At 72.2% G+C, this 111167-nt stretch carries 106 protein-coding genes, 1 tRNA gene and 4 pseudogenes (1 of these 111 running past the window's edge); 60 read left to right on the top strand and 51 right to left on the bottom strand.

The window, feature by feature from the left end:
• Both AB8A24_RS04295 and AB8A24_RS04290 read right to left on the bottom strand, forming a co-directional pair.
• Nucleotides 1–865, bottom strand: partial view of a glycosyltransferase gene (locus AB8A24_RS04295; protein ID WP_369474758.1) — the 5' portion only. Its footprint begins 332 nt before the window's first position; the window shows 865 of its 1197 coding nt (coding positions 1–865); the start codon lies at nucleotides 863–865; its stop codon lies beyond the left edge, outside the window.
• Nucleotides 866–884: 19 nt separating this feature from the next.
• Entirely contained in the window at nucleotides 885–1976 is a 1092-nt protein-coding gene (locus AB8A24_RS04290) for a DUF3344 domain-containing protein (RefSeq protein WP_328963015.1), read from the bottom strand.
• 174 nt (nucleotides 1977–2150) lie between these two features.
• Here AB8A24_RS04290 and AB8A24_RS04285 point away from each other — a divergent pair, with 174 nt between their 5' ends.
• The 5 genes from AB8A24_RS04285 to AB8A24_RS04265 all read left to right on the top strand — a co-directional run bounded on the left by AB8A24_RS04285 (nucleotide 2151) and on the right by AB8A24_RS04265 (nucleotide 5224).
• The gene (locus tag AB8A24_RS04285) at nucleotides 2151–2405 is read left to right on the top strand and encodes a chaplin (protein WP_328963014.1); all 255 of its coding nucleotides are present in this window, start codon (nucleotides 2151–2153) and stop codon (nucleotides 2403–2405) included.
• Nucleotides 2406–2523: 118 nt separating this feature from the next.
• Entirely contained in the window at nucleotides 2524–2934 is a 411-nt protein-coding gene (locus AB8A24_RS04280) for a rodlin (protein ID WP_030011310.1), read from the top strand.
• A 252-nt stretch (nucleotides 2935–3186) separates the two neighbouring features.
• On the top strand, nucleotides 3187–3420 hold the full coding sequence (locus tag AB8A24_RS04275) for a chaplin (protein WP_328963013.1): 234 nt from the start codon (nucleotides 3187–3189) through the stop codon (nucleotides 3418–3420).
• A 121-nt stretch (nucleotides 3421–3541) separates the two neighbouring features.
• Nucleotides 3542–4687 carry a chaplin gene (locus tag AB8A24_RS04270; RefSeq protein ID WP_369474754.1) on the top strand — a complete coding sequence of 382 codons (1146 nt, stop codon included), beginning with the start codon at nucleotides 3542–3544 and terminating at the stop codon, nucleotides 4685–4687.
• A 192-nt stretch (nucleotides 4688–4879) separates the two neighbouring features.
• Nucleotides 4880–5224 (top strand): hypothetical protein, encoded by a 345-nt coding sequence (locus AB8A24_RS04265; RefSeq protein ID WP_030717239.1) that lies wholly within the window; start codon nucleotides 4880–4882, stop codon nucleotides 5222–5224.
• A gap of 78 nt (nucleotides 5225–5302) precedes the next feature.
• Here AB8A24_RS04265 and AB8A24_RS04260 read toward each other — a convergent pair whose 3' ends face one another.
• Nucleotides 5303–5542: a chaplin gene (locus tag AB8A24_RS04260; protein ID WP_266384449.1), complete on the bottom strand. Its 240-nt coding sequence runs from the start codon at nucleotides 5540–5542 to the stop codon at nucleotides 5303–5305.
• A 154-nt stretch (nucleotides 5543–5696) separates the two neighbouring features.
• Nucleotides 5697–6164 carry a hypothetical protein gene (locus AB8A24_RS04255; RefSeq protein WP_369474752.1) on the bottom strand — a complete coding sequence of 156 codons (468 nt, stop codon included), beginning with the start codon at nucleotides 6162–6164 and terminating at the stop codon, nucleotides 5697–5699.
• 271 nt (nucleotides 6165–6435) lie between these two features.
• Here AB8A24_RS04255 and AB8A24_RS04250 point away from each other — a divergent pair, with 271 nt between their 5' ends.
• Nucleotides 6436–6846, top strand: coding sequence for a rodlin (locus tag AB8A24_RS04250; RefSeq protein ID WP_266384442.1), 411 nt, complete (start codon nucleotides 6436–6438; stop codon nucleotides 6844–6846).
• A 115-nt stretch (nucleotides 6847–6961) separates the two neighbouring features.
• On the opposite strand, the gene AB8A24_RS04245 is transcribed toward AB8A24_RS04250, so the two are convergent.
• Nucleotides 6962–7603: a vitamin K epoxide reductase family protein gene (locus tag AB8A24_RS04245; RefSeq protein ID WP_328963010.1), complete on the bottom strand. Its 642-nt coding sequence runs from the start codon at nucleotides 7601–7603 to the stop codon at nucleotides 6962–6964.
• Nucleotides 7604–7795: 192 nt separating this feature from the next.
• On the opposite strand from AB8A24_RS04245, the gene AB8A24_RS04240 reads away from it, so the two are divergent.
• The gene (locus tag AB8A24_RS04240) at nucleotides 7796–8566 is read left to right on the top strand and encodes a DUF6227 family protein (RefSeq protein ID WP_328963009.1); all 771 of its coding nucleotides are present in this window, start codon (nucleotides 7796–7798) and stop codon (nucleotides 8564–8566) included.
• A gap of 25 nt (nucleotides 8567–8591) precedes the next feature.
• On the opposite strand, the gene pfkB is transcribed toward AB8A24_RS04240, so the two are convergent.
• Both pfkB and AB8A24_RS04230 read right to left on the bottom strand, forming a co-directional pair.
• The gene (pfkB, locus tag AB8A24_RS04235; RefSeq protein ID WP_369474749.1) at nucleotides 8592–9542 is read right to left on the bottom strand and encodes a 1-phosphofructokinase; all 951 of its coding nucleotides are present in this window, start codon (nucleotides 9540–9542) and stop codon (nucleotides 8592–8594) included.
• Between the two features lie 228 nt (nucleotides 9543–9770).
• Nucleotides 9771–11333 (bottom strand): MFS transporter, encoded by a 1563-nt coding sequence (locus AB8A24_RS04230; RefSeq protein WP_328963007.1) that lies wholly within the window; start codon nucleotides 11331–11333, stop codon nucleotides 9771–9773.
• Nucleotides 11334–11395: 62 nt separating this feature from the next.
• Between AB8A24_RS04230 and AB8A24_RS04225 the strand changes: the two genes are divergently transcribed.
• Nucleotides 11396–12352 carry a YafY family protein gene (locus AB8A24_RS04225; protein ID WP_328963006.1) on the top strand — a complete coding sequence of 319 codons (957 nt, stop codon included), beginning with the start codon at nucleotides 11396–11398 and terminating at the stop codon, nucleotides 12350–12352.
• Between the two features lie 143 nt (nucleotides 12353–12495).
• On the opposite strand, the gene AB8A24_RS04220 is transcribed toward AB8A24_RS04225, so the two are convergent.
• Nucleotides 12496–13473: a sigma-70 family RNA polymerase sigma factor gene (locus AB8A24_RS04220; RefSeq protein WP_328963005.1), complete on the bottom strand. Its 978-nt coding sequence runs from the start codon at nucleotides 13471–13473 to the stop codon at nucleotides 12496–12498.
• Nucleotides 13474–13676: 203 nt separating this feature from the next.
• Here AB8A24_RS04220 and AB8A24_RS04215 point away from each other — a divergent pair, with 203 nt between their 5' ends.
• On the top strand, nucleotides 13677–14207 hold the full coding sequence (locus AB8A24_RS04215) for an N-acetyltransferase family protein (RefSeq protein WP_328963004.1): 531 nt from the start codon (nucleotides 13677–13679) through the stop codon (nucleotides 14205–14207).
• Nucleotides 14208–14307: 100 nt separating this feature from the next.
• Here the strand turns inward: AB8A24_RS04215 and AB8A24_RS04210 are convergent, their stop codons facing one another.
• From AB8A24_RS04210 to AB8A24_RS04200, 3 genes are all read right to left on the bottom strand, one after another.
• Nucleotides 14308–15078, bottom strand: coding sequence for a class III extradiol ring-cleavage dioxygenase (locus AB8A24_RS04210; RefSeq protein WP_328963003.1), 771 nt, complete (start codon nucleotides 15076–15078; stop codon nucleotides 14308–14310).
• A gap of 112 nt (nucleotides 15079–15190) precedes the next feature.
• Complete coding sequence (locus tag AB8A24_RS04205) at nucleotides 15191–16723, bottom strand: MFS transporter (RefSeq protein ID WP_328963002.1); 1533 nt, start codon at nucleotides 16721–16723, stop codon at nucleotides 15191–15193.
• A 62-nt stretch (nucleotides 16724–16785) separates the two neighbouring features.
• The gene (locus tag AB8A24_RS04200) at nucleotides 16786–17508 is read right to left on the bottom strand and encodes a TetR/AcrR family transcriptional regulator (protein ID WP_328963001.1); all 723 of its coding nucleotides are present in this window, start codon (nucleotides 17506–17508) and stop codon (nucleotides 16786–16788) included.
• Between the two features lie 269 nt (nucleotides 17509–17777).
• Between AB8A24_RS04200 and AB8A24_RS04195 the strand changes: the two genes are divergently transcribed.
• Nucleotides 17778–19055 carry a M6 family metalloprotease domain-containing protein gene (locus AB8A24_RS04195; RefSeq protein WP_328963000.1) on the top strand — a complete coding sequence of 426 codons (1278 nt, stop codon included), beginning with the start codon at nucleotides 17778–17780 and terminating at the stop codon, nucleotides 19053–19055.
• 91 nt (nucleotides 19056–19146) lie between these two features.
• On the opposite strand, the gene AB8A24_RS04190 is transcribed toward AB8A24_RS04195, so the two are convergent.
• Nucleotides 19147–19917, bottom strand: a complete 771-nt coding sequence (locus AB8A24_RS04190) for an alpha/beta fold hydrolase (RefSeq protein WP_328962999.1) — start codon at nucleotides 19915–19917, stop codon at nucleotides 19147–19149.
• Nucleotides 19914–20852, bottom strand: coding sequence for a beta-ketoacyl-ACP synthase III (locus AB8A24_RS04185; RefSeq protein ID WP_328962998.1), 939 nt, complete (start codon nucleotides 20850–20852; stop codon nucleotides 19914–19916). The genes AB8A24_RS04190 and AB8A24_RS04185 overlap by 4 nt, the downstream gene beginning before the upstream one ends.
• 360 nt (nucleotides 20853–21212) lie before the next feature.
• On the opposite strand from AB8A24_RS04185, the gene cseB reads away from it, so the two are divergent.
• The 4 genes from cseB (at nucleotide 21213) to AB8A24_RS04165 (ending at nucleotide 26877) form a co-directional block, all read left to right on the top strand.
• The gene (gene cseB / locus AB8A24_RS04180; protein ID WP_328962997.1) at nucleotides 21213–21941 is read left to right on the top strand and encodes a two-component system response regulator CseB; all 729 of its coding nucleotides are present in this window, start codon (nucleotides 21213–21215) and stop codon (nucleotides 21939–21941) included.
• A gap of 40 nt (nucleotides 21942–21981) precedes the next feature.
• Nucleotides 21982–23331 (top strand): sensor histidine kinase, encoded by a 1350-nt coding sequence (locus tag AB8A24_RS04175; RefSeq protein WP_369474743.1) that lies wholly within the window; start codon nucleotides 21982–21984, stop codon nucleotides 23329–23331.
• 62 nt (nucleotides 23332–23393) lie between these two features.
• Nucleotides 23394–24167: an ABC transporter ATP-binding protein gene (locus AB8A24_RS04170; protein WP_369474741.1), complete on the top strand. Its 774-nt coding sequence runs from the start codon at nucleotides 23394–23396 to the stop codon at nucleotides 24165–24167.
• Between the two features lie 88 nt (nucleotides 24168–24255).
• Nucleotides 24256–26877 (top strand): ABC transporter permease, encoded by a 2622-nt coding sequence (locus AB8A24_RS04165; RefSeq protein WP_369474739.1) that lies wholly within the window; start codon nucleotides 24256–24258, stop codon nucleotides 26875–26877.
• Between the two features lie 229 nt (nucleotides 26878–27106).
• Here the strand turns inward: AB8A24_RS04165 and AB8A24_RS04160 are convergent, their stop codons facing one another.
• Both AB8A24_RS04160 and AB8A24_RS04155 read right to left on the bottom strand, forming a co-directional pair.
• Complete coding sequence (locus AB8A24_RS04160) at nucleotides 27107–30565, bottom strand: ATP-binding domain-containing protein (RefSeq protein WP_369474737.1); 3459 nt, start codon at nucleotides 30563–30565, stop codon at nucleotides 27107–27109.
• A 124-nt stretch (nucleotides 30566–30689) separates the two neighbouring features.
• Nucleotides 30690–31418 carry a 4'-phosphopantetheinyl transferase superfamily protein gene (locus tag AB8A24_RS04155; RefSeq protein WP_369474736.1) on the bottom strand — a complete coding sequence of 243 codons (729 nt, stop codon included), beginning with the start codon at nucleotides 31416–31418 and terminating at the stop codon, nucleotides 30690–30692.
• A gap of 201 nt (nucleotides 31419–31619) precedes the next feature.
• Between AB8A24_RS04155 and AB8A24_RS04150 the strand changes: the two genes are divergently transcribed.
• Together AB8A24_RS04150 and AB8A24_RS04145 are read left to right on the top strand one after the other, a co-directional pair.
• Nucleotides 31620–31692 (top strand) — tRNA-Arg (locus AB8A24_RS04150).
• 229 nt (nucleotides 31693–31921) lie between these two features.
• Nucleotides 31922–32758: a nitroreductase/quinone reductase family protein gene (locus AB8A24_RS04145; RefSeq protein WP_369474734.1), complete on the top strand. Its 837-nt coding sequence runs from the start codon at nucleotides 31922–31924 to the stop codon at nucleotides 32756–32758.
• On the opposite strand, the gene AB8A24_RS04140 is transcribed toward AB8A24_RS04145, so the two are convergent.
• From AB8A24_RS04140 to AB8A24_RS04125, 4 genes are all read right to left on the bottom strand, one after another.
• Entirely contained in the window at nucleotides 32661–34007 is a 1347-nt protein-coding gene (locus AB8A24_RS04140) for an ATP-binding protein (RefSeq protein WP_328962917.1), read from the bottom strand. The two genes, AB8A24_RS04145 and AB8A24_RS04140, sit on opposite strands and share 98 nt — an antisense overlap.
• Nucleotides 34008–34141: 134 nt before the next feature.
• Complete coding sequence (locus AB8A24_RS04135; protein ID WP_202506911.1) at nucleotides 34142–34345, bottom strand: hypothetical protein; 204 nt, start codon at nucleotides 34343–34345, stop codon at nucleotides 34142–34144.
• 124 nt (nucleotides 34346–34469) lie between these two features.
• Nucleotides 34470–36236 carry an MFS transporter gene (locus AB8A24_RS04130; protein WP_328965941.1) on the bottom strand — a complete coding sequence of 589 codons (1767 nt, stop codon included), beginning with the start codon at nucleotides 36234–36236 and terminating at the stop codon, nucleotides 34470–34472.
• Between the two features lie 268 nt (nucleotides 36237–36504).
• Complete coding sequence (locus AB8A24_RS04125; protein WP_369474733.1) at nucleotides 36505–39297, bottom strand: hypothetical protein; 2793 nt, start codon at nucleotides 39295–39297, stop codon at nucleotides 36505–36507.
• Between the two features lie 186 nt (nucleotides 39298–39483).
• Here AB8A24_RS04125 and AB8A24_RS04120 point away from each other — a divergent pair, with 186 nt between their 5' ends.
• The 3 genes from AB8A24_RS04120 to AB8A24_RS04110 all read left to right on the top strand — a co-directional run bounded on the left by AB8A24_RS04120 (nucleotide 39484) and on the right by AB8A24_RS04110 (nucleotide 41794).
• Nucleotides 39484–40218: a GPP34 family phosphoprotein gene (locus tag AB8A24_RS04120; protein ID WP_030390041.1), complete on the top strand. Its 735-nt coding sequence runs from the start codon at nucleotides 39484–39486 to the stop codon at nucleotides 40216–40218.
• Nucleotides 40219–40480: 262 nt separating this feature from the next.
• The gene (locus AB8A24_RS04115) at nucleotides 40481–41365 is read left to right on the top strand and encodes a helix-turn-helix transcriptional regulator (protein WP_328962915.1); all 885 of its coding nucleotides are present in this window, start codon (nucleotides 40481–40483) and stop codon (nucleotides 41363–41365) included.
• A 219-nt stretch (nucleotides 41366–41584) separates the two neighbouring features.
• The gene (locus AB8A24_RS04110) at nucleotides 41585–41794 is read left to right on the top strand and encodes a DUF397 domain-containing protein (protein ID WP_033223778.1); all 210 of its coding nucleotides are present in this window, start codon (nucleotides 41585–41587) and stop codon (nucleotides 41792–41794) included.
• A 214-nt stretch (nucleotides 41795–42008) separates the two neighbouring features.
• On the opposite strand, the gene AB8A24_RS04105 is transcribed toward AB8A24_RS04110, so the two are convergent.
• Nucleotides 42009–42866: a hypothetical protein gene (locus AB8A24_RS04105; RefSeq protein WP_328962914.1), complete on the bottom strand. Its 858-nt coding sequence runs from the start codon at nucleotides 42864–42866 to the stop codon at nucleotides 42009–42011.
• 139 nt (nucleotides 42867–43005) lie between these two features.
• On the opposite strand from AB8A24_RS04105, the gene AB8A24_RS04100 reads away from it, so the two are divergent.
• A complete protein-coding gene (locus AB8A24_RS04100; RefSeq protein ID WP_369474730.1) occupies nucleotides 43006–44250 on the top strand; it encodes a PLP-dependent aminotransferase family protein in 1245 nt (414 codons plus the stop codon).
• Nucleotides 44251–44271: 21 nt separating this feature from the next.
• On the opposite strand, the gene AB8A24_RS04095 is transcribed toward AB8A24_RS04100, so the two are convergent.
• From AB8A24_RS04095 to AB8A24_RS04085, 3 genes are all read right to left on the bottom strand, one after another.
• Nucleotides 44272–44700, bottom strand: a complete 429-nt coding sequence (locus tag AB8A24_RS04095; protein WP_328965940.1) for a hypothetical protein — start codon at nucleotides 44698–44700, stop codon at nucleotides 44272–44274.
• 134 nt (nucleotides 44701–44834) lie between these two features.
• Nucleotides 44835–45077: an amphi-Trp domain-containing protein gene (locus AB8A24_RS04090; protein ID WP_030717329.1), complete on the bottom strand. Its 243-nt coding sequence runs from the start codon at nucleotides 45075–45077 to the stop codon at nucleotides 44835–44837.
• A gap of 104 nt (nucleotides 45078–45181) precedes the next feature.
• The gene (locus AB8A24_RS04085) at nucleotides 45182–46519 is read right to left on the bottom strand and encodes a diacylglycerol kinase family protein (protein ID WP_369474728.1); all 1338 of its coding nucleotides are present in this window, start codon (nucleotides 46517–46519) and stop codon (nucleotides 45182–45184) included.
• Between the two features lie 232 nt (nucleotides 46520–46751).
• On the opposite strand from AB8A24_RS04085, the gene AB8A24_RS04080 reads away from it, so the two are divergent.
• The 5 genes from AB8A24_RS04080 (at nucleotide 46752) to AB8A24_RS04060 (ending at nucleotide 52318) form a co-directional block, all read left to right on the top strand.
• Nucleotides 46752–47177 (top strand): hypothetical protein, encoded by a 426-nt coding sequence (locus AB8A24_RS04080; RefSeq protein ID WP_369474727.1) that lies wholly within the window; start codon nucleotides 46752–46754, stop codon nucleotides 47175–47177.
• 301 nt (nucleotides 47178–47478) lie between these two features.
• A complete protein-coding gene (locus AB8A24_RS04075) occupies nucleotides 47479–47925 on the top strand; it encodes a hypothetical protein (protein WP_369474725.1) in 447 nt (148 codons plus the stop codon).
• Nucleotides 47922–48686, top strand: coding sequence for a hypothetical protein (locus tag AB8A24_RS04070; protein ID WP_369474724.1), 765 nt, complete (start codon nucleotides 47922–47924; stop codon nucleotides 48684–48686). The genes AB8A24_RS04075 and AB8A24_RS04070 overlap by 4 nt, the downstream gene beginning before the upstream one ends.
• Nucleotides 48687–48918: 232 nt before the next feature.
• Entirely contained in the window at nucleotides 48919–49701 is a 783-nt protein-coding gene (locus AB8A24_RS04065; protein ID WP_369474722.1) for an SDR family oxidoreductase, read from the top strand.
• 40 nt (nucleotides 49702–49741) lie between these two features.
• The gene (locus tag AB8A24_RS04060) at nucleotides 49742–52318 is read left to right on the top strand and encodes a bifunctional FO biosynthesis protein CofGH (protein ID WP_369474720.1); all 2577 of its coding nucleotides are present in this window, start codon (nucleotides 49742–49744) and stop codon (nucleotides 52316–52318) included.
• A 58-nt stretch (nucleotides 52319–52376) separates the two neighbouring features.
• Here the strand turns inward: AB8A24_RS04060 and AB8A24_RS04055 are convergent, their stop codons facing one another.
• Nucleotides 52377–52634, bottom strand: coding sequence for a tyrosine-protein phosphatase (locus tag AB8A24_RS04055; protein ID WP_266384339.1), 258 nt, complete (start codon nucleotides 52632–52634; stop codon nucleotides 52377–52379).
• A gap of 642 nt (nucleotides 52635–53276) precedes the next feature.
• Between AB8A24_RS04055 and AB8A24_RS04050 the strand changes: the two genes are divergently transcribed.
• From AB8A24_RS04050 to AB8A24_RS04040, 3 genes are all read left to right on the top strand, one after another.
• On the top strand, nucleotides 53277–54398 hold the full coding sequence (locus AB8A24_RS04050; RefSeq protein ID WP_328965939.1) for an ADP-ribosylglycohydrolase family protein: 1122 nt from the start codon (nucleotides 53277–53279) through the stop codon (nucleotides 54396–54398).
• Nucleotides 54399–54487: 89 nt separating this feature from the next.
• Complete coding sequence (locus AB8A24_RS04045; RefSeq protein ID WP_328962901.1) at nucleotides 54488–55348, top strand: TIGR03619 family F420-dependent LLM class oxidoreductase; 861 nt, start codon at nucleotides 54488–54490, stop codon at nucleotides 55346–55348.
• Between the two features lie 62 nt (nucleotides 55349–55410).
• A complete protein-coding gene (locus AB8A24_RS04040; protein WP_328962900.1) occupies nucleotides 55411–55977 on the top strand; it encodes a hypothetical protein in 567 nt (188 codons plus the stop codon).
• A 16-nt stretch (nucleotides 55978–55993) separates the two neighbouring features.
• Here AB8A24_RS04040 and AB8A24_RS04035 read toward each other — a convergent pair whose 3' ends face one another.
• Together AB8A24_RS04035 and AB8A24_RS04030 are read right to left on the bottom strand one after the other, a co-directional pair.
• Entirely contained in the window at nucleotides 55994–57265 is a 1272-nt protein-coding gene (locus tag AB8A24_RS04035) for a DUF4241 domain-containing protein (protein ID WP_369474718.1), read from the bottom strand.
• Between the two features lie 81 nt (nucleotides 57266–57346).
• Nucleotides 57347–57748, bottom strand: coding sequence for an ATP-binding protein (locus AB8A24_RS04030; protein ID WP_328962898.1), 402 nt, complete (start codon nucleotides 57746–57748; stop codon nucleotides 57347–57349).
• Between the two features lie 138 nt (nucleotides 57749–57886).
• Between AB8A24_RS04030 and AB8A24_RS04025 the strand changes: the two genes are divergently transcribed.
• The 4 genes from AB8A24_RS04025 to AB8A24_RS04010 all read left to right on the top strand — a co-directional run bounded on the left by AB8A24_RS04025 (nucleotide 57887) and on the right by AB8A24_RS04010 (nucleotide 59830).
• Complete coding sequence (locus tag AB8A24_RS04025; protein WP_328962897.1) at nucleotides 57887–58753, top strand: helix-turn-helix transcriptional regulator; 867 nt, start codon at nucleotides 57887–57889, stop codon at nucleotides 58751–58753.
• Nucleotides 58744–58938 (top strand): DUF397 domain-containing protein, encoded by a 195-nt coding sequence (locus AB8A24_RS04020; protein ID WP_266385070.1) that lies wholly within the window; start codon nucleotides 58744–58746, stop codon nucleotides 58936–58938. Before AB8A24_RS04025 ends, AB8A24_RS04020 begins: the two co-directional genes overlap by 10 nt.
• A 118-nt stretch (nucleotides 58939–59056) precedes the next feature.
• Complete coding sequence (locus AB8A24_RS04015; protein ID WP_328962896.1) at nucleotides 59057–59299, top strand: hypothetical protein; 243 nt, start codon at nucleotides 59057–59059, stop codon at nucleotides 59297–59299.
• A 114-nt stretch (nucleotides 59300–59413) separates the two neighbouring features.
• Nucleotides 59414–59830: a VOC family protein gene (locus tag AB8A24_RS04010; protein ID WP_266484060.1), complete on the top strand. Its 417-nt coding sequence runs from the start codon at nucleotides 59414–59416 to the stop codon at nucleotides 59828–59830.
• 48 nt (nucleotides 59831–59878) lie between these two features.
• Here AB8A24_RS04010 and AB8A24_RS04005 read toward each other — a convergent pair whose 3' ends face one another.
• Nucleotides 59879–60988, bottom strand: a complete 1110-nt coding sequence (locus AB8A24_RS04005; protein ID WP_369474715.1) for an alkene reductase — start codon at nucleotides 60986–60988, stop codon at nucleotides 59879–59881.
• 53 nt (nucleotides 60989–61041) lie between these two features.
• Between AB8A24_RS04005 and AB8A24_RS04000 the strand changes: the two genes are divergently transcribed.
• On the top strand, nucleotides 61042–61413 hold the full coding sequence (locus AB8A24_RS04000) for a MerR family transcriptional regulator (protein WP_328962893.1): 372 nt from the start codon (nucleotides 61042–61044) through the stop codon (nucleotides 61411–61413).
• Here AB8A24_RS04000 and AB8A24_RS03995 read toward each other — a convergent pair.
• Both AB8A24_RS03995 and AB8A24_RS03990 read right to left on the bottom strand, forming a co-directional pair.
• Nucleotides 61410–61799 (bottom strand): annotated as a pseudogene (locus AB8A24_RS03995) (MarR family transcriptional regulator); the annotation flags it as partial. The gene AB8A24_RS04000 and the pseudogene AB8A24_RS03995 sit on opposite strands and share 4 nt — an antisense overlap.
• Nucleotides 61800–61946: 147 nt before the next feature.
• A pseudogene (locus AB8A24_RS03990) lies at nucleotides 61947–62144 on the bottom strand (helix-turn-helix domain-containing protein); the annotation flags it as partial.
• Between the two features lie 245 nt (nucleotides 62145–62389).
• On the opposite strand from AB8A24_RS03990, the gene AB8A24_RS03985 reads away from it, so the two are divergent.
• From AB8A24_RS03985 to AB8A24_RS03975, 3 genes are read left to right on the top strand one after another with little or no spacing between them, the layout of a single operon-like run.
• On the top strand, nucleotides 62390–63061 hold the full coding sequence (locus AB8A24_RS03985; protein WP_328962892.1) for a DUF4097 family beta strand repeat-containing protein: 672 nt from the start codon (nucleotides 62390–62392) through the stop codon (nucleotides 63059–63061).
• Nucleotides 63062–63094: 33 nt separating this feature from the next.
• Entirely contained in the window at nucleotides 63095–64060 is a 966-nt protein-coding gene (locus tag AB8A24_RS03980; protein WP_369474713.1) for an ATP-binding cassette domain-containing protein, read from the top strand.
• Nucleotides 64057–64848, top strand: coding sequence for an ABC transporter permease (locus tag AB8A24_RS03975; protein WP_328962890.1), 792 nt, complete (start codon nucleotides 64057–64059; stop codon nucleotides 64846–64848). Before AB8A24_RS03980 ends, AB8A24_RS03975 begins: the two co-directional genes overlap by 4 nt.
• Here AB8A24_RS03975 and AB8A24_RS03970 read toward each other — a convergent pair.
• The 4 genes from AB8A24_RS03970 to AB8A24_RS03955 all read right to left on the bottom strand — a co-directional run bounded on the left by AB8A24_RS03970 (nucleotide 64806) and on the right by AB8A24_RS03955 (nucleotide 68308).
• Entirely contained in the window at nucleotides 64806–65240 is a 435-nt protein-coding gene (locus tag AB8A24_RS03970) for a hypothetical protein (RefSeq protein ID WP_328962889.1), read from the bottom strand. The genes AB8A24_RS03975 and AB8A24_RS03970 overlap by 43 nt on opposite strands.
• Before the next feature lie 120 nt (nucleotides 65241–65360).
• The gene (locus AB8A24_RS03965; protein WP_328962888.1) at nucleotides 65361–66155 is read right to left on the bottom strand and encodes a DUF4239 domain-containing protein; all 795 of its coding nucleotides are present in this window, start codon (nucleotides 66153–66155) and stop codon (nucleotides 65361–65363) included.
• A 92-nt stretch (nucleotides 66156–66247) separates the two neighbouring features.
• Nucleotides 66248–66538 (bottom strand): hypothetical protein, encoded by a 291-nt coding sequence (locus tag AB8A24_RS03960; protein WP_328962887.1) that lies wholly within the window; start codon nucleotides 66536–66538, stop codon nucleotides 66248–66250.
• A 204-nt stretch (nucleotides 66539–66742) separates the two neighbouring features.
• A complete protein-coding gene (locus AB8A24_RS03955) occupies nucleotides 66743–68308 on the bottom strand; it encodes an APC family permease (protein ID WP_328962886.1) in 1566 nt (521 codons plus the stop codon).
• 336 nt (nucleotides 68309–68644) lie between these two features.
• On the opposite strand from AB8A24_RS03955, the gene AB8A24_RS03950 reads away from it, so the two are divergent.
• The 3 genes from AB8A24_RS03950 (at nucleotide 68645) to AB8A24_RS03940 (ending at nucleotide 72333) form a co-directional block, all read left to right on the top strand.
• On the top strand, nucleotides 68645–69331 hold the full coding sequence (locus AB8A24_RS03950; protein WP_266484056.1) for a hypothetical protein: 687 nt from the start codon (nucleotides 68645–68647) through the stop codon (nucleotides 69329–69331).
• A 65-nt stretch (nucleotides 69332–69396) separates the two neighbouring features.
• Nucleotides 69397–70485 carry a DNA alkylation repair protein gene (locus AB8A24_RS03945; protein ID WP_328962885.1) on the top strand — a complete coding sequence of 363 codons (1089 nt, stop codon included), beginning with the start codon at nucleotides 69397–69399 and terminating at the stop codon, nucleotides 70483–70485.
• A 54-nt stretch (nucleotides 70486–70539) separates the two neighbouring features.
• Nucleotides 70540–72333 (top strand): hypothetical protein, encoded by a 1794-nt coding sequence (locus AB8A24_RS03940; protein ID WP_369474708.1) that lies wholly within the window; start codon nucleotides 70540–70542, stop codon nucleotides 72331–72333.
• A 53-nt stretch (nucleotides 72334–72386) separates the two neighbouring features.
• On the opposite strand, the gene AB8A24_RS03935 is transcribed toward AB8A24_RS03940, so the two are convergent.
• The 5 genes from AB8A24_RS03935 to AB8A24_RS03915 all read right to left on the bottom strand — a co-directional run bounded on the left by AB8A24_RS03935 (nucleotide 72387) and on the right by AB8A24_RS03915 (nucleotide 78761).
• A complete protein-coding gene (locus tag AB8A24_RS03935; RefSeq protein ID WP_328962883.1) occupies nucleotides 72387–73856 on the bottom strand; it encodes an aldehyde dehydrogenase family protein in 1470 nt (489 codons plus the stop codon).
• A complete protein-coding gene (locus AB8A24_RS03930; protein WP_328962882.1) occupies nucleotides 73853–75592 on the bottom strand; it encodes a D-aminoacylase in 1740 nt (579 codons plus the stop codon). The genes AB8A24_RS03935 and AB8A24_RS03930 overlap by 4 nt, the downstream gene beginning before the upstream one ends.
• A gap of 205 nt (nucleotides 75593–75797) precedes the next feature.
• On the bottom strand, nucleotides 75798–76919 hold the full coding sequence (locus AB8A24_RS03925) for an LLM class flavin-dependent oxidoreductase (protein ID WP_266352184.1): 1122 nt from the start codon (nucleotides 76917–76919) through the stop codon (nucleotides 75798–75800).
• Nucleotides 76920–77014: 95 nt separating this feature from the next.
• Complete coding sequence (locus AB8A24_RS03920) at nucleotides 77015–77800, bottom strand: glucose 1-dehydrogenase (protein WP_328962881.1); 786 nt, start codon at nucleotides 77798–77800, stop codon at nucleotides 77015–77017.
• Nucleotides 77801–77813: 13 nt separating this feature from the next.
• Entirely contained in the window at nucleotides 77814–78761 is a 948-nt protein-coding gene (locus tag AB8A24_RS03915; RefSeq protein ID WP_328962880.1) for an LLM class F420-dependent oxidoreductase, read from the bottom strand.
• 159 nt (nucleotides 78762–78920) lie between these two features.
• On the opposite strand from AB8A24_RS03915, the gene AB8A24_RS03910 reads away from it, so the two are divergent.
• The gene (locus tag AB8A24_RS03910; RefSeq protein ID WP_328962879.1) at nucleotides 78921–79559 is read left to right on the top strand and encodes a hypothetical protein; all 639 of its coding nucleotides are present in this window, start codon (nucleotides 78921–78923) and stop codon (nucleotides 79557–79559) included.
• Here AB8A24_RS03910 and AB8A24_RS03905 read toward each other — a convergent pair.
• The 3 genes from AB8A24_RS03905 to AB8A24_RS03895 are packed head-to-tail and all read right to left on the bottom strand — an operon-like array spanning nucleotide 79531 to nucleotide 82345.
• Entirely contained in the window at nucleotides 79531–80400 is an 870-nt protein-coding gene (locus tag AB8A24_RS03905) for a L,D-transpeptidase family protein (RefSeq protein ID WP_328962878.1), read from the bottom strand. The genes AB8A24_RS03910 and AB8A24_RS03905 overlap by 29 nt on opposite strands.
• A 41-nt stretch (nucleotides 80401–80441) precedes the next feature.
• Nucleotides 80442–81686 carry an ATP-binding protein gene (locus tag AB8A24_RS03900; protein WP_328962877.1) on the bottom strand — a complete coding sequence of 415 codons (1245 nt, stop codon included), beginning with the start codon at nucleotides 81684–81686 and terminating at the stop codon, nucleotides 80442–80444.
• Nucleotides 81683–82345, bottom strand: coding sequence for a response regulator transcription factor (locus AB8A24_RS03895; RefSeq protein WP_030717426.1), 663 nt, complete (start codon nucleotides 82343–82345; stop codon nucleotides 81683–81685). Before AB8A24_RS03895 ends, AB8A24_RS03900 begins: the two co-directional genes overlap by 4 nt.
• Nucleotides 82346–82435: 90 nt before the next feature.
• On the opposite strand from AB8A24_RS03895, the gene AB8A24_RS03890 reads away from it, so the two are divergent.
• From AB8A24_RS03890 to AB8A24_RS03870, 5 genes are all read left to right on the top strand, one after another.
• Nucleotides 82436–82924: a hypothetical protein gene (locus tag AB8A24_RS03890; protein ID WP_266384254.1), complete on the top strand. Its 489-nt coding sequence runs from the start codon at nucleotides 82436–82438 to the stop codon at nucleotides 82922–82924.
• A complete protein-coding gene (locus AB8A24_RS03885) occupies nucleotides 82921–84030 on the top strand; it encodes a peptidoglycan-binding protein (RefSeq protein ID WP_328962876.1) in 1110 nt (369 codons plus the stop codon). Before AB8A24_RS03890 ends, AB8A24_RS03885 begins: the two co-directional genes overlap by 4 nt.
• An 80-nt stretch (nucleotides 84031–84110) precedes the next feature.
• On the top strand, nucleotides 84111–84791 hold the full coding sequence (locus tag AB8A24_RS03880; protein ID WP_266385064.1) for an ABC transporter ATP-binding protein: 681 nt from the start codon (nucleotides 84111–84113) through the stop codon (nucleotides 84789–84791).
• Nucleotides 84788–86053, top strand: coding sequence for an ABC transporter permease (locus tag AB8A24_RS03875; protein WP_369474699.1), 1266 nt, complete (start codon nucleotides 84788–84790; stop codon nucleotides 86051–86053). The genes AB8A24_RS03880 and AB8A24_RS03875 overlap by 4 nt, the downstream gene beginning before the upstream one ends.
• Nucleotides 86054–86170: 117 nt before the next feature.
• The gene (locus AB8A24_RS03870; protein WP_328962874.1) at nucleotides 86171–86614 is read left to right on the top strand and encodes an NUDIX domain-containing protein; all 444 of its coding nucleotides are present in this window, start codon (nucleotides 86171–86173) and stop codon (nucleotides 86612–86614) included.
• A gap of 13 nt (nucleotides 86615–86627) precedes the next feature.
• On the opposite strand, the gene AB8A24_RS03865 is transcribed toward AB8A24_RS03870, so the two are convergent.
• Together AB8A24_RS03865 and AB8A24_RS03860 are read right to left on the bottom strand one after the other, a co-directional pair.
• The gene (locus AB8A24_RS03865) at nucleotides 86628–87485 is read right to left on the bottom strand and encodes a serine protease (RefSeq protein ID WP_369474698.1); all 858 of its coding nucleotides are present in this window, start codon (nucleotides 87483–87485) and stop codon (nucleotides 86628–86630) included.
• A gap of 84 nt (nucleotides 87486–87569) precedes the next feature.
• Nucleotides 87570–88064 (bottom strand): GNAT family N-acetyltransferase, encoded by a 495-nt coding sequence (locus AB8A24_RS03860; RefSeq protein WP_328962872.1) that lies wholly within the window; start codon nucleotides 88062–88064, stop codon nucleotides 87570–87572.
• A 154-nt stretch (nucleotides 88065–88218) separates the two neighbouring features.
• Here AB8A24_RS03860 and AB8A24_RS03855 point away from each other — a divergent pair, with 154 nt between their 5' ends.
• Nucleotides 88219–89451: an MFS transporter gene (locus tag AB8A24_RS03855; protein ID WP_369474763.1), complete on the top strand. Its 1233-nt coding sequence runs from the start codon at nucleotides 88219–88221 to the stop codon at nucleotides 89449–89451.
• Nucleotides 89452–89595: 144 nt separating this feature from the next.
• On the opposite strand, the gene AB8A24_RS03850 is transcribed toward AB8A24_RS03855, so the two are convergent.
• The gene (locus AB8A24_RS03850; RefSeq protein ID WP_369474696.1) at nucleotides 89596–90822 is read right to left on the bottom strand and encodes an amidohydrolase family protein; all 1227 of its coding nucleotides are present in this window, start codon (nucleotides 90820–90822) and stop codon (nucleotides 89596–89598) included.
• Nucleotides 90823–90953: 131 nt separating this feature from the next.
• On the opposite strand from AB8A24_RS03850, the gene AB8A24_RS03845 reads away from it, so the two are divergent.
• The 4 genes from AB8A24_RS03845 (at nucleotide 90954) to AB8A24_RS03830 (ending at nucleotide 96253) form a co-directional block, all read left to right on the top strand.
• Nucleotides 90954–94100, top strand: coding sequence for a BTAD domain-containing putative transcriptional regulator (locus AB8A24_RS03845; RefSeq protein ID WP_369474695.1), 3147 nt, complete (start codon nucleotides 90954–90956; stop codon nucleotides 94098–94100).
• 178 nt (nucleotides 94101–94278) lie between these two features.
• Nucleotides 94279–94464 carry a hypothetical protein gene (locus tag AB8A24_RS03840; protein WP_328962869.1) on the top strand — a complete coding sequence of 62 codons (186 nt, stop codon included), beginning with the start codon at nucleotides 94279–94281 and terminating at the stop codon, nucleotides 94462–94464.
• A gap of 126 nt (nucleotides 94465–94590) precedes the next feature.
• On the top strand, nucleotides 94591–95322 hold the full coding sequence (locus tag AB8A24_RS03835) for a class I SAM-dependent methyltransferase (protein ID WP_369474693.1): 732 nt from the start codon (nucleotides 94591–94593) through the stop codon (nucleotides 95320–95322).
• 115 nt (nucleotides 95323–95437) lie between these two features.
• Nucleotides 95438–96253, top strand: a complete 816-nt coding sequence (locus tag AB8A24_RS03830; protein WP_369474691.1) for a hypothetical protein — start codon at nucleotides 95438–95440, stop codon at nucleotides 96251–96253.
• Between the two features lie 36 nt (nucleotides 96254–96289).
• Here the strand turns inward: AB8A24_RS03830 and AB8A24_RS03825 are convergent, their stop codons facing one another.
• A complete protein-coding gene (locus tag AB8A24_RS03825; protein WP_328962866.1) occupies nucleotides 96290–97936 on the bottom strand; it encodes a FadD3 family acyl-CoA ligase in 1647 nt (548 codons plus the stop codon).
• Between the two features lie 95 nt (nucleotides 97937–98031).
• Between AB8A24_RS03825 and AB8A24_RS03820 the strand changes: the two genes are divergently transcribed.
• The 8 genes and pseudogenes from AB8A24_RS03820 to AB8A24_RS03785 all read left to right on the top strand — a co-directional run bounded on the left by AB8A24_RS03820 (nucleotide 98032) and on the right by AB8A24_RS03785 (nucleotide 102309).
• Nucleotides 98032–99183, top strand: coding sequence for a lipid-transfer protein (locus AB8A24_RS03820; RefSeq protein ID WP_328962865.1), 1152 nt, complete (start codon nucleotides 98032–98034; stop codon nucleotides 99181–99183).
• A 73-nt stretch (nucleotides 99184–99256) separates the two neighbouring features.
• Nucleotides 99257–99682 (top strand): Zn-ribbon domain-containing OB-fold protein, encoded by a 426-nt coding sequence (locus tag AB8A24_RS03815; protein ID WP_030717463.1) that lies wholly within the window; start codon nucleotides 99257–99259, stop codon nucleotides 99680–99682.
• Entirely contained in the window at nucleotides 99679–100455 is a 777-nt protein-coding gene (locus AB8A24_RS03810; protein WP_328962864.1) for an enoyl-CoA hydratase/isomerase family protein, read from the top strand. Before AB8A24_RS03815 ends, AB8A24_RS03810 begins: the two co-directional genes overlap by 4 nt.
• A 36-nt stretch (nucleotides 100456–100491) precedes the next feature.
• Nucleotides 100492–101133: a hypothetical protein gene (locus tag AB8A24_RS03805; protein WP_369474688.1), complete on the top strand. Its 642-nt coding sequence runs from the start codon at nucleotides 100492–100494 to the stop codon at nucleotides 101131–101133.
• Between the two features lie 130 nt (nucleotides 101134–101263).
• Nucleotides 101264–101374, top strand: a pseudogene (locus AB8A24_RS03800) (hypothetical protein); the annotation flags it as partial.
• A gap of 12 nt (nucleotides 101375–101386) precedes the next feature.
• Nucleotides 101387–101557: pseudogene (locus AB8A24_RS03795) on the top strand (RHS repeat-associated core domain-containing protein); the annotation flags it as partial.
• A 214-nt stretch (nucleotides 101558–101771) separates the two neighbouring features.
• Nucleotides 101772–101951: a hypothetical protein gene (locus tag AB8A24_RS03790; protein ID WP_369474686.1), complete on the top strand. Its 180-nt coding sequence runs from the start codon at nucleotides 101772–101774 to the stop codon at nucleotides 101949–101951.
• Complete coding sequence (locus AB8A24_RS03785; RefSeq protein ID WP_369474684.1) at nucleotides 101938–102309, top strand: DUF6193 family natural product biosynthesis protein; 372 nt, start codon at nucleotides 101938–101940, stop codon at nucleotides 102307–102309. The genes AB8A24_RS03790 and AB8A24_RS03785 overlap by 14 nt, the downstream gene beginning before the upstream one ends.
• 107 nt (nucleotides 102310–102416) lie before the next feature.
• On the opposite strand, the gene AB8A24_RS03780 is transcribed toward AB8A24_RS03785, so the two are convergent.
• From AB8A24_RS03780 to AB8A24_RS03770, 3 genes are all read right to left on the bottom strand, one after another.
• A complete protein-coding gene (locus AB8A24_RS03780) occupies nucleotides 102417–102914 on the bottom strand; it encodes a peptidylprolyl isomerase (protein ID WP_328962861.1) in 498 nt (165 codons plus the stop codon).
• A gap of 68 nt (nucleotides 102915–102982) precedes the next feature.
• Nucleotides 102983–105388 (bottom strand): serine/threonine-protein kinase, encoded by a 2406-nt coding sequence (locus AB8A24_RS03775; protein WP_328962860.1) that lies wholly within the window; start codon nucleotides 105386–105388, stop codon nucleotides 102983–102985.
• Nucleotides 105389–105668: 280 nt separating this feature from the next.
• Nucleotides 105669–106463, bottom strand: coding sequence for a VOC family protein (locus AB8A24_RS03770; protein WP_328962859.1), 795 nt, complete (start codon nucleotides 106461–106463; stop codon nucleotides 105669–105671).
• Between the two features lie 296 nt (nucleotides 106464–106759).
• On the opposite strand from AB8A24_RS03770, the gene AB8A24_RS03765 reads away from it, so the two are divergent.
• Nucleotides 106760–107407 (top strand): TetR family transcriptional regulator, encoded by a 648-nt coding sequence (locus tag AB8A24_RS03765; protein ID WP_030013555.1) that lies wholly within the window; start codon nucleotides 106760–106762, stop codon nucleotides 107405–107407.
• Between the two features lie 145 nt (nucleotides 107408–107552).
• Here AB8A24_RS03765 and AB8A24_RS03760 read toward each other — a convergent pair whose 3' ends face one another.
• Both AB8A24_RS03760 and AB8A24_RS03755 read right to left on the bottom strand, forming a co-directional pair.
• The gene (locus AB8A24_RS03760) at nucleotides 107553–108026 is read right to left on the bottom strand and encodes a nitroreductase family deazaflavin-dependent oxidoreductase (protein ID WP_328962858.1); all 474 of its coding nucleotides are present in this window, start codon (nucleotides 108024–108026) and stop codon (nucleotides 107553–107555) included.
• Nucleotides 108026–109324 carry an acyl-CoA dehydrogenase family protein gene (locus tag AB8A24_RS03755; protein ID WP_328962857.1) on the bottom strand — a complete coding sequence of 433 codons (1299 nt, stop codon included), beginning with the start codon at nucleotides 109322–109324 and terminating at the stop codon, nucleotides 108026–108028. The genes AB8A24_RS03760 and AB8A24_RS03755 overlap by 1 nt, the downstream gene beginning before the upstream one ends.
• A 158-nt stretch (nucleotides 109325–109482) precedes the next feature.
• On the opposite strand from AB8A24_RS03755, the gene AB8A24_RS03750 reads away from it, so the two are divergent.
• Nucleotides 109483–110736 carry an acetyl-CoA acetyltransferase gene (locus tag AB8A24_RS03750; protein WP_369474680.1) on the top strand — a complete coding sequence of 418 codons (1254 nt, stop codon included), beginning with the start codon at nucleotides 109483–109485 and terminating at the stop codon, nucleotides 110734–110736.
• Between the two features lie 30 nt (nucleotides 110737–110766).
• Here the strand turns inward: AB8A24_RS03750 and AB8A24_RS03745 are convergent, their stop codons facing one another.
• A complete protein-coding gene (locus tag AB8A24_RS03745; RefSeq protein WP_030388288.1) occupies nucleotides 110767–110973 on the bottom strand; it encodes a DUF4287 domain-containing protein in 207 nt (68 codons plus the stop codon).
• Nucleotides 110974–111167: the final 194 nt, after the last annotated feature.

The raw sequence follows: 111167 nt of genomic DNA, 5'->3' as shown, positions 1-111167 counted from the left end.
GCAGTACAACGAGATCGGCGGCCCGAAGCCACGGTCGGATGTCGGCGGCGGCGCCCGCGAAGTGCACGCCGGCGCCGGACTGCGCGGCGATGCGGCGCAGCCGTTCGGTGTCGGGGCCGTCCCCGACGAGGGCGAGGCGGGCTCCGGGGACGGTGGCGAGCAGTTCGGGCCAGGCCTTCAGCAGGATGTCCTGCCCCTTCTGGTGGCAGATCCGGCCGACGCAGACGGCGAGCGGCCCGTCGGCCGGGAAGTCCGCGGGCAGGGGCAGTTCGGCGCGGGCCAGGGCCCGGTCCCGGTCGGGGTCCGGTCCGCCGGGGCGGAAGTGGTCCAGGTCCACGCCGTTGCGGATCACCGACCAACGGGCGGTGATCCCCTCTGTCTCGCCCGCGCGGCGTTCGGCGTCGCTGACGCAGAGCACCCGATCGGCCCAGCGGGCCCCGTACCGCTCCCAGCGCAGCGCGAGCGCGCCGGTGGCGCCGCCGACCGCGTCGAAGGACCAGGCGTGGGGCTGGTAGACGGTGGGCAGGCTCCCGCGTGCGGCGAGCCGGCCGGCGAGGCCGGCCTTGGCGCTGTGGGCGTGCAGGAGGTCGGGGCGTACCCGGTGGAGCACCTGCCGGGCGCCGATGATCTCGGCGGGCAGCCCGGGCCCGGGGGCCCGCCCGGCGCGCCAGGTGAGCACTTCGGCCCCGGCGGCACGGGCGGTGTGGCCGAGGGTGCCGCCGGGCGGACACCCGACGACGGTGCGCAGCCCTTCGGCGGTCTGCGCGCGGACGAGGTCGGTGACGACCCTGGCCACACCGCCGTCGACGGGTTGTACGAGATGGAGGACGGTCGTGGGCTGTGCCGACCGAGGTTGACTGGGCACGTGGAGTGGTCTCCTACGTTCAGCGGCGCGCGTCTGTCTGAACGAAGAGCACACCGAGGAAATGACCCTGACTTTCACCCGTGAACCTGAAGTTCAGACTGCGGGCACCATCGGACAGCGCGGGGCTCAGGTCGAACACGTCCGCGTCATATCCGAGATTATTCACATGTTCGGGCTGTCGCACGAACGACTGATCGCCGAATTCCGTGATCGTGGAATTCATAACATCATTAAAAGGATTTTCTCCATCGCTGAGACTCACCCGGCGGCCACTGTCGGCCGTCACGGTGAGTGAATCCCCGAGGGTGCCGCGGTCCCCGTCGTACCCGACCACGCCGATCCGGCCCGCGGAGCCGGCCGGTGCGTCCAGTCCCTCGATCTCGACGGTTCCGTCCCCCGCCCGGGCGGCGAGCGACTCGAAGCCGTCCCACAGCGAGATCCGGCGTACCGGCTCCTGCGGGTGCTCGTAGGCGACGACCAGCGTCCAGCCGCCCCAGGCCCCCACCTCGGAGTGGCCCATCGCGATGTTGAGCTGGGCCACCGTCCACATGCCGGCGCCACCCTTGCGGACCAGTGGGGTCACGTCGGCGGAAGCCTGGTAGGCGTCGCTGCCCGCGTCCGTGCGGTGGCCCATCACCGTGTCGGCGAGGACCTCCTTGTACGCGCCGCCGGGTTCGGCGACCAGCACCCGGCCGTCGTCCTCCGGCGGCTTCTGCTCACCCACCCGGAGGTTCCCGCCCCAGTAGAGCCGGGCGTACGAGACCTTCGCGCCCTGCGGGACCTTGAGCTCGGCCCGGGTGGAGTTGTAGGTGTCCGGGTCCTTGTCGACCTCGCTGTAGAACATCTCGAAGTCGCTGTTGACCCCCGCCGCACCCTTCTTGACCTCGGCGCACGGCTCGGCCTGCGGGGCCTGCTCCTTGCGGCAGCTGATTCCGGAGTTGGAGGCGCGCACCAGCCCGCCGTGCTGCACGGACTGGTAACGCTGGGTGAAGGGGATCCGGGGCAGCTCCTTGGGAGCGGGAGCCGCCGCCCCCGCCGTCTGGGGGTTCACGGAAAGGGTGAGGCAGGACAGCAGACCGAGCGTGCCGAGGATTCTGCGGGAGGAACCCATGACCCTGTCTCCATTTTCGATCAAGGGGACAAAACAGGAGTGAACTTTGTCAGAACTCGGGCCGGAAATCACGTCGGACTCGCTCGTACGGCCTTTTGGGCGATAGCACGCACCCTCGCAACGGGCGGGTCGTTATGGGTTGCACCATTGTTCGAACCGAAAGGAAATACGGAGATGAAGAAGAGGCTGGTGCGCGGCACCACCATCGCCGTCGCGGGCGCCGCCGCGTTGATCGGCGGCGCGGGCCTCGCCTCCGCGCACGGCGGGGACGGCGCGACGGCTCACGGCGTCACGGCGGGGTCCCCCGGCGTCCTGAGCGGCAACCTGCTCCAGGTGCCCGTCGACGTCCCGGTCAACGCCTGCGGCCTCACGGTGAACGTGATCGCCCTGCTGAACCCGTCGTTCGGCAACACCTGCATCAGCGCCTGACCGTCAACCGTGCCGCCCGAAACGCCCGCATCCGGGTGAAGCCACGCAACCCGAACCGGGGTGGCGGCGTTGATCCGGGTGCTCCGCTACCGGGCAATCCTGCAAAAAAGGGACGACAATGATCAAGAAGATGATGGCCTCGGCCGCGGTTGCCGCCTCGGTCGTGGGCATCGGCGCCGCCATGGCTCCGCAGGCGATGGCGATCGGCAACGACAACGGCGTCAACACCGTCCAGGGCAACGGCGCCGCGCAGATCTACGGCAACCAGGCCACCTACGGCAACATGAGCCCGCAGATGGCGCTGATCCAGGGCTCCTTCAACAAGCCCTGCATCGCCCTCCCCGCGAAGGCCAACGTGCAGTCCGTGCTGGCCCTGATCAACGTCGGCGTCCAGGACATCCCGGTCCTGTCCAGCCCGCAGAACCAGCAGTGCACCGAGAACTCCACCCAGGCCAAGGGCGACGAGGCCCTCTCGCACATCCTGGACAACATCCCGGTCCTCTCCGGCAACGTCTCGAACGGCAGCTGACCGAGGCCCCGCCCGCGAGGCCGTCGCACCCACCGGGTCGCGGCGGCCTCGCCGCATGCAGGGCCGGAAAACTTCCCGGCCCCCTGAATTGTCGATACACATCCGTCGGCCCCCGGAATTCGATCCGAACAGCGGACCGGGCATCGGGGTGAATTACCGACAGGCCACCGAGAATGTGCGGTTTCTTTTTCCCGAACCGCTCGTTGTTAATTCTGCAGTGGACACGCCTCTGCGGGAAGGAAAGAAATTAAAATGACGTACAAGAAGGCAGTGGTGCTGGCCGCCGGCGCTCTCATGCTCGCCGGTGCCGCCTCCCCCGCCATGGCCGACTCGGCCGCCGACGGCAAGGCCGTGGGTTCTCCCGGCGTCCTGTCCGGCAACCTGGCCCAGGTGCCGGTCCACGTCCCGGTCAACGTCTGCGGCAACACCGTGAACATCATCGCGCTGCTCAACCCGGCGTTCGGCAACACCTGCGTCAACGCCTGACGAAGCGCTTCTGCCCGCGAGGGCAAGCCTCCTCGGGGTGGCCTCGGAGTGCACGGCGGTGCACTCCGAGGCCACCTCCGATTCCACACCGGCCATGGCGCCGGTAGACAGGGAAGGACCCATGCGACAGGTACTGAGCCGACAGGTACTGGGCAAGGGGATGCTCACGGCGGCAGCCGCGTCGAGTCTGCTGTCGATCGCGACCGGCGCGGCCTACGCGCACCCCGGAGCGAGCGCCGAGGCCTCGCATTCACCGGGCGTGCTGGCCGGCAACAGCGTCTCGGTACCGATCACCTTCGCACCGAACGTGTGCGGCAACAGCGTGGACGGCGGTGCGGCGCTCAACCCTGCGATGGGGAACACGTGCGTCACCGACACCGGTTCGCACACGGACGACGGCTACGACTACGGGCGCTACCTCAGCCCCGAGAACGCCCGGGCCCTCGAGCGCCACCTCGACGAGCGCGAGGGCCGGCACGCGGTGCCGGAGCAGCGCCACGGATCGCCGCGTCACGCGGGCGGGTACGAGCAGCCCCGGCACGAGCAGGCCCGCCACGAGCAGCCCCGACAGGACGGACCGCGGCACGCGAAGCCGCGCCAGGAGGAGCCGCGCCACGAAGGTGGCTACGGCGGCCCCGGTGAGCAGCGGGGCAAGGAGGAGTGCGACGACCACCCCGAGTCGTCACCGCCGCCCCCGCCGGCGCACCACGCTCCCCCCGCGCCCGAGCGGCCGCACCCCATGCCGGAACCGGTGGAGGAGCACCCGGCCCCGCTGCCCACGCCGGAACCGGTCCCGGAGGCCCCGGCGCCCCCGGTCGAGGAGCCGCCGCACACGCTGCCCGCCCCGGAGCCCGCCCCGGCCCCGGTCGAGGAGGCTCCGCACCCCCTGCCGGCCCCCGCGCCCGGCCCGGCTCCCGTGGTGGAGGAGGGGCCCGCCCCCGGACCGCCGCACGGCAGCCTGCCCGTGGAGCACCCGGCTCCGGCTCCGCTGCCCGCGCCCGAGGTCGTACCTCCCGCGGACCAGCCGCCGGCCGCCCCGGGCGGTGACACCCCGGTCACCCTCCCCCCGGTGCCGGCCCCCGCCCCGGCGCCGGCGCCCGTCCCCGCGCCCGCTCCCGTACCACAGCCGTCGGCCCCCGCTCCGGCGCACGTGACCGGGCCCATGCTGGCCGAGACCGGCGCGGGGCAGCCCGCGGCCGCGGCGGCCCTCGCCACCGCCCTGATCCTGGGCGGCGCCATTCTGTACCGGCGGTCGCGCGTCTCCTGACCGGCAATACCGGTAATCGGAATAAATATCGGCCGGAGAATCCCTCGTCAGATTCTCCGGCCACTGTCATGCCCGCACCACATAAGCGCGCGCGTTCGCGTTTCCGTAGCGACGGGTAATCGTTACCCAGGGTGAAAGTGGCGCGACGGTCGCCACTGACGCCTCTGTCCACGAAAGAAGAGGATTTCGATAATGAAGCTCACGAAGGTCGCCGCTGTCGTCGTCGGCTCCGTCGCCGCCCTCGGCGCCTCCGCCACCGCCTTCGCCGCCGAGCCCGCGGCCGCGATGCCCCCGATGAGCCTGACCGGCGGGGTGACCGAGACGCTGAACGCCGTCGGGCCCGTCTCCGAATCCCTTCCGCAGACGGTCGGCAACGGGCTGGCCGAGCAGGGCGACACCGTCAACAAGGTCGTGGGGACCGCCCAGAGGGTCAACAAGGTCCGCAACGACGTACCCGGCACCGTGCTCGGCCTCGCGAACGGCGCCACCCAGGCGTCCCCGATGCTCGGTGGCGTGAAGCTCAACGGCGGTCAGTGAACCGTCCCGGCCGGCCACCCGCCGACACGACTGTGGGCGCCACCGGCAAGGCCGGGGCGCCCACAGTCGGTGCAGACGTCAGTGGTTGATGCAGACGTTGCCGAACGCGGGGTTCAGCAGGCCGACGACGTTCACGGTGTTGCCGCAGACGTTGACCGGGACGTGCACCGGCACCTGGAGCAGGTTGCCGGACAGGACGCCGGGGGAACCCACGGCCGCGCCCTCGGCCGACGAGTCGGCGGCGGCGGAGCCGGCGGCACCGGCCGCGGCGAGACCAGCGGTGGCCAGGACCAGGGCGGCCTTCTTGGCAGAGTTCATGGGAAGTGCACCTTCTGTTCGACGTTCTGCCCCGATCCGGGGCTCACATCGAGCGAAACGGTCCAGCTTCCCAGACGACACGGCCACGCGCACGATGAGACCTGTTCGGCTCAATTGTCGTAACCATCCGACGGGTTACCGGCCTGTACCGGCCCTACGGGAGGGCCGGAATGTCCGGAAGCTCGGGAATCACGGGGGTGTCCGGGATCGCCGGGGTGTTCGGGATCGCCGGGGCGTTCGGGACCTCGGGCAGGGCGTCCACCGGCGGGAGCTGGGGGATGAGGCCGGACAGGTCGGGAAGCTCGGGGAGCTTGATGTCCGGCAGCTTCGGCAGCTCGATCGGCGGCAGCGTCACCCCGGCGGGCAGCAGACCCCCGACCGTCGCGAGAAGACCTTCGAGGGTCTTGGTGAGGCCCGCCAGGAGGTCGTCGATGGGACCGGCGGCCGCCGCGCGCCGCTCGATCTTCCCGACCTGCTTCTTGACGGAGGCCACTCGATCGGTGAGGGCCGCGGAGCCGTCACCCTCCACGGCGCCCGCGGGGGCAGCCGCGCCGGACAGTATGACGACGGCGAGGGCCGCCGGGACGAGGAGGCGGGCGCGGGACGGCTTCGTGCGGTGCATGGATGTTCCTTCGTGGTGGGGACACGGGAGCGGACCCAATCGTTCCGCTTCCTCACCCACCGTGCGAAGACCTCGCACGGTGCGCAACCGGAACCCCGATCGGTGCCGGCCGCGTACGGGCTTCGCGCAGGCGTCCGGAGCCCACTCACCCGGGGTGGGGAAAACCTCGACACTCGCAGGCCGTTTGAGTGAAGCAGCGGAACCAACCCCCAGGTCGGGCAGTTGACCAGGGCGCTCCATCAGCGGGCACTCGTGCGACAGAAGGATCAAGATGTTCAAGAAGTTCATGACCGCCGCCGCGGTCTCCGCCGTTGCGATCGGCGCGGGCGCTGCCGCCGCGGCCCCGGCCATGGCCATCGGCAACGACAACGGGGTCAACACCGTCAACGGCAACGGTGCCCAGCAGATCTACGGCAACCAGAAGACCCACGGCGACATGAGCCCGCAGCTCAGCCTGGTCCAGGGCACCCTCAACAAGCCCTGCATCGGCCTGCCGGCGAAGGTCAACGCCCAGTCGATCCTCGCCGCGCTCAACATCGGCGTCCAGGACATCAACGTCCTGTCCAACCCGCAGAACCAGCAGTGCACCGAGAACTCGACCCAGGCCAAGGGCGACGAGCCGCTCTCGCACATCCTGGACAACATCCCGGTCCTCTCCGGCAACCTCTCGGCCGGCAGCTGATCTCCGGTTCCTCCGCCCTTCGGGTGATCGCGGGCCGCTGAGCCTGTGGAGTGAATGAAGAGGGCCCCGGCGGCGTCCAGCCGCCGGGGCCCTCTTCATGTTCCGCCCCCGGCGGTCAGCCGGTCCAGAAGTCCCACCAGCGGGTGAGGATCAGCATGCCGATCACTCCGATGTGCAGGGCGGGCGGGGCCCAGCCGAATTCGGTGAAGAAGCCCCGCAGCGGGCCGGGGGCGGGCAGGACGCGCGTACGGACGTTGTGCGCGGTGACCGCCCAGAACATCAGCAGGGTCGCGACCCAGGCCAGACAGCACCACAGGCAGAGCGCGTTGATCTCGTAGAGCGACTGGACCATCAGCCAACTGCAGAAGCCGACGCCGAAGAGCGTGCCGGCGTTCAGTCCGAGCCAGAACCAGCCGCGGTGGCGGGCGCCCGCCAGCAGGCTCACGCCGACGCAGACCACGACGGCGTACGCGACGAGCCCCAGCATCGGATTGGGGAAGCCGAAGGCCGCCGCCTGCTCGCTCGTCATCACGCTGCCGCAGGAGACGACCGGGTTGAGACTGCACGCGGGCTTGAAGTCCGGGTCCTCCAGCAGGAGGAACTTGTCGAGGGTGATCACCCACGAGGCCAGCAGCCCGGCCGCCCCGGTGACGGCCAGCAGCCAGGCCAACCCCGACGGAGCGGGACCCTGTTCGCCCTCGTGTCCACTACGGGGCCGTACCTGCTGGCGCGGGAGGCCCACTGTATTCGTTGCCATGTGGCCCATACTCCCGCGCTCCCCCTCAGATCGGGCCCAACCGTGCTCATCCGTACGCAAGTTGACCTGAAGGTGTGGCGGGAACCTCCGATGCTTCCCGGACGTTTTACCGAACCCCGGACGTGATGTCAGAACCAGGGGTTACGTTGAGCTTCCGCGAAGTGACAAGCTGCGACGGCCTGGAGACCCACCTTGAGCGATCCGTACGAGACAACCGAGGCGCACCTCGAACGACTCCTCGGCCGCGCCCTCAACTCCTTCGACCTGCCGGACAGGCTGGTCGAGCGCCTCGGCACGGCGCTCGCCCACAGCTCTTCGCTCTACACCACCCACCACAGCCCGGAGGCGGGCATCTGGCGGGAGACCCACCGGCACACCTATCTGCTGACCGACGGCGGTTCGGTCTCGCTGTGGGAGCTGACCTACCGACTGGAGGGCGACCGGTCCGTCCGGCACGAGGTCTTCGCGAGCAAGGCGGAGACCTGCCTGGCCGTGACCCGGCTGTTCGGTGAGGCCTCGGCCGGGGCGTCCCCGGACCCGGTGCTGGTGCCGGGCGAGGACGAGCCGGAGGGCGACGTGGCGCTGCTGAGCGCGCTGTACGCGGCCCAGGCCCCGATGCGCCGGCACCGGGAGTACGCGGTGGAGGACTCCGCCGACCACGCCCGGCGGGTGCTGCGCCGCGCGGAGAACGCCGACCGGCCGGGTGAGCCGGTGACGACGCTGCTGCGGTCGGCGTACGCGCACCAGATCACGCAGGCGTTCGGCGCGCGGCACTGCCTCGCGGACGGGCGGGGCGCGGGTTTCAGCCTGTACGAGCACGCCTTCGTGCTGCTGGACGGGACCGAGGTCAGCCTGTGGGAGGTCGAGCACACGGCGACGCCCGACGGGCGGCACATGTGCGAGGTGTACGAGAGCGAGGCGGCCGCCCGCGGAGCGATGGAACTGCGCGCCCGCGTACGGTGATCCGCCCTGACCGGCGAGACACCCCCTAGGGGGTACCGGGGTCGGTGAGCTGGAGGTCCAGGGGTGGGTCCTCGGTGACGCGGACCCGGTCGGGGCGCAGGTCCGCCGGGGTCGGCATGGCGCTGCCCGGCAGTTGGACGGCGGCCGCGCCGTGGGCCAGGGCCGAGGCGAGGGCGCCCGGGCCGGTGCCGCCCGCGATCAGGAAGCCGGCCAGCGAGGCGTCGCCCGCCCCTACGGTGCTGCGCACCACCGGGGCCGGGGCGGTGCCGTAGTAGGTGCCCTCCGCCGAGACCAGGAGTTGGCCGTCCCCGCCGAGGGAGGCCAGTACGGCCCCCGCGCCCCGATCGCGGAGCTCCTCGGCGGCCTTGACCACGTCCCCCAGGGTGGGCAGCGGGCGTCCCACCGCGGTCGCCAGCTCGGACGCGTCAGGCTTGATCACTTCCGGCCGGGCCGCCGCCACCTCCGGCAACGCGGGGCCCGAAGGGTCCAGGGCGATACGGGCGCCCGCCGCGTGCGCCCGGGCGACCAGGTCGGCGTACCAGTCGGGTCCGACGCCGCGCGGGAGGCTGCCGCAGCAGGCGACCCAGGTGGCTTCGGTGGCGGCGGAGCGGACGGTGTCCAGGAGGAGGGCGGATTCCTGCGGGGAGAGCGCCGGGCCGGGTGAGTTGATCTTGGTGAGGGTGCCGTCGGGTTCGGTGAGCGCGATGTTCGAGCGGGTCTGACCGGTGATCGAGACGGCCGTGACGTCCACGCCCTGAGCGCCGAGGAGTTCGGCGAGAAGGATGCCGGGGGCGCCGCCGAGCGGGAGGACCGCCGTCGTACGGACACCCGCGGCGGCCACGGCGCGGGAGACGTTGACGCCCTTGCCCCCGGGGTCGACCCGTTCACCGCCGGCGCGCAGCACTCGGCCGCGGTCCAGCGGGGGGACCTCGTAGGCCCGGTCGAGGGAGGGGTTGGGGGTGACGGTGAGGATCATGCGAGCACGACTTCCGTACCGGCGGCCTCGATCAAGGCCTTGTCGTCGGGGGCGAGGTGCGGGATCTCGGGACGTCGCTCCGGTGCGCACATCTGGATACATGTCCGTTTCATTCACTAATTGGCGGATTCGCACCACTGTACGCAAGGGTGTGGACGGAAACAAAAAAGAACGGACATGCCGCCCCGGAGGGCGGACATGTCCGTTCGATGGTGCGTGGGGGCCGGCTCAGGCGACCGGGACCTTCTCGGGGGTGCGGCCGGCGTGCTCGGCGGCGCCCTCGCGCTCCTCCATCGGCAGCGCCCTGCGCGGCAGTACGAACATCACCGCGAAGATCACGACCAGTACGGCCACGACCCACCACAGCGCGCCGCGGAAGGCCTCCACGTACGGCGGGCCGAAGACCATGTCGTCGTCGATCAGACCGAAGAAGACGACGGAGGTCAGCGCGAGACCCAGCGCGTTGCCCATCTGGCCGGTGGTGTTGATCAGACCCGAGGCGGATCCGGCGTGCTCGCGCGGCACCTGGGAGAGCACGGTGTCGTTCAGCGGAGCCACGATCAGGCCCATGCCGACGCCCATCACGATCAGCGGGGCGGCCATCTGCCAGGAGGCGATCTCCATCCCGTAGTGCTGCGACTCCCAGATGTAGAGGAGCAGACCGGCGGCCATGACCAGCGCGCCGGCCTGGAGCACCTTGCGGCCGAAGCGGGGGACGAGCTTCTCGACCGAGAGGCCGGCGGCGACCGAGACCGCGATGGAGAACGGGATGCCGGTCAGGCCCGCGCGCAGCACGCTCCAGCCGAGGCCCATCTGCATGTACATCGTCCAGACCAGGAAGAAGATGCCGGTCGCGATGCCGAAGGTCAGCTGGACGGCGATACCGCCGGCGAAGCTCTTGACCTTGAAGAGGGAGAGCTCGACGAGCGGAGAACCATCCTTCTTGATCTTGTACTTCTCGTACGCGATGAAGGCGGCGAAGACGAACGGCGCCGCGCCCATGCAGACGAAGCCCCACAGCGGCCAGTCGTTCTCGTGGCCGTGGGTCAGCGGGAAGATCAGCAGGACCAGGGCGAGGGTGGCGAGGACGACGCCGACCAGGTCCAGCCGCAGCGCCTTGGGGGCCTTGGACTCGGCGATGAACTTGCGGCCCAGGATCACGCCCATGATGCCGACGGGCAGGTTGATCAGGAAGATCGGGCGCCAGCCGAGACCGAAGAGGTCCCACTCGATGAGCAGCGCGCCGAGCAGCGGACCCGAGACGGCGGCGAGGCCCACGATCGCGCCGAACATGCCGAAGACCTTGCCGCGCTCCTGGGGCGGGAAGGTGACGTGGATGATCGCCAGGACCTGCGGCACCATCAGAGCGGCCATACCGCCCTGGAGGAGTCGGGCCACGACGAGGATGTCCGGGTTCGCGGCGATGCCGCAGAGCAGCGAGGCCGCGGTGAACCCGGCGATGCCGATGAGGAAGACGCGCTTGCGGCCGTAGATGTCACCGAGACGGCCGCCGGTGATCAGGCCTGCGGCGAAGGCGAGGGCATAGCCCGCGGTGATCCACTGGATCGCGCTGGTGGAGGCTCCGAAGTCCTCACGCATGGTGCGGATGGCTATGTTGACGATCGTGACGTCGACCAGGTCCATGAAGGCCGCGGTCATCACGATGGCGAGCGCCAGCCAGCGGCGGCGGTCGGCGGACGAGCTGGGTGCGTCGTGGGCTACGTCGTTCCGCTCTTCTTGTACGGGCCCGTTCTCTCTTTCGGGCGATGTCTTGGACGTCTCGGTGCTCATGAGGAGAAACTTAGACGGCGTCTAGGTCAGTCCGTGTCCTATTTCGCCGGCAGCCTGGATCCATGACCGACACACCCGGACGACTGCTGTCCCTGCTGTCCCTCCTGCAGACCCCGCGGGAATGGCCAGGGAGCGAGCTGGCACAGCGGCTGCACGTGAGCGCGCGAACCATCCGGCGCGACATCGAGCGGCTGCGGGACCTCGGCTACCCGGTGGAGGCCACCTTGGGCGCCGAGGGCGGATACCGGCTGGTGGCGGGGGCGGCGATGCCCCCGCTGCTGCTGGACGACGAGGAGGCGGTGGCGATCGCGGTGGGGCTGCGGGCGGGGGCCGGCCATGCGATCGAGGGGGTCGAGGAGGCCTCCGTACGGGCCCTGGCGAAGCTGGAGCAGGTCCTGCCCTCACGACTGCGGCACCGGGTGAGCGCGCTCCAATCGGCCACGATCGCGCTGTCCCGCGGCGACGGGGCGAGCGTCGACCCGCGGACGCTGACCACGATGGCGGCGGCGGTGGCGGGGCCGGAGCGGCTGCGGTTCGCGTACCGGGCGGGGAACGGGGCCGAGTCGCGGCGGCTGGTGGAGCCGTACCGGCTGGTGAGCACCGGGAGCCGGTGGTACCTGGTCGCCTACGACCTGGAGCGGGAGGACTGGCGGACCTTCCGGGTGGACCGGGTCGACGAGGCCTTCGCGACGGGGGCCCGGTTCGCGCGGCGGGACCTGCCGATGGAGGCGGAGGAGTTCGTCCGGCGGGGGCTGCGGGGCGGGGAGAAGCAGCCGTACCGGGTGGAGGTCGACTTCGCGGCGGGCCCCGCGGAGCTGCCGGCCTGGCTGCGGGCCGCGGCCGTGCCGGGGGACGGGACGCGGACCTCGGTGAGCTTCGAGAGCGCGGACGTGCCGGAGTGGACGGTGGCCCGGCTGGCCCTGACGGGGCTGGCGTTCACCGTGCGGGGGCCTGCGGCGCTTCGGGATGCGGCCGGTGCGCTGGCCGCTCGGCTCACGTCGGCGGCGGGCGCGCCGTAGCCGGGGCTCCGCCACGGCCCCTGGGGGCTCCGCCCCCGGACCCCCGCGCCTCAAACGCCGGCGGGGCTGGGTTGTGCCGGGCAGGAGAGAGCCCCGGCGCCTGGGGGGGATAGGCACCGGGGCTCGTTCGGGGGCGGGGCCGGTCAGGCCACCGCGTCGAAGCCGGTGTCGCGCGCCATCCGCTTCAACTCCAGGAGCGCGTGCTTCTCGATCTGGCGGATCCGCTCACGGGTCAGGCCGTGCTGCTTGCCGACCTCCGTCAGCGTCCGCTCGCGGCCGTCGTCGATGCCGTACCGCATCTTGATGATCGACGCCGTGCGCTGGTCGAGCTTGCCCAGCAGGTCCTCCAGCTCCTCGCTGCGCAGCAGGGAGAGCACGGACTGCTCGGGCGAGATCGCCGAGGTGTCCTCCAGGAGGTCACCGAACTGCGTGTCGCCGTCGTCGTCGACCGACATGTTGAGGCTGACCGGGTCGCGCGCCCAGTCCAGTACGTCACCCACGCGCTTCTCCGTCGAGTCCAGCTCGGCGGCGATCTCGGCGTGCTCCGGCTCGCGGCCGTTCTCGCGGTTGAACTCGCGCTGGACGCGGCGGATCCGGCCGAGCTCCTCGACGAGGTGGACGGGGAGGCGGATGGTGCGGGACTGGTCCGCGATGGACCGGGTGATCGCCTGCCGGATCCACCAGGTGGCGTACGTGGAGAACTTGAAGCCCTTGGCGTAGTCGAACTTCTCGACGGCGCGGACCAGGCCCGCGTTGCCCTCCTGGATCAGGTCGAGGAGGGGCAGGCCGCTGCGCGGATAGCGGCGGGCGACGGCCACGACGAGGCGGAGGTTCGAACGGATGAAGACTTCCTTGGCCCGCTCGCCCTCGGCGGCCAGCGTCTCCAGCTCCTCGCGGGCCGGGGTGTCCCCGTCGCGCTCTATCGCGCCGTCGAGGATCTGCTGGGCGTAGACGCCCGCCTCGATGATCTGGGAGAGCTCCACCTCTTTGGCGGCGTCGAGCAGCGGGGTGCGCGCGATCTCGTCCAGGTACATGCCGACCAGGTCGCGGTCTGCGATCTCCCCGCCCACAGCGCGGGCGCTGCTCGTGGACTGACGGCGGGCGGCGGCGCGGGTTGCCATGCGTGCTCCCTTGCGAAGTGTTCGGTCGCGGTGCGGCTGGTGGACGCCGCCGGACGGCTGCCGACCGGTCCGGTGCGTCACGGACACTCTCCCGAGTGCCCGCTTCCGAAGGAAACAACGACTGGAATCGGGACAGAATTCCCACGCCGCTCCCTGTTTTTCGAGATCTTGCAGTATCCTGCCCCACCACCGGAGGGGAGCGGATGTCACAAGATCTCGAAGAGGTGCAGGTCAAGCCCGGTACGGAAGCCGATCTGGCGCCCCTCACGGACCTCTACAACCACTACGTCCGTGAGACTGCCGTCACATTCGACACGGCCGTCTTCACTCCGGAACAGCGCCGCCCTTGGCTGCACTCCCACCCTGAAGACGGGCCGCACCGGCTTCTGGTTGCCTGGACAGGCGATCGAATGGCCGGATACGCCACGAGCAGCGCATTCCGCCCCAAACCGGCCTACGCCTCATCGGTGGAGGCGAGCGTCTACCTCGCGCCGCACGCGGTCGGCCGGGGCATCGGCACGCTCCTCTACGAGGCGCTCTTCGCGGCCCTGGCCGAGGAGCCCGTGCACCGCGTCTTCGCCGGGATCGCCCTGCCGAACGAGGCCTCGGTGCGCCTCCACGAGCGCTTCGGCTTCCGCCGGGTCGGAGAGTTCACGGAGGCGGGCTGGAAGTTCGGCCGGTACTGGGACGTCCGCTGGTACGAGAAGCGCCTGGGCCACCACCCGTCCGACTGAGGGGCCAGGACCGGCCGAGGGGCTCGTGGTCACCGAAGCGGCCACCGGTGCATCGCGCGGTCCTGGTGCTGTGACCGGAAAGGTCCACCGGGTCACAGCACTAGCCGAACTGGAGGGAGCGCTTCGAGAGGCCCATCCAGAAGCCGTCCACAGGGGTGCGGGCGGCGGTGAGGTCGGATTCGGCCGCGCCGAGGGTGACGAAGAGCGGGGCGAAGTGTTCCGTGCGGGGGTGGGCCAGGCGGCCCGCCGGGGACTTGTGCTCGAAGTCCAGCAGGGCGTCCACGTCGGACGCGGCCAGGGCCTCGCGGCCCCACGCGTCGAACTCCGCCGACCAGCCGGGGACGCCCGGGCCCGTGTGGCGCAGCGCCGCCAGGTTGTGGGTGAAGAAGCCGCTGCCCACGATCAGCACGCCCTCGTCGCGCAGCGGGGCGAGCTTGCGGCCGATGTCCATCAGGCCGGCCGGGTCCAGCGTGGGCAGGGAGATCTGGAGGACCGGGATGTCGGCCTCCGGGTACATCTCCACCAGGGGGACGTACGCCCCGTGGTCCAGGCCGCGGTCGGGGATGTCCTGGACGGGGGTGCCGGGGGCGCGCAGCAGTTTGCGGACCGAGGCGGCCAGCTCCGGGGCGCCGGGGGCGTCGTAGCGGACCCGGTAGTAGTGCTCGGGGAAGCCCCAGAAGTCGTACACGAGCGGGACGCGCTCCGTGGCGCCGAGGGCGAGCGGGGCCTCCTCCCAGTGGGCGGAGACCATCAGGATCGCCCGGGGGCGCGGCAGGTCGGCGGACCAGGCGGCGAGCTCGCCGGGCCAGATCGGGTCGTCGGCCAGCGGGGGTGCGCCGTGGCTCAGGTACAGGGCCGGTATGCGGTTCACAGCGGGCGCTCCTCCGCGTAGTTGAAATGCGTACCGAAACAGACTAACCCCGTCTCGTTCAAATTTGAACGAGACGGGGTCATCAGTCATTCCCGTGGGCCCTCGGCCCCGATCAGTGGGCGATCACCGGGACCTTGAGCTCGGCCTCCTCGCCGGAACCGGAGGCCACCGGGCCACCGGCACCCGGACGGCCGGTGTTGATCAGCGTCAGCGCGATGACCGAGCTGGCGACCAGGATGCCGACCGCCCACCAGATGGCGGACGCGTAGCCCTCGACCATGGCCTGTGCCTGGATCAGCTGCGCCGCCGGGCCGCCCGCAGCGGCCTCGGCCGCGTGGTCGGTCAGGTAGGCGGTGGTCGCCGAGGCGGCGATGGTGTTCAGCAGCGCGGTGCCGATGGCGCCGCCGACCTGCTGCGAGGTGTTGACCATGGCGGAGGCGACACCGGCGTCGGCCGGGTTCACCCCGTGCGTGGCCAGGGACATCGCCGGCATGAACGCCGTACCCATGCCGAGGCCGAGCAGCAGCTGCGCCGGCAGGATCAGCGCCGGGTACGAGGACCCGACCTCCAGCTGGGTCAGCAGCAGCATGCCGAGGCCGGCGACCATGAAGCCCGGGCCCATCAGCAGGCGCGGCGGGACGCGGGTCATCAGGCGGGCGCCGATCTGGGTGGAGCCCGCGATCATGCCCGCGATCATCGGCAGGAAGGCGAAGCCGGTCTTGACGGGCGAGAAGCCCTTCACGACCTGCAGGTAGTAGGTGAGGAAGAGGAAGAGGCCGAACATCGAGATGACGGCGAGGCCGAGCGAGAGGTAGACACCGCCACGGTTGCGCTCCAGCAGGACGCGCAGCGGCAGCAGCGGGGACTTCACCTGGGACTCGACGAGGACGAAGGCGGACAGCAGCAGCGCCGAGGCGACGAACATGGTGACCGTCAGGGCGTCCGACCAGCCGGCGGACTCGGCGCGGGTGAAGCCGTACACGAGGGCGACGAGACCGGTGGTGGAAAGGATCACGCCCGGGATGTCGAGGGGCGCGCGGTTGCGGGACCCGGCGGGCTCACGGATGACCATCCAGGCGCCCACGGCCGCGACGATCGCGAAGGGGATGTTGACGAAGAAGGTCCAGCGCCAGTTCAGGTACTCGGTCAGGAAGCCGCCGAGGATCAGGCCGACGGCGCCGCCGCCGCCCGCGATGGCTCCGTAGATGCCGAAGGCCTTGGCCCGCTCCTTGGCGTCGGTGAACATGACGGCGAGCAGTGACAGGGCCGCCGGTGCGAGCAGCGCGCCGAAGGCACCCTGCAGCGCGCGGGCGCCGAGCATCATGGCCTCGCCGTTCGCGGCGCCGCCCAGCGCGGAGGCCAGGGCGAAGCCGACGAGACCGACGACGAAGGCGTTCTTACGGCCCCACTTGTCGGCGATGCGACCGCCGAAGAGGAGCAGTCCGCCGAAGGCCAGCGCGTACGCGGTGATGACCCACTGGCGGTTGCCGTCCGAGATGCCGAGGTCGGTCTGGGCGGAGGGGAGGGCGATGTTCACGATGGTCGCGTCGAGAACGACCATCAGTTGGGCCAGGGCTATGAAGACGAGTGCCTTCCAGCGGCTGGGATCGGCAGCCGGCGCGAGGCTCGCGGCTGTTTTTGACATGGGGATACCCACTTCACTGTGCGGAATGACTGAAAAAGGCTAGTTCGTAAGCTTTGTGCGTGTCACATGGTTTTCTGCCGCAGGTCGCCCAAGGTCGTTGCCGAACCCGGGAGTTCGGAGCGGGCCGGGGCCCGCAACCCGTCGAGGAAGAGCTGCAGATGGCGGTGGGCGAAGCGGTCGGTGTCGAGGCACGCCGTGCCCGGGAGCGGGCGACTGAGCTGGGACAGGGCGACCATCAGGTCGCCGACGCCGATGTCCGTACGGACCAGCCCGGAGTCCTGGCCCGCGGCCAGCAGGGTGACGACGGCCTCCTCCAACGCGGTGCGCGCCGCCAGCAGTTCGGGGTGTTCGCCGTCGAACCCGTCGGCGAGCATCGGACACAGGGCGCCGATCCGCTCGTCCGCGGCGGCGTGCGTGAACCGGCACAGGGCGGCGAAGGCGTCGGGCTCCTCGGCGAGGGAGGCCTCGGCCGAGGCCGTCACCCGGCCCATCGTGAAGAGCACGACGTGGTGGACGAGGGTGGGGCGGTCGGGGAAGTGCCGGTAGAGCGTGGCATTGCCGATGCCCGCCCGGCGGGCCACCTCGTCGAAGGGAGCCCCGGAGCCGGATTCGACGAAGGCCTCGCGGGCCGCCGCCAGGATCCGCTCGCGGTTGCGGACGGCGTCGGCGCGCGGACGCGGAACACCGACCGCGGGCCCCTGCGCCTGCCCTTGCACCGACCCTTGCGCCTGCGCCGGGTCCGGGGTGGGCCGGGGCGCCGGGGCGGTACTGGTGGAGCTCTTCATTCCGGGGCCTCCCTGGCGCGGACTCGCGGGCTCGTGGTGCGGACTGCGCGACCGTCCCGCCCAAACGGGGAGCCGCTCCCCGCTTAGCGGGACTCACGTACAAACGGGGATCCGGTCCCCGGTTATTTCACTCCCTCGTGTGACCTGGGTCACCGGCGTGTCCACGTTCGGCCTCTCCCGACGCGCGGGCGCGCCGCGCCCGGCGGAGGGTGATCGAACAGAGCGCAGACCGGGCAGGGCCGGCTGCCGCGGACCCGAAGGCGATCTCCATGCCGCAGACCCGCCACCGGATACGCAGACCACGTCGCACCAGCGCGTACATCGGCCTGACCGCGCTGGCCCTCGGCGTCACGGCAACGGCGAGCACGGGCATATCCAGTCGCGGCAACTCGGCGGCCGGAGCGGTGGCCACGACCGTCGAATCGGCTCTCGCGCCCTGCCGGATCGCTGGCACCATGGGTGTGCAGATGTCCGAGGGCATGCCGACCCCGCCCGGCTACTCGCGCTCCACCGGCGAGATCCGGGCCCTGAACCTGATGATCGACTTCCCCGACGCCAAGGGCGAGGGCACGGCGGCGGACCGGATGGCGGAGTTCTTCCCCCAGACAGCCGAATGGTTCCGCACCAGTTCCTACGGCCGGCTGGCCTACCGGGCCGAGGCGCCGATAAAGGGCTGGCTGCGGATGCCGATGCCCTTCGCGGCGTACGGGATCGAGCGCGGGTCCGCGTACGAGCCGGGCTACCGGCAACTCGTCGAGCACATAGCGAAGGCCGCCGACCCCGAGGTGGACTTCACCCGGTACGACCTGATCAACATCCTGGTCACGCCGAACGCCGGGCCGTCCGCCCTGGACACCGTCCTGTCGGTGACCTTCTCGGGCAACGGCGAGGCTCCGGTCGCCGACGGGGTGCCGCTGGCCAACACGTCCTTCGTCTACAGCCGGCAGGACGACGGCTCCGGCACCTACCAGGAGACCGGCTACCGGGTGCTCCCGCACGAGAACGGGCACGTCTTCGGGCTGCCCGACCTCTACACCGCCGACGGCGGGAGCACGGTCGGGCACTGGGACATCATGAGCGAGGACTGGGGTGCCAACAACGACCTGATGGGCTGGCACAAGTGGAAGCTGGGCTGGCTGGACAGTACGCAGATCAGCTGCGCGGCCAAGTCGGGCACCAGCGACCACACCCTGTCCCCGCTGGGGGTACATGGCGGCACCAAGCTGGCCTTCATCCCGCTGTCGGAGAGCACCGGGTACGCGGTGGAGGTGCGGACCCGGGCCGGGAACGACGAGGCCGTCTGCAAGCCGGGCGTCCTGATCTACAAGGTGGACTCCGACGTGGACACCGGGCACGGCCCGATCACCGTGTCGGACAGCGCGAGCACGAGCGGCGGCTGCACCCGGCGGCCCAATGTGCACGCGGAGCTCTCGGACGCGCCGTTCCGGCCGGGCGAGACCTTCACCGACGAGAAGGCGGGCATCAGCGTGTCCGTCGTGGGTGAACTGCGCAACGGCAGTTACCAGGTCCGCGTCATCCGGCCGTGATCTCCCGCCGGGTGGGGACCGACCGCGGGCCGGAGTCACGCGCCACGTGACTCCGGCCCGGGTCGCCCCGGCCGTCCGGTCGGCCCTCCGGTCAGCCCTCCGTGAGTGCCCGGCGCAGCACGTCCACGACTGTGGGGCGGTGCGCGTCGGCCAGCAGGAAGAAGTGGTCGCCGTCGAACCGGAGCACCTGGCACGCCCCGGTCGTGTGGTCGGCCCAGCCGTCGAGCGGTTCGTGCGGGATCAGGGGGTCGGCCGTGCCGCCCAGCACGTGCAGGGGCACGTCGAGCCGTACGTCCTCGAACCCCACCGCGGCCTCCCGGCTGAGTTCGATGTCCGCCCGCAGGACGCGCGTCACGTGCGCCAGCATCTCCGGGTCGTGCAGCACCCACTGCGGGGTGCCGCCGCCGTCCCGCAGCAGCCGGACGGCGTCCTCCTCGGTGGTGGTGCCGTGGGCCCGGCGCGGGGTCCGGCCGGGGACCTGCCCGCTGACGACGGCCGCCCGGCAGTGCGGGCCGAGCAGGCGCGCGGCGCGGGTGGCGAGGAGTGCGCCGAGGCTGTGTCCGAAGACCACCGTGGGCAGCGGGTCCCGGCCGAGCACCTCGTCGGCCACGGAGTCCAGTACCTGGTCGAGCCGGCACCCCGGCGGCTCGCCGAACCGGCGCTCCCGCCCGGGCAGCGAGAGCCCGAGCACCTCCACGTGGTCGGGCAGCGGGCCGACGAGGGGGAACAGGGTGTTGGGGCCGGACCCGGAATGCGGGAACACCAGCAGCCGCGCCCGGGGCGCGGTCGCCGTCTCCCGCAGCAGCGGCCACCACGGCACGCGCGGGAACCCCGTTGCCGTCGATCCGTCGGCGCCGGTCACGGGCAATTGATGATCTGGCCGGCGTAGGACAGACCCCCGCCGAACGCGAAGAGGAGTACGGGCGATCCCTTCTCGATCTCACCCCGCTCGACGAGCTTGGACAGCGCCAACGGGATGCTCGCGGCCGAGGTGTTGCCCGAGTCGACGACGTCCTTGGCCACGACGGCGTTGACCGCGCCTATCTTGCGCGCCAGAGGTTCGATGATCCGCAGGTTGGCCTGGTGGAGGACGACGGCGCCCAGCTCCTCGGGCTTCACGCCGGCCCGCTCGCAGACCTGGAGGGCGACCGAAGGGAGCGTCGTGGTGGCCCAGCGGTAGACCGACTGCCCTTCCTGGGCGAAGGTGTTGGTCGGCGCCTCGATGCGTACGGCCCGACCCATCTCGGGTACGGAGCCCCACACGACCGGGCTGATCTCCGGCTCCTCGGAAGCGACGACGACGGCCGCGCCCGCACCGTCGCCGACGAGCACACAGGTGGTGCGGTCGGTCCAGTCGGCGAAGTCGGTGAGCTTCTCCACGCCGATGACCAGGGCCTTCGTTGCGGAACCCGTCCGTATGCTCTGGTCGGCCAGTGCCATGGCGTGCGGGAATCCGGAGCAGGCCGTGTTCACGTCGATGGCGGCGGGAGTCCTCGCCCCGACCGCGGCGGCCACCCGGGACGCCATGTTGGGCGAGCGGTCGAGCGCCGTGCAGGTGGCGACGATGACGAAGTCGATGTCGGCGCCGGTGAGTCCGGCGTTGGCCAGTGCGTGCTCGGCGGCCTTCGTGGCCATGTCCGAAACAGACTCGTCCTCGGCCGCCACATGGCGCGTCTTGATTCCGACCCGGCTCCGGATCCACTCGTCGGTGGTGTCGACCATCTGCTCGAGATCGGCATTGGTCAAGATTTTTGACGGCTGATAGTGCCCGAGGGCAAGGACACGCGACCCGACCATCAGTGTTTCTCCTCGCTCCGTGGACCCCCGATACGGATCCTGATCGACCGATGATCAGACTATGCAGCGGCCCGACCGGACTCATCGCTTCAGCAGACCGTTTTCCGCCGGCACCACTGGCATTCAGGCCGATTTCGATCGACGTGCCACCGGTGTACGAGGTCGTACGCGTCCGGGCGCGGCCGTTTGTATCCGCCGTGTATCGATGGGCGCTCGGCTGCCGATCGAATCGCGCACCCGGCCCCGACCTCGGCCGCCGCGTCCGATGCCTCCCGTATCGTTCCTTCCGGGTCGCCGGCCGCGCGTGGGTTCACGCCGGAGCGGCACTTCGCCCGACCCGTCCGAACAGGAGTCCCGCCCGTGCCCTCACCCGCCCCGGCTCCGGAATCTCCACCTCCGGTCCGCGTGCTGCTGGTCGAGGACGACGAGCTGATGCGCCGGTCCTTCGCCGTCGCCCTCGAACGCTACGGCTACCGGGTCACGGCCGCGGCCGACGGACTGACCGGGCTGGAGTCCTTCCGCGACGACGAAGCCTTCGACCTGCTGATCCTCGACGTGATGCTGCCCGGCCTCGACGGGATCGGGCTGTGCCGCCGGGTCCGCGAGACCAGCCTGGTGCCGGTGCTGATGATGTCCGCCCGCGGCGACGGCCTCGATGTCGTCGCCGGTCTGGAGGCCGGGGCCGACGACTACGTGGTCAAGCCGGTGGAGACGAACGTACTCGTGGCACGCATCCGCTCGCTGCTGCGTCGGGCCTCCTACGCGCCCGCCCCGGGCGGCGAGCCCGCCGCCGGTCGGGAGGCGGACGTACTGGTCTTCGGCGATCTGACCGTCGACACCGGTGGGATGGAGGTGTTCGTCTCCGGAAGCCCGGTGGCGCTCACCCCCACCGAGTTGAAGCTGCTCCTGGAGTTCGCGGCCCACCCGGGCATCGTGCTGGAACGCCACACCCTGCTCCGCAACGTCTGGGAGTACGGCTGGGACGGCGACAGCCGGGTCGTGGACCTGGCCGTCCAGCGGCTGCGCAAGAAACTGGGCCGGGAGCGGATCGAGACGGTCCGCGGCTTCGGCTACAAGCTCAGGCGCTGAGGCCGTGCGTCCCCCGCGCCGATCGTGGTGGCCGGCCCGTGTGCCCCTGCGCTGGAAGATCGCCGCGCTGGCGGCCGCCACGGCCTGCCTGGTCGCCCTGGCGGTGGGCGTCCTCGTCCACGTGTGGACCGCGATGGACATCCGCAGCCGGGCCGAGATGGACGCCACCAACACGGTGTACTCCGCCATGGACGTCTACCGCCGCACCGGAACGCCGGCGGGCGGCGCCGAGCTCGATCCGGCCGAACTGCCCGCCGCCCTGCGCCACCCGGCCGGCGCCGACCGGCGGGTGGCCTACGACGGGCGCATCGAGGGGAACCTCGGGCCGAGCGTCTGGGGCGCCCAGCGGGTCGGCGGCCCGGGCAGCCCCGTACTGGCCGTCCGGATCAACATGAGCCCGCAACTCCACGACCTGCGCCGCCTCGACGCGAGCATGGCGGTGGCCTCGCTCGTCTCGCTCGCCGCCGCGCTGCCCCTGGCGGTCTACGGAGCCGCTCTCATCGCCCGCCGGTTGCGCCGGGTCGCCGAGACCGCGGCCCGCATCTCCGGCGGGGACCTCGACGCCCGTACCGGCCCCGCCCTGGGCCCCGCCAGGGGCCGCGACGAGGTGACCGACATCGCCGCGACCGTCGACCTCATGGCCGACAGTCTCGGCCGACGGCTGCGCATCGAGCGGCAGTTCACGGCGGACGTGGCCCACGAGCTGCGCACCCCCGTCGGCGGCCTGCTGGCCGCCACCGACCTGTTGCCGCCCGGCGAGACGGAGGACCTGCTGCGGGCCCGCGTACGGGACCTGCGCGGCCTGGTCGAGGACCTGCTGGAGATCTCCCGGCTGGACGCGGGCGCGGAGGCGCCGGTGCGCGCCCGGGTCCCGCTGGCCGCGGTGGTCGCCGAAGCGGTGGCCCGTACCGGCCTGGACACGGAGGTCGCCGTCACCGGGTCACCGGCCGCGGAGCACGTGGAGCATGTGGAGGCCGCGGAGCACGTGGAGACCGCGGAGCACGTGGAGCACGTGGAGACCGACCCGCGCCGCCTGGAGCGGATCGTCGGCAACCTCGTCATCAACGCGCACCGGCACGGACGTACCCCGGTGCGGGTCACCGTCGAGGGCCTGACCGTCGTCGTCCGCGACCACGGCCCCGGCTTCCCCGCCGACCTGCTGCTCGACGGCCCGCGCCGCTTCCGTACGGGCGCCGCGGAACGGGGCACGGGACACGGCCTCGGCCTGACCATCGCACTGGGCCAGGCCCGGGTGCTCGGCGCCGAACTGCGCCTGGACAACGCTCCGGACGGCGGCGCGGTCGCCACCCTGCGGCTCCCGCCCCCACCGACCGACGCACGACTGCCGCGGGACGGCGCGGAAGCCGATACACGGCGGCCCCGCCCCTGATACGTCCCCCCGACACCCTTCGGCGTGCACCCCTTTCCCACCGCGCCCGAAGTGGAGTCCCTGTGACCGCCGACCCGTCCTCCCCCCGCCCGACGCCCGGTGTCGCGGCCTCCACCACCGAGCTGTCGAAGGTCTACGGCAGCGGCGACACCCGCGTGGTGGCACTGGACCGGGTCAGCGTCTCCTTCCGGGAGGCCGAGTTCACCGCGATCATGGGTCCTTCCGGCTGCGGCAAATCCACCCTCATGCACTGCGCCGCGGGCCTCGACCCCGTCAGCTCGGGCTCCGTCCGCATCGGCACCACCGAGCTGGGCACCCTGGGCGACCGGCAGCTCACCGAGCTGCGCCGGGACCGGATCGGCTTCATCTTCCAGGCGTTCAACCTGCTGCCCACCCTGACGGCGCTGGAGAACATCACCCTGCCGCTGTCCATCGCCGGACGCCGCCCGGACCGGGAGTGGCTGGACCGCGTGGTGTCCATGGTCGGCCTGGACCGGCGCCTCGACCACCGGCCCGGACAGCTCTCCGGCGGGCAGCAGCAGCGCGTCGCGGTGGCCCGGGCGCTGATCACCCGGCCCGCGATCGTCTTCGGCGACGAACCCACCGGCAACCTCGACTCCCGGGCCGGGGCCGAGGTCCTCGGCTTCCTGCGCGACTCCGTACGCGAACTGGGCCGGACCGTGGTGATGGTGACCCACGACCCGGTCGCCGCCGGCTTCGCCGACCGCGTCGTCTTCCTCTCCGACGGCCGGCTGGTCGACGAGATGCTGCGGCCCACCCCGGATCGGGTGCTGGACCGGATGAAGCAGCTCGACACCCGCGCACGCACGAGCTGACCCTCCCCCGTCCCGCCGCCCGTGGGCCGCACGGCCCACGCCCGACGGCCCACGCCCCACGCCCCACATCTCCGGAAGCCACTCACCCATGCTGAAAACAGCCCTGCGCAACGTCCTGGCGCACAAGGCCCGGCTGCTGATGACGGTGCTCGCCGTCACCCTCGGCGTCGCCTTCGTCTCCGGCACCCTCGTCTTCGCGGACTCCTCCACCGCCGCCCACCGGGCCGCCGTGTCCAAGGACTACGCCGACATCGCGGTCACCGTGACCCCGAAGGACCCCCCGCCCGGCGCCCCCGGAGCGTCCGGGTCCGCCGGGTCCGCCGCGTCCGCCGCGTCCGCCGGGTCCGTCGCGGACGAGCACGCCACCGTGCTCGACGACGAACTCGCCCGCAAGCTGGCCGGGTTGCCCGGCGTCGCCGCCGTACGGCCGGCCGCGGACGGCCTGGCCACCCTGAACGCCTCGGACGGCTCCCCGCTGCGCACCGGCCGGATCTGGGCGCACCGGGCGGCCGCCTACGTCCCCGGCGCCGACGGCAAGGACAGCCGCCATCCGCTGACCGAGGGCCGGGCACCCCGCGACAGCACGGAGATCGCCGTGGACAGCGGCACCGCCGCCGCCGGCCGGTTCCGTATCGGCGACGAGATCACCCTGGCGACGGACGGCCCGGTCATGACGAAGCGGCTCGTCGGCATCGTCACCACCCGGGACACCCGGGTGACGGCCGGCGGCACCCTCGCCGTCTTCGACAAGGCCACCGCCCAACAGCTGTTCGTCTCCCCGGGCCGCTACACCTCGATCGACCTGTCCGCCGTACCCGGCACCGACGAGGCCGAACTCTCCCGCCGGGTCGCCGCCCTGCTCCCCCCCGACCGGGCCGAGGCCACCACCGGCACCGCCCAGGCCGCCCAGCAGGCCGTCCTCGTCGACACACTCACCCGCGGCAACGAGAAGCTGTCGCTGGTCTTCGCCGGAGTCGCCCTCTTCATCGGGTCGTTCCTCATCGTCAACACCTTCACCATGCTCGTCGCCCGGCGCACCCGTGAGATCGCCCTGCTGCGCGCGATCGGTGCCACGCGCCGCCAGGTCGTCCGTTCCCTCCTGTGGGAGGCCGTCCTCCTCGGGCTCGCCGCCTCGGGCCTCGGTTTCCTCGCGGGCCTCGGGATCGCCTCCGTACTGCCGCGGATCCTGAGCACCACCGGGGAGGCGCTGCCCCGCGGCCCCCTGGTGATCGGACCGCTCCCGGTGATGGCCGCGCTCGCCGTCGGGGTGGGGGTCACCGTGCTCGCCGCGTGGCTGCCGTCCCGCAAGGCCGCCCGGATCGCACCGGTCGAGGCCATGCGCGCGGCCGAACAGCCGCCCACCGTCGCCGCGTCCCGGGTCCGCGGCGCGGCCGGTGCCCTGCTGCTCGCCCTCGGCGCCGGACTGCTGCTGTCGCTCGCGGGCGTGAAGGACGCCTCCGAGGAGAACCTGCGGAGCGCGATGTTCGGCTGCGCCCTCCTCGTCGTCGCCGTGATCCTGCTGGCGCCGCTGCTCGCCGTCCCCGTACTCCGGCTGACCGGCCGGCTGACCGGCCGCCTCGGAATCACCGGCCACCTCGCCCACCGCAACGCGCTGCGCGACCCGCGGCGCACCGCCGCCACCGCCTCCGCGTTGATGGTCAGCACGGCCCTGGTCGCCGGACTCTCCGTCATCGGCCACTCGACCGGGCAGGCCCTCGACCGCCAGGCCGCCGCGGGCCTCGGCGCCGACTACGTGATCAGCACCCACACCTCGTCGGCCGGCATCGACCCGGCCGCCGTGCAGCGGGTATCCGCCACCCCCGGCGTGCGGACGGCGACCGCCGTCTGCGACTCCACGCTGTTCATCGGCGGTGGCGTCCGCCAGATCTCCGGGGTCGACCCGGCCGCCGCCCTGTCCGTCATGAAGCTGGACTTCGTCAGCGGCTCCCTGAAGGACCTCGGACCGGGCCGCATCGCCCTCTCCCGCACGCTCGCCCGCGAGAACGGTGTGAGCGCCGGCGACCGGATCGACGCCCGGATCGGCGGGCCCGGCACGGACCTCACCCCGTACACGGTCGTCGGCGTCTACGAGGACAACCCCACCGCCCAGGACGCCCTGGGCGCCCGCACCGAGGTCCAGGAGAAGGCCCTCGCCGCCGGCTCCGTCCAGCGCGTCCTCGTCCGCGCGGACAGCGGTTCCGACGGCGGTGCCACGAAGGACCGCCTGCGGACCGCCACCGGCAACAACCCCCTGCTCCAGGTCCAGGACCGCCACGAACTCGTCCAGGCGGCCGCCGGCGCCCTGGGCACCCTGCTGACCCTGACGTACGGCCTGCTCGCCATCGGCGGCGTGATCGCCACCCTCGGCATCATGAACACGCTGGCCATGTCGGTGTCGGACCGCACCCGCGAGATCGGCGTCCTGCGCGCCATCGGCATGGACCGCGCCGGCATCCGCCGGATGATCCGCCTCGAATCCCTGACCGTGGCCGCCTTCGGCACCCTGCTGGGGCTGGCGTCCGGCCTGTTCGGAGCCTGGACGGTCGGCGCCCTGACCAACGGCGCGCTCAAGGACTACTCCCTGGCCCTCCCCTGGGGCACGCTGCTCCTCGTCTGCCTGATCTCCCTGGCCACGGGCGTGTCGGCGGCAGCCCTCCCGGCCCGCCACGCGTCGGCCCTGAGCCCCCTGGAGGCCGTCGCCGAGCTGTAGGGCTCAGGCCCAGGCCTCTGCCCACGGGACGGGATCCGGCCGCCGGTACCACCACCACCGGCCGGGGCCGCCCCGTCCCGGCGGCCGGCCCGTCAGCTCCTCGACGAGCCTCCCCCTACGGGTCGCCGCCCAGTAGGCGCTCGGATACGCCTCTTCGGCGGAGAACAGGACGGTCGTCCCGGCGGCCTTCGCGAACCTGGCCGGTGTTCACGGTGCGGTCGGCTCCTCGTCAGCCCTGCGGGGGCTGTCCCAGCGCGATGTCGGTGTCCTTGCCGCCCCACCCTTCGGGGCTTCGCCAGATGACGTGGACGCCGAAGACATCGCGGACGGTGTCCGCCGACCAGTCCTCGGCCGGGGGTTCGGAGAGGACCAGGTAGAGGCTGTCGGCGGGCATGGGCAGAGTGTGGTTGATCTCCAGCAGGCGGGTGGCGCCCGAGCGGAGGTCCGCGTACGACGAGCGGCCGGCGCCCAACGCCTCGTAGAGGAAGAGCCCTTGCCCGGTGACGCAGCTGACGTCGACGACCGGCGAGTCGGTCGGCTGGAGGTCGGCCCACAAGAGGGACGACTTCAGGGCGTGGCGGACCGCCTCGTGCTTCTTGCACGTCCGGTCGGCTTCGGCCGACGCCTCCAGCGCGCGCAGGAAGCCGTCCTTCGTGGTCGAGGCCGGCGCGGTCGTGTCTTCCGCGACTTCCGCGAGGGTCATCTGCTCTACGTCCTTCTGCTCGGGCTGCGGTGGGGTGGGGGCGGGGACTGCGGCCGTGGCTGCGGCTGCGGTGGTCGCGTCGTCGGGGACCGGGGCGGCGTCCGCGTCCGGTTGCGCGTCCGGGGCGAAGCGTTCCTGGAGTGCCCGGCGCGCCTCGGCCAGGGTGTCCGCCCAGCCCGAGGCCGTCAGCTGTTCCTGGAGCCGGGCGGGGTCGAAGGTGCCTTCCTTGAGGGCGCGGTTGGCGCTCGCGGCGAGGTCGCGCAGAACGCCCAGCCGGTCCCTGTCGGGAGAGTCGAACAGGTGGAGCACGTCGACCCAGTCGGCCTGGTCCCTGCGAAGGACGCGGTTGGCCATCCCCTGCAACTCGGAGAGCCGGCCGCGGGCGTCGGGCACGTCCGCGTCGCTCTCGGTCAGCTCCCGGAGCACGTCCAGTGCCGCGAGGTAGCGCCCCGCCATCCTCGGCGAGACGGGCGACCGGCCGCGCTGGTCGGAGGTGAGGACCGTCTGGTTCGTCTCGTTCGCGAACACCCAGCAGTCCAGCTTCTCGCCCCGCCGCGGGGGAACGGATCCGTGGCGGACGGTGAGGACGAGGGGACGGTCGAAGCCGGGGGTGAGGGACTTGACCTTGTAGCGGCCGCCCGGGGCCTGGTCCACGACCTCGACCCGCACGTCGGCCCCGATCCGCGGAAGCCGGGTCACGGCCACCTCCACCTCTGCCTCCGTCTCCACTGCCGTCTCCGCCGTGGCCTCGGGCGCCGGAGTCCCGGAGCCGTCCCCGGCGCTCGTGAGTACGTCCGGCAGCGGGGCGGTGTGCAGGACGGTCAGGCTCTGGGTGCTGCGGGTCAGGGCCACGTACAGCTGCCGCAGGCCCGCGGGGCCTCGGTCGGCGATGGTGGCGGGCTCGATGACCAGGACGTGGTCGTACTCCATGCCCTTGGCCTGGGTGGCGGCCAGCACGGAGACGGCCGCGCGGTGCTGCGCGCCGATGGCGTCGCCCTCGTCGATCCTGCGGCCGATCGCGTCGAGCCAGTCCGAGTCGTCGGGGACGATGACGGCCACGGAGCGGAGGGTGTTCCCGTCACTGGTGCCCACGAGGCGCGTCACATGGGTGACCGTGTCGTCGAGGAGCTTCCACGGCTCGGTCGCCACCGTCCGTACGGCGTCCCCGCCCGCCTCGCGCACGGCCTGCGGGTAGGGCAGGGTCGGCGCGATCTCCCGGGCGAGGGGGGCGACGAACTCCATGATCTCGGCGGGCACGCGGTAGCTGGTGTTGAGCTCGGCCACCCGCCAGTCGCCGTGGTCGGACAGGACCGTGCCGAGCCGGTCCCAACTCACCGGGATGTGGGGCCCCGTCGCCTGCGCGAGGTCGCCCAGGACGGTCATGGAGCCGCCCACGGCGCAGCGCCGCCGCAGGGCTCGGGCCTGCATGGGCGTGAGGTCCTGGGCCTCGTCGGCGACGATGTGCCCGTAGCGGCTCGGGGTCTCCCCGCTGATGAGGACCCGGAGCTCTTCGAGGCAGACGTGGTCGTCGAGGGTCCAGGGATCGGCGTCGGCGCTGGCGGCGCGGGGCCGCAGCAGGGCCGTCCGCTCCGCCTCGTCGAGGATGCCGTCGGCGCAGGCGTGCAGGAGGTCGGGCGAGTCGTAGAGGGTACGCAGGGCTTCCCTGGCGCCCGGGGACGGCCAGACGCGTTCGATGAGGCGCTCGACCCTGCGGTTGCGCTCCAGGTCGCGGCGGATCGTACCGGCCTGCCCGCGCCGAGGTGCGATGTCGGAGAGCTCTTGCAGGAGACGGTCGACGAGGAGGCCGCGGAAGCGGTCGCGGCGCTCCCGGTAGGGGCTGTCGCCCTCGTGCGCCTGGTCGAGGAGGGCGAGGACCTCGGACCGGGGGATGCGCAGCGTCGTACTGCCGGCGGGGACGACGATCGCGGGCTCGTCGCCTTCGAAGGAGGGCGCGACGACGAGGTCGTCGAGTGCCTCGGGACGGTAGTCGTTCTCCACGCGGCGGCGCAGGACGGCCGCCATGCGTTCGTCGGACTTCACGAGTCGCGCCTGCGGGGAATCGGCGGCGAGTATCTCGCCGTCCCACAGGCGGTTCAGCTGGACGGCGTTGACGTCCCGGGTGCCGAGGGTGGGCAGGACCTGGCCGACGTAGTCGAGGAACCGCTGGTGGGGGCCGATCACCAGGATGTCCTGGGCCTTGAAGTGGTCGTTGTTGACGAGCCAGGTCACGCGGTGGAGACCGACCGCGGACTTACCGGTGCCCGGTCCGCCCTGTACGACGAGGATGTCGGAGGGAGCACCGGTGACCAGCTCCATCTGGTCGCGGCGGATCGTCTCGACGATGTCGCGCATGCGGCCGCTGCGCGACCGCTGGAGTTCGCGCAGCAGGAAGTCGTCGGGCTGAACGGTCTTTCGGCGCTGCCGGTGGACGATGTCGCCAGGGGTCGGGGCCGCCGGCCGGGGCTCCGGAACGGTCGGGGACACGGGTACGGGTTCCGGTACGGGTACGGGTGCCGGAAGCGGTTCCGGCACGGGAGCGGCGGCCGGCGGGGCGATGTCGTCGAAGTAGCCCTCGACGATCCGCTGAACACAGCGCAGTTGGCGCCGCAGCGTCACCTCACCGGGGCACTCGGGCCGGGCGTCCAGCCACTTCCGCGCCAGGGGGCTGGTCCACTGCAGCACCACCGGCTCGTTGGCGGCGTCCCACACGACCCGCCGTCCGACGTACCAGGGGCGGGGCTCCTCACCCGGTCCCTCCGGCGCGTCGACCCGGGCGAACACCAGGGCCTCGTCGCCGAGGCCGCCGTACGAGGCGGCGCGGGACTCCGCTTCGAGCCGGTTGGCGATCCCGTCCTTGCCGCTCGCCGAGGCCGTGGCCGCCGAGGTGCCGCTCATCTCGGCCAGGCGCGCGGTGTAGCAGTCGTACGCGTGGTCGACGGCGCGCTGCTCGACGGCGAGATCCTCGTCCCGAGTGGTGGTGCTCATGTACGTCCTCCCTGCGGCGCCGAAGGGACACCGCTACGGGCCTGCGCCCGTACCCCGCTGAAACAACTACCAGAGAGGGGATGTTGACGGACACTCAGTACATGAGTTCCCGGTCGACCGGGCCTCAGCGCCAGTTCGCCGAGGGGGCGCGCAGCGCGAGCGCGGCGGCGTAGCCCTCGGGGGCCGGCAGATCGGTGAGGGACCAGTGCGGGCGGACGGAGTCGGCGGCCGGACCGGTTCCCAGGTAGTTCCGGTGGCCGTCGTGGCCGAGTCCCGCTCCGGTGCCCTTGAGGTGGGCCTCCTTGCGCGCCCACAGGCGGGCGAACGCCGCGGGGCGCTCGGCCTCGGGGAGCGCTGCCAGTTCGGCGCTCTCGTCGGGGTGGAAGAACTCCTCGCTCTGCGCCACCACGCGCGGCGCCGGCAGGGCCTCCACGTCCACCCCTACCGGCGTGGAGGCGCAGGCCACGAAGACCGCGTCACGGCTGTGCGACAGGGAGAAGTGGGCGCGACCGCCCACGAGGACCGGCCGCCCGTCCGGGCCGCCGCACTCGGGGCAGGCGTCGCGGGTCATCGCCAGAGCCTGCGGCGCGGTGTCGAGGAGGGATCCCAGCAGCAGCCTCAGCGCCACGTGCGCGACGAGATAGGAGCCGCGGTCCTGGGGGCGGACGAACCGGTCGGCCCGGCGGCGCTCGGCCGCGTCGAGCACGTCGGGCGCGAGGCGCTCCGCGAAGGGGGCCTGCGTCGCGGCGTCCACGAACCGCACCAGCGCCTCGCCGGGAGCGGGCATCCGCTGCGCCCCGACGGGCCGGTCGAGCCGCAGCGCGACGGAACTGAGGCCTGCGGGTGTGGTCATCCGGAAATCCTATCCAAGGCCCCCGCACCGCCGGCGATGCGGCGCCGCCGACACCGCGGTAGGCAGGGACATTGCCCGGAATCCGCCGGTCCTGCGGCGGCACCCGCTCCCCCGAGAACTGAGCCGCAGAGCCTCTGCCTGATCCGCTACGCTGTCCCTGGGTTGCCCTCGTGGCGGCTCCGGACCTTGCACGCAAGGCCCGCCTTCGTAGCTCAGGGGATAGAGCACGGCTCTCCTAAAGCCGGTGTCGCAGGTTCGAATCCTGCCGAGGGCACGGACGAGGCCGCGCGGTCGATATCGATCGCGGGGCCTCTTCGCGTTGTGGTTACATGGCGCACGTGTCGCGTGACGCCGCCTACTGAGATGTGGGCCGGGCGGTGGTTGGGCAGGCACCTGTTGTCGAAGGACCGGGCCCATGGGCATGTACGCCACCGGCTACGGGTGATCTTCCTCGGTTGTTCCGCTGCTCTCGCACGCACACACCGTGAGGAAGACCACACTCCGTGTCATCGTTCAATCACACCGTCATCGAAGAGTTCAGGGCGAACGCCGGCCAGGTCGGCGGACCCTTCGAAGGTTCCGAGCTGATCCTGCTCACCACCACCGGCGCCAGGTCCGGGAAGCCGCGCACCGTTCCGCTCGGGTTCGCCCGAGGCGACGGGGAGCTGCTCGTCGTCGCGTCCGCCGCCGGGGCAGACCGGCATCCCGCCTGGTACCACAACCTGCTCGCGCTGCCCCTCGTCCAGGTCGAGACCGGGACCGAGGAGTACGAGGCCGTCGCCGTCCCCGCCGAAGGGGCCCGGCGGGACGAGTTGTTCGCGCGGATCGTCCGCGCGGAGCCCGGGTACGGCGAGTACCAGGCGCGCACCCGGCGGGTGATCCCCGTCGTCGCGCTCCAGCGCACGTACGAGGTCCCGTCCCAGGAGGGCGGGATCGCCGGGAAACTGCTCGACGTGCACGGCTGGCTGCGGGCTCAGCTGGCCCTCGTACGGGAACTCGCGCGCGAGGAGCCGAGCGGCGCCGGGGCGGCCTCGCTCGGGCTGCAACTGCGCCAGCACTGCCTCGCGTTCTGCCATTCGCTGGAGTTCCACCACCGGAGCGAGGACGCCGGCCTCTTCCCGCACCTGGAGCAACAGCATCCGCACATGCGGGAGTTCTTCCGCCGGATCGGCGTCGAGCACGCCACCATCGCCCACCTCCAGGCGGAGCTGGTACGCGCCCTGGACGCACCCGGCGCCGGGTTCAGCGAGCGGGTGGAGCGGATGAGCCGGGAGCTGGAGGCTCATCTCGACGGTGAGGAGGCGCAGTTGCTCCCGGTGCTGCGGGCCCTGGGAGCGTGACGCGGGCCTCGGCGCCGCCCGCCTCCCGGTTGCGGAAGGTGAGGGTGGCGCCGAGGGCCCGGGCCTGGCCGACGGCGATGGTCAGGCCCAGCCCGTGGCCCTTGTTCGTGCCCTCGGTACGGAACCGCTGCGGGCCGGTGGTCAGCAGGTAGTCCGGATAGCCGGGGCCCGAGTCCGTCACGGTCAGGGTCCGGTCGTCGACCGTGAGCGTGACCGGGGCCGCGCCGTGGTGGTGGGCGTTGGCCACGAGGTTGCCCAGGATTCGCTCCAGGCGCCGCCGGTCCGTGTCCACCCGCAGGGAGCCGCGCGCGCCCCGCACCTCCAGGGCCGTGTCGGTGCCCGAGGCACGGATCGTGCGCGCCGCCAGGTCGGCCAGGTCGTGCGAGTCCACTTCCAGGCGTTCGCTGCGCGTCTCCAGCCGGGAGATCTCCAGCAGGTCCTCGGTCAGCGAGCGCATCGCCTGCACCCGGTCCCGTACGAGTTCGGCCGGGCGGCCCGGCGGCAGGAGCTCGGCGGCCGCGTTCAGGCCGGTCAGCGGGGTGCGGAGCTCGTGGGCGACATCGGCGGTGAACCGCTGTTCCGCTTCGAGCTTGCCCTGCAGCGACGCGGCCATGGTGTCCAGGGCCCGGGAGACCGCCGCCACCTCGTCCTTGCTGCGCGTGCTGTCGGCGACGCGCGCGTCCAGGTCGCCGGCGCTGATCCGGCGGGCCACCTGCGCGGTCAGGTGCAGCCGCCGGGTGATCCGGGTGACGACGAACGCGCCGATGAGGAGGGTGCCGCCGATGGCGAGCCCCGAGGAGCCGAGGATGGCCCGGTCCAGTTCGGCGATGGTCCGCTCGCCGGCGCGGAAGTCCACGGAGACGGCTATCGCGCCGCCGTGGGCGGCGGGCCCGGCCGCCCACATCACGGGCCGGCCCCGGTGCGTGCCGACGACCGTGCCTCGCCGGCCGCCGACGGCCAGGGCGCGCAGCTCCGGGGGCAGGCCCGGCGGGTCGATGCCCTCGCCGCGCGGCATGCGCGCGCCGGTCTCGTAGGCCTCGATGGTCCGTTCCAGCCGGGTCAGCGCCTTCTCCCGGGCCGAGCCCACGGTCTGGCGGGTCATGGCGCCGTGCACGAGGCAGCCCAGCAGTGCCGCGAGCCCGCAGCACATGAGGGTGATGAAGACCGTGGCCTTCCAGGTCAGGGTGGAGGTCCAGGCAGGCAGCCGCGAGCGCGGCCGCAGCCGCTCGTCGCGCTGCGTGTCGTTCATGGTCACGTCACGGTAATGCGCGAGCCCCGGCGGGTGACCGGCGGGATCCGGCCGGATCGCACCGGCTCAGGCCGGATAGCGACGGAGTGCACGAAGCCCTTCCGGCGTGGGCCGGAAGGGCTGTGCCATCACGGTCAGCTCAGGCCACTGCTGCGTTCGCCGATACGGTCGCCCTGCGGAGTCCCGGCCCGCTTGAGCGCGGCCTTCGTGTGCAGGCCGCCCTTGACCTTGCTCCGTACCGGACCGCTGAAGCCGTGTCCCGGAGCGCGCGGCGGTTGCGCCTGCTCCTGCGCTTTCGCGATGGCCGCCCGGACATCCCGCTTCTGCTCTTTGTTCATCCCGTCGTCAACTCCTTCGGGAAGCACCCAATCGGACTACTGGGATCGTATGCACATATACGGACCAACGCACCTGGACCGGCGGGTAAAGAATGCCGATCAAGAGCGTCGATCACGGACCCGATCAAGGACGCGGCGGAGCCGGACGCTTCGGCTGGCCCAGCGTCTGGTGCACCAGGTCCTCCGGGCAGGGCGTCCCCCGCGGCAGCTGGTACTTCGCCGCCACCCGGTACTCCCCCGGCGCCGGCGCCAGCAGCTCCGTCCACACGTCCCCGGTGTCGTCCGGAGCGGCCTTGAAGAGGCATCCCGCCGTGTTCGCGTACTGCTTGCGCAGCGCGCCGCCGTCCCCGCTCCCGCCCCGCGCCTTGGAGGCGAAGGTCTCCTGCGGCGGCGGTACGGGCTTGCCCGCCGCGTCCACCAGCCCCAGCCACGGCGAGTGCGGGATCCGCACGAGCACCCGTCCGGGCTGCTTCACGTCGACGACCAGCTGGTCGGCGCTCGCCCGCACCACGGTCGCCGGCCCTGCCACCAGGTCGGTGGGGCCGTCGACCTTGAAGAGCTGCCAGTTCGCGTCGCCCCACACCTGCTGGAGGTACGGGAGCCCCGCGCGCACCAGCTTCGCCTCGTCCTCCCCGCCCGAGTCGGGTTTGTCGGCGGGCAGCACCACGTAGTGCACGGCCCAGCGCTCCAGCCAGGCCCGGTAGCTGTCGGCGCTGAGGGTGTCGTCGTAGAAGAGCGGGTTGCGCTCCAGGTCCGCCTGCCGGTTCCAGCCGCGCGCGAGGTTCACGTACGAGGGGAAGGCGGAGGACTCCCGGTGGCTGCTGACCGGCACCACCTCGACCCGGCCCCGGTCTGCGCCCGCCTTCTGCAGCTGGTCGACGAGCGGGGCCAGCTCCCGGCTCCAGGCGGCCAGCGGGGTGGTGCGGACGATGTCGGTGACGCTGTTGGTGGTGATCCAGGCGTTCAGCCCGACGAAGGCCAGCAGCACCGCGTACCAGCGCCGCGAGCGCGGCAGCGCGTACGGGAGGGCGGCGAGCAGCGCGACCCCGCCGAACAGCATCACCATGCGGGTGACGTTCGAGCCGACCTGGGAGTCGATCGCCCAGGTGAGGAAGACCCCGAGGGCGTAGACGGCCGAGGCGATCCGGACGGTCTTCCACCGCCTCGGTACGAGGAACACGATCAGCAGCCCGAACACGAACGGCAGCCCCGCCGAGCCGATCTTCATCGGCTGCGTCCCCGAGAACGGGAACAGCCACGCCGACAACCCCACCACGGCCACCGGGGCCAGCCCCAGCGCGTACGCGCCCGGGCGCCGCCCGCTCAGGAACAGCGCGGCCGCGATCACCCCGAGGAAGAGCCCGGCGACGGGGCTGGCGGCGGTCGCGAGGCCGGCCAGCGGGGCCGCCACCGCGGCCTTGGCCCAGCGCCGCTCGGCCCATTTGCGGGGCCAGCAGAAGACGGCGGCGACGGCGCCGAGCGCGAACATCACGCCGAGGCCGAAGGTGACGCGGCCCGAGAGGGCGTTGCAGAGCAGCCCGTAGACACCGGCGAGCGCGGGCCACAGGGGCTCGCGCACGGCCCCGCGGCAGCGGGTCAGGATCAGCGCGAGCAGCCCGGCCGAGACGGTGCCGGCGATCATCATCGTGGTCCGGACGCCGAGCATGTGCATGAGGTACGGCGAGACCACGCTGTACGAGACGGGGTGCATGCCGCCGTACCAGGCGAGGTTGTACGCCGAGTCGGGATGGCGGCCGACGAACTCGGCCCAGGCGTCCTGCGCGGCCAGGTCGCCGCCGCTGTTGGCGAAGCAGAAGAACCAGACGACGTGCAGCAGCCCGGCGAGGACGGTGGCGACGACCACCGGGTGGCGCCGGGCCGCGTCGAGCACGACCCCGAGCGGACCGCGGGGCGACCGTATGCCTTCGGGCGCGGGCGCCGTTCCTGGTGCGGGCGCGGAGAGTACGGCCGACCCGGCGCCCGCGGCGGGCGCCTCGGGCACGTCGGCCGTCGGGATGGCCTCCGGGCGCCGGCCCTGCTGCTCAGCGGTGGTCACTGCCGCACTCCCCAACCCATGAGTCACGAACTTCCCGGGGGCCAAGACGCGGCCCGGCGCCCCGGGGTTGCCCGGGGCGCCGGATCCACGTTCTCACCGGAGGTCAGCCGACGCGCGTCAGCTTGCTGCCGATACCCGGCGCGGCCAGGTCGGTCTTCAGGGCCACCGGCACCTTGACCTGGCTGGCGCCCTCGCCGACGGTCAGCAGGCCGACCTCGGTGCCGGCCGTCGCGGTCTGCGGCAGCTTGCCGCCGCCGTCCGCGAGCTTGACCTTGACGGTCAGCCCGGACCAGCCGACCGCCTGCACGTCGGCGGTGGCCACGACCGGCGTGCGGCCGCCGAGACCGTCGTCGACGTAGCCCACGACCTCGCCCTTCTTCACGACGGTCGCGCCGTCGAGGGCCTTCTGCGTGGCGACCATCAGCTGCTTGCTCGCGGCGAGCACGGTGTCGATGATCGACGGCTTGTGCTGGCCGAGGACGGCTCCGACGATCAGCTGGTTGGTGTTGCCGACCTTCTTCTGCGCGGCGAAGAGGAGGTTTCCGCCCGCCTTGGTCGTCGTACCGGTCTTGATGCCGAGCGCGCCGGAGGGTCCGGTCAGTCCGTTCCAGTTCCGCCAGCTCTTGCCGTACGGGTCGACCCAGTTGGGCTTCTTGGTGATGTCGAGCAGCGTCTCGATCTCGACGAGCTTCAGACCCAGCTTGACCTGGTCCTCGGCGGTGCTGACCGTGGTCGCGTCCAGGCCCGAGGGGTCCGTGTACGTGGTGTTGGTCATGCCGAGTTCCTTGGCGGTGTCGTTCATCTTCTTGACGAACGCCTCCTGGGAACCGGAGTCCCAGCGCGCGAGCAGCCGCGCGATGTTGTTGGCCGACGGGATCATGAGGGCGGCGATCGCGTCGTACTCCGTGATCTTGTCGCCCTCCGTGACCGTGTCGAGGGTGGACTCGTTGTCGGTCGAGTTGTTCTTCTTGCCCTCGGTCTCGGCCGTCTTGTCGATGTCGATCATCGCGCCCTGTTCACCCTTCTTGATGGGGTGGTCGCGCAGGATGATGTACGCCGTCATCGACTTGGTGACGCTCGCGATCGGCACCGGCTTCTGCTCGCCGGACTGCCCGAGCGTGCCGAGACCGGCGGCCGCCATGTACGCCTGGCCCTCGGTGGGCCACGGCAGCTGGGGATTGGCGCCCTCGAAGGTGTACGAGGACTTCGCCGTCATGACGAGCGTCGGCTCGGGCAACGGGCGCACCAGCTGCACGACGGCCAGGATGACCGCCAGCAGCACGACGAGCGGCGCGTAGATCTTGACCCGCCGGACGGCGGTGCGCATCGGGCTCGGCGGCGGGGGCGGGTTGTTCGTGAGGTCCGCCAGCATGTCGAGCGGCGGCTTGGGCGGCAGTGGCTGCTGCGTGGTCCGCTCGGAGTGGTCGAACCGCGCGGTGGCCGGCGGAACCGGAGCCTTCGGCCGCTGCCCGGCCGCGGGCGTCGGCGCGATGCCCTCCGGACGCAGCGGTACGAAGGTGCTGCCCTTGGGCGCCTCGGCGGCGGGCTTGGCCTCGGTCGGCTTGGCGGCGGTCGGCTTGGCGGCGGTCGGCTTGGCGGCGGTCGGCTTGGCCTCGGTCGGCTTGGCGGCGGTCGGCTTGGGCTCGGCGGGCTTGGGCTCGGCGGGCTTGGGCTCGGCGGGCTTGGCGACGGCCCGGGCCTCGTTCGGCTTGGCCAGGGTCAGCGGCTTGGCGGGGGCCTGCTTCGGGGCCTCCGCCTCGGCCGCGTCCACCTTCGGGACGCGGAAGACCGCGGTGCGCTCGCTGTCCACGGGCTTCTCGGCCGCGGCGGCCGGCTTCGCCTCCGCGGCGGGAGCCGAAGCGGAACCGGGCTTCACGGCGCGGAACACGGCGGTGCGCTCGCTGTCCGCCGGCTCATCGGCCTTCGGCTTCTCGGCCGCGGGCGTGGGTCGCTCCGCGGCGGGAGTCGAAACGGAATCCGACTTGAAGGCGCGGAACACGGCAGTGCGCTCACTGTCCGCAGCCTGATCGGCCTCTTCGGCCTTCGGCTTCTCGGCTGCGGGCTTGGCCTTGGCGGGCGTGAATGCCCTGAACACAGCGGTGCGCTCGCTGTCCGCGGGCTCCTCCGCCTTCGGCTTCTCGGCCGCGGGCTTCGCCTCGACGACCGGAGCCGGGGCATCGGAGGATCCCGAAACGGAATCTGAATCGGAGGCGGAGTCGGGGGCGCCGGCCTCGGACTCGACTTCGGAGTCGGAGTCGGAGTCGGATGCAGAGCCGGCCTCGGACTCGACTTCGGCTTCGACGGCGGAGGCGGAGTCGGCGCCGGCGTCGGAGTCGGCCGCTTCGGTACGGGCATCCGGCGCACCGGACCCGTCGGCCTCGGGCTCGGCCGCGCCCGCCGTGTCGTCCGCTGAAGCGGAATCCTCGGCTTCGCCCGCTGCTGCGTCGTCGTCGGAATCGGCGGCATCGGTGTCGTCGGCGGAGGCGACCCACGCCGCCACCGCGTCCCGCAGCGGGTCCCGCTCGCCGGTTCCGGATTCGGCTCCGGCTTCGGAGTCGGATGCGGAGTCGGCGCCGGCCTCGGACTCGACTTCGGAGTCGGAGTCGGAGTCGGATGCAGAGTCGGCCTCGGACTCGACTTCGGCTTCGACGTCGGAGTCGGAGTCGGCGCCGGCCTCGGACTCGGCTTCGGCTTCGACGTCGGCTTCGACGTCGGCTTCGGCTTCGACGTCGGTCTGGACATCGACACCGGCACCGGCACCGGCAGCAGCCGCGGCCCCGCCGCTCTCGGGATCCCGCGGCCGGAACACCGACAGCCTCGGATCACGCTCCGCGGACGACTCCGCCGCCCCCGGCGCTCCTTCATCTACCGACTTGTCGGGGGACTCGCCCGCCACCGTTCCTCCTCCATCGCCGCCACGTCCGGCTGTCCGAATGTCTAACAGTGTCCCGTCTCGGGAGCATCGCCCCCGTGCGAGACGAGAACGACATAGCTGCGGGTTCCCCCACAAAGCGGCCACGCGCTCTCGACAGATGAATGTGAGAGGCGTCACCCTGTCACTCATCCACGCGGGGAGGCATGGATGGGCAGGAGCCGCAGAACAATTCCGGAGGAGCTTCTGCTGCTCGCCTTGGACCCGGCCACGGGTACCACGGCGCAGCCGCAGTCGCTCGACCTCGGCCTGGCCGGGGCACAGCTAGTGGAGCTGGCTCTGGCAGGACGGATAGCCCCTGATGGGGATCGTATCGCCGTGGTGATGCCACGGCCGACAGGAGATCCGACTCTGGACTCCGCACTGGAACTGCTGCGCAGGCGCGGCAGCCCGGTACGGGCCGTCCACTGGATCGGTGGACCCCGGCTGGGGCTCCGCCAGATTTACCTCGCTCATCTGGAGCGTTGCGGCATGGTCCATGCCGTCGCGGGACAGATGTGCGGAGTGCTTCCGACGACTCGCTACCAGGCGACGGACACGGAGATCAGCCGGGAGATCCGAGCCCGGCTCGACAGTGCGATCCGCACCGGCGTACCGCCGGACCCGCGGACCGCGGCGCTCGCCGCACTGGCCCACGCGGTCGGACTCGGCAAGCACCTGTACCCCGGCAACGAGGGGCGGTCGTCCAGGTCCCGACTGCGGGACCTGATCCGGCACGACCCGATGGGCGGACTCGTGGCGCATGCCGTGATGGACGTCCAGAACGGTGTGGCCGCACAGCCACGCCGTGACCGCGCACCCGCACCGCCGGCCCGGGCCACGGCGAGCAGCGTTCCGCTGCAGCCGCGCCGGACGGGCGCGATGGCCCGCGCGGCCGCGCACTGATCCACCCCGTTCCACCCGATCACCCGCTTCATCGCACCACCATCGCAACGCCACCGCCCAGACCGACGTCCGCGAGGACCCGGTCGGTTCGGGAGCCGCCAGCGCGCGGGGTGGCGGGGCCGGTTCGCCGACCCCGCCACCCCGCGCGTCTGTGTTTCCCGGCGTTCCCCAGCGGCGCCGCCCGCTTCGGTGGCAGTCTGCTCAAGACCAGATACGCAGAGAGACAGCTGCAACGACAGAAGAAGGCGGAGGTGCCGTTCACGTGGCGTCCAATGTCAATCCCACCGTCCGACGCCGCCGACTGGGCATGGAGTTGCGCAAGCTCCGCGAGGACAAGGGCATGACGGCCGAACAGGTCGCCGAGCGCCTCCTCGTCTCCCAGTCGAAGATCAGCCGCCTGGAGAACGGCCGCCGCTCCATCAGCCAGCGCGATGTCCGCGACCTGTGCGACGTCTACGAGGTCGAGGACCGCCGCCTCATCGACTCGCTCATGCAGATGGCCAAGGACTCCCGCCAGCAGGGCTGGTGGCACGCCTTCGGTGACATCCCGTACAGCGTCTACATCGGCCTGGAGACGGACGCCGCCAGCCTGCGCACGTACGAGCCCCTGGTGATCCCGGGGCTGCTCCAGACGACGGAGTACGCCCAGTCCCTCGTCCGCGGCGCGTGGCCGGAGACCGCCCCGGCCGACGTCGACAAGCGCGTCCAGGTCCGGATGCACCGCCAGAAGCGGCTCTCCGAGACGGAGAACAACAACCCGGACCTCGGTCCGCTGCGCCTGTGGGCGGTGATCGACGAGGCCGCACTGCGCCGGCGCGTGGGCGATGCCCAGCTGATGATCCGGCAGCTCGAATACTTGATAGAGCAGTCGGAGCAGCCGCACGTCACGGTGCAGGTGATGCCCTTCGAGCTGGGCGCGCACCCCGGCGTGAACGGCCAGTACGCGATCCTGGAGTTCCCGGACGCGTCCGACTCGACCGTCGTCTACATCGAGGGCGTGACGAGCGACCTGTACCTGGAGAAGGCCAACGACGTCCAGAAGTACAGCGTGATGTACGAGCACCTGCGTGCGCAGGCGCTCAATGTCGACCAGACCCGGGACTTCATCTCGGGGATCATCGACCAATATGCCGACAAGGGCGCATAGGGACGGGATACGACCGAGATCCACCGTGCGCGTGGCAAGCGGGTCGGTACCGTACACCGTCACTCCCCAGCCACAAAGGCTTGAATGGAATATGCCACCCGGTCGGGTGAATGGTCCCTTCACCCGTCAGGAGCTGCCGGTAGCGTCGATCAGGTCGGTCGGGAAATTGGCCGACAGGACACCGGCACTACCGGAACTACTCGCTCACCGGAGAGAAACATGGCTATTCGTCAGGGCGCCACGGCCAACTGGATCAAGTCCTCCTACTCCGCCAACGGCGCCTGCGTCGAGGTCAAGTCTCCTGTCATGGAGGCCATCGCCGTCCGCGACTCGAAGGCGCAGGACGGACCGTCCCTCACCTTCGCGCCCGACTCCTGGACCTCGTTCGTCACCGGCGTCACCGAAGGCCGGCTGGGACGCCTCGCCTGAACATCACGGCGCGTCCCAACCGTTCTCGCCGTCCCCATCGTTCGGTCCCCGCGTTCGACACCAGCGGGCCCGGCTGTTCCACCACACGCACCACATGCATCAACCGCAACACCTGCACCACACGCAGCATCCGCGTCACTGACTGGAGCCCTCTCGACCGACCCGCCGTCTTGGCCGAGGGGGCTCGGCCATGCCCCGGGCCGCGACGGCTCCCTCAGCGCAGCTGATCGACGTACCGGTCGGTCCCCGGCACCGTCGGGATGAACGGCGCCACCAGCTCCACCCGCCCCAACCCCGCCTCCGCGACCTCCGCGTCCAGCCCCTGGAAACGGTCCCAGCAGGTGCGGGGGTCCTGCTGGAGGAACCACAGCAGCGTGAGGCGGGTGTCGACGCCCTCCACCTGCTTGACGTACGTCATCCGGTCACCCGGCAGCGGGGTGGGACGGAAGACCGTCACCATCGCGGCCGGACCGCCGTGCAGCCGCTTCGGCAGGGCGCGCGAGCGCAGCCACTCCAGCAACTCGGCCCGCCGCTCCGGCCCGTCGGCGTCGACGACCTGGACGACGAGACCCTCGTACGGGTGGTCCAGGGCGTGGAAGTCCCGCGGGCCCGCGGCGCCGTCGCGGTAGACGGTGGCCGCGTGGTCCTGGAAGGACGTGAAGACGTGGGTGCGGTCCTGGTGGACCCGCCCGTCGCGGTTGAGGCGTTTGTTGATGCCGACGGTCCACTTCATGTGCTCGTCGTAGCGGCCCTGGGTGACCCAGTACGTCGATATGTAGCAGCCCGCGGTGACGGGCTGGGCGACGGCCGACTTCTCCGGGTAGCGCAGCTCCTGCAGTTCGCGGGTGGCCACCCAGCGGCGGCCCGCGTACATCCAGGGCATGGCCATGGCGCCGGCGTAGTAGTGGTCGTCCTCGTACCAGCGGTTGTACGCGTACTCGTGGCCCGGGTGCGGTTCCACCATGGTGATCAGCGCATGGCCGGGGTGGACGCCGTAGGGGCCGACGGCCGCGAGTTCGGCGTAGTCCTCGACGCGGGTGTCCTGCTGCGGGTCCTGCTCTCCTGTCGTCATGGGAACGGTCTAGCTGATGCGGCGTCAGATGGGGAGGGGTCGGGGGTCCTCGGCGGCCGGTCCGCCCCCTGATACATACATGCTGTCTACAACTGTCCATCGTTACGATGCGCGCACCCGCCTCCTGAAGGAGCTGCCCGTGCCTGCCGCCGTGCCCGCCTCCGCCGCCGCGCCCTCCCCCGCCACCGCCACCGCGCCCCGGCCCGCGTTCGCCGCCCGCGCCGCCTCCGTGGCGGGGTCCCCCGTACGCGAGATCCTCGCGCTCACCGAACGCCCCGGGATCATCTCCCTCGCCGGCGGCCTCCCCGCGCCCGAACTGTTCGACACCGAGGGCCTGCGGGCCGCGTACGACGCCGCCTTCGCGGGGTCCGCGCGGCGCGCGCTCCAGTACTCGACCACCGAGGGCGCACCCGAGCTCCGCGAGGCGGTCGCCGTCCGGGCGACCGCGCGCGGGCTGCCGACCGGCCCGGACGACGTGCTGATCACCTCGGGCTCCCAGCAGGCCCTGACGCTCATCACCGCCACCCTCGTCGAACCCGGCGACGTGGTGCTGGTCGAGAACCCCACCTACCTCGCGGCCCTCCAGTGCTTCCGCCTGGCGGGGGCCCGGGTGGTGACCGTGCCCTGCGACGCGGAGGGCATCCTCCCGGACGCACTGGCGGACGTCGTCGCGCGCGAGCGGCCGAAGCTGCTGTACACCGTCCCGACCTTCCAGAACCCGACGGGACGCACCCTCCCGCGCGACCGCCGCGCGGCGGTCGCGCAGACCGCGGCCCGGCTGGGGCTGTGGCTGGTGGAGGACGACCCGTACGGGGAACTGCGCTACGAGGGCCGCGACGTCCCGTGGCTCGCCGCGCACCCGGGGGCGGAGGACCGTACGGCCCTGCTCGGCAGCTTCTCGAAGGTCATGGCCCCCGGGCTGCGCCTCGGCTGGCTCCGGGCCCCGGCGGCGCTGCGGCGGGCCGCGGTGGTCGCCAAGCAGGCGGCGGACCTCCACACCTCCACCGTCGACCAGCTGGCCGCGGCGCACTACCTCGCGGCCGTCGACCTCGACGCGCACATAGCCGCGGTCCGGACGGCCTACCGGGAGCGCCGCGACGCCCTGCACGGCGCCCTGGCCCGGAGCCTGCCGGGCGACTGCGCGTGGAACCTGCCCGCGGGCGGCATGTTCCTCTGGGCCCGCCTGCCGGCGGACCACGACGCGACGGACCTGCTCAGGACAGCCGTCACGCACGGCGTCGCCTTCGTCCCGGGCGCCCCCTTCTACGCCGCCGCCCCGGATCCCCGCACCCTGCGCCTCTCCTTCACGACGCACACGCCGACCGAGATCACCGAGGGCGTCGGCCGGCTGTGCGCGGCGCTGGCGGAGTACGGAGGAAAGTAGCGCAAGGCTCGAGGTCGCCCTTCAGTGCTGGAGGGCGACCTTGAGCAGCACGATGAGCAGCCCGAGGCAAAGGTTGATCGCGCCGGCCAGCAGCATCATCCGGCGCGAGGCGCCGGCGCGGCTGGCGGCCACGGTGGCCCAGCCGACCTGGCCGATCAGGGCGACCGCGAGCGCCAGCCAGGCGATGCCTTGGGGCCCCAGGCCGAGCCACGGGGCGACGCCCGCGGCGACGGCCGGTGGGACGGCCGCCTTGATGATCGGGCGCTCCTCCTTGGCCGTACTGCGGATCACGTGCCAGCTCAGGTGGTGCGCCATGCGGGCCCCGAAGAGGCTGGCGAAGACGTGCGCGGCCCAGAACACCACGCCGGTGCCGAGGAGCAGCGCGACGAGTTCCAGCCGCGGGAACTTGCCGAGCGTCCCGGCCCCGACCACGACGGAGGCGGCGAGCAGGGAACCGTAGACGGCGCCGCTGTAGTCGCCGCGCCCGGCCTCCCGCTCCGGGACGGTCTCCGGGACCGTCTCCGGGCCGTCCGGGACCGTCTCCGGGCCGTCCGGAGCCGACTCCGGGCCGTCCGAAGGCACTGTCACGCGGCCCCGGCCTGCCTGGTGGGCCACTTGAGTTCGATCTCCATCTCGATCTCCCCGTCCCCGACCTCGACCTCGATCTCGGTTCGGAGCTCGTCGGGGACGCGCAGGCTCATCTTCCCGGGGCCGAGCTCCAGTTCGGCGTTGCCGCCGTGGCGCAGCGCCTCCGCGAGCGCCGAGAGCTGATCGGCGGCCTCGAGGCGGGAAAGAGAACTCTTCTGCTCGAACTTGAGGTCCTTCACGGATGTCTCCAATCCGCCCGCTACGAGCACCGGGTAAGGCCCATTGTGAGGCCGCCCCGGAGGTCGGGCATCCCGGGCAGGCTCCCGGGCAGGCATCCCGGACTTCAGCCGGCCGCGCCGGCCCCGGGCCGGTCGAAGGCCAGGGCCAGGACCTCGCTCCACTGCATGGGCGGGGCGGCCGCCGGGGCTCCGGGGCGGACCCTGGGCACCAGTACGCGCAGTGCGCCGGGGCGGACGGAGCAGGTCACGGGTGTGGGCATGGTCAGCGCCTCGCCGTCCACGGCGACGGCGATGCGTTCCGCGGCCGATGCGATGACGACCTGGCGGGAGGTGAGCACGTGGAGGCCCGCCGCCCTGGCTCCGCGCAGCGCGACGTCGGCCGCCTGGGCCGCGTTGTTCACCCGGATGCCGAGGACGCCCAGCTCCCCGCGGTCGAGGCGGGCCCTGCGGGCGCCCATCGGTTCGGAGGACGTGTAGGGGTTGTTGCTGACCAGCAGTGCCTGTTGGGCCTCCAGCCGTTCCTCGTCGGTCACCGCGTCGAGGGTGGTGCCGGCGTACCCGAGGAGGAGGTCGGGCAGTGCGGCCAGGGCCGAGTCCGCCTTGGCGTCCCGGTACTCCGGTCGCTGCACGATCTCCGCGTAGACGCCGAACGAGGCCGTGTTGACGAAGGCGTGGCCGCCCACGACCCCCAGGTCGACCCTGAGCTCCTCCCCGTCGGTCAGCGCGTCCAGGCACCGGGCCGGGTCCTCGCGGTCCAGCCCGAGGTCCATGGCGAAGTGGTTCCGGGTGCCGGCGGAGATCACGAGGAAGGGCAGGTCGTACTCGGCGGCCACCTCGGCCACCCGGGCCTGGGTGCCGTCGCCGCCGGCCACCCCGAGCAGGTCCGCCCCGTCGGCCACCGCCTGCCGGGCGAGGGCGGCGACGTCCGTGACGACCTCCGGATCCAGCAGCACCACCCGGGCGCCGAGCGCCTCGCCCTTCTCGACGAGGCCGAAGCGGCCGACCTTCCCGCCGCCGGACTTCGGATTCATGATCAGCACCGGGCTCCGGGGGGCGTCGGCCCGTACCACGGCACGCATCCCGTCGGGCCGGCGCGCGGCGCGCAGCGCGGTCCGCGCACAGGCCACGGCGGCCGCCCACAGCGCGATGGCGAGCAGCGCCGTGGGCCACAGATCGGCCTGGGCGTAGATGAGCAGGATGGCCACGGGCGCGCCCACCGCCAGCAGGGCGCCGACCAGCCGGACGGCCCCGCGGTGGGACACCACCCACCAGGTCCCCATGGCCGTGAGCGCCGCCCCGGCGATCCCGACGACGAGGACGAGCAGCCCCCCGACGATGCCCTCGGCCACCAACGTCACGGCCGCGAGCACGGCGCAGCCCAACGCCAGCAGGGCCCACAGCCGAGCCCGCCGGGGCGGGCCGGAAGAATCCGGGAGTGCCATGCCCTCACGTCCTCGCCTCGTACCGCGGGGTCATCTCCGATCATCTCCCGAAGCGGATCGGCCGTCGACGCGAACGCGAACCCGCACAGGACCATCACCCCGGCCCCCAACCCGGCCATGTACGTCTCGAACCCCCACACCTGGTCCGATCCCTCGGGGTCCGCGCCGGAAGGCTGCCCGGATCATGAATTCCACACGGTGCTGGGCGCCGAGGACGATTCCGAGGAGTGGGATGCAGTACAAGTACAGGTACATGAAGGGCGGAATCGGCCTCGCCGCCGATCTTTCGGCACACACGGAAGAATCCGGGTCCACACCGTCGAGAGCCATCCGGATAGACCAGCTCCTGCACTTGCGCCTTCCAGCAGGCCACATCTACTGGAAGGACGCCGCATGGCTGTCGTTCGGACTTTCACTCCACTCTGCAGAGCTTTCACTCAACGGTGGAGGACACCTCCTCGTCGTCGTCGATTCCTTCACCTACCCGGGTGCCGACTACCAGTCGGAGGTGGCAGCCCTGGCGATCGACGGGTGGGTGCACCAACGTCTGAACACGCCCCCCTGCGGAATCTCGGTCAGCTTCGACCGGTCACACCGGAAGTTCCGCTTCGACTGGGGGCCCGGCATGGTTCCGTTCTGTGACGACCTTCCATGCTGAGCCCCCGACTCCTCGGCGCAGGGACGGGACACGCCGGCGCAGCCGATCCGGGCGAATCCGCCGCCGGATCGCAGGTCGACGCCGAGGGCATCGCCGGGTTCGTCGACCAGGTCAAGCATCCGTCCCGGTGGTCGTCGGACGTACCCCCTCCATAGGTCGGAGACCGCCTCCACGCCGTCGTGCCGGACGACTCGCGGACCCCTCCCCGGCTGAGCGCACTCACGACGGACGCCGACATCGCCCGCGTACTGCGCGACCGCGCATTCCTGACCGATCCCTCTCAGGAGGGAAGCCGCGAGTCGTGATCGTGAAGTTCACCCTCCGACCCGACCAGGCGGATCCCAGCGGTTTCGATCTCGGAGACATGCTCTGGAGTGGGGAGTCCGGCAAGGCGACATCCGTGGGGCACGTGCCCGATCAGGGGATGGTGATCCATCTCTCCGTCGTCCTGCTCCTCGATTCCCTGCGCGGCCTCATGCAGGGGCGAAGCACTACCGCGTCCTGCGTGGGCGTCGACAGCTCCTTCCGATTGACCTTCAGGTCGACGAAGGCGGGAATCAGCGTGACATCGACATCAGGAAAGTTGGCAGTGGTCAGCCGCGCCGCACTGGCTGCCACCGTGCTCCGCGCCGCGGAGGAACTGGCCGATGACACCCTGGAAGCGCTGCCCGCTCATGATGGCGTCCGAGACGATTACGAGGCCGCTCTGAGCGAGTTCAGGGCAACAGGATGGGGGCACGGGGCGTGACGCGGTTCGAGGAGTTGCTCGGGACGGACTTCGAAGGGCAGCCGACCGATGACATAGATGACGTCATCTACGGCGGCTACGAACATGCCGAGCATCGGGAGCGCGTGCCCGGGCTCGTCTCCCTGCTCGGTGATCCGACGGCGGCGGACCACGAGAGGTACCTGGCCTGCCTGACCCTCGTCGCCTGGGGGGAGCCGGTGGGGTACCAGGCCGTCCGGGAGGCGACCTTGGACCCACGGGCCACGCCTTGGTACAACCTCCTCATCGACCGCAAGTTCTCCGTGGACAGGAGCTACGGGCAGTTCTCGGTGGCCGCGGCGGACAGTCGGGAGCCGGCCGAGGAGAAGGGGTCCTCCGCGCTCCTGGTGGAGACCTTCCGGTCGCTGATACGGATAGCCGACCGCGAGTACTTCGAGGAGAGGCTCGGGGACCATCTGGACGAAGCCGCGGTGCGGGCCTGCCTTCCTGACATCCGTGACGTCATCGGCCGAGGGCTCGGGTCCATCACGGCCGGGGTTCGATACCGGTTCGAGTTGTCGACCCAACTCGTCGAACTCGCCAACTCGGTCGTCCTCGTGGACGAGGATCTCGCCGTGGAACTCGTCCTGCGGATCCTGCGGGCCGCCCCGTCGGATCGCGCCATGGCCTTCGCCGTCGCCGCGGCGCACCGGGCCAAGGGGCCGGCCGGGCAGGTGCTGGCCGATCACCTGCACCGCGACGGCAACGCGCGCGTGCGGGCGCTGCTCGCCGACCGCAACTGACCGCCAAGGCGCCCCGGACGAGGTGAGGTGCGGTGAGGTGCGGCCGGAGAGGTTCGCCGACCGACGAGACGCTCGCGCGGATCGGCGGCACCGGGAACTGACGAGAGCGCCGCACCCGCCCCGGCGGTCGCCTGGCGGCCTCCGCCACTCACCGGGTCCCTGCCCCTTCACACCGCCGCGCCCGCGCCGTAGCCTGACGCACCGTCAGATCAACCGCGCCCGGAGGTCCGTCATGCTGCTGCAAGGGAAGACCGTCGTCGTCTCCGGGGTCGGGGCCGGGCTCGGGCATCAGGTGGCCGCCACCGTCGTGCGCGACGGTGGGAACGCCGTGCTCGGGGCGCGGACCGAGGCGAATCTCGCCAAATCCGCCGCCGAGATCGACCCCGACGGTGCCCACACCGCCTACCGGGCCACCGACATCACCGACGAGGCCCAGTGCGCGGCCCTCGCCGAGCTCGCGCTCACGCGCTTCGGCCGGATCGACGCCGTCGTGCACGTCGCCGCCTGGGACTCGTACTTCGGGGGCCTCCAGGACGCCGACTTCGGCACCTGGCAGCAGATCGTCGACGTCAACCTGCTGGGGACGCTGAAGATGACCCGGGCCTGTGTGCCCGCGCTCAAGGAGCGCGGCGGCTCCGTGGTGATCATCGGAACGCAGTCGGCGGTCGCCGCGCCCAACGAGGTGCAGCAAGCCGCCTACGCCGCCTCCAAGGGGGCCCTGACCTCGGCCATGTACTCCATGGCCCGCGAGCTCGGCCCGCACCGGATCCGCGTCAACACCGTGCTGCCCGGCTGGATGTGGGGGCCGCCCGTGCAGGCCTTCGTCACCTTCACCGCCCACACCGAGAACGTCCCCGAGGCCGAGGTGCACGCCCGCCTCACCCAGCGGATGGCGCTGCCCGATCTGGCCACCGACGGGGACGTCGCCGACTCCGTCGCCTTCCTCGCCTCCGACCGGGCTCGGGCGGTAACCGGCCAGTCTCTGCTGGTCAACGCCGGTGAGCTGATGCGGTGACCCACTCCACCCCCGGATCACCGGATCGTATGCTCGGCCCATGACCACTCCGAGTGACGCTCCGACCGAAAACGCGATGCGCCGCGCGCTCCGGCGGGCCCGCGACGGCGTCGCGCTCGACGCGACCGAGGCGGCCGTACTCCTCCAGGCGCGCGGCGAGAACCTGAAGGACCTCGCCGCCTCCGCCGCACGGGTGAGGGACGCCGGGCTCGCCGCCGCCGGGCGGCCCGGTGTCATCACCTACTCCCGCAAGGTCTTCATCCCCCTCACCCGTCTCTGTCGCGACCGGTGCCACTACTGCACCTTCGTCACCGTCCCCGGAAAGCTCCGCAAGAGCGGCCACGGGATGTACCTGTCCCCCGACGAGGTCCTCGACATCGCCCGCCAGGGCGCGGCGATGGGCTGCAAGGAGGCCCTCTTCACCCTGGGCGACCGCCCCGAGGACCGCTGGCCCGAGGCCCGCGAGTGGCTCGACGCGCACGGCTACGACGACACCCTCGCCTACGTGCGCGCCATGGCGATCCGGGTCCTGGAGGAGACCGGCCTGCTGCCGCACCTGAACCCCGGCGTCCTGTCCTGGTCCGACCTCCAGCGGCTCAAGCCGGTCGCTCCGAGCATGGGCATGATGCTGGAGACCACCGCCACCCGTCTGTGGTCCGAGCCGGGCGGCCCCCACCACGGCTCCCCCGACAAGGACCCGGCCGTCCGGCTGCGGGTGCTGGAGGACGCGGGGCGCTCCAACGTCCCCTTCACCACCGGTGTCCTCATCGGCATCGGCGAGTCCTACGAGGAGCGCGCCGAGGCCTTCTTCGAGCTCCGCCGGATCCAGCGCAGCTACCACGGCATCCAGGAGGTCATCGTCCAGAACTTCCGCGCCAAGCCGGACACCGCCATGCGCGGCATGCCGGACGCGGAGCTGGAGGAGCTGGCCGCCGCCATCGCCGTCGCCCGGCACATCCTGGGCCCCAGCGCCCGCCTCCAGGCCCCGCCGAACCTGGTGGACGCCGAGTACGCGCTGCTCATCGGCGCGGGCATCGACGACTGGGGCGGGGTCTCCCCGCTGACCCCCGACCACGTCAACCCGGAGCGTCCCTGGCCGCACATCGAGGAGCTGGCCGAGCGGACCGCCGCCGCCGGCTTCGAGCTGCGCGAACGCCTCACCATCTACCCGGAGTTCCTGCAGCGCGGCGAGCCGTGGCTGGACCCCCGGCTGCTGCCGCACGTACGGGCGCTTGCCGACGCCGAGACCGGGCTGGCCGACGAGAGCGCCGTGGTCGAGGGCCGGCCGTGGCAGGAGCCAGACGAGGGCTTCACGGCGTACGGGCGCACCGACCTGCACGCCACCATCGACACCGAGGGCCGCACCGGCGACCGCCGCGACGACTTCGACGACGTGTACGGGGACTGGGAGGCGCTGCGGGAGGCGGCCGCGCCCGGGATGGTGGCGGAGCGCATCGACACCGACGTACGGGGCGCCCTCGCGCAGGCCGCCGACGATCCGACGAAGCTGACGGACGCGCAGGCACTGGCGCTGCTGCACGCGGACGGGCCGGCGCTCGACGCCCTGTGCCGCATCGCCGACGACCTCCGTAGGTCGGTGGTGGGCGACGAGGTCACCTACATCGTCACGCGGAACATCAACTTCACCAACGTCTGCTACACCGGCTGCCGTTTCTGCGCCTTCGCGCAGCGCCGCACGGACGCCGACGCCTACACCCTCTCCCTCGACCAGGTCGCCGACCGGGCCGCGCAGGCCTGGGACGTGGGCGCGGTCGAGGTGTGCATGCAGGGCGGCATCCACCCGGACCTGCCCGGGACGGCCTACTTCGACATCGCGCGTGCGGTGAAGCAGCGGGTCCCCGGCATGCACGTGCACGCCTTCTCGCCGATGGAGGTGGTCAACGGGGCGACCCGCACGGGGATGTCCGTACGGGACTGGCTGACGGCGGCCAAGGAGGCCGGCCTGGACTCGATCCCGGGCACCGCAGCGGAGATCCTGGACGACGAGGTCCGCTGGGTGCTGACCAAGGGCAAGCTGCCGACGGCGGACTGGATCGACGTCATCACCACCGCGCACGAGCTCGGGATCCGCTCCTCGTCCACGATGATGTACGGGCACGTGGACCAGCCGCGACACTGGCTCGGCCACTTCCGCACGCTGTCCCGGATCCAACAGCAGACGGGCGGTTTCACGGAGTTCGTCACGCTCCCCTTCATCCACACCAACGCGCCCGTGTACCTGGCCGGCATCGCACGGCCGGGGCCGACGGTCCGCGACAACCGCGCGGTGACGGCGATGGCCCGGATCCTGCTGCACCCGCACATCCCCAACATCCAGACGAGTTGGGTGAAGTTGGGTGCGGAGGGTGCGGCCGAGATGCTCCGGTCCGGGGCGAACGACCTGGGCGGGACGCTGATGGAGGAGACCATCTCGCGGATGGCCGGGTCGAGTTACGGCTCGTACAAGTCGGTACAGGACCTGATCGCCGTGGCCGAGGCGGCCGGGCGGCCCGCGAAGGCCCGTACGACGCTGTACGGGGAGGTGCCGCGGGAGCGGCAGGAGACGGCCCGCGCCTCGGACGGGCACCTGCCGGAGCTGCTCCCCGTACTGGACTGAGCGCGGGCGGAGGGGGGCCGGTGGGCCGGCTCCCCTCCGTGGCGGCGCGTGTCGGGGGTCAGCCGACGAGGAGGTCCTTCTTCAGCTCCTTGAGCTCGCGGGCGTCGATGCCGAGCCCGTCCTTCAGGTAGCGGTCGAAGGAGCCGTACGTCGCCTGGACCTCGTCGTAGCCCGCGTTCAGGTACTCGGGGCGCACGTCGAGCAGCGGCTTGTAGACGGCGGCCTGCTGGGCGGGGACGGAGGCGAGCGGGGCCGCGACCAGGGAGGCGGCGAGGGCGGAGGCGACGACGGTCGCGGCGAGGAGAGCCTTCTTCATGGCTCCGAGGCTGGGCGGCCGCGGAGAACGTCCGATGAACGAGGCGTGACCGAGAACGACCGGCTCGAAGACGACTGGCAAAACGTGCCATACCCCAGGTCGCGGCCGGAAGTGTTCGGATTCTGGCCGATCTGCGCTCACTTACGAGTCCGGTGGCCGACCACTTCCGGTTTCGACCGATCCTGTCCACTACAGTGCGGGTTCGCGTGCGTGGCGGGTACGGGTAGGGACGCCGGGCATCGAGTGGACTGGTCAGCGGGGGGCGCGGTGCCGGGGATGGACGCAATGAACGCTACGAACGACACGAGCGGCAGCACGGGCCCCGGCCCGGTCCCGGGTGGGCCCGGCCCCGCAACCACCGCCGGCGGTGCCGATGCGTCGGCCACTCCCGGCCCGGGTGAGAACCCGGCCCTCGGCGCCCCCGCCCTCTCCCTGCACGCCCCCGCCCCCGCCCCCGGCGCCCCCGCAGGCGGCCGAGGCCCCGCAGGTGCCACCGGGTCGGCGGGTGGCCACGGACGGGCGACCGGCGCGGTCGACCACGGCCCTGTGGCCGGCGGTCCGGGGCGTGCGGCCGGCGTCGCGGACGGCACCGGCACCCGCACCCCCGCCCCCGCCGGGGCGAACCGCACGCTCGGCCGCGGCATCGCCACCGGCCTCTGGGGCCGGGTCGAGCAGCAGGACTTCCGCGGCCGGATCCGCGGCACCCTCCTCGGCTCCGCCCTCGGCGACGCCCTCGGCGCACCCGCCGCCGGCCTCTCCCTCGCCGCCCTGCGCGAGGCCCACGGCCCGGACGGGCTGACCGGTCCGGCCCCCGCCCTCGGGCGCCGCGGCCGGGTCACCGCCGCCACCCAGCTCACGCTCTTCACCGTGGACGGGCTGATACGGGCCCACGTACGCCGCGACACCGGCGCCTGGCACCCGCCCACCGACCTGCACCGCGCGTACCTGCGCTGGGCCGCCACCCAGCACGACTGGGGCCCCGACGAGCGCCGCAAGGACAACGGCTGGCTCGCGCGGGAGGAATGGCTCTACGCCCGCCGCGCCCCGCACCGCGCCTGCCTGACCGGCTTCGCCGACGACGTCCTCGGCACCCTCGACCAGCCGAAGAACCCCACCGCCCGCGACGCGGCCGCCGCCGCCCGCTCGGCCCCCTTCGGCCTGCTGGTCGGCTGGGAGCCCACCCTCGTCCTCCAACTCTCCGTGGAATGCGCCGCGCAGAGCCACGGCCACCCCACCGCCCACCTGTCGGCCGGAGCCGTCGCCGTCATCGTCCACGGCCTGATCCGCGGCGACTCCCTCGACGCCGCCGTCCAGCGCGCCCTGGGCCTGCTCGGCGCTCGCCCCGGCCACCGGCCCGTCACGGACGCCCTCCAGCGCGCCCTGGCCGCCGTCACCCAGGGCTCGCCCGGCCCCGACGCCGTCGAGGCCCTCGCCGCCGACGAGGCGGGAGACGGATGCGATGCCGCCGACGCCCTCGCCGCCGCCGTCTACTGTGCCCTGGTCGCCGAGGACGTCCCGCAGGGCCTGCGCCTCGCCGTCAACCACGGCGGCGACTCCATCGCCGCCGGCGCCCTGTGCGGGGCCCTGCTCGGCGCCCTGCACGGCGAGACGGCCCTTCCGGCCGCCTGGCTCGCCGAACTCGAAGGCCGTGCCGCGCTGCTGGAACTCGCCGACGACTTCGCCCTGGAGATGACGCAGGGGCCGAGCCTGCACAGTTCCACCACCGCCTCCCCCGGCTGGCTGGCCCGCTACCCGCGCGGCTGAACCGCGCCCCCGGCACCTGACGCCCCTTCAACATTCGCGGGTCCAGCCCGTACCGTGGCGGGTCCCACGTCTCGGAGGTGCCAGAACACATGCGGATCGCCACGACCATCTTCCTCACCGACCGCACCGTCTCCCCCGTCCGGCTGGCCCACAGCCTCGAAGAGCGCGGCTTCTCCGGCCTCTACCTCCCGGAGCACACCCACATCCCGGTCAGCCGTGAGACCGCCGCTCCCATGGGCGGCGAACTCCCCGAGATGTACGGGCGCACCCTCGACCCCTTCGTCGCCCTCGGCCAGGCCGCCGCCGTCACCGAGCGGCTGCACCTCGGCACCGGCATCACCCTGGTCGCCCAGCACGACCCGATCGACCTCGCGAAGCAGGTCGCCACCCTGGACCACCTCTCCCACGGCCGCTTCACCCTCGGCATCGGCTACGGCTGGAACGTCGAGGAGGCCGCCGACCACGGCGTCGAGTGGCGCACCCGCCGTGACCTGGTCCGCGACCGGATGGCGCTGATGCGCGCCCTGTGGTCCCCCGAGCCCACCGCGTACGTAGGCCAGTACTGCTCCGTACAGGCCAGCACCGCCTACCCGAAGCCGGTCCAGGCCGCGCGCGAACTCGGCCCCGGCGCCCCCCTGTACGGCCCGCGCACCCTGATCGGCGGCGCCGCCGGCCCCAAGCTGTTCGCCGCGATCGCCGACCACGCCGACGGCTGGCTCCCCATCGGCGGCGGCGGCCTCGGCGAGTCCCTCCCGGTGCTGCGCCAGATCTGGGAGACCGCCGGACGTGACCCGAAGTCCCTCCAGGTGGTCCCGTACGCCGTCCGGCCCACCCCCGGCAAGATGAGCCACTACGCCGACCTCGGCATCGAGGAGGTCGTCCTCCAGCTCCCGTCGGCGTCGAAGCCGGAAGTCCTGCGCACCCTGGACGAGTTCGCCCAGTACCTCTGACCGGCCGCCCGGACCGTCGAAATCCCCTCGACGGGGGAAGGCCGCCCGCCGATCATGACGCCATGACGAACCGAGGGGCGGACGGCGTGGACCGGGACATCGAGAACCAGTGGGCGGCACTCCCGGAGGGCATCCGCACACAGACCGACGGATACGTCCTCCAGGACAGCCTCCTGCCCGCGGTCAAGCTGGTGTGGGACGCCGGCCGCGCCTGGGGCGTCGGCCTGCGCGAGGCCCAGCACATCGTGTCCCTGCGCTACGAGCACCACGGCGACCGGGTGGCCCGTACGCCCGACTCCCCGATCGATTTCGACTCGCTCGCCGCCCTCGCCCACGGCGTCCCGGGCCGGGTGGTGGCGATCGAGGCGATCTGGGACGGGGACACGGTGCACGACTGGTTCGTGAAGCTGATGGCCCTCGCGGAGGAGCCGGTCGGGGAGAAGTGCCTCGCCACGATCTACTGGGGCACGGCGCAACGCGCCCTCGGCGACGCCGACACCGGCGGCCTCCATCCCTCGGCCGCGGCCGCCACCCGCGCGGGTACCGCCCTCGCCGAGTACCTGGGCGTCCCCTTCCACTTCACGAGCCCCGACACCCCGGACGACGAGGCCCCGCGCCTGCGGCCCTGAACGGCGGCCGGGCGGCTCAGGGCGCCGCGAGCGCGGGCATCCCGTCCACGAGCACCACCACACCGACCACGTCCCCGTCGGCCGACCTGCCCACCCAGACGGGATGCCCTCCGTCCGAGGACACCGCGAAGGCGGCGAGCTCGGCGCCTGAGGCGGGTTCGCGGGTCCGCACGAGGAACATGGAGAGAGGATCGGCGTCCGCCCCGTCCGGGTCCGGATCTCCGCCCGCCATCGCCCGGTCGAAGAGCTGCTGGAGCGCCCCCCACTCCCGGGCATCGGCGAAGGCCCCCGTCGCGCCGTCCGTGGAGAAGCAGTACACCTCGCCTTCCCCGAGCAGCCTGGGGTCGTCCTCCGGCGCCATGGCCATCTCCCAGGACGCCGCGGGCGTCTCGCTCACACACAACCGGACCGCCGTGGTCTCCGTGCGGTCCACCCAGCGCTGGTCGTACATGCAGTCGTAGCCGAAGCTGATCCGCGCCTCCTCCAGCGGGTACTCACCCGGCGGAACGGCCACGGTCAGGCGCGGCCCCCTGCCGTCCAGCGGACAGTCGATGCCCAGCAGCCCGCTCGGCACGTTCAGGGTGCCGCTCCGCACCGGCTCGACGACCGTCATCTCGGGTTGGTACGACGTGGCCATCCGCGTGCCGGGCCGGAACAGCTCGTCCAGCGGACCCGGTTGGCCCGGCCGCGGAGCCCGCCAGCGGTCGGCCGGCTCGGCATCGGATCCCTGGTGCGCCCCGGCCGCCTCGCAGACGGTGACCGGCTCCGTCAGCTCGTGCACCTTCCTCGAAAACACCGGCCAGCCCCCGAAGTCCGGCCGCTTCAACCAGCGCTGATCGTCGGTGATCTCCGCCGTGGTGGTCGACATGCCCCCCTTGGAGCCCTGCGGTTCGCGACTCACCCGGGCCCGGCCCTCGGGTTTCAGGGTCACGGTGGTCCGGGAGGCCCGCTCGTCGAACTCCGGGACCTCCGGACCGGCATAAGCCCATATGCGCGTCTGCCGGGTGAGCAGCCGGTCCGCCTCCAGGAGCCGGTAGTCCACCTCATGGGTCCGGCGGCCGCACTCGTCGTAGATCCAGAGGCCCACATGGTGCTGCTGCCAGGAGACGAGCCGGACTTCGAGCGGAGCCTCCCGGCCCGGTATCCGGTGCTCGGCGACGTACGGCAGCCCGGCCGCGTCCCGCTCCCGCGCCGCCTCGGCGGACATCGGCCGCCACGGCGTACGGGTCGCCAGGTCCCAGCCCTCCGCGTACCCCACCTCGACGACCGTCCCCGATCCCCGCTCCATCCGCGCCACCGCCCGCTCGCTTCCGTTCCCGCACCTGATCGCAAGGTAACGGCTGCCACCGACAGCGCCGCGCGTGGGCGCCTACGTACGCCTCCCCGCCCGGTGCGTCAGCTCGGCCCAGACGGTCTTGCCGACCAGCCGGTCCCGTACCCCCCAGCCGGCGGCGACGGCGTCCACGATGCGCAGGCCGTAGCCGGATTCCGCCTGGTAGGCGTGCGGCCGTACGGTGGGGCGCCGGTCCGCGCGGGCGTCGGAGACCTCGATGCGCAGCACGCCCTCCAGCAGGGTCATCCGGAGCTCGAAGTCCCGCCCGGGAACGCGCCCGTGGACCACGGCGTTGGCGGCGAGCTCGGCCACGACGAGTCCGGCGTCGGCGGCGAGCGCGGTGGTTTCCGGGATGCCCCAGCCGTCGAGTTCGACGAGGGCCAGCTGCCGGGCGAGGCGCGCTCCGCGGCGGGTGCAGCTGAAACGCTGAGTGAACATGCGTAAGAGAGCCCGGGCGGAGCCGGAAGGTGCGGTCATGGCGCCAACATCCCGCTTGGCCAGGGTCGTTCAACACCAACCGGACTCGTACAAACCAACTGTACGAGTTCATTCCCTGGACAGTGGAAGTCACGATGCGTGAGCATTTCCGTCGGGGAGGTGACCGCCATGGTGAGTGCCGACGGCAGCGGTGACGGCGAGGTCGAACCGGATGACAACCTGCGCACCTTCGGCGAGACGGTCAAGGCCTCCCGCAAAAGCGTGGGCCTGACCCAGGAGCAACTGGCGCCGCTGATCGGGTACTCGGTCCAGTACGTCGGGTCCGTGGAACAGGGCCGGCGGCACCCGTCGAAGAAGTTCATCGCCAGGACCGAATCGGTCCTGGACACCTTCGGCGTCATCGACATCGCGGCCCGGCAGCTGTCGCGGCGACGCGGCCTGGCGTCCTGGTTCCGCCGGTGGGCGGAGCTGGAGGAGGGCGCCGTCATCCTCAACACCTACGAGTGCCGGTCCGTCCCGGGGCTGCTGCAGCCGGAGTCCTACGCCCGCGCGCTGGTCGACGCCGTCCTGCCGCCACCTACTCCCGAAGAGGTGGAGGAGCGCATCGCGGCCCGACTGAAGCGGCAGCAACTGCTGCTCCGCACCCCGTACACGGTCTTCAGCTTCATCATCGACGAGGCCGTGATCCTGCGGCAGACCGGTGGGCCGGAGGTGACCCGCGGGCTGATCGACCACCTGCTGGAGTGCGGGCAACTACCCAATGTGGACCTCCAGATCATGCCGCTCGTCAGCCCCGACCACGCAGGGCTCGGTGGACCCTTCCGGCTCATCGAGACCCAGGACCACGAGTGGGTGGGCTACAGCGAAGGGCAACAATCCGGCCGCGTCCTGACTGACCCGAAAGACCTGAGTCTCCTTCACCTGCGGTACGCCAAACTTCGCATCCAGGCCCTCAATCCTGCCGACAGCAGGGCCCTGTTGATGCGAATGCGAGGATCCCTGTGAACAGCTCCCAGCTGGATTGGTTCAAGAGCAGTTACAGCAGTGGCGACGGCGACGACTGTGTCGAGGTCGCCGCCTGCGCCGACCTCGTCCACGTCCGCGACTCCAAGGTGACGGCCGGGCCCGAGCTGGCCGTGACCGGTGCGAGCTGGGCCGTCTTCCTCGCGGAGGTCACCTCGCACCCGTGAGGTGACAGTGGGTGACCGCCATTGGGGTGAAACACCGTTTCCCGTGAACTCTCCGTGATGTTGAGCTGGTCGCGTGCCGTCTGTCCGGCGCGTCGATCGAGATCTTTAGGAGAGTGTCATGCGTATTCGCTCTGCCCTGACGGCGTCTGTCCTGGCTGCCGGCATCCTGCTGGGCGGCGCCGGCGCGGCCCTGGCCAACGACGGTGTCGACATCGAAGGCTTCTCCGCCGGGCACAAGGCCTTCGCGTCCAACTGCTCCTCGTTCGCCGGTGTTCCGGCGAAGATCGGCCCCCTCTACGCCGACAACTGCGAGAAGGCGGGCGAGAAGGAGTGGGCCGAGGCCTACCACCTGGGCGCCTGACGACCAGCGCTCGTCGGCCGGGGCCTGTCACCCAGGGTCTCCGGCCGACGGGTCGGCCGCGATGCGGCCGGCCCAACCACGCCTGAGCCGGCGGGGTTTCGTACGCTGGCACGCATGATCGATTCTCATGCGCATGTACGCGTCGCCCGGCCCTCCCTCGACCTGGCGGCCGCCGAGCGGTTCTACGTGGACGGTCTCGGGCTGGAAGTGCAGTGGCGGAGCGCCGAGAGCGTGGCCGGGGAGCACGACCTGCTGATGGTCGGCCCGGCCGGGGGCGGCTGGCACTTCGAGCTCACCCGGGACGCCTCGAACCCGATCCTGCCCGCACCGACCGTCGACGACCTGTTCGTGGTCTATCTCGGCGAGGCTCCCGACGAGGCCCTCGTCCAGCGCCTGGTCGAGCACGGCGGAACGCGCGTCGCGTCCCACAATCCGTACTGGGACGAGTGGGGAGTCACCGTCGTCGACCCCGACGGCTACCGGCTCGTGCTCTGCTCCCGCACCTGGGGTCAGGTCGCCGCGTCCTCGTAGGCCGGCCCGCTGACCCGACGCGCCACGCCGCACAGGGCGCCGAGCCGGTCAGGCACCGAGCGTCGGGTAGTCGGTGTAGCCCTCCGCACCCTGGACGTGCATCAGGAACTCCGGGCGGAGCTCGTTGAGCGGCGCGTCCGTGCGCAGTCGCTCGACGAAGTCGGGGTTGGCGAGGAAGCCCCGACCCAGGGACACGAGGTCGGCGCCCTCGGACAGCAGGCGTTCGCCCCGCCGCTTGCCGCCGTCGGCCGCGACCTCCTCGCGGGAGAGCACCGGGTTGGCGATCAGGGTGCCGGGCCAGTCCCGGCGGATCTGCGCGAAGGCGGGCCGGTCGGGGTCGGCGTGGACCTGGTGCAGGTAGGCGGGCGCCAGGTCGGCCAAGGCCTTGACCAGCGCCGGGTAGATCTCCTCGGTGTCGCCCTCCTCGATCCCGTTGACGTTCGCTCCGGGCGAGACGCGTACGCCGACCCGGTCCGCGCCGATGGCCTCGGCGACGGCCCGGACCACCTCGACGGTGAACCGGATGCGGTTGTCGACGGGGCCGCCCCACTCGTCGGTACGCCGGTTGGTGTTGGAGGCGAGGAACTGGTGCAGCAGGTGGCCGTTGGCGGAGTGCACCTCCACCCCGGCGAAGCCGGCCTCGACGGCGCCCCGGGCCGCGCTCGCGAAGTCGGCGATCGTGGTGCGGATGTCCTCGGCCGTCATCGCGCGCGGTACGACGCCGTCCCGGAGGCCGCCGGGGGTGTGCAGCCGCTCGGGGAACGGCACCGCGGACGGGGCGAGCGGTACGTGCCCGGAGGTCGCGGGGTGGCCGACCCGGCCGCCGTGCTGGAGCTGGAGGAACATCTGCCGGCCACCGGCGGCCCGTACGGCCTCGGTGACGCGGCGCCAGCCGGCGATCTGCGCCGGGGTGTGGATCCCGGGGATGTGCGGGTAGGTCTGCCCGACGGCGTTCGGGGTGCCGGCCTCGGCGATGATCAGCCCGGCCGAGGCGCGCTGGGCGTAGTAGGTGGCCATGAGTTCGCCGGGCACCCCGTCGGCCCCGGCGCGGTTTCGGGTCAGCGGGGCCATCACCAGGCGGTTGGGCAGTTCCAGGCCGCCGAGGCGGGCCGATTCGAAGAGGCGGGAGGCGGCGGGACCGTGCTGTGTCTGCGTCATGCCGGTACCGTAAAAGCTGACACTGATGTCAGGTTCAAGGGCTGGGGTGGGGCATGCGGATCGGTGAACTGGCTGCGCGCACCGGGGTCGGTGAGCGTTCGTTGCGCTACTACGAGCAGCAGGGCCTGCTCGCTTCGGACCGGACGCCCGGCGGTCACCGGGACTTCTCCGAGCGGGCGGTCGACCGGGTCATCCGGATCCAGGAGTTGTACGCGGCCGGCCTGCACAGCGCGAAGATCGCGCAGATCCTGCCCTGCATGCGGGACGAGGACGGCGGCCCGTCGGTGCGCGCCACCCCGGCGCTGGTGGCCGAACTGGCCACGGAGCGGGAGCGGATCGACCGGATGATCGGCGATCTGATCCGCTCCCGCGAGGTGCTGGACGAGGTGATCGAGGCGGCGGCGGGCCGCACGACCGTTGTCTAGAGCGGGTCGTCCGGGGGCGTTCCCGGCTTCGTGTGGAGGACCGCGCGCGCCTGTTCCGCGGCGCGGGTGATGCCCTCGGAGACGAAGTCCATGAAGCGGGCGATGTTCTCCAGGCGGTTGGCCGCCGGGGTGTCGGGGCCGAGGATGCTGACACCCTGACGTGCGGTTTCTATGATCTGGGCGTTGGCGCGGGCGCTGGCGATGGTGGCCTGGTACCAGACGTCGTCGTCGACGAAGTAGCGCTCGCGGCGGCGTTCGTCGCGTTCCCTACGGACGAGGCCCTGGCCCTCCAGGAACGTGATCGCCTTGGAGATGGACGCCGGGCTGACCCCGAGGCGCTGGACGAGTTCGGACGCGGTGAGGCTGCCCGTGTCCGTGAGGTAGAGGCAGGCCATCACCCGGGCCATCATCTTGGGCGTGCCGGCCTGGATGAGGACGTCGGTGAACACGTCCTCGAACTCGCGCACCGCTTCGGGGTCGCGGCCGTGGGCCTGCGGGGGCGCCTCCGGGCCCCGGGGGGCGGCCTGGCTGCGCCGGTGGGCGCGGCGTTCGGTGGCGCGGTGGGCCAGGTCGGCCCGGTAGGCGTTGGGTCCGCCGTTGCGCATCACCTCGCGCGAGATCGTCGAGGTGGGCCGGTCGAGGCGGCGGGCGATCTCGGCGTAGGCGAGGTCGTCGGCCAACCCCAGCGCGATCTGCTGGCGTTCCTGCTGATTGAGCCTGCCTCCCGGCATCGCGGTCTCCTTCGTGGTCCGTGGTGTCCCCCACTATAGCGTTCACTTCCATTCCATTGCAACGAACCCACCGTCCGTTGTTGCGTTAAGCGCGAAGCCATTGCAATAAAATCCCGCCTCTGAGCTGCAGTGATGGCAATCAAGCGCAACGAGTCTGTTGCCAGATCATTGAACGCAACGTAGCTTTTCGTTCATCAGAAACCGCGGGGCGCACGAAGCGCAGCCGCCGATGAAGGAGAAGTACCGTGCAGAAGTTCGCCACCACCGCCCCGATCACCACCGTCCTCGACATCCCCGCCGGCCTCGTCCGCCTCATCGCCGCCGACCGGGCCGACACCACCGTCGAGATCCTCCCCGCCGACGCCTCCAAGGGCCGCGACGTGAAGGCCGCCGAACAGACCACCGCCGAATACCGCGACGGCGTCCTGCGGATCACCGCCGCACCCGCCAAGAACAAGATCCTCGGCCAGTCCGGCTCCGTGGAGATCACCGTCCAACTCCCCGCCGGCTCCCACGTCGAGGCGAAGACCGCGGCCACCGAGTTCCGCGGCGTCGGCCGCCTCGGCGACATCACCCTCGAGAGCGCCCAGGCCACCGTCAAGCTCGACGAGACCGCGAGCGCCCACCTCACCCTCATGGCCGGCGACGTCACCGTCGGACGCCTGACCGGCCCCGCCCGGATCACCACCCACAAGGGCGACCTCCAGATCGCCGAAGCCCTGCACGGCACCGTCGAACTCACCACCCAGGCCGGCGACATCACCATCGGAGCCGCCCGCGGCGTCTCCGCCACCCTCGACGCCGGCACCGCCCACGGCCGCGTCCACAACGCCCTCACCAACACCGACGGCGCAGCCGCCGGCCTGAACATCCGCGCCACCACCTCCTACGGCGACATCACCGCCCGCAGCAACTGACCCGCAGTCACCGCCCTCGAAGGAGCACTCCTCATGACCAACCTGGCCATCGCGGCGAACGGGCTGCGAAAGTCCTACGGCGACAAGCTCGTTCTCGACGGGATCGACCTGGCGGTCCCCGCCGGCACGGTCTTCTCCCTGCTCGGCCCGAACGGCGCCGGCAAGACCACCGCCGTCAAGATCCTCTCCACCCTCCTCAGCGCGGACCCGGGCACCGGAGCCATCCACGTCAACGGGCACGACCTGGCCGCCGACCCGCAGGCCGTACGCGCCTCGATCGGTGTCACCGGCCAGTTCTCCGCCGTCGACGGCCTGATCACCGGCGAGGAGAACATGCTCCTGATGGCCGACCTGCACCACCTCTCCCGCCGCGAAGGACGGCGGGTCGCCGGCGAACTGCTGGAACGCTTCGACCTGGTCGAGGCCGCCAAGAAGCCCGCCGCGAGCTACTCCGGCGGCATGAAGCGCCGCCTCGACATCGCGATGACGCTGGTCGGCGACCCGCGGGTCATCTTCCTCGACGAGCCCACGACCGGCCTCGACCCGCGCAGCCGCCACAACATGTGGCAGATCATCCGCGAACTCGTCACGGGCGGCGTCACCGTCTTCCTCACCACCCAGTACCTGGAGGAGGCCGACCAGCTCGCCGACCGCATCGCCGTGCTCAACGACGGCAGGATCGCCGCCGAGGGCACCGCCGAGGAACTGAAGCGCCTGATCCCCGGCGGACACGTCCGGCTCCGCTTCACCGACCCGGCCGCCTACCGGTCCGCGGCCCTCGCCCTGCACGAGGTCACCCGGGACGACGAGGCACTGGCACTGCAGGTCCCCAGCGACGGCAGCCAGCGCGAACTGCGCGCGGTACTCGACCGGTTGGAGGCCGCCGGCATCGAGGCCGACGAACTGACCGTGCACACCCCCGACCTCGACGACGTGTTCTTCGCCCTCACCGGCCCGTCCACCACCGTCACCGACCAGCCCAAGGAGAACGTCCGATGAGCTCCCTCTCCCTCGCCGTGCGCGACTGCTCCACGATGCTGCGCCGCAACCTCCTGCACGCCCGGCGCTACCCGTCGCTGACGCTGAACCTGCTGCTCACCCCGGTGATGCTGCTGCTGCTCTTCGTCTACATCTTCGGCGACGTGATGAGCGCCGGTATGGCCGGCGACGGCGCCGACCGCTCCGACTACATCGCCTACGTCGTCCCGGGCATCCTGCTGATGACCATCGGCAGCACCGTCATCGGCGCCGCGGTGTCCGTCTCCACCGACATGTCCGAGGGCATCATCGCCCGCTTCCGCACCATGGCGATCCACCGCGGATCCGTACTCGTCGGGCATGTCGTCGGCAGCGTCCTGCAGTCACTCGCCAGCGTGGTCCTCGTCGGCGCCGTAGCCGTCGCCATCGGCTTCCGCTCCACGGACGCCACGGCCCTGGAATGGCTGGCCGCGTTCGGACTGATCGCGCTCTTCGCCCTGGCGCTCACCTGGATCGCCGTCGGGATGGGCATGGCCAGCCCGAACGCCGAGGCCGCCAGCAACAGCGCGATGCCACTGATCCTGCTGCCGCTCATCTCCAGCGCGTTCACCCCGGTCGAGGCGATGCCGGGCTGGTTCCAGCCGATCGCCCTGTACCAGCCGTTCACGCCGGCCATCGAGACCCTGCGCGGCCTGCTCCTCGGCACCGAGATCGGCTACAACGGATGGCTCGCGGTCGCCTGGTCCATCGGTCTGGCGGTGCTCGGCTACCGCTGGTCGGCGGCCTCGTTCAACCGCGACCCGAAGTAAGCGGTATGAGCGCGCGGGCCTCCTCCCGCAGAACCGTCCCGCCCCTGGGCGGCGTACACCGACACGACGGTCGGGGTACGCCGCCCGTCGGCGTTCCGGGCCGCCGCACGGACGTCCGGTGGCGGTTCCGTACGACCCACGTGCGGGGATTCCTCGGCCATGCCGACGCTCGTCCAGAGGTGCTTGAACACCGACCACAGCCGGCGTCCGGAGCCGCCGTCGTCGTGGGACACCGGGGCGGTGGAGGAGTGCGGGGTGCGCGGCGTCGCGGGGGCGGCGAGGGCCCCGAAGGCGAGGCCGGCACCCGCGGCGGCCAGGGCGGCGACAACGACGAGCAGGACGAGACGGCGGCTGCGGGCGTGCGTGTGCGTGCGGGTGCGGGTGACGGCCATGGGAGTGCTCCTCGGGGGACGGAGGCGGGCGTCGGGTGGTGCGCCCGTGCCTCCAGTCAGCCCGAGGGAGCGGATCGCGTCACGTCGCTGGAGTTCGGGACTTGACAGTCCCCGGCCCGCTCAGCCGGCGGCCCAGAACTGCGCCAGAGCCGCCTCCTTGTAAGGCGCCGGGGTCACGCTCAGGTCCCCCGCGAAGGGCCGGTCCAGGGCCACCACCAGCAGCAGGCTGAAGCCGATCAGCCCGGCCACCGCCGATACGAAGAGCAGCTGCATCTTCAGGCTGCGCAGCCCGAACAGGAAGGTGAGCGGGACGATCACGAACGCGCCCCCGTACACCAGCACCTGGAGCAGGATCGGCAACGAGCTCTCGGCCATGGTGATGCGGGCCCGGCGCTGGGCGGCGACGTCGTTGAGGCGGGTGACCGCTTCGGCGTAGAAGGTCTCGGCGCGGGGGCCCTGCGGTTCGTAGGCCTGGAGCGCCTGGTAGAGGGCGTGCGTCTGCGGGCCGGTCGCCTCGTAGCTCGGCCGCCCGTCGCGCATCAGCGGCCACTGCACCTCGACGACGGCGTGCGTGTACGCGCCGACCGCCTGCTGGATCCGGGCGCGGTCGGCCGGTGGGAAGGCGTCGGCGCTGCGGACGACGAGGGCCAGGTCGGTGGCCTCGTTCGCGACGATGTTCTGGGTGTTCTCCAGCTGCGTCCACAGGGTGACGACGACGAACGCGAGGATGATGCCGTAGATCGCGCCGAACATGCCGAGCGCGACCCCGACCATCTCGTTGTGGTCGCCCTGGGCCAGGTGCGGGAAGCGGCGGCGGGCGGCCAGGCTCCCGACCGCGGCGAGGCCGGTGAGGCCGCCGACCAGGAGGACGGCGATGACGAAGGTGCTGAGGTGGTTGAGCAGCCAGAGGATCATGTCCTGCTCAACGAGCGCCGCCGCCCGAGAACCCGGCCTCCGCCACGGCTCCTGCGGGGTGGGAGTCGTGGCAAAGGCCTCGGCGGCTCGGGTCACTCGATCTTGGGGGTGTCCGGGAGGCCGGCGGCCAGGGCCGAGCCCGCGCCCTTGAGGGAGGAGTCGGTGGCCTGGGTGGCGGACCCGGCGGCCTGGGCGGTCACGCCCACCGCGGTCTTGGTGTCCTGTACGGCCTGGGTCGGGTGGTCGACGACGTCGACGACGCGGCCGACGACCGGGGGCGCCTGCCCGGCGGGCTCGTCGGCGTGCGCGGCGGCGGGGATCAGTGCGAGGGCGGCACCACCGGAGACGACCAGGGCGGAGAGCGTGCGCTTCATGGCGTTCATGCCCGGCCCAACGACCCCGCCACACCCCGGGTCACCGCCACAGGGGGTGTCTTGTCGGTCAGGGCGGGTCAGGGAGCGGTGGTCGGCAAGACACCCCCTATGGCCCGGGAAGTGGGCCCGGAACGCCCGCGGCCCCGGATCGGGGGAATCGATCCGGGGCCGTGGGCATGACTCAGCGGGGGGAGCGCGGGGGCGCGGGGACGGTCAGTCCTCGACCACCAGGGACGGGGTGGACTTCGTCAGGACCTCGCCGCGGAAGAAGGCCGGGCTGCGGCGCTCGGTGACGAACATGATCACCAGGCCGAGGGCCAGCAGGCCGACGCCGATGACGAAGACGTTGCCGACGTCGAGGCCGGGGAGTGTGGAGCCGGAGCCGTAGGCCGGGTCCCAGGCGTCGTACAGGGTCTTGAAGAAGACCGCGGCCAGCAGCACGCCGCCCAGGATCGGGAAGACGCCCTTGAAGAACAGGTCGCGGGCGGAGCGGCGCAGCTCGCCGCGGAAGTACCAGACGCAGGCGAAGGCCGTGAGCGAGTAGTAGAAGCAGATCATCAGGCCGAGCGCGAAGATCGTGTCGGTGAGGACGTTCTCGCTGACCAGGGTCATGACCGTGTAGAAGGCGCCGGTCGCGACGCCCGCCATGACGGTGGCGCGGCCCGGGGTCTTGAAGCGCGGGTGGACCTTGGCGTAGGAGGCCGGCAGGGCCTCGTACGTGGACATGGCCAGGACCGTGCGGGCGACCGGGATGAAGGTGGTCTGCAGGGAGGCCGCGGCGGAGGCCAGGACGGCGACGAAGAGCAGGATGCCGAGGACCGGGCCCATGACGGGGCCGGCGAGGGCGGCGAAGACGTTGCCCGAGGTCTCCTCGTTGGCGAGGCCGAGGCCCTCGCCGCCGGAGCCGACGGCCATCTGGGCGGCGATGCCGGTGGCCAGGTACGAGCCGACCAGGACGACCATCGCGATGAGGGAGGCGCGGCCTGGGGTCTTCGTCGAGCCGGTGGTCTCCTCGTTGGTGGCCAGGCACGCGTCCCAGCCCCAGTACATGAAGATCGAGAGCGAGAGTCCGGCGGTGAAGGCCGCCATGGACTCGACCGCGAAGGGGTTCATCCAGGACCAGGAGAAGTCGAGGCCGGTGTCGAAGGTGCCGGCGGAGGCCTTCTGGAAGGCCATGGCGACGAAGATCGCGAGCACGACGAGCTGGAGGCCGACCAGGGCGTACTGGACGCCCTTGGTGGCGGTCATGCCGCGGTAGCTGATGGCGGTCGCGACGGCGATCAGGGTGAGGCAGGTGGTGATGTGGACGAGCTTGTTGTCGTCCAGGGCTGCGATCGACGCGTTGTTCGTGACCTCGCCGGCCAGCAGCCAGAAGTACGAGGTGGCGACGCCCGCGAGGTTGGAGAGCACGATGATCGTGGCGATCACCAGGCCCCAGCCGCACATCCAGCCGATCCGCGGGCCGAAGGCCTTGACGGTCCAGGTGAAGGAGGTGCCGCAGTCCGGCATGGCCTTGTTGAGCTCGCGGTAGGCGAAGGCGACCAGGAGCATCGGGAGGAAACCGGCGAGGAAGATCGCGGGCATCTGCATGCCGACCTCACCGGCGGTGGAGCCGAGGGTCGAGGTCAGACAGTAGACGGGGGCGACGGTGGAGATGCCGATGACGGCGCTTCCGACCAGTCCGACGGACCCCTTGCCGAGGCCCTTGCCGCGAACGTCGCCGTCGGCGACGCCGCTTACCGTGTCTCCGGCCCGAGGCCGAACGTCCAGCTGAGTCATGAGTCAGGACGTTAGATGGTGCGTTTTCCACATCTGGACGATCGAAGTCCGGAACTCGAAGCCCCCGAATGCCTTCGAATCCTGAGACCAAGACAGTTCACAAGCACTTAATGCAAGGTTCATCTTCCTGCATGCCCACGCTTCGACAGGCTCGACCGAGACTCTTTCGGCATGCGGAAACCGCAGCCATGTCCGATTTGCGCGTTTTCAAAGTTTCCGTCGTGACTTTGCGGTGACCAGTGGTAACAGGGGTTCGGACAGGGTTTGCCGCGCACATGATCATCGGCCTAGAGTCGCCGCCGTTCAAGGTCATTCACACGGGGGACGAAGACACGCATGCGCACCACCACAGCACTCCTGGCATCGGCCACGGCCGTCGCCGCCCTCCTCACCCTCACCGCCTGCGGCGGGGACGGGAGCGGCGGCTCGTCACCGGTCATCGGCGGCCCCGGCGCGGACAGCGGCACCGGCGCCGACACCGACGGCGGGCCCCACGAGGGCACCCTGGAGAACCCCACCAAGAACGGCGGGGTCAACGGGAACGCGCCCAAGGACGGAACGGCCTTCCAGAAGCTCCCCAAGGCGGGCACCATGGCCGCCGCCGCGCGCTTCATCAACGGCCACACCGACTGCTCCCGGATCAGCACCGACCCCGGCGAGGACGGACCGACGGGCCCGGGCGCCGAGTTCGACAAGGCCGCCACCGTGACCGAGACCGGATACTGCGGCTCGCCGCGCATCACCACCGTCATCCTCTACAAGGACGCGAAGGCCTTCCAGACCGCCTTCAAGGCCGAGATGGCGAAGAAGGGCAACAACGGGAACCCCAACCAGGGCATCGTCGTCGGCCAGGACTTCGCCATGGGATCCCAGGACTCGGACGCCATGAGCGCCCTGCTCCAGCCGCAGGCCGGGCTGCTCATGCTCAACTGCCACCCCGACTTCAAGCCGCCGAGCGGCTTCCGCAAGGAGCCGGCCCTGGTGAAGGGCTGTGTCCTCACGGACTACTACAAGGACGAGTAGGGGCGGGAGCCGTGAGGTCCCGGAACCGGCCACCGGACCGGGACGTCATCGGCGAGACTGGCCCCATGCCCACGGCCGATGAGCTCCTCAGCGCGGATACCGTCACCACCCTGGCCCGACTGCTCGCCCGCGCGGGCGGCCGCCGGTCCTCACCGGCCCTGCGCGCCCGCGCCGACGCCCTCGACGGGCTGACCTTCAGCGGCCGCGTCACCGCCGTCCGCGACGCCGTGCTCGACGACCTCCCCGACGCGTGGCCCGCCTTCGAGGCCGTCGTGCGCACCGCCCTCGACGGACCCGGCTTCGAGGGCTGGATGACCTTCCCCGTCGGCGAGGCCGTCGCCGTCCGCGGGCTGGAGGTCTTCGAGCCCGGGCTGGACCTGCTGCACGACCTCACCTCCCGGCTCACCGCCGAGTCCGCCGTACGGCCCTTCCTGCGCGCCGACCCGGACCGCGCCCTGGCCGTCGTACAGAAGTGGACGGACGACCCGGACCCGCACGTACGCCGCCTCGCCGGCGAGGGCACCCGGCCCCGGCTGCCGTGGGCCCCGCAGCTGCCCGCCTTCGTCGCCGACCCGCGACCGGCCCTGCCCGTGCTGGACGCCCTGTACCGCGACGGCTCCGAGTACGTGCGCCGCTCCGTCTCCAACCACCTCAACGACATCAGCCGCGACCACCCCGCCCTCGCGGTCGAGACGGCGGCCCGCTGGCTGGCCGAGCCCGAGGCCACGACCGAGCGCGTCGTACGCCACGGACTGCGGACCCTGATCAAGGCCGGCCGGCCCGAGGCGCTGACCCTGCTCGGGCACTCCCCCGACGTGCCGGTCACCGTGAGCGGCCCGGTCGTCGCCGACCCGCGGATCGCCGTCGGCGAGTACCTCGTCTTCGACTGGACGGTCACCAACACCGGCCCGCTCCCGGCGCAGTTGGTCATCGACTACGTGGTCCACCACGCGAAGGCCAACGGCACCCGCACCCCCAAGGTGTTCAAACTCGTCACGCGCGCCCTCGCCCCCGGCGAAACCCTCGGCGGCACCAAGCGCCACTCCTTCAAGCCCATCACCACCCGCCGCTACCACTCCGGCGAGCACCTGGTGCAGCTCCAGGTCAACGGCCGGGTCCGCGGCGAGGCCCCTTTTTCGCTGGACGCCGGATGATCACTGCGGCATGCTGCCGGTCATGACCTACGGAATCGAGTCCCACCCCGCCCGATGACCGTCTGCGACGAGCGCGAGCCGCTCGACCCCCGGACGACGTCCCTGTACGACTACGCCCTCTTCCGGCACGGCATCGAGCCGGACGGCGCGGTCCCCCGCAAGGGCTTTCCACTGCCCGACGGACCACCGCCTCCGGAGCCCGGCCGCAAGGACCTGACCTGGCACCAGGCGCAGGCCGAAGTCACCGACGCCCTCACGCCCCTGCTCGCCGACCCCGACCCGGTACGAGCCGCGGAGGCCGTCCACCTGCGGGTCGCCGAACTGGCCCTGACCCGCCGCTCCCTGCGCGCCCACACCGCACGGCTGGCACTCGCCGACGCGGACGCCGCCCGGCGGACCGCCCGGCAGCTGATCCGCACCGGTACGGACGCGGCGGCCGTCGAAGTCGGCATGTCCCTGCTGATCCGCCTCGGCGAGCCCGAGGACGTGCCCTGTCTCAAGGCCCTCGGCATGCTGCGAGGCCTGCAAGACGCCGCGATCGCCGCACTCGACCCGCTCGACCGACAGGCCGCCGCCCTGCTCGTCATCCGCAGCCACGACCGCTCCGAGCAGCTGACACCGCTGACCGACGCGATCACCTCCGGCGACGCGGAGGCCACCCGCTCCGCGCTGGTCTCCCTGCCGGACGAATCGCAGGCCATGTGGCTCGCCCGCCGCATCGCCGAGGCCGCCGACCTGTACGGGCTCCTCCGGGCCCGGCCGCAGGACGCCGAACTGCTCGCGCTGACCGGCCGACTGCTGCACCGGATGGCCGACCAGCTGGACAGCCGCGCCGACATCCTCGACTACCTGCCCGCCCGGGCCGGGTACGAGGCCCTGGTCCGGCACGCCGACCGGTTGGCCCCGACCCCGGAGCACCGGTCGCTGCTGCTGTCGATCGCCCTCGACCTGCACAGCGGCCCCGCCGTCCTGCTGAACTGGCGGCCCGGACGGCGCCGGGCCCTGCTCGACGCCCTGGACCGGCTACTGCCCGCGGCCGCGCCGGAGCCCGTACCCGCAGACCGTCAGGCGGACTGGTTCCGGCGCAACCGGCACCTCCCCTTCACCCGCACCGACGCCGGGGACCCCCCTCGGTGGGAGCTGGCCGTCGTCCACGAAACCGCGGACTCCTCCGCCGTCGAGACCCGGATCCTGATCGACGGGATCCCGCTCGTCCCCGCGCTGTTCGGCAAGGGCCGGGCCAACCCGCCCGAGTACCTGCTCGACAACGGCCGACTCCGCGCCGCGGCGGAGCCGCGCGAGGTGCAGCTCTGCGAGGCGTACTGCACCGAAGGCTGCTGCGGCGCGCTGTACGTGACGATCCGCCGGGACGGCGACGAGGTGGTGTGGGACGGCTGGCGCGGGGCGAGCGGCCCGCAGCCGCCCGCGTACCGCTTCGACGCGGCCGCGTACGACGCCGAGCTCGAACGTGCCGAGCGGGACCACTCCTGGTGCTGGCCGGCCCGCAGCACCGCCCGCCTGATCGCGGCGGGCCTGCGCGACCGGCCCGAACTGACGGCCCGGTGGGAGCTCTCGCAGTACGGGATCGGCACCGACTGGCGGGACCCGGACATCACGGTGGTCCATCTCAGGTACGAACCGTCCGCGCCACCTCCCGGCACCGGCGGACGGCTCTACTTCTCTTGGCGGCTGCCCGACGACGAAGGCCCGCCCGGGGACCGGGCGGGCGCCGCCCTGCGACGCCTGGAGACGGACGACCCGAAGACCTTCGCCGACTTCTTCGGCGGCGACGACGAACTGGCCGAGGCCCTCGGCTACGGCACCGCCCCACCCACCCCGCAGGCATGACCCGGGTCCGGCCGGGGGCCACCCGCCCCCCGGCCGGGCCCCGCGGCGCCGCCTCAGCCCGTCCAGACGATCGACTGCACCTCGCTGTAGGCGTGCAGCGCGTACGAGCCCACGTCCCGGCCCACCCCGCTGCGCTTGAAGCCGCCGAACGGCGCCTCCATGTTGCGGCCGATGGTGTTCACCCCGACCCCGCCCGAGCGCAGCCGGCGCGCCACGCGGAACGCGCGCGCCGAGTCCCCGGACCACACGTAGCTCAGCAGCCCGAAGTCGCTGTCGTTGGCCAGCGCGACGGCCTCGTCCTCGTCCCCGTCGAAGGGGACCACCACGACCACGGGGCCGAAGATCTCCTCACGGACCACGCGCATGTCGTTGGTGCAGTCGACCAGCAGGGTCGGAGCCACGTAGAAGCCGCGGCCGTCGCCGACCACCGGGCGCTCGCCGCCGTACGCGATCCGCGCGCCCTCCTTCTTCCCCAACTCGATGTACGACTCCACCCGGTCGCGGTGCGCCGCCGAGATCACCGGGCCGACCACCGTGCCGGCCGCCGCCGGATCGCCGACCTTCATGAAGGCCAGGTAGCCGGTCAACTTCTCGATCAGCCGGTCGTGGACCGACCGGTGGACGATCACCCGGGTCGGGGCCGTGCAGATCTGCCCGGAGTAGAAGGAGAAGGTCGTCCCGATCCCCATCACCGCCGCGTCCAGGTCGGCGTCCTCGAAGACGATCGCCGCGCCCTTGCCGCCGAGCTCCATCAGCTGCCGCTTCATGGACCGGCCGCAGACCTCCGCGATGCGCTGCCCGACGGCCGTGGAACCGGTGAAGGACACCATGTCCACGTCCGGCGAGTCCACCGCGGCCTCGCCGACCTCCACCGACTGCCCGCTCACCACGTTCACCACGCCCGCCGGTACTCCGGCCTCGTGCAGGGCGTCCGCCATCCGGAACACCGACAGCGGGTCCTGCGGCGCCGGCTTGACCACCACCGTGTTGCCCATGGCCAGAGCCGGGGCCACCTTGCCCGCCGGGTTCGCCCACGGGTTGTTGTAGGAGGTGATGCAGGTGACCACGCCGACCGGCTGGCGCACCTCCAGCGCGCCCAGGATGCTCGCCCGCCCCATCGGTCCGGCGTCGGTGACCTGCGGGGGCAGCCCCTTCTCGACCGGTTCGAGCGCGCCTTTCGCGTACCGCCGGAAGCGGGCGACGCCGACGCCGACCTGCATGCCGCGCGCGATGCCGGTCGGTGCGCCCGTCTCCTGCCGGGCCAGCACCGCCCACGGCTCGTACTCCCGCTGCATGATGTCCGCGGCCCGGTCGAGGATCGCCGCGCGCGCCTCGGGCGTCGTACGGGACCAGCTGTCGAAGGCTTCGGCCGCGGCGCGCGCCGCCTCCTCGACCTGGGCGCGCGAGGCCTCGGGCGCGAGCCCGACCACCGATTCGTCCCCCGGGTTGATCACCTCGTAGTGGCCGCCGGCGGGCTCCACCCACTCGCCGCCGATGTAGAGCGGCTGCTGGACGTCGGTCATCGGGTGCTCACCGTCCTCGTGTCCCGGCCGGACCGGAGCACGATGCCCGGAACGGCCCCCGTCACCTGGTCGTCGCGGATGGTCTCGACGCCGTTGACCCGTACCGAGACGATGCCGATGGCCCGCGCGTCCAGCCGCGGGCTGTCCCCGGGCAGGTCGTGGACCAGGGTCGCGGGACCGGCCTCGATCCGCTCCGGGTCGAAGAGGACCAGGTCGGCGTGGAAGCCCTCGGCGAGGCGGCCGCGCCCGCGCAGCCCGAACAGTTGGGCCGGGTCGTCGGTGAGCATGCGTACGGCCTGCTCCAGCGGGACGAGCTTGCGGCCGCGCAGGCAGTCGCCGAGGAAGCGGGTCGTGTACGGGGCTCCGCACATCCGGTCCAGGTGCGCGCCGGCGTCGGAGCCGCCGAGCATGACGTCCTCGTGCTGCCAGGTCTCCTGGCGCAGGGCCCAGCTCGCCGGGTCGTTGTCGGTGGGCATCGGCCAGAGCACCGTGCGCAGGTCGTCGTTGGCGCAGATCTCCACCAGGCAGTGGAAGGGGTCCTGGCCGCGTTCGGCGGCGATGTCGTTCACGACCCGGCCGGAGAGGCCCTCGTTCTCCTTGCTGTACGTGTCGCCTATGACGTACCGGCCGAAGTTGGCGAGGCGCCGGAAGACTCCGGCCTCCTTGCTGTCGGCGCGGCGCAGCATCTCGGCGCGTACGTCGGCGTCGCGGAGCCTGGCGATCCGCTCGGGGACGGGCAGGCCGAGGATCTCGCCCCAGCCGGGGATGAGGTTGAGCGCGCAGAAGGTCCCGAGCGACATGTTCATGGGGGTGAGGATCGGCATGGTCAGGGCGACGATCCGGCCGCCGGCCTTGCGGGCGCGCTCGCTGGGGATGAGCTGGCGCGGGACCCGTTCGGGGACGGAGGCGTCGATGGTGAGGACGTTCCAGTTGAGGGGCCTGCCGGCGGCGACGCTCATCTCCACGAAGAGGTCGATCTCGTCGTCCGAGAACTGGTCGAGGCAGCCGGCGACGATCGCCTCCAGTTGGGTGCCCTCGTGTTCGGCGACGGCCTTGGACAGGGCGATCAGTTCGGCGGGGCGGGCGTGGCGGGAGGCCACGGGGGCGCCGGAACCGTCGGAGTGGGTCGAGGACTGGGTGGTGGACAGTCCCCAGGCGCCGGCGTTCATGGCGTCGTGGAAGAGGTCGAGCATCTGCCGCATCTGCTCGGGGGTGGGCCGGCCACCGACGGCGTCCTCGCCCATCACGTGCCGGCGCAGGGCGCAGTGGCCGACCATGAACCCGGCGTTGACGGCGATCCGGCCCTCCAGGGCGTCGAGGTACTCGCCGAAGGTGGACCAGGTCCAGTCGACGCCGTCCTCCAGGGCCTTGAGGGCCATGCCCTCGACCTTGCTCATCATGCGGCGGGTGTAGTCGGCGTCCTCGGGGCGGGCGGGGTTGAGCGGGGCCAGGGTGAAGCCGCAGTTGCCGCCGGCGACGGTGGTGACGCCGTGGTTCATGGAGGGCGTGGCGTAGGGGTCCCAGAAGAGCTGGGCGTCGTAGTGCGTGTGCGGGTCGATGAAGCCGGGGGTGAGGACCAGCCCGGTGGCGTCCTCGGTGGTGCGGGCCTCTTCGGTGACGGTGCCGGGGGCGGCGATGACGGCGATGCGGCCGTCGCGAATGCCGAGGTCTGCGACGCGGGCGGGGGCGCCGGTGCCGTCCACGACGGTCGCGCCCTTGATCAGGTGGTCGAGCATGACGTCCCTTCGCGCTTTGAGCCCCGCCGGCGGGGCTGAAGATGGTCGGTGAGGCTGGACGTGGCCCCGGCCGGTGGCCGCCCGGCCGGGGCTGGGTTCGGGGCGGCGGTCCGGGAAGACGCCGTCCCCGTTCGTGTGCCGGCAGGCCGGGGCAGGTGGGGCTCCGCCCCACGCCCCGCGCCTCGGACGCCGGCGGGGCCGAACATCAAACGGCCTGGCGGAAGCGGGTCGTGCGGTGGATCGGGTCCGTGTCGATGTGCGGGATGACGTGTTCGCCGATCAGCTTGATCGTCGTCATCGTGTCTTCGGGCGAGACGCCGGTCGGCAGGCCGAAGGACAGCTGGTCGGCGCCGGCCTGCTCCCAGCGCTTGCACTGGGCCCGGACCTCCGACGGGTCGCCGCAGATCAGGAGTTCCTCGGCGATCAGGAGCTCGATGATCTCCGCGTTGTACTCCGGCAGGGTCTCGGGCCACTGCGGGATCGCCTCGGGCCGCGGGAAGGTGTCGTGGTAGCGGAAGACCAGCGACTGGAAGCGGTTCATGTTGGCGTTGACGGCGATCTCGACGGCCTTGTCGTGGGTCTCGGCGCAGATCGCGGTCGAGGTGACCATGACGTTGTCGTTGACGAAGGCGCCGATGGCCTTCGCCTCCCGGATGGCCGTCTTGTACTGGTCGAGGACCCACTCCATGTCGGAGACCTTCTGCACGCTGAAGCCCAGCACGCCGAGGCCCTTCTTCGCCGCCATCGCGTACGAGGACGGGGAGCCGGCGGCGTACCACATGGCCGGGTGGGCCTTGCCGTACGGCTTGGGGAAGACCTTGCGCGGCGGGAGCGACCAGTGCTTGCCCTGGAACCCCTCGTACTCCTCCTGGAGGAACATCTTGGGGAATTCCGCGATGGTCTCCTCCCAGATCTCCTTGGTGCCGTTCATGTCCTCGATGCCCGGCAGGAAGCCGAGGATCTCGTGGCTGCCGGCGCCCCGGCCGGTGCCGAACTCGAAGCGGCCCTTGGAGAGGTGGTCGAGCATGGCGACCTTCTCGGCCACCTTGACCGGGTGGTTCACCGGGGCGAGCGGGTTGAAGATGCCGGAGCCGAGGTGGATGCGCTCGGTGGCGTGGGCGAGGTACCCGAGGAACACCTCGTTCGCCGACAGGTGCGAGTACTCCTCCAGGAAGTGGTGCTCGGACGCCCAGGCGTACTTGAAGCCGGACTTGTCCGCCTGTATGACGTACTCGGTCTCCTCGATCAGCGCCTTGTGCTCTGCCTCGGGGTCGACCTTGGACCGCGCCTCAGGCACGTATCCCTGCACAAAGAGCCCGAATTCCAAGGGGGTTCACCGTCCTTTGGTTTCTGACGTTCCGTCAGATTTGATGTCTCGACTGTTCCACCGCGAGGGTGTGAGCGTCAATACCTGACGCCCCATCAGAGAATGCTGACACCCGCCATCCAGCCGCCGTCGATCACGAACGGCTGGCCGGTGATGTACGAGGAGTCGTCGGCCGTCAGGAAGAGCGCCAGCTTCGCGATCTCCTCCGGCTGCCCCACCCGCCCCATCGGGACCACGCGCTTGTAGAGCTCGGCCATCGCGTCCTTGGCCTCGTCGGTCATGTTCGCCGGGTCCAGCAGCCCCGGGTTGGCCATCGGGGTGTCCACGGCGCCCGGACACATCGCGTTGACCCGGATGTTCTTGGCGGCCAGCTCCAGCGCGGCCACCCGGGTCAGGCCGAGGATCGCCGCCTTCGTCGCGGCGTACGTACCCACGTACGCCATGCCCGTCAGGCCCGTGTACGAGGACGTGTTGACGATGGTGCCGCCGCCGGCCGCCTCGATCTCGGGGGCCACCGCCTTGATACCGAGGAAGGCGCCCACCTGGTTGACCTGGACCACCTGCTGGAACTCCTCCAGCGGGGTCGCGGTCAGCTCGTTGAAGCGCAGGATGCCCGCGTTGTTGACCAGGCCGTCGATCGGCCCGAAGGTCTCCTTCGCGGCGGCGACGGCGGCCGCCCAGTCCTCCTCGCGGCTCACGTCCATCCGTACGTACCGGGCCCGGTCCTCGCCGATGTCCTTGGCCACCGCCGCGCCCTGCTCGTCCAGCACGTCACCGAGGAGCACCCGCGCGCCCTCGGCGGCGAAGAGCCGGGCCTCCTGCTCGCCCTGCCCGCGCGCCGCGCCGGTGATGATGACGACGCGCCCGTCCAGCTTGCCCATGATCCGTCAGCCCCTAGTCGTTGAGGAGGGGGGCCACCTCGGCCCCGAAAGCGGTGATCTGGTCGACGAGTTCGGCGCGGTCGCGGCTACGGAAGCGCACCTGGACCTGGTCCACGCCGAGCGCCTTGTACTCCCGCAGGGACTCGGCGAGCGCCTCCGCCTTGCCGGTGAGGGTGCGACGGCCGGTGTCCCAGCCGGGCTCGCCGACGTACAGCGGCTCGGTGATCGCGCCGAACTCGATGGGGTCGGCGAGCCCCGCCGCCTCGCGGAGTTCCTTGATCCGGGCGATCTGCCCCGGAAGCTTGTCGCGCGGGTCGCCCTGCGGGAGCCAGCCGTCCCCCCGCACCGCGGCGCGGCGCACGGCGGCGGGCGAGGAGCCGCCCACCCAGACGGGGATCCGCTCCTGGGCGGGCCGGGGCAGCTGGCCGAGGTCCTTGAAGGAGAACAGCTCGCCCTCGAACTCCGGGTACTCCTCGGGCCCGAGCGCCGCCCGCAGCGCGTCCAGGGTCTCGTCGAGGACGGCCCCGCGGCGCGCGAAGTCCACCCCGAGGACCTCGAACTCCTCCTGTACGTGCCCGGCGCCCACCCCGAGGATCAGCCGGCCGCCCGAGAGGTGGTCGAGGGTGGCGTACTGCTTGGCGCTGATCAGTGGATGGCGCAGGCCCAGGATCGCGACGTGGCTCAGCAGCCTCGCCCGCTCGGTGATGCCGGCGAGGAAGGACAGGGTGGCCACCGGGTCGTACCAGACGGTGCTCATGGGCCCGGCGAGCCGCCGGGGGACGGCCACGTGGTCGCAGGTGGCCAGGTACCCGAAGCCGGCCCGGTCGGCGGCCCGTGCGATCCCGGCGAGATCGGCGGCGGTGGCCGACGCCTCCCAGGGCTCGGCGTAGATGGTGCTCTGCGACTGGATCGGGAGCTGCATCCCGTAGACCAGCCGACCTTGCGGAAATACGCGCGCCATGGCGGGCCCGCCTCGCCTTCGTCTGCCGATTCGTCATATCGGTGCGGGGCCATCGTCGTAGCTGACGGATCGTCAGACAAGGGGTGCGACACACCCCGGGCCGAACCGGGGCTTCCCGGCCCCGTTCCCCTTCCCCCCTCTCCTCGCTAGGGTGCGCGCGTGGATCTGATACTCACGCTGGTCAGCGGGATCGCCTGGACGGTCGTCTACGTGGAGGCGATCCGCGTCGGCCTGCGGGACCGGACGTACGCGATGCCCGTCGCCGCGCTCGCCCTCAACTTCGCCTGGGAGACGACCTACGCGGCCCGCGACATCTCGGTCGGGGTCTCCGCGCAGGGCGTGGTCAACGTGGTGTGGGCGGTGGCCGACCTGGCCATCGTCTACACCTACCTGCGCTTCGGACGGGCCGAGCTGCCGGACTTCGTGACCCGGCCGCTCTTCGCCGGCTGGTCGGTCCTGGTGTTCGCCACGGGATTCGCCGTGCAGTGGATGTTCCTGGCGCACTTCGGGGCGCACGACGCGAGCCGGTACTCGGCGTTCCTGCAGAACCTGCTGATGTCCGGGCTGTTCATCGCCCTCTACGCCTCCCGGCAGGGGCCGCTCGGCCAGTCCCTGACCATCGCCGTCGCCAAATGGCTGGGCACGCTCGCCCCGACCCTGCTGTTCGGGGTGATCGAGGACGCCCCGTTCATCCTCGGCCTCGGGATCCTGTGCGGCGTCTTCGACCTCGCCTACATCGGACTGCTGCTGCGGCCCCGCCTCTCCCGCGTCAGAAGCCTGCCGGCCCCATCACGATGACCGGCTTCGCCGCCGGGTCGAGGGTCTCCAGGACCTGCTTCATGGCCGCCTTCGGGATGCCCACGCAGCCCTGCGAGGGGCCGTCGTGGTCCACGTGCAGCCAGATGTTGCCGCCCTTGTCCTCACCGTCCGGCATGACCGGGTCCAGCGGGGAGCGGCCCGGCCTGCGGTTGAAGTCGATGGCGACGACATAGTCGAAGGAGCCCTTCAGGGACTCCCCGTTCACCCCGAGGCCGGTGGCGACGAAGCCGTTGTCCTCGTCGTACGGGAGCCGGGTCCCGGGCGGCTTCGGCAGCAGACCGCCCGCGTCGGTGAGCGCGTAGACGCCCATCGGCGAGGTCAGATCTCCGTACGTGCGTTCGGTGGACCAGCCGTTGGCCCCGTTGCGGGCCGGCCAGCTCACGGCCTTGACCCAGTCGGCGCCTGCCGCGGGGCGCGTGTAGAAGGTGGCCGTGGACTCCGAGGAGTCCATCGCCCGACCGGTGACCAGGATCAGCTGCCGGGACTCGGCCGGGATCCGGGCCCGGGTCCGCTCGCTGACGCCGGCCAGGCCCTGCGGTGCGGGAGCCGGCGGGGCGGGAGCCGGTGGGGCGGCGTGCGGGACGGCCTGCTGCGCGGACCGCCGCTCGTCACGCGCGGCGCGGTCCTCGGCCTGCGGGCGGGCGTCCGCGCGGGCCTGCGGCCGGGGACCGGCGGCCTTGTCCGGGTCCTGGGCCACATGGACCCAGCCGGCCGTGAAGGTCGCCAGACCGAGCACGGCGGCAAGAGCCACCCGGCGGGTGCTACGGGGCGCACCGGGCTTACGGGGCGGACGGGAGCGGGCTCGGACGTGCTTGCTCATTCCTCCGACCGTACATCAGCGGGCCCCCGCAGCCCGGGTGGCTACGACGTGCGCGCCTCGTCGGTCAGCGGGAAGCGGACCCGGACCGTCAGCCCGCCCTCCGGGGCCGGATTGGCCCGCGCCGCCAGCTCGGCCCCGTGCGCCCGCGCGATCGAGGCCACGATCGACAGCCCCAACCCGGCGCCCTCACCCGCGGTGTGCAGCCGTTCGGCGCGCCTGCGGAACGGCTCCAGCAGCCCCGGCACGTCCGCCGGATCGATCACCGGCCCGGTGTTCGACACCGTCAGTTCCCCCTCGGCGGACGTGGACACGCTGATCCGGCCGTCGGCGCGGTTGTGGCGCACCGCATTGATCAGCAGGTTCCGCAGCAGGTGCCCCAGCAGGGTCCGGTCGCCCGGCACGGTCAGCGGCGCGAGGGTCCGTACGACGGTCAGACCCTCCTGCGGACAGGCCGCCAGCTCGGCCGCCGCGAGCGCCGCCAGGTCCACCGGGCCGGTGGACTCCAACCCCTGCTCCGAGACGGCGAGCAGCAGCAGGGACTCGATGAGGTGCTCGCTGGAGTCGGCGACCCCGATCAGCTTGGCCCGGATCCGGGCCACCTTCTCCGGCGACGGATCCCCCGCCAGGCCGATCTCGGCCGCCGCCCGCTGCACCGCCAGCGGGGTGCGCAGCTCGTGCGCCGCGTTCGCCGCGAACCGCCGCTGCGCGGACACCAGCTGCTCCATCCGCCCCAGCATCGCGTCGAAGGTGTCGGCCAGCTGCTTGAGCTCGCCGGGCGGCGCGTCGAGGGAGATCCGCTCGTCCAGGTTCTCCCCGGACAGCCGGCGCGCCGTCTCGGTGATCACGCCGACGGGGCGCAGCACCCGGCCGGCCATCCACCAGGCGAGCCAGATCGACAGCACGGCGAAGACGGCCAGCGCGAGGAGGGAGTACACGAGCAGCCGGTGCCGGGTGGCGTCGGTGACGGCGTCGGAGAGGTTCTGGGTGTACGCGTAGCTCCTCAGCTGCTCGGCGCTGGGGGCCTGACCCGGGGGCAGCGCCTTCGCCGGTTCGCAGGGGCAGCCCGGGGCGAGGGTCCGGCCGGGGACGGGCCCGGGTGACTGGGCGACGTAGGCCGGGCTCACCGTACGGACGGCCCCGCTGACGCTCGCGTAGAGGCCCTGACCGACCAGGACGTAGACCAGCGCCACCAGGCCGCCGCCCGCCAGGAGCAGCAGGGAGCCGTACAGGGCGGTGAGGCGGCCGCGTTCGGTACGCAGCAGCCGCCACGGCGGGCGGCCCCTCACCGGGCCGCGATCCGGTAGCCCGCGCCCGGCACGGTCTCGATCAGCGGTGGCTCGCCCAGCTTGGCGCGGAGCTTGCTGAGGGTGACGCGGACGGCGTTGGTGGAGTAGCTGGTGTCCTGCTCCCACACCTGCTCGATCAGGTCGTCGTTGCTGACGACGGCCCCCTCGGCGCGCAGCAGCGCCTCCAGCACCGCGAACTCCTTGCGGGACAGCGCGAGCCGGTGCCCGTCGCGGGTGGCGCTGCGCCGGGCGGTGTCGACGGCGACCCCGGCACGCTCCAGTACGGGCGGCAGGGCGGGGCGGGCCCGCCGGCCGAGGGCCAGGACGCGGGCGAGCAGCTCGTCGTAGGCGAAGGGCTTGGTGAGGTAGTCGTCGGCGCCGAGACCGAGTCCTTCGACCCGGTCCCGTACGGTCCCGGAGGCGGTCAGCATCAGGACGCGGGTCAGCAGCCGCTCGCGCACGACCTGCCGGCAGACCTCGTCACCGTGCAGGCCGGGCAGGTCGCGGTCCAGGACGAGGACGTCGTACTCGCCCAGGCGCAGCCGCCGCAGGGCCTCCAGGCCGTCGCTCGCCTCGTCGACGGCGAGCGCGTCGCGGCGCAGCCCCTCGGCGATCATCTCCCGGAGGAATTCCTCGTCCTCCACCACCAGTACGCGCATGGCGTCCTCTTTACCGGAGATCGGTATTTCGCCGTTGTAAGCAGGGGTCGAGAGGGAAGCGAAAGGCCCTTTCACCGCAGGCTCGGGCCCATGAAGCGATCCCTGATCATGACCACGGCCGCGGTCGTCACCGGGCTGACCCTGTTCGCCACCGCCTGCGCGAATGATTCGTCGGCGGGGAAGAAGGACTCCTCCGCGGGCGCCGGCGGCGGCTCCGGGACGGTGGCCGACAACGCGGTGAAGATGCGCCAGTGCCTGCGCGAACACGGCATAGATGTGCCCGACCCCGAGCCCGGCCAGGACCCGCGCGGAATGACGTTGGGCGGGGACGCCGATCCGCAGAAGATGCAGGAAGCCATGAAGGCATGCGGGATGAGCACCGGCTCCGGCGCCGGCAAGGAGCCCACGCAGGAGGAGAAGGACAAGGAGCTGGAGTGGATCCGGTGCATGCGCGAGAACGGCGTCGCCCTGAAGGACCCTGAGTACCACGAGGGCGGCATGAAGAGCGCCACCGAGATCCCCAAGGGCCAGGAGAAGGCCTTCGAGGAGGCCCAGAAGAAGTGCGACACCGGCCGATGAGGAAGAGGGCCAAGTGGCTGCTGGCCTCGCTGGCCGCCGTACTGGCCGTCTCGGGCGGCGGCTGGGCCGTCATGGACCGGCCGCAGCGGGACGCGGACGAGCGGGGGCGGCACGCGGCCGGCGGACTGCCGCCGGCCACGGCGGCGGTCGAGCGCGGCGACCTCAGCTCGGGCCTCCAGGTGGAGGGCACCCTGGGCTACGCGCGGGAGCGCAAGCTGAACGCGGCCGGGCCGGGCGTGCTGACGTGGACCGCTGACACGGGCTCGGCGGTGGAGCGGGACGGCAAGCTGTACGAGGTCAACGGCCGGGCGACGTGGCTCATGTACGGGTCCACGCCGATGTACCGGCCGCTGAAGGCCGGCGACAAGGGCGAGGACGTCAAGCAGCTCAAGCGCAATCTGCAGGCCCTCGGGTACGGGACCGGGCTCGACGCGGAGGACGGCACCTTCACCGCGGGTACGGCCACGGCGGTCAAGCGGTGGCAGAAGGCGCACAAGGCGGCGGAGACGGGCGAGGTCGGCAAGGAGGACATCGCCTTCGCCTCGGGGCCGCAGCGGGTGCGGGCGGGCGACGCGGCGATCGGTGACGAACTGGCGCCGGGCAAGCCGGTGCTGACGGTGACGGGCACCGAGCGGATCGTCCGCTTCCAGCTGGACGCGGTGAAGGCGGGCGCGGCGAAGGCGGGCGACGCGGTGACCGTACGGCTGCCGGGCGGTGGCAGCGCCACCGGGAAGATCGACTCGGTGGGCGGGGCCGAGCAGCCCGACGACAAGAACGGCGGCGCCGGCGGCCCGGGTGGCGGCGGTGGCGGCGACAAGAAGGCCCAGGTCGAGGTGGTCGTCACCTTCGACAAGCCCGCCGAGGTGAACGCCCCGGACCGGTCCCCGGTGACCGTCGGCCTGACCGGGGAGACCCGCAAGGGCGTCCTCTCCGTACCGGTCAACGCACTGCTCGCGCTCGCGGGCGGCGGCTTCGGCGTCCAGGTCGTGCAGGACGGCCGGGTCCGCGAGGTCCCGGTCGAGCTCGGCATGTTCGGCAACGGCCGGGTCGAGGTGACCGGCGGCGCCCTCACGGAGGGCATGCAGGTGGGGATCCCGAAACTGTGACGGCCACGACGACGACAGATCCGACGCCGGATCCGACGACCGATCCGAGGACCGATCCGGCGGCGCCCGCACACCCGGTCGTGGAGCTGACCGGGGTCACCAAGGAGTACCCGGGCGGGGTCGCGGCCCTGCGCGGGGTCGACCTGACGATCACCGCCGGCGAACTCCTCGCCATCGTCGGCCCGTCGGGCTCCGGCAAGTCCACCCTGCTGCACATCGTCGGCACCCTGGACCGCCCGACGGCGGGCGGCGTACGGATCGCCGGCTACGACATCGCGGCCCTCCCGGACCGTGCGCTGTCGGCCCTGCGCTCCCGGCACGTCGGCTTCGTCTTCCAGTCCTTCCACCTGGTGCCGGGCATCAGCGCCCGGGCGAACGTCGCGGAGGGGCTGCTCTACAGCGGCCTCCCGCGGGCCGAACGGCTGCGCCGGGCCGCGCAGGCCCTGGACCGGGTGGGCCTCGGCGACCGGATGGACCACCGGCCGCACGAACTGTCCGGCGGGCAGAAGCAGCGCGTGGCGATCGCCCGGGCGGTGGCGGGTGCGCCGGACCTGCTGTTGGCCGACGAGCCGACGGGTGCGCTGGACACGGCCTCCGGGGAATCGGTGATGGAGCTGCTGCGCGAGCTGAACCGGGACGGGGCCACCATCGCGGTGATCACCCACGACCAGGAGATCGCGGCGAGCCTGCCGCGGCAGGTCCGGATCCGCGACGGGGAGATCGTCGCGGACCTGCGGAACGGGACGGGGGTGGCGTCATGAGCCGCGCGAGGTCTCGTACGGGGTCGCGGGCCCGTACGCGGACGCGGGCCACCCGTACGCGGACGCGGGCCCGGCGGTTGAAGCCGCCGAGGCTGTCCCCGCGGGACGTCCTGCACGTCGGGTCGGCGGGCCTGCGCTCCCGCCCGACGCGGGTGTTCCTGTCCGCGCTCGGCATCGCCATCGGCATCGCGACGATGATCGCGGTGGTCGGGATCTCCTCCTCCAGCCAGGCGAAGCTGCTGCGGGAGCTCGACGAGCTGGGCACCAACATGCTGGTCGCGAAGCCGGGCGAGGGGATGTTCACCGGGCAGGACACCAAGCTGCCCAAGGACGCCCCCGGCATGATCTCCCGCATCGCGGGGGTCGAGTCGGTCGGCACCACCGGTGACGTGCCCGAGTCCGTACGCCGGTCGGAGAACATCCCGAAGGGGGAGACGGGCGGGATCGTGCTCAAGGCCGCCAAGGACGACCTGCTGGGCACGCTGCGCGCGCGGATGGCGAGCGGCACCTGGCTCAACGCGGCCACCGGCCGCTACCCCTCGGTGGTGCTCGGGGACGTCTCCGCGCGTCGGCTCGGCATCACCGCACCGGGTCAGCAGGTCTTCATCGGCGGCCGGTACTTCACGGTGACCGGCATCCTGGAGCCGGTCCCGCTGGCACCGGAGATCGAGCGCTCCGCGCTGATCGGCTGGGACGCGGCCGAGCAGCTGCTGGGCTTCGGCGGGCACCCGACGGCCGTGTACGAGCGGTCGGCGGACGACCGGGTGGCGGCGGTCCGCGCGCTCATCCCGCGGACGGCCAACCCGCAGACCCCGAGCGCGGTGCAGGTCACCGACCCCTCGGCGGCGCTCCAGGCGAAGGCGGCCACGGAGGGCGCGTTCAGCACGCTGCTGCTGGGGCTGGGCGGGATCGCACTGCTGGTGGGCGGGGTCGGCGTCGCCAACACCATGATCATCTCGGTGTTGGAGCGGCGCCACGAGATCGGCCTGCGGCGGTCCCTGGGCGGTACGAAGGGGCAGATCCGGATCCAGTTCGTGACGGAGTCCCTGCTGCTGTCCGGGCTCGGCGGCCTGGCGGGCATCGCCCTGGGCGGCGCGGCCACGGCGGTCTACGCCCGGGCCGGCGACCTGCCCTGGGTGGTCCCGCTCTGGGCGGCGACCGGCGGCTTCGCCGCCACCCTGGCGATCGGCACCCTGGCCGGGCTCTACCCGGCTGTGCGCGCGGCCCGACTGTCGCCGACGCTGGCGCTGGCGGCGGCGTAGCGGCTCGGGCCGGGGGCGGTTGCGACGATCGGTCCGGGGGACGGGGCGGGCAAACAGCGGTAAAAGGCCTGGTGCAAGCCCATCCCCCGGAACCGATCACCGGCGTACATTGAATCGATGATGCGAACTCCACGTCACGCAGCGCGCGTTGTCATCCTGTCCCCCACCGGATCCGTGTTCCTCTTCCGGGAGGACAACGTGGAGGTGGGCATCCACTGGCTGCCGCCCGGCGGCGGCATCGATCCCGGCGAGAGTCCCGAGGACTGCGTGCGGCGCGAGCTGCGCGAGGAGACCGGCTGGACCGACCTGGAGCCCGAACGGCTGCTCTGCACCTGGGAGCACGACTTCACGCACCAGGGGATCCCGGTCCGCCAGCACGAGCACATCTTCGTCACCACGGGCCCGCACCGCGAACCGGTCCTGGAGGCCCCGGACATCCACTGGCAGTGGCTCTCCCCGCAGCGCCTGGCCACCCTGGGCGAACCCCTGTGGCCCCCGCGCCTGGCGAACCTCCTGGCCGACACCCCTGCGGAACCGGTCCACCTGGGGCTGCTGGCCTGAGCCGTCCTGCGGCTCAGGCGGGCGGGGCCTTCGCGGTGGCCTTGGCGTAGAGCGAGGCCGCGTACTCGCCGAGGACCGTGCTGGTCGACACGTCGTCCGTGTCCCCGCCCGTGAGGATGCCGATGATCTTCCCGTCACCGGCGATCCACGCGCTGCCGCTGGTGCCGCCCGGGAAGTCGGCGCAGTCGAAGCGCTGTTGGGTCGCGCTCTCGCGGACGGCGACCGAGGTGCAGGTACGGGGAATCCCCCGGTCGGCGGGGTATCCGGTGACGGTGACCCGCTCGCCCGCGCGGCCGCTGGTGTCGAGGACGGCCGCGCCGGTCACGTCCTCGATGGTGCGGCCCTTGGCGTCCGGGGCGAGGCGGGCGAAGGCGAGGTCGTAGTCGTCGTCCGTACCCTCGGCCCAGCGGTCGTCCTCGAAGACTTCCTCGATCTTCCATGTGCCGTACGGGGCGACGCCATTGGCGTACGCGGGCGCGAAGACGGCGCTTCCGTCGCGCTGGTCCCCTTCGAGCAGGCAGTGCCCGGCGGTGATGATCATGTTCCGGCCGGGGCTGGTCACCACGGTGGCCGTGCAGAAGTGATCACTGTCCAGGCCGTTGGTGAACAGGGCACCGGTGAAGGCGGCGGGCCCTCCGGGCTGCGGGGTGACAGCCGGCGGCAGGGTGGCGCCGGGAGCCGGGGACAGCTGGGGCTTCGCCACGTGCGATCGCGATGACGGGCCCGTCGGGGACGCGCTCGGCGCGGCCTTCGCCCGTACCGGAGGGACTACCTCCGGTGGCGGTGCGAGCTTGGCCACCGCGGCGGAGGCCCCCAGGGCCGCCACCGCGCACAGCACCGCCGTCACGACGGTCCGCTTGTCCACCGGCATGATCATCCTCCTGCTTTGCCCTGGCGAAGCATGCCCCGGCGGTCGGGTCGGGTGCAAGGCCGCGGACGGCTCCCGGCCCGCGCCTCACACGGTTTCGACCCGCAGGTCGCATACGAAACCCAGGCCCGGACGGCCGTCCAGATCCATCTCGCCGGTGGTCACGAACCCCGTACGGGCCAACACGGCGCGCGAGCCGGTGTTGTCGAGCGTGGTGACCGCCCGCAGCTCGGTCAGTCCGTACTCCGTGACGGCCAGCCCGCGGGCCTCCCGGACCCCGGCCGTGGCCAGACCCCGGCCCGTGGCCCGTTCGGCGATCCGGTACCCGAGCTCGGCCGAACCGTCCGCCACGTCCACGAGGTTGACCCGCCCCATCACCTCGCCGTCGTCACCCACCAGGACGTGGAAGAAGCACAGCCCGGTGGCCTGCTCGGCCATCAACGCGGCGTGCCGCGCGTCGAAGTCGGCGAAGTAGCGATCGCCTCGGTCCGGGACCGAAGCGGCGAAGTAGGCCCGGTTCTCCCGCTCGAACGCGAGCAGGGCCGGTGCGTGGTCGAAGCGCAGCAACTGGAGTCGGGGCACGGCCCGATGCTAAGGGCTGTCCCGTAATCCGCGGTGGGTCAGGGAGTGGTGGTCGGTGCCGTACGTCGCGAGGGGGACGTGCTGCCTATAGGGCGTCTGCCCGATCCCCGGGCCCCTCCTTAGAACACAGGCTGGGCCGGTGATCGATCGAGGCGTGGGCGTGGGGAAGGTCCTGCGGGACCGCAACGCGGGGCTCTACCTGTCCGGGGTGGTGGTCTCGGGATTCGGTACGACCGCCATGTGGCTGGTCGCCGGGGTCTGGGTGAAGTCGCTGACCGGGTCGGACGCGCTCGCGGCGCTGACCGCGTTCACCCTGTGGGCGCCGGTGCTGGCCGGGCCCGCGCTGGGCGCGCTCGCCGACCGGCTGCCCCGGCGGCCGCTGCTGGTCGGCCTCGGGCTCGTGATGGCCGCACTGCTGCCCGTACTGACCCTGCTGGACTCGGCGGGGCGGGTGTGGCTGCTGTTCGCGGTCCTGCTCGTGTACGGGATCTGCGGCACCGTGCACGGGGCGGCGGAGGCGGCCCTGGTGCCGCAGGCCGTCGGCCACCGGCTCCTGGGGGACTTCAACGGACTGCGGCTCACCGCCGACGAGGGCATGAAGCTGCTCGCGCCCCTGGTGGGCGCGGGCCTGTTCGCCCGCTTCGGCGGGGCCTCGGTGGCCCTGCTCGACGCGGTGACCTTCGCGCTGGCGGCGGGCATCTTCGCCCTGCTCCGGGTGCGCGAGGAACAGCCGGAGCGGGAGCGGATCCGGGCCGAGGTGCCGGGGTTCGCGCGGCTGCTCGAGGGCGGGCGGCAGCTGTGGAAGGAGCCGGCGCCGCGCACGCTGGTGTCGGCCGGCGCCGCCGTGATGTTCCTGGCCGGGCTGAACGGCGCGGTGATCTACGCGGTCGCCGGGGACGTGCTGGGGCACGCGCCCACCTACGTGGGGGTGTTGTACGCGGTGCAGGGCGCGGGTTCGGTCCTGAGCGGGATCGTGGCGGGCCCGCTGTTGCGCCGACTGCCGGAGAGGGTGTTCACGGCCGCCGGAGTGGCCCTGTTCGCCCTGGGGGTCGGGGTCCGGGCGCTGCCGTACGACGCGGTGGCCCTGGCGGGCAGTGCGGCCATCGGCGCCGGGCTGCCGTGCGTGCTGATCGCCGCGCTGACGGCGGTGCAGCGCGAGGTCCCGAACGCCGTGCTGGGCCGCGCGGCGGCCACGGCCAACACCCTGATCTTCGTACCGAACGCGCTGGCCCTGGCCCTGGGGTCCGCCCTGGTGGCCTTCGTGGACGTGCGGGTGCTGCTGCCGGTGCTGACGGTCGCTGGGCTGGCCACGGCGCTGCTGCTCGTAGCGGGGCCGTGGGCCGGGCGCGGTGCCTCCAGGCCGTCCCTTTCGGATCTTGTCGGATGAGCCCGGGTCGGCCGTGCCGGGCGGGCCGGGCCCGGCAGGATCCGGAAGAGACGGCCCAGGGCGGGCGTGCGTGGCCGCGCGGCACGCGGGTGGTCGTAGGGCGTGGCCGGTGGAGGGGGCCGGCCACGCCCTACGACAGCGGGCTCACGCCCCCGGCCCCGCCCACAGGCCGTCGGCCGTGAGCCCGAGCAGGTCGATCGCGTTGCCGCGCACGATGCGGTCCACCACGTCCGGCGCGAGGTGGCCCATCTGGCTCTCGCCGACCTCGCGGGACTTGGGCCAGGTGGAGTCGGAGTGGGGGTAGTCCGTCTCGTAGAGGACGTTGGCGACGCCGATCGAGTCGAGGTTCTTCAGGCCGAAGGCGTCGTCGAAGAAGCAGCCGAAGACGTGCTCGGCGAACAGCTCCGACGGCGGGCGCAGCACCTTGTCCGCGACTCCGCCCCAGCCCCGGTTCTCCTCCCAGACGACGTTCGCGCGCTCCAGGATGTACGGGATCCAGCCGATCTGGCCCTCCGCGTACATGATCTTCAGGTGGGGGAAGCGCTCGAACTTGCCGCTCATCAGCCAGTCGACCATCGAGAAGCAGCAGTTGGCGAAGGTGATGGTGGAGCCGACCGCCGGCGGCGCGTCGGCCGAGGTGGACGGCATGCGCGAGGAGGAGCCGATGTGCATGGCGATGACCGTGCCGGTCTCGTTGCACGCCTCCAGGAAGGGGTCCCAGTCGTCCGTGTGGATGGAGGGGAGGCCCAGGTGCGGGGGTATCTCGGAGAACGCGACCGCGCGCACCCCGCGCGCGGCGTTGCGGCGGACCTCGGCGGCGGCCAGGCGGGCGTCCCAGAGCGGGACCAGGGTGAGGGGGATGAGACGGCCTCGGGCGTCCGGGCCGCACCACTCCTCCACCATCCAGTCGTTGTAGGCCTGCACGCCGAGGAGTCCCAGCTCACGGTCCTTGGCCTCGGTGAAGGTCTGGCCGCAGAAGCGGGGGAAGGTCGGGAAGCAGAGGGCCGACTGGACGTGGTTGACGTCCATGTCCGCGAGCCGGTCGGGAACCGAGAAGGACCCGGGGCGCATCTGCCCGTAGGTGATGACTTCCAGTTTGATCTCGTCGCGGTCGTACCCGACAGCCGTGTCGAGGCGGGTGAGCGGCCGGTGCAGGTCCTCGTACACCCACCAGTCGCCGATGGGACCGTCGTCGCCCTTGGCCCCCATCACGGGGGCGAACTTGCCGCCGAGGAAGGTCATTTCCTTCAACGGGGCGCGGACGACGCGGGGGCCGATGTCGCGGTACCTGGACGGGAGCCGGTCCCGCCAGACGTGCGGGGGCTCCACCGTGTGGTCGTCCACCGAGATGATCTTCGGGAAGGTCTCCATGGCCTATACGGTAGCGCTGATCTGACGAACCGTCAGCTAGTTGGCCGGTGATCGGTCAGGTACGGGCTGACGTGTACGCGCGATACAGGGCAGACTGACCCTTACACCGACGGAAGGCAGGGGGACGACAGATGGACGGCGTACCGGCCATCCCGAGCCCGCGGAAACATCCCGAGGCCCGTACGGCTGCCGTCGTACCCGAAGTCGGCCCGGTGACGACCCCCGCACGCGCGACCCGCGCACCCGCGGCCGGCGCCCCGACCGACTTCGCCGCGAGCACCACCGCAGGCACCACCGGCACCACCGGCACCACCGGCACCACCGCGGACAGAGACGCCACCGCCTCGGGCCCCGACGGCACCGTCGGCCCCGGCGGGTCCCGGTTCGCCGTCCTCGGTCCCGTCCGCGCCTGGCGCGGCGCCGAGGCCCTGCCCTCCGGCACCCCCCAGCAGCGCGCCCTGCTCGCCGTACTCCTGCTGCGCGACGGCCGCACCGCCACCGCGCCCGAACTCATCGACGCCATCTGGGGCGAGGACCCGCCGCAGCAGGCCCTCGCCACCATCCGCACCTACGCCTCCCGCCTGCGCAAGGTCGTCGCCCCCGGCCTCCTCGTCACCGAGTCCGGCGGCTACGCCATCCGGCTGCGCTCCACCGCCACCCTCGACCTCGGCGTCGCCCGCAGCCTCGCCGCCGACGCCGAGGCGGCCCGGTCCGCCGGTGACCGCTCCCTCGCCCGTACGCTCCTGGCCCGCGCCCTCGGCCTGTGGGAGGGCGAGCCCCTCGCGGGCGTCCCCGGCCCGCACGCGGAGACCGAGCGCATCCGGCTCGCCGAATGGCGCCTGCAGTTGCTGGAGACCCGCCTCGACCTCGACCTGGAGGTCGGCCAGCACGCCGAGGCCGTCTCCGAGCTCACCGCCCTCACCGCCGCCCACCCGCTGCGCGAACGCCTGCGCGAGCTGCTGATGCTCGCCCTCTACCGCAGCGGCCGGCAGGCCGAGGCCCTCGCCGTCTACGCCGACACCCGCCGCCTCCTCGCCGACGAGCTCGGCGTCGACCCTCGTCCCGAACTGGCCGCCCTCCAGCAGCGCATACTGAACGCCGACGCCGATCTCGCCCGCGCGGAGGATCCGGCCCCGGCCGCCGCGACCGTTCACGTAAGGCCTGCCCAATTGCCTGCGACCGTTCCCGACTTCACCGGCCGCGCCAGCTTCGTCGACGAGCTCGGCGCCATCCTCGGCGGCGGCGCCCTGGACCAGGTCATGGCCGTCTCCGCGCTCGCCGGCATCGGCGGCGTCGGCAAGACCACCCTGGCCGTGCACGTGGCCCACGCCGCCCGCCCGCACTTCCCCGACGGCCAGCTCTACGTCGACCTCCAGGGCACCGAGGCCCGACCTGCCGAACCGGAGGCCGTCCTCGGCTCCTTCCTGCGCGCCCTCGGCACCCCCGACACGGCCATCCCCGACTCCCCCGCCGACCGGGCCGCGCTCTACCGCTCCACCCTCGACGGCCGCCGCGTCCTGGTCCTCCTCGACAACGCGCGCGACGCCGCCCAGGTCCGCCCACTGCTGCCGGGCACCGCCGGCTGCGCCGCCCTCGTCACCAGCCGGGTCCGCATGGCGGGCCTCGCCGGGGCCCATCTCGTCGACCTCGACGTGATGAGCCCCGAGGAAGCCCTCCAGCTCTTCACCCGGATCGTCGGCGAGGAGCGCGTACGCGCCGAACGCCAGGCCGCCCTCGACGTCGTCGGCGCCTGCGGCTTCCTGCCGCTCGCCATCCGCATCGCCGCCTCCCGGCTCGCCGCCCGCCGCACCTGGACCGTCTCCGTCCTGGCCGCCAAGCTCGCCGACGAGCGCCGCCGCCTCGACGAGCTCCAGGCCGGCGACCTCGCCGTCAAGGCCACCTTCGAGCTCGGCTACGGCCAGCTGGAGCCCGCCCAGCAGCGCGCCTTCCGCCTCCTCGGCCTCGCCGACGGCCCCGACATCTCGCTCTCGGCGGCAGCCGCCGTGCTCGACCTGCCCGAGTACGACACCGAGGACCTCCTCGAGGCCTTAGTGGACTGCTCCCTGCTCGAATCCGCCGCTCCCGGCCGCTACCGCTTCCACGACCTCGTACGGCTCTACGCGCGTGCCTGCGCCGAGCGTGACGAGCAGCCGCCGAGCGGGCGCGAGGCGGCCCTGGACCGACTGCTGGACTTCTACCTGGCCACCGCCTCCGGGGTCTACGCCCTGGAACGCCCCGGCGACCGGCTGCCCGCGCACCTGTCCGACACCCATTACCCCGGGCTGGTCTTCGCCGAGCCGCGGGCCGCCCTGGACTGGCTGTACGCCGAGGCCGACCCGCTGCTGGCGTGCGTACGCCAGGCCGCCGTACGCGGCGGCGAGACGCTGGTCCTGCGCCGGGCCGTGGACCTGCTGTGGGCGGCGAAGGACCTGGCGGAGTCCGGGGCCAACTCCCGGCAGTACGAGTCCGCCGCGGTCGCCCTGCGCGACGCGGGCCAGGCCGCGAAGGACCCGTACGCCGAGGGCCGCGCCCGCACCACCCTCACCAACGTCCACCTGGTCGCGGGTCGCTTCGCCGAGGCCGACGACGAGGCCGCCCGGGCCACCGTGCTCGCGCGCGAGGCCGGCGACCCGCTGCCCATGTGCTGGGCCCCCAACGACCGCGGGATCATCGCCCTCTACGAGGGCCGGCACGCGGACGGCGAACGCTACCTGCTGCAGGCCATCGAGTGCTTCCGCGCCGACGGCAACAACGTCGGCGAGGCCAGCGCCCTGTGCAACCTCTCCCGCATCCACGTGGAACTGGGCCGGCTGCCCAGCGCCATAGACCTGGCCCAGCAGGGCATCGCCATCTACGACCGGATGGGCCTGAGCCTGCGCCTGGCCAACGGCCGCTACGCGCTCGGCATCGCCCTCACCCAGGCGGGCCGGCTCGGCGAGGCCCTGGCGCAGCTCGCCGAGGCGCTGTCGCTGTTCCACGAGAACCGCCAGCCGCTGTGGGAGGGCGTGACGCACTTCCGGCTCGCCGAGGCCCACCTGGCGGCGCGCCGGCCCACCCTGGCCGCCTCGCACGCCGAGCAGGCCATCGCGCTGCGCGGGATCGGCGGGGAGTGGCGCCGGGCGACGGTGCTGACGGTGCTCGGCAAGGCGCTGCGGCGGCTGGGGCAGCGGGACCGCGCGCGGGCCTGCTGGCGCGACGCGGAGGCCGTGTTCACGCAGCTGCGGTCGGCCGAACTGGGCGAGGTACAGGCCCTGTTGGCCTCGGAGATCGCGGCCTGAGCTGCGGGGACGCCGGTTGAACGAGGCGTTCATCGTTCGTTTATCGCCGTCCGACACGATAGGTGCATCGACCCGGCGCCTCGGGGGAGCATCCGGGCCGGTTGGTGGACTACCCGTTCGGCGGTCATCGGGGGAATCGCCGAACGGGCCCAGCCCTACCCATTCATCAGGAGAATCGATGACGACGAACGAGAACCTCAAGCCGCTCGACAACCACGCCTCGGGCGTCGATATCGAGACCTTGGACAACCACGCCTCGGGCATCGAGATCAAGCCGCTGGAGAAGGAGCCGGCTCCGGCCGCGCCCACGACGGACGAAGAGATCCAGACGCTGGACAACCACGCGTCCGGTCCGCGTCCGTAGCACTCACGAGACGTACGGGGGATTCCACGGGGGAATCGGGGGAACGGCGGTCGCGGTGGCCCGGAGGGGGAGCCACCGCGACCGCCGTACACGTGTGTGCGCGCCCCCGCGGCATAGGCTGGGAGCGTGTTCTCCTCCCACGGGCCGAGCGTCCGCGAACTGGCAGTGCAGGGCCTCTCCTCGGTGGAGCGGGGCTACGACCTCCTCGCGCCGAAGTTCGACCACACCCCCTTCCGCACCCCGGACCGGATGCTCGACGCCGTCGAGGAGACGCTCGCCCAGGTGGCGGGCGGCTTCGACGCCGGCCTGGACGTGTGCTGCGGCACGGGCGCCGGGATCGACATGCTGCGCCGGCTGTGCCGGGGCCGGGTGACGGGCGTCGACCTCAGCGCGGGCATGCTGGCGGAGGCCGGACGCCGGTACGGTGCGGACGCCGAGCGCGTGGACTTCGTACAGGCCGACGCGCGGGCCCTGCCGGCCGCCCTCGCGGACACGTACGACCTGGCGGTCAGCTTCGGTGCCTTCGGCCACTTCCTCCCGAAGGAGCGGCCCGCGCTCTTCTCCGGGATCCACGCCACGCTGCGCGAGGGCGGGGTCTTCGCCTTCCCGATCGGCGCCCCGCTGCCGCTCGGCTCCCCGGTGCGGTGGGCGACGACGGGCTTCGACGCGGCGATGCGGGTGCGCAACGCGGTGTGGCGTCCCCCGTTCGTCATGTACTACCGGACCTTCCCCCTGGGCCCGGTCCGCGCGGACCTCCGGGCGGCCGGCTTCACGGTGGAAACGATTCCCCTGGCCCACTTCGGCCACCGCCCGGACGGCACCCCCCACTGGCGCCTGCTCCTGGCCCGCCGGACCTGAGGCTCCGCGTCCGCGGGGGCTCGGCGGAACGGCTGCGTCACCATCGGGGCACCGGGCACAATTCGTGAGGAACCGTCAGGCAGCCTGCGCACCACCTCACTCCATGGAGCAGCCGGTGTCGTCACAGGAAATGCTCATCACGCTCACCCCCCAGCAGGCGGCCTACGGTGTGATCCTCCCCGTGGAGCTGCCGACCGGCACGGTCCGGCTGCGCATACCGTCCTGCCGGCACGGCGATCTCGTCCGGGTCCGCGTCGGCACCGAGGAGGTCCTGCTGCGCATCCACGTGACCGGGGCGGGCGCGGCCTGGATCGCGGGGGCCGGCGGGATCACGCCGTCGGCCGCGACCCCGGCCACCTTCCCGGCCGGGGCGGGTGCGACCCCGCCGGCGCGGCCCGCGCAGGCCGGCGGCGGGCGCGGCTGCCTGGTGGCCCTCGCCGTGGCCGCGGCACTGGCCCTCGGCTTCTTCCTGCTGAGCGACGGCGACGACGACCGCGGTGACGGCAAGACCTCCGCCGAGGCCACGCCCACCTGGTCGCCCTCCTGGACTCCCTCCTGGACGCCCTCGCCTTCCCCCTCCGACTCCCCCGACGACTCCTCCTCGTCCGGGGCGTCGGCCCCCGCCGCCGCCACCCCGTACAGCCCCGAGGCGAGCCCCGAGCCCAGCCCGTTCGACCGGGGCACCTGCCTGAACGGACAACTGCCGGACTCGACGACGCCGCGCAGTGTCAGTGGCGTCTCGGAGGTGCCCTGCTCGGCGTCCGACGCGCACTACCGGGTGATCGAGAGCATTCCCGGCACCTCCGACATGGACAGCTGCAACGGCAACCCGAAGACCCAGTACGCCTTCTCCTACCGCTACATGCGCGGTTCCATCGTCCTCAACCAGTACGTGTACTGCCTGGTCGGCATCGGCTCGTACGCCCGCTGAGCCGGGCGCCCGGTGCCGGCCCGGCGGGCGCCCGGCTCAGCGGACGCGCAGTTCGCGCTTGAGGATCTTGCCGCTCGCGTTGCGGGGGAGTTCCGTCACGAACTCCACCGCGCGCGGCACCTTGTAGTTGGCCATCTCGCGGCGGGACCAGGCGATCAGGTCGTCCGCGGTGAGGGTGGAGCCGGGGTGGCGGACCGCGTAGGCCTTGCCGACCTCGCCGAGGCGCGGGTCCGGGATGCCGATCACCGCGACGTCCGCGATGTCCGGGTGGAGGCCGAGGAGTTGCTCGATCTCGGCGGGGTAGGCGTTGAACCCGCCGACGATGAACATGTCCTTGATCCGGTCGGTGATGCGCAGGTTGCCGTCCTCGTCCAGGTACCCGACGTCGCCGGTGTGCAGCCAGCCCTCCGGGGTGATCGCGCGGGCGGTCTCCTCGGGGTCCTCGAAGTAGCCCTGCATGACGTGGTAGCCGCGGACCGCGATCTCGCCCGGCTGCCCGGTCGGCCGGGGGCGCCCGTCCGCGTCCAGGATCACCACCTCGGTGTCCGGGACGGCCCGGCCGGAGGTGGCGGAGACGGTCTCGGCGGGGTCGCCGCGGCGGCACATGGTGACGATGCCGCTGGCCTCGGACAGCCCGTACGCCGTGAGGACGACTCCGATGCGCAGCTCGCCGCGCAGCCGTTCGACCAGCCGCAGCGGGACCACGGCCGCGCCGGTGACGACCAGGCGCAGGGCGGAGAGGTCGTGGTGGCCGCGCTGGGGGTGGTCGAGGAGCGACTGGTGGAGGGTGGGCGGCCCGGGGAGTACGGAGATCCGCTCGGCGGCGACGTTCGCGAGGACGGTGTCCACGTTGAAGACGGACTGCGGGACCATCGTGGCCCCGCGCATCAGGCAGGCGATGATCCCCGCCTTGTAGCCGAAGGTGTGGAAGAAGGGGTTCACGATCAGGTAGCGGTCGCCCTCGCGCAGTCCGGCGAGCTCGCACCACACGTCGTAGCAGCGCAGGGACTGGGCGTGGGTGATGACCGCACCCTTGGGGCTACCGGTGGTGCCGGAGGTGAAGATGATGTCGGAAGGGGACTCGGGACGGATGGCCTCGGCGCGCTCGCGGACCGCCGCGGCCGGTACGCCGTCCCCGCCCGCCAGGAAGTCCTTCCAGGTGCGGAAGGAGTCGGGGGCGTCGTCGGCGAGGACGACGACCTGTTCCAGGTGCGGGAGTCCGGGCAGCGGGCCGCTGCCGGGGCCCTCGGCCGCGGCGCGGCGCAGGGAGGCGACGTAGGAGGTGCCGAGGAAGGTGCCGGTGACGAAGAGCAGCCGGGCCCGGCTGCGTTCCAGGACGTACGCGGCCTCCGTGCCCTTGAAGCGGGTGTTGAGGGGGACGAGCACCGCGCCGGCCGAGACGGCGCCGAGGGCGGAGACGATCCACTCCAGGGTGTTGGGGGCCCAGACGGCGACCCGGTCGCCGGGTTCGATCCCGGCGGCGACGCAGGCGGCGGCGGCCCGCTCGACGCGTTCGCCGAGCTGCGCGTAACTGATCCGGGTGCGCCCGTCGACGACGGCCTCGCGGTCGGCGTACTGTGCCGCTGCCGCCCGCACGAGCTGCGCGATGCTGCCCCAGCGCAGATCCCCGCGCGGGTCCTCGCGTACGTCCTCGTGCCGGTCGTCGCGCCCGTCGTCGCCCATTGCGTGCCACCTTCCCGCAGACCCAGTAGCTGACTATCCGTCAGATTAGCTGTAGCCTTCGCGGCTGTCAGTACTGGCGCACCCCGGAGGTGGCGATGGCGGCAACGCTCAAGGACGCGACGGCGATAGTCGGCATCGGGCAGACCGCCTTCGCCAAACACCTGCCGCAGTCCGAGAAGGAACTGGCCTGCCGAGCCATCCTGGCGGCCCTCGCCGACGCCGGCATCGAACCCTCCGAGGTCGACGCCTTCGCCTCCTACACCATGGAGGAGACCGACGAGGTCGAGGTCGCCAAGGCCATCGGCGCCGGCGACGTCACCTTCTTCTCCAAGATCGGCTACGGCGGCGGCGGTTCCTGCGCCACCGTCGGCCACCTCGCCTCCGCCGTCGCCACCGGCCAGGCCGCCGTCGGCGTCGCCTGGCGCTCCCGCAAACGCGGCTCCGGCCCCCGCCCTTGGAAGAACACCGCCGTCCAGCTGCCCACCCCCGGCCAGTGGACCAGACCCTTCGGCCTGCTCCGGCCCGCCGACGAGATCGGCATGCTCGCCCGCCGCTACATGCACGAGTACGGCGCCACCCGCGACCACCTCTTCAACGTCGCCATGGCCTGCCGCAACCGGGCCAACGCCAACCCGGCCGCGATGATGTACGAGCGCCCGCTGACCCGCGAGATGTACATGACCTCCCGCATGATCAGCGACCCGCTCTGCCTCTTCGACAACTGCCTGGAGACCGACGGGGCACTGGCCTGCGTGATCGTCTCCGCCGAGCGCGCCCGCGACTGCCGACAGAAGCCCGTCTACGTCCACTCCGTCGCCCAGGGCCTGCCCGCCCAGCACCACGGCATGGTCAACTACTGGAACGACGACCCCCTGTCCGGCCCCGCCTGGACCGCCGCCCGCCACCTGTGGAAGCAGGCCGACTTCGGGCCCCAGGACGTGGACGTCGCCCAGATCTACGACGCCTTCACCCCGCTGATCCCGCTCTCCCTTGAGGGCTACGGATTCTGCGGCCGCGGCGAGGGCGCCGCGTTCACCGAGGGCGGCGCCCTGGAGATGGGCGGCCGACTCCCCATCAACACCGGGGGCGGCGGCCTGTCCGAGGCGTACGTGCACGGCTTCAACCTGATCAACGAGGGCGTCAAGCAGCTGCGCGGCGTCTCCACCGCCCAGGTGCCGGACGCCGCGACCTGCCTGGTGACGGCGGGCGAGGGAGTCCCGACGTCCGCGATCCTGCTGAGGAGCTGACCCGATGACCACCACCTCCGCCGCCACCTCCGCCGCCTCCGGCTCCGCCGCCACCTCCGCCGCCGCGGACGCGCTGTTGCTGCCGGTCCCCGACGAGGACGGCGCCCCCTTCTGGGAGTACGCCGCCCAGGGCGAACTCCGCGTCCAGGCCTGCGCCGCCTGCGGCCGGCTGCGCTTCCCGCCCCGCCCCTGCTGCCCGCACTGCCGGTCCTTCGACAGCGAGTGGCGCCGCATGAGCGGCCGCGGCCGCATCTGGTCCTACGTACGGCCGCACCCGCCGCTGCTGCCCGCCTACGCCGCGCAGGCCCCGTACAACGTGATCCTCGTGGAACTCGCCGACGCCCCGCACATCCGGCTCGCCGGGAACCTGGTGACCTCGGCCGACGCCCCGCTCGACTCGGTGGACCCGGCCCGGCTGCGGATCGGCGCCCGGGTGCACGTGGTCTTCACCGAGACGGGCGGCATGGCCGTGCCCCGCTGGGTCCTGGAGAAGTCATGACCGTGCGGGTGGAACGGGACAAGGCGACCGGGGTCGCCGTCGTCACCCTGGACCGGGTCGACCGGCACAACGCCGTCGACCTGGAGACCGCCGCCGAACTGAGCGCGGTATGGCGGGAGTTCCGGTTCGCCGAGGAGGTACGGGCGGTCGTCCTGACCGGCGCAGGAGGGGCCGCGTTCTGCACGGGCGTCGACCGCGGCGTCGACGTGCCGCAGCCCGCCTCCCCCTACTCGGCCGACGACCCGCTGATCGCCATCGGCCCCAAGGCGGGCGACCTGTGGAAGCCGGTCGTCGCCGCCGTCAACGGCATGGCCTGCGGCGGCGCCTTCTACCTGCTGGGCGAGGCGGAATTCCTGATCGCCTCCGAGACCGCCACCTTCTTCGACCCGCACACCACCTACGGAATGGTCAGCGCCTACGAGGCCGTCTACATGGCACAGCGCATGCCCTTCGGGGAAGCGGCCCGGATGTCCCTGATGGGCACGGCCGAACGGCTCTCCGCGCGCCGGGCCCACGAGATCGGACTGGTCTCGGAGCTGACCGCGCCCGACGCGCTGCTGCCGGCGGCCCTGCGGGCGGCCGAGACCCTGGCCGGCTTCCCGACCCAGGCCGTACAGGGCACCGTACGGGCCCTGTGGTCGGCGAAGCAGGCCGCGCTCCAGCAGGCCCTCGCCCAGGCCCCGGCACTGATCGCGCTGGGGAACCTGGCGCCGGAGCGGCAGGCGGAGCTGTTCGGCTCCCGGCGGCCGGGCACGGAGTTCAGGCTGCGCTGACGCGCGGTGGCAGCCCCGGGGCCTCAGGGTTTGCGCGTGGACTTCGGGCCGGGCTTCTTCGGGGTGGACCCGGGCGTGGGCCTGGAGCCGCCCGACGTGGTGGTCCTGGCCGGGCCCGGCGTCCCGCTGTCGGACGATTCGACGGGCCGGTCGAGCCTGCACGCGGTGACCTCGCCCGCCCGCGCGACCTCCTCGAGCGGAACGCTGACCACGCGGCTCTCGCGCGCGCCGAGGGTCTCCTCGACGACGGTCGACTCGACGGTGGCGCCGTTCGCGCCCTCCCGGTACAGGTTCACCGCGAAGGTCGCCCTGCGGTCCACGTTCGAGGTGATCCGGACCGTGGTGACCGGCGGGGTGGCGCCGACGCAGGTGACCACGACGGCCGTGGCCGGGGCGCCGCTCGCACTCGCGGAGGGCGCCGCGGTGGCCGTGGCCGTGGCCGTGCTGTTGCTGCTGCTGTGGCTCTTCTTCCGGCTCTTGGAGCTGGAGCACCCGCCACCGCTGCTGCTCTTGCTCTTGCTCTTGCCGCTGCTCCCGCCGTGCGACGAGAACCCGGTCAGTGCGAACACGACCGCCACCAGCACCGCGGTGAACCTGATATGCCGCCCAGCCACCATGGCCCGAACCCCTCCCGTGGACAACGGCGGGCCACGCTACCAGCCGGGGCGCGCCAGGTAAGCAAAACATAAGGATCACCTCCAGGTCATCGCCGAGACCGACCCCCTCGGCCACACGGTCCGTCGGCTCTGGGACCCGCACGACCGCGACGACCCGACTCACCCACGATGCGTCGGGCCACCTGACCGGCGTGGACGATTCCGGCGGCGCGTTGGACCGCCTGGTCTGCGATGCCGCCGGCCTCCCGCTGGCCATCCGAGGTCCGCTGGGCACGGTCACCCGCTACGAGCGGGACGCCTTCGGCCGCCCGACCCCCGGCCAGTACTTCGACCCGGAGTCCGATCTCCACTACAACCGGCACCGCCACTACGATCCGGCTGCAGGCCGCTACGTCTCCCCGGACCCGCTCGGGCTCACCCCGGCGCCCAACGCGTACACGTACGTCGACAACCCGACGGTGTGGATCGACCCGCTGGGCCTGGCGATGTGCCCGCACAGCAAGAATGAGGAGCACCGGCAACAGTGTGGTGCTGGGTCCGAACGTCGCCCCGGATGACCAGTCGAACAGTCTGGCCAGGTATCTGCGGAACGACCCGAGCGACCCCGAGTACCACGACCCGACCAGACCACGGGATCCCGGGGCCCACACATACAACGGGTCCGCCTACTCAGCGCAGGAGGCAGGCGGTCCGGTATGGATGACCAATGTCATGAGCGCGGTCAACGATCGAGGCACGACGTTGTCGATCACCCTTGACGGGATGCCGAACAGTTCCGGCCAGGTAGGCAACTGGAATACGCCCGAAGACATCGTGGACGCCTTCCAGACTGTCGGCGCTGCACAAGAAGAAGTGATGTCACCGCATGACGAACGATGACGTTTCGCCGGCCGCGGCGGAGATCGTGGCGAGCTCATGGCAGACCGTCCTGGACTACGGTCCGGACCGGGTCGATCCCGCCGTGCCTCGTGCCGCGTACAGCCATCCGGCGCTGCGGGAGCTGTTCCCTGCGGTCAGCCACGGTGTGCTGTACCTCAGCCGTTGCATCCAGTACCCGTGGGCCCGGGACATCGCTACCGCCTTCCCGCAGGCCGCCGGTGGCTACCGAGTACGAAGGCAATCCGACAGCACCCTGCTCGGCGTGACAGAGACGGTGGAGGAGGCCTACCGCCTGATCGCAGCGCATCTCCCCGAGGGCTGTGGCCCGGCGATCGACGGCACCGCGAACGACCTGTGAGGTCGCCGTGCCGTACGGCACGGGGCGCACCTGTCGGCCCCCGGACATGGCGGCGGCCCCGGCCCCCTGAGGGGGCGGGGCCGACCGGCCGTGCAGGCGGGTGGGGATCAGGCGGCGTCGACGACGCCGGAGGCCGCGATCTCGACCTTGCCCTTGGGGGCGCCGGACTGGGAGCCCAGGGCCTCGATCTGGTCGACGAGCTCCTGGCCCGAGACGACCTCGCCGAAGACGACGTGCTTGCCGTCGAGCCACGAGGTGACGACCGTGGTGATGAAGAACTGCGAGCCGTTGGTGTTGCGGCCGGCGTTCGCCATCGACAGCAGGTACGGGCGGTCGTGCTTCAGCTGGAAGTTCTCGTCCTCGAACTTCGCGCCGTAGATGCTCTTGCCACCGGTGCCGTTGTGGTTGGTGAAGTCACCGCCCTGCAGCATGAACTGGGGGATGACGCGGTGGAAGCCCGAGCCGGCGTAGCCGTAGCCGTTCTGGCCGGTGCACAGCTCACGGAAGTTCTGCGCGGTCTTCGGGACGACCTCGTCGAAGAGGTTGAAGACGATGCGGCCGGCGGGGGCGCCGTTGATGGTGATGTCGAAGTAGACGTTGCTCATGGGGTCCATCCTGTCACTCCCGGTGCGGTGCGCTACCCGGCGGGGCCGCAGCCCCGCCTCCGGGCAGGTCAACCGCTCGTACGGGTGCCCGTACCCTTCGCCGCGTCCAGGGCGTACACGCAGCGGTCCTTGCTGCACGCGTAGACCACGCCCGCGTCCGCCACCGGGGCGCCCGTGATCTCGCCGCCCGTGGCCAGCTTCCAGCGCAGCTGACCGCCCGCCGCGTCCAGCGTGTACAGGCAGTGGTCGGCCGAACCGAAGTGCACCCGGCCGTCCGCGACCGCCGGCAGGCCGGTGATCTCGCCGCCCGCCGCGAACCGCCACTTCGGGGTGCCGGTGACCGCGTCGAGCGTGTACAGCGCGCTGCCCGCGCCCAGGTGGACGTTGCCGTTCGCGACCACCACCGGGTCCGCGGACTGGCGTCCCTCCGTCGCGATCCGCCAGCGGTCCTGGCCGGTGGCCGCGTCGAGGGCGTAGACCGTGCCCAGGTAGTCGACGAGGTAGACCCCGCCGCCCGTGACGGCCGCGCCCGGCGCGAACGCCGGGGGCGCCAGGAAGACCGCGGGGGCCTCGAAGTGCCAGCGGACCCGGCCCGAGGCCCGGTCCACCGAGATGACCCGGGTGCCGGCCGCGACGTAGACGTTGCCGTCGGGGGCCGGAGTGACCCGCACGGGCACGTTCCCGCAGGAGGCCGCGTCGCCGATCGGGTAGGACCAGGACTCGCGGCCGGTACGGGCGTCCAGGGCGCGCAGCCGGGCGTCCTGCCACACGTACACCGTGCCGTCGTGGAGGACGGGGGCCGCCTCCGGGGTCTCGAAGTCGCTCTGCGCTCCGGTCAGCTCCCACAGCTTGTGGCCGTTGGAGGCCTCCCGGCCCTGTACGCCGCCGCCCCGGCTGGCGGTGACGACCGTGCCGCGTTCGGCGCGCAGCGCGTACACCCAGGCGTCGGTGGACAGCCGCCACCGCTCGGAGCCGTCGCCGGCGTCGAGCGCGAAGAGGGAGGGGCCGTCGGAGGCGTGGATCCGGCCGTCGGTGACCGCCATGGACCAGGCGACGTCGCGGGTCTTGAACTGGCGGCGGCCGCTCGCCACGTCCAGCGCGTGGACCTCGAAGGAGGTCACGTAGAGCAGGTTCCCGGCGACGGTCGGGGTGCCCCAGACCTCGTTGGACATGCGGAAGCGCCACGGCCGCCAGCGGCCGCTGTCCGGGGACGGGCCGGGGCTGCTCGGTACGGGCTGCACCGCCGAGGGGGTGGCCACCGATCCGCCGGGCGGGCGGATCCAGCCGGTCGCCGAGTCCGCGGCGGCAGACGAGGCGTGCGCGGCCGGGGCAGCGACGCTCGCGCGCGGGCCGGGCCCGATCGGCACCGGCGAGCCGCCCAGGCGCACCGGCTCGCCCGAGGGCACCGGGGACATCGGCGGGTGGTGCGGGCGCTGCGGGACGGCCTGGCCGGTACGCGGGTCCACCCACGAGTCGGCGCCGCGCGGCCGGCGGTGCGTGACGGCTTCGGAGGCCGACCCGCGGCCCCCGGAGGCCGGTCCGGGCGCCGGCACCACGGGGACGGGCGCGGGCGGCGTACGGTGCCCCGCGCGCCGGGCCTCGATCATCGCGACGGCGCGGGCGGGCAGCCACGCGGAGGCGGTGCCGCTGTCGTCACCGCCGTCGAAGAGGTGCGGAGCGAGCTGCGCCTGCAGGTCGGCCGGGGTGGGCCGGAGCGTGGCGTCCATCTGCATGCAGGAGTCGATCAGCGGCCGCAGCTCGGCGGGCAGCCCCTCCAGGTTGGGCCCCTCGCGCAGCAGCATGAAGACCGTCTCCACCGGGTTCGCCCCGTGGTAGGGCGGGTGCCCGGTGGCGGCGAAGACGAGGGTGGAGCCGAGCGAGAAGACGTCGGACGCGCCCTTGACGCTGCGCGAGTCCTTGGCCTGCTCGGGCGACATGTAGGCCGGGGTGCCGACGGCGACGTTCGTCATGGTCAGGCGGGTGTTGGAGACCCCGCTCGCGATACCGAAGTCGATCACGCGCGGGCCGTCCTCGACGACGAGCACGTTGGACGGCTTCAGGTCGCGGTGGACCAGGCCGGCGCCGTGGATGGACTGCAGGGCCTCGGCGATGCCGGCGGCGAGCCACCGTACGGCCTGGGCGGGCATGGGCCCGCACTCGTTGACGATCTCCTCCAGGGAGGGCGCCGGGACGTACGCGGTCGCCAGCCACGGCACGGCGGCGCGCGGGTCGGCGTCGACCACGGCCGCGGTGTAGAAGCCCGACACGGCGCGGGCCGCCTCCACCTCGCGCGTGAAGCGGACGCGGAAGAGCTGGTCCTCCGCGAGCTCGGTGCGCACCGTCTTGATCGCGACCCGCCGTCCGGACGCGGACCGCGCGAGATAGACCAGCCCCATGCCGCCGGCGCCGAGCCGTCCCAGCACCTCGAAGGGGCCGATCCGTCTCGGGTCGTGCTGCGTCAGCTGCTCCACCACTCGCCTCCACACCTCCCCGTACGGGCCACTCAGCGGGCCCGCTTCCACCGGCACGGGGCCCTGCCCCGTGCAGCGTCTCACTCCGGGCGCCGCCCGGGTCGAGCAACCCCGATTCTGTCAGGCCCGGACCCGGTCCGGCCCCGGCACGTCGAGCAGGGCGGTGTGATCTGCTCGGTGATCCTTCCGGAACCGGGGCGATCCGGACCGCGCGGCCCGGTCGGCACGCGGCCCGGTCGGCAGGGGGCCCGGTCGGCAGGAGGCCCGGTCCACGGGACGCCCGTTACGCGTTCGGCTTCGTGCGGGGTTCCGAGAGCAGACCGAAGACCGCCCCCTGGTTGTCGGCGACGACCGCGATCCGCCCGTAGGGGGTGTCGAAGGGGTCGGCGGTGACCCGGCCGCCGAGCCGCTGCACCATGGCGACCGACTGGTCGCAGTCCGGCACGGCGAAGTAGGCGAGGAAGTGCGCGGGCATGACCTCGGGGAAGGCCTCGGTGATCAGGCTGCGGCCGAGGACGGCGGTGTCCGTGCCGGGCGCGGTGCCGGGCGGGGACCAGATGCGGTACTCGACGCCGGCGTCGTCCTGGTCCTGCGGGACGTAGCCGAAGACCTTGGCGTAGAAGGCGTCGACGGCGTCGCGGGCCCGTGTGTAGACCTCGCTCCAGCAGTACGTGTACGGCTCCTGCTGGGCGTCGAAGCCGTGGTGGGTGCCGGGTTGCCACAGGCCGAAGACGGCGCCGCCGGGGTCGGCGGCCATCGCCGCGGTGCCGTACGGGCCGACCGGCATCGGGTCCATCACCATCTGGCCGCCGGCGGCGCGGATGCGCTGGGCGCAGGCGTAGGCGTCGTTGGTGTAGAGGTAGATCCCCCAGACGGTGGGCATGCGGCCGTCGGGCTTGGGGGCGAGGGCGGCGACGTTGCGGCCGCGGCTGTAGGCCTGGGTGTAGTGGCCGTACTCGGCACCCGCGCCTTCGGCGAAGGTCCACCCGAAGAGCTCACCGTAGAAGCGCTTGCCCGCCTCGACGTCCGGAAGCGAGGCGTCCACCCAGCAGGGTGCGCCTTCGACGAATGCGGCCATGGGCCCGTTTCCTTCCGTTGTGCGGGGGTGTGTACCCTCCCAACCCTCTCAGCCATGATCCGCCCGAAAACTTGTCCACAGCCTGTTGATAAGACTATTCGGGGGAAACCTTGCGGAACCGGGCGACACGCCCGGGGCCCCGACAGGGCCCGGCCGGGGGCTCGCGGGCCCCGACGCGCGTCCGAAATATGCCCCTGCGGCCGCCCGGGACCGCCTTCCGCCCAGGCCAGGGACCTCGTAACCCCATTTGCAGGCGGCCGAATAGCGCGCCGATCACCCCTCGGTAAGCTGACGGCATGACAGGACAAGTACGCACCGTCGACGGGCGTGTCGCCGGCCGGCGCGGCCAGGCGACGCGGCAGAAGCTGCTCGACTGCCTCAGCGAGATGCTCAGCTCCTCGCCGTACCGCGACGTCAAAGTGATCGACGTCGCCCGCAAGGCCGGCACCTCCCCCGCGACCTTCTACCAGTACTTCCCGGACGTCGAGGGCGCCGTCCTGGAGATCGCCGAACAAATGGCCACCGAGGGCGCGCAGTTGACGTCGCTCGTCGAGGGCCGGACCTGGGTCGGCAAGTCAGGGTGGGCCGCCGCCGAGGAACTCGTCGAGGGTTTCCTGGAATTCTGGCGCCGCAACGACGCGATCCTGCGGGTCGTCGACCTCGGCGCGGCCGAGGGCGACAAGCGCTTCTACAAGATCCGCATGAAGATCCTGAACTCGGTCACCAACTCCCTCACGGAATCGATGAAGGAGCTCCAGGCCAAGGGCAAGGTCGACAAGGACATCAGCCCCGCGGCGATGGCCGGCTCCCTGGTCGCGATGCTGGCCGCGGTCGCCTCGCACCAGAAGGGCTTCCAGACCTGGGGCGTCAAGCAGGCCGAGCTCAAGCCGAACCTGGCGCTGCTCGTCCACCTCGGCATCACGGGCAAGAAGCCCACGAAGTAGCGGCGGCCCCCGGACGCCCTCCAGGGGCCCGCCGACCACGTCCCCGATCCACGCCAGATCCACGCCAGATCCAAGTCAGACCCACGCCAGACCCACGTCCGATCCACGCACGATCCGCGCCCGATCCACGCCAGATCGCCTGCGATCAGCGACGCTCCAGGCGGAACAACCGGATCTCGCGCTCGATGCGCGCCTGGTACGTCGCGTACGGCGGCCAGAACCTCAGCACCGCCCGCCACGCCTCCGCGCGTTCCTCACCCGCCAGCAGCCGGGCCCGGACGGGGATGTCCCTGCCTTGCCAACTCACGTCCGCGTCCGGGTGCTTGAGCAGGTTCCCGGTCCATGCCGGGTGCCCGGGCCGGCCGAAGTTGGAGCCGATCAGGATCCAGGTCGTCCCGCCGTTCTCCGGCATGCAGGCGAGCGGGGTCGTGCGCGGCTCACCGGTCTTGGCACCCTTGGCGGTGAGGATCACGCCCGGCAGCATCTGGGCGCTGAGGATGACCTTGCCGCGGGTCAGCTTGTGCACCGCCTTGTCCATGGCGGGGATGAAGTGCGGTGCGATCTTGGCGAAGAGCAGGGTCGAGGAGACCTTCTGCATCAGCTTGACGCCGGGAGCCATCAGACGGCCACCTTCTCTTGTGCGGGCGGGGGCGGGGACGTGCGCGGGGACGTGGGCGTGGGCGTCGGCGCGGGCGGGGACGTGACGGGAGATGCCGCCGAGTCCCCGACCGGAGCCGTCGCCGGATCCGCGAACAGGCCCGCGCGGTCGGCGGCGTGCGCCCGCAGCCGGTGGACCGGGCCGAACAGCAACTCGTCGGCCGCCGCCCGCTTGAAGTAGAGGTGCGCGTCGTGCTCCCAGGTGAAGCCGATCCCGCCGTGCAGCTGGATCGCCTCGCCCGCGGTCACCCGTAGGGTCTCCAGGGCCTGCGCGAGCGCGAGGCCGCCCTGGTCGGGGTCCCAGGCGGCGTAGTAGGCCGCCGAGCGGGCCGCCTGCACCCGCACGTACAGGTCGGCGAGGCGGTGCTTGACCGCCTGGAAGGAGCCGATCGCCCGGCCGAACTGCTCACGCTGACGTACGTACTCCACCGTACGGGCCAGCGCCTGACCGGCCGCGCCGACCGCCTCGGCGGCCAGCACGGCCGCGGCGGTGCGCCCGGTCGCGGCGAGCGCGCCGAGCACATCCGCCCCTTCGTCGCCGAGCAACTCCGCGGGAACGTCTCGCAGTTCGATCCTGGCCTGCGGGCGGGTCTCGTCCAGGACGGCCTGTCGGGACCGTACGAGCCCCGGCGCGTCCTCCCGTACGAGGAACAGCTGCGTGCGGCTGCGCGCGAAGCCGCCGGTATGCGCGGCGACGAGCAGCAACCCGGCGCTGTGCCCGTCGAGCACCTGGGTGGCCTCCCCGTACAACCGCCGGCCGCTCCCGGCGGCGTCGGCGGTGACGGCCCGGGCCTGGACGCCGCCCGCGCGGCCGCCACCGGACCACTGCCCGGAGGGGTCCTCGCCGGTCAGCGCGAGGGCGGTGGCCAGCGCCGGGCCGCTGACGGCGAGGGCGGCGGTCAGGCCGCCCGTCGCCAGCGGCGGGAGCAGCGCGGAGCGCTGGGCGTCGGTACCGAGGGCGGTGATCAGGGGCACGCACAGGGCGGCGGTGGCCAGCAGCGGCGAGGGCAGCAGCGCCCGCCCTGTCTCCTCGCAGGCCAGGGCCAGGTCGGCGGGTGAGCAGCCGACACCGCCGTACTCCTCGGCGATGGCGATGCCCGGCAGCCCCAGCTGCCGGGCGAGCTGCTGCCAGAGCTCGCGGTCGTGTCCGGCGGCGGTGCGGACGGCGGCCTTGACCTCGTCGGGGCCGCAGCGTTTGCCCAGGATCTCGCGCAGGGTACGGCGTATCTCGTCCTGCTCCGCGGTGAAGGCGGCATCCATCGTCGAGCTCCTCCCGGGGGCACCTCCCGGCGGTGGCCGGGAGATATCTGACGGGCCGTCATGCTAGAGCGGAGGGCGCCAGATGCACAGGGGGCGGCGAGGGCGGGTTGCGCGGCGGGGTCTAGCGTCTGACACTCCGTCAGATATACCGTCCCCTCATGCCTGGACCCACATCTGGACCCACATCCGGCCCCACATCCGGCCCCTTGTCCGGACCCACGCCCGGAGCGGCGACCGGACCCGCGACCCGCGCCCGCCGGAAGGTCGCGGTCGTCGGCGTCGCCCTCTCGGACTGCGGCCGGGTCGACGGCCCCACCCCCTACGCCCTGCACGCGCAGGCCGCCCGCCGCGCCCTGGCCGACTCCGGCCTGGACCGCTCCGTCATCGACGGCTTCGCCTCGGCCGGCCTCGGCACACTCGCACCGGTCGAAGTGGCCGAGTACCTGGGCCTGCGTCCCACCTGGGTCGACTCCACCTCGGTCGGCGGCTCCACCTGGGAGGTCATGGCCGCCCACGCGGCGGACGCCATCGCCGCCGGGCACGCGAACGCCGTGCTCCTGGTCTACGGCTCCACGGCCCGCGCGGACATCAAGGCGCGGCGCCGCACGTCCAACCTCTCCTTCGGAGCGCGCGGACCGCTGCAGTTCGAGGTCCCGTACGGCCACACACTGATCTCCAAGTACGCCATGGCCGCCCGCCGCCACATGCACGAGTACGGGACGACACTGGAGCAGCTCGCCTCCGTGGCCGTACAGGCCCGCGCGAACGCGGCCACGAACCCGGACGCCATGTTCCGCGACCCGATCACGGTCGAGGACGTACTCGGCGGCGACATGATCGCCGACCCCTTCACCAAACTGCACTGCTGCATCCGCTCGGACGGCGGCTGCGCGGTGCTCCTGGCGGCGGAGGACTACGTACCGGACACCGCGAAGGCCCCCGTCTGGATCCTGGGGACGGGCACGTCCGTCTCCCACACCACCATGTCCGAGTGGGAGGACTTCACCGTGTCCCCGGCCGCCGTCTCGGGCCGCATCGCCTTCGAACGCGCCGGCCTCACCCCGGCGGACGTGGACCTCGCCGAGATCTACGACGCCTTCACCTACATGACCCTGGTGACCCTGGAGGACCTCGGCTTCTGCGCGAAGGGCGAGGGCGGGGCCTTCGTGGAGAAGGGTCGCCTGCTGCGCGACGGGGAACTCCCTGTCAACACCGACGGCGGCGGCCTCTCGGCCTGCCACCCCGGCATGCGCGGCCTCTTCCTCCTGGTCGAAGCGGTCCGCCAACTCCGCGGCGAGGCGGGGGCCGGCCAGGTCACCAAACCCGGCGGCCGCCTCCCGGAAGTCGCCCTGGCCTCGGGCACGGGCGGCTGGTTCTGCTCGTCGGGAACGGTCCTGCTGGGGCGGGGCTGACCGGCCCCCGCCCGGGGGGGGCGGGAGCCGCTACTTGCCCTCGGCGAGCGTGTGCGCGACGAGCGCATTGGCGTGACCGTGCCCCAGGCCGTGCTCGGTCTTGAGCCACGAGACCAACTCCATGTGCTTGGTCAGCGGCGAGGACCGAATCAGGTCCTGCCACTCCCCGATCGGACGTCCGTACTTCTTCTCGATCGAGGGGAAGTAGCTTGCGGGGCCCTTCACTGTCTCGGCCATGATGCGTGTCCCTCCGGGGGCGGTGCGGGTGTGTGCGGTGCGGTCTCGTAGGTATGACCGCGTCGAGGACGAGAACTCATCGGTGAGGCGAAGGATTTCTTCGAGGGCTTCGGTGAGCGGAAGCCGATCGCCCGGGGTCGGCTGAAGCGGCGGGAGCTGCTGGGGCGGCGTCAGGTAGGCGGGGGGGGGGGGTT

It is taken from the genome of Streptomyces sp. BF23-19 (assembly GCF_041106355.1).
Classification (GTDB): domain Bacteria; phylum Actinomycetota; class Actinomycetes; order Streptomycetales; family Streptomycetaceae; genus Streptomyces; species Streptomyces virginiae_A.
The sequence above is the reverse complement of the archived record's forward strand: the minus strand, read 5'-3'. Positions and strand labels throughout refer to the sequence as shown.

Excerpts from the sequence above, each read along its gene's own strand:
- AB8A24_RS04290 (WP_328963015.1), bottom strand. The coding sequence starts at position 1,976 with ATGGGTTCCTCCCGCAGAATCCTCGGCACGCTCGGTCTGCTGTCCTGC.
- AB8A24_RS04285 (WP_328963014.1), top strand. The coding sequence starts at position 2,151 with ATGAAGAAGAGGCTGGTGCGCGGCACCACCATCGCCGTCGCGGGCGCC.
- AB8A24_RS04280 (WP_030011310.1), top strand. The coding sequence starts at position 2,524 with ATGATCAAGAAGATGATGGCCTCGGCCGCGGTTGCCGCCTCGGTCGTG.
- AB8A24_RS04275 (WP_328963013.1), top strand. The coding sequence starts at position 3,187 with ATGACGTACAAGAAGGCAGTGGTGCTGGCCGCCGGCGCTCTCATGCTC.
- AB8A24_RS04270 (WP_369474754.1), top strand. The coding sequence starts at position 3,542 with ATGCGACAGGTACTGAGCCGACAGGTACTGGGCAAGGGGATGCTCACG.
- AB8A24_RS04265 (WP_030717239.1), top strand. The coding sequence starts at position 4,880 with ATGAAGCTCACGAAGGTCGCCGCTGTCGTCGTCGGCTCCGTCGCCGCC.
- AB8A24_RS04260 (WP_266384449.1), bottom strand. The coding sequence starts at position 5,542 with ATGAACTCTGCCAAGAAGGCCGCCCTGGTCCTGGCCACCGCTGGTCTC.
- AB8A24_RS04255 (WP_369474752.1), bottom strand. The coding sequence starts at position 6,164 with ATGCACCGCACGAAGCCGTCCCGCGCCCGCCTCCTCGTCCCGGCGGCC.
- AB8A24_RS04250 (WP_266384442.1), top strand. The coding sequence starts at position 6,436 with ATGTTCAAGAAGTTCATGACCGCCGCCGCGGTCTCCGCCGTTGCGATC.
- AB8A24_RS04245 (WP_328963010.1), bottom strand. The coding sequence starts at position 7,603 with ATGGCAACGAATACAGTGGGCCTCCCGCGCCAGCAGGTACGGCCCCGT.
- pfkB (WP_369474749.1), bottom strand. The coding sequence starts at position 9,542 with ATGATCCTCACCGTCACCCCCAACCCCTCCCTCGACCGGGCCTACGAG.
- AB8A24_RS04230 (WP_328963007.1), bottom strand. The coding sequence starts at position 11,333 with ATGAGCACCGAGACGTCCAAGACATCGCCCGAAAGAGAGAACGGGCCC.
- AB8A24_RS04225 (WP_328963006.1), top strand. The coding sequence starts at position 11,396 with ATGACCGACACACCCGGACGACTGCTGTCCCTGCTGTCCCTCCTGCAG.
- AB8A24_RS04220 (WP_328963005.1), bottom strand. The coding sequence starts at position 13,473 with ATGGCAACCCGCGCCGCCGCCCGCCGTCAGTCCACGAGCAGCGCCCGC.
- AB8A24_RS04215 (WP_328963004.1), top strand. The coding sequence starts at position 13,677 with ATGTCACAAGATCTCGAAGAGGTGCAGGTCAAGCCCGGTACGGAAGCC.
- AB8A24_RS04205 (WP_328963002.1), bottom strand. The coding sequence starts at position 16,723 with ATGTCAAAAACAGCCGCGAGCCTCGCGCCGGCTGCCGATCCCAGCCGC.
- AB8A24_RS04200 (WP_328963001.1), bottom strand. The coding sequence starts at position 17,508 with ATGAAGAGCTCCACCAGTACCGCCCCGGCGCCCCGGCCCACCCCGGAC.
- AB8A24_RS04195 (WP_328963000.1), top strand. The coding sequence starts at position 17,778 with ATGCCGCAGACCCGCCACCGGATACGCAGACCACGTCGCACCAGCGCG.
- AB8A24_RS04185 (WP_328962998.1), bottom strand. The coding sequence starts at position 20,852 with ATGGTCGGGTCGCGTGTCCTTGCCCTCGGGCACTATCAGCCGTCAAAA.
- AB8A24_RS04165 (WP_369474739.1), top strand. The coding sequence starts at position 24,256 with ATGCTGAAAACAGCCCTGCGCAACGTCCTGGCGCACAAGGCCCGGCTG.
- AB8A24_RS04160 (WP_369474737.1), bottom strand. The coding sequence starts at position 30,565 with ATGAGCACCACCACTCGGGACGAGGATCTCGCCGTCGAGCAGCGCGCC.
- AB8A24_RS04155 (WP_369474736.1), bottom strand. The coding sequence starts at position 31,418 with ATGACCACACCCGCAGGCCTCAGTTCCGTCGCGCTGCGGCTCGACCGG.
- AB8A24_RS04140 (WP_328962917.1), bottom strand. The coding sequence starts at position 34,007 with ATGAACGACACGCAGCGCGACGAGCGGCTGCGGCCGCGCTCGCGGCTG.
- AB8A24_RS04135 (WP_202506911.1), bottom strand. The coding sequence starts at position 34,345 with ATGAACAAAGAGCAGAAGCGGGATGTCCGGGCGGCCATCGCGAAAGCG.
- AB8A24_RS04120 (WP_030390041.1), top strand. The coding sequence starts at position 39,484 with ATGGGCAGGAGCCGCAGAACAATTCCGGAGGAGCTTCTGCTGCTCGCC.
- AB8A24_RS04110 (WP_033223778.1), top strand. The coding sequence starts at position 41,585 with ATGGCTATTCGTCAGGGCGCCACGGCCAACTGGATCAAGTCCTCCTAC.
- AB8A24_RS04105 (WP_328962914.1), bottom strand. The coding sequence starts at position 42,866 with ATGACGACAGGAGAGCAGGACCCGCAGCAGGACACCCGCGTCGAGGAC.
- AB8A24_RS04085 (WP_369474728.1), bottom strand. The coding sequence starts at position 46,519 with ATGGCACTCCCGGATTCTTCCGGCCCGCCCCGGCGGGCTCGGCTGTGG.
- AB8A24_RS04080 (WP_369474727.1), top strand. The coding sequence starts at position 46,752 with ATGCAGTACAAGTACAGGTACATGAAGGGCGGAATCGGCCTCGCCGCC.
- AB8A24_RS04065 (WP_369474722.1), top strand. The coding sequence starts at position 48,919 with ATGCTGCTGCAAGGGAAGACCGTCGTCGTCTCCGGGGTCGGGGCCGGG.
- AB8A24_RS04060 (WP_369474720.1), top strand. The coding sequence starts at position 49,742 with ATGACCACTCCGAGTGACGCTCCGACCGAAAACGCGATGCGCCGCGCG.
- AB8A24_RS04055 (WP_266384339.1), bottom strand. The coding sequence starts at position 52,634 with ATGAAGAAGGCTCTCCTCGCCGCGACCGTCGTCGCCTCCGCCCTCGCC.
- AB8A24_RS04045 (WP_328962901.1), top strand. The coding sequence starts at position 54,488 with ATGCGGATCGCCACGACCATCTTCCTCACCGACCGCACCGTCTCCCCC.
- AB8A24_RS04040 (WP_328962900.1), top strand. The coding sequence starts at position 55,411 with ATGACGAACCGAGGGGCGGACGGCGTGGACCGGGACATCGAGAACCAG.
- AB8A24_RS04035 (WP_369474718.1), bottom strand. The coding sequence starts at position 57,265 with ATGGAGCGGGGATCGGGGACGGTCGTCGAGGTGGGGTACGCGGAGGGC.
- AB8A24_RS04030 (WP_328962898.1), bottom strand. The coding sequence starts at position 57,748 with ATGTTCACTCAGCGTTTCAGCTGCACCCGCCGCGGAGCGCGCCTCGCC.
- AB8A24_RS04015 (WP_328962896.1), top strand. The coding sequence starts at position 59,057 with ATGCGTATTCGCTCTGCCCTGACGGCGTCTGTCCTGGCTGCCGGCATC.
- AB8A24_RS04010 (WP_266484060.1), top strand. The coding sequence starts at position 59,414 with ATGATCGATTCTCATGCGCATGTACGCGTCGCCCGGCCCTCCCTCGAC.
- AB8A24_RS04005 (WP_369474715.1), bottom strand. The coding sequence starts at position 60,988 with ATGACGCAGACACAGCACGGTCCCGCCGCCTCCCGCCTCTTCGAATCG.
- AB8A24_RS04000 (WP_328962893.1), top strand. The coding sequence starts at position 61,042 with ATGCGGATCGGTGAACTGGCTGCGCGCACCGGGGTCGGTGAGCGTTCG.
- AB8A24_RS03980 (WP_369474713.1), top strand. The coding sequence starts at position 63,095 with ATGACCAACCTGGCCATCGCGGCGAACGGGCTGCGAAAGTCCTACGGC.
- AB8A24_RS03975 (WP_328962890.1), top strand. The coding sequence starts at position 64,057 with ATGAGCTCCCTCTCCCTCGCCGTGCGCGACTGCTCCACGATGCTGCGC.
- AB8A24_RS03970 (WP_328962889.1), bottom strand. The coding sequence starts at position 65,240 with ATGGCCGTCACCCGCACCCGCACGCACACGCACGCCCGCAGCCGCCGT.
- AB8A24_RS03965 (WP_328962888.1), bottom strand. The coding sequence starts at position 66,155 with ATGATCCTCTGGCTGCTCAACCACCTCAGCACCTTCGTCATCGCCGTC.
- AB8A24_RS03960 (WP_328962887.1), bottom strand. The coding sequence starts at position 66,538 with ATGAACGCCATGAAGCGCACGCTCTCCGCCCTGGTCGTCTCCGGTGGT.
- AB8A24_RS03955 (WP_328962886.1), bottom strand. The coding sequence starts at position 68,308 with ATGACTCAGCTGGACGTTCGGCCTCGGGCCGGAGACACGGTAAGCGGC.
- AB8A24_RS03950 (WP_266484056.1), top strand. The coding sequence starts at position 68,645 with ATGCGCACCACCACAGCACTCCTGGCATCGGCCACGGCCGTCGCCGCC.
- AB8A24_RS03945 (WP_328962885.1), top strand. The coding sequence starts at position 69,397 with ATGCCCACGGCCGATGAGCTCCTCAGCGCGGATACCGTCACCACCCTG.
- AB8A24_RS03940 (WP_369474708.1), top strand. The coding sequence starts at position 70,540 with ATGACCGTCTGCGACGAGCGCGAGCCGCTCGACCCCCGGACGACGTCC.
- AB8A24_RS03935 (WP_328962883.1), bottom strand. The coding sequence starts at position 73,856 with ATGACCGACGTCCAGCAGCCGCTCTACATCGGCGGCGAGTGGGTGGAG.
- AB8A24_RS03930 (WP_328962882.1), bottom strand. The coding sequence starts at position 75,592 with ATGCTCGACCACCTGATCAAGGGCGCGACCGTCGTGGACGGCACCGGC.
- AB8A24_RS03920 (WP_328962881.1), bottom strand. The coding sequence starts at position 77,800 with ATGGGCAAGCTGGACGGGCGCGTCGTCATCATCACCGGCGCGGCGCGC.
- AB8A24_RS03915 (WP_328962880.1), bottom strand. The coding sequence starts at position 78,761 with ATGGCGCGCGTATTTCCGCAAGGTCGGCTGGTCTACGGGATGCAGCTC.
- AB8A24_RS03905 (WP_328962878.1), bottom strand. The coding sequence starts at position 80,400 with ATGAGCAAGCACGTCCGAGCCCGCTCCCGTCCGCCCCGTAAGCCCGGT.
- AB8A24_RS03895 (WP_030717426.1), bottom strand. The coding sequence starts at position 82,345 with ATGCGCGTACTGGTGGTGGAGGACGAGGAATTCCTCCGGGAGATGATC.
- AB8A24_RS03890 (WP_266384254.1), top strand. The coding sequence starts at position 82,436 with ATGAAGCGATCCCTGATCATGACCACGGCCGCGGTCGTCACCGGGCTG.
- AB8A24_RS03885 (WP_328962876.1), top strand. The coding sequence starts at position 82,921 with ATGAGGAAGAGGGCCAAGTGGCTGCTGGCCTCGCTGGCCGCCGTACTG.
- AB8A24_RS03875 (WP_369474699.1), top strand. The coding sequence starts at position 84,788 with ATGAGCCGCGCGAGGTCTCGTACGGGGTCGCGGGCCCGTACGCGGACG.
- AB8A24_RS03870 (WP_328962874.1), top strand. The coding sequence starts at position 86,171 with ATGATGCGAACTCCACGTCACGCAGCGCGCGTTGTCATCCTGTCCCCC.
- AB8A24_RS03865 (WP_369474698.1), bottom strand. The coding sequence starts at position 87,485 with ATGCCGGTGGACAAGCGGACCGTCGTGACGGCGGTGCTGTGCGCGGTG.
- AB8A24_RS03850 (WP_369474696.1), bottom strand. The coding sequence starts at position 90,822 with ATGGAGACCTTCCCGAAGATCATCTCGGTGGACGACCACACGGTGGAG.
- AB8A24_RS03845 (WP_369474695.1), top strand. The coding sequence starts at position 90,954 with ATGGACGGCGTACCGGCCATCCCGAGCCCGCGGAAACATCCCGAGGCC.
- AB8A24_RS03840 (WP_328962869.1), top strand. The coding sequence starts at position 94,279 with ATGACGACGAACGAGAACCTCAAGCCGCTCGACAACCACGCCTCGGGC.
- AB8A24_RS03825 (WP_328962866.1), bottom strand. The coding sequence starts at position 97,936 with ATGGGCGACGACGGGCGCGACGACCGGCACGAGGACGTACGCGAGGAC.
- AB8A24_RS03820 (WP_328962865.1), top strand. The coding sequence starts at position 98,032 with ATGGCGGCAACGCTCAAGGACGCGACGGCGATAGTCGGCATCGGGCAG.
- AB8A24_RS03810 (WP_328962864.1), top strand. The coding sequence starts at position 99,679 with ATGACCGTGCGGGTGGAACGGGACAAGGCGACCGGGGTCGCCGTCGTC.
- AB8A24_RS03790 (WP_369474686.1), top strand. The coding sequence starts at position 101,772 with ATGACCAATGTCATGAGCGCGGTCAACGATCGAGGCACGACGTTGTCG.
- AB8A24_RS03785 (WP_369474684.1), top strand. The coding sequence starts at position 101,938 with ATGACGAACGATGACGTTTCGCCGGCCGCGGCGGAGATCGTGGCGAGC.
- AB8A24_RS03780 (WP_328962861.1), bottom strand. The coding sequence starts at position 102,914 with ATGAGCAACGTCTACTTCGACATCACCATCAACGGCGCCCCCGCCGGC.
- AB8A24_RS03770 (WP_328962859.1), bottom strand. The coding sequence starts at position 106,463 with ATGGCCGCATTCGTCGAAGGCGCACCCTGCTGGGTGGACGCCTCGCTT.
- AB8A24_RS03765 (WP_030013555.1), top strand. The coding sequence starts at position 106,760 with ATGACAGGACAAGTACGCACCGTCGACGGGCGTGTCGCCGGCCGGCGC.
- AB8A24_RS03760 (WP_328962858.1), bottom strand. The coding sequence starts at position 108,026 with ATGGCTCCCGGCGTCAAGCTGATGCAGAAGGTCTCCTCGACCCTGCTC.
- AB8A24_RS03755 (WP_328962857.1), bottom strand. The coding sequence starts at position 109,324 with ATGGATGCCGCCTTCACCGCGGAGCAGGACGAGATACGCCGTACCCTG.
- AB8A24_RS03750 (WP_369474680.1), top strand. The coding sequence starts at position 109,483 with ATGCCTGGACCCACATCTGGACCCACATCCGGCCCCACATCCGGCCCC.
- AB8A24_RS03745 (WP_030388288.1), bottom strand. The coding sequence starts at position 110,973 with ATGGCCGAGACAGTGAAGGGCCCCGCAAGCTACTTCCCCTCGATCGAG.